Below are 115,343 nucleotides of genomic sequence, written 5' to 3'. Positions count from 1 at the left end.
CTGAAGATCACGAGCAGTGCTTCGGCTGGGAGTTCGATTCCTCGCTGACAGGGGAGACCCGGTCGCCGCTGGGGAGCATCGAGCCGGTGCCGCTGTCGCCGAAGAAGATCATAGCCCGCAGAGCGGCGATGGAATTGACGGCGAACGCGGTGGTGAATCTGGGCATAGGAGCGCCGGAATATATCGCCAGGGTGGCCAACGAGGAGGGAATCGGGGACGATATGGTGCTGACGGTGGAAGCGGGCCCGGTGGGCGGAGTGCCCATGGGAGGAAGTCAGTTCGGAGCCAGTATGAATCCGGAAGCGATCATGGATCAGGCGGTCCAGTTTGATTTCTACGACGGAGGAGGAGTGGATCTGGCCTTTCTGGGCCTGGCCGAGGCGGACGAAGAGGGAAACATCAATGTGAGCAAATTCGGTCCGCGGATCGCGGGAGCCGGGGGGTTCATCAACATTACACAGAACGCCAAACGGGTATTTTTCTGCGGCACATTCACGGCGGAAGGGCTGAAAGTGAAGATCGCCAACGGCAGCCTGGAGATCATTCAGGAGGGAAGGCAGAAGAAATTTGTAAAGGCGGTGGAGCAGATCACGTTCAGCGGGAAATATGCGGCGCAGACCGGGCAGCCGGTGATGTACATCACGGAGCGGGCCGTGTTTGAACTGCGCAGCGACGGCATGTACCTGACAGAGATCGCGCCGGGGGTGGATCTGGAGAAGGACATCCTTGCACATATGGATTTCACGCCCCACATCTCAGCGAATTTAAAACAGATGGAGAAATGCATTTTTCTGGAAAGACCTATGGCTGTCAAGTAAAGGTTTAGAGAATCTGCGATGATGCCGGGAATCAGGACCGAGCGTTTCTGCAAGAGTAAAGTCTGTCTCTCCTAATGCAAGATCTACTTCTACACCGGCTAATCCTGTGGGTGATCTTCGTTTCTAGAGATAAGGCAAAAAATTGAACAGATAAATACCACAAAATGCAGTTGACAATTGAAACATCTCCTGATATTATTTGCTTAACAAATAAATTGCATGCTAAGTATTTGCGAGCAAACATCTTGTTAAGATGGAAAGCGGCCCTGCCGGGCGTCTTAAGGCATGAGGAGCGTCCTTGTAAGCGTACTGCCTGATCTGTGGGCTGCGGCGCTGATCTCAGCCGTGGTATGAAAGGAGAACAATATGAATTTTGAACTGACAGAACAGCAGCAGATGCTGCAGCAGAGTGTAAGAGAGTTTGCGGAGAAAGAGCTTCTGCCCGGCGTGATCGAGCGGGACGAAAAGAGCGAGTTTCCGGTAGAAGCCTTTAAGGAACTGGGTAAGAGAGGCTGGCTGGGTCTGCCCTTCCCCAAGGAACTGGGCGGCTCCGAGGGTGGCTACATGGGTTATGTGCTGGCCGTGGAGGAGATCTCCAAGGTAGACGCTTCCATGGGTATTTCTTTTTCCGTAGCTACCTCCCTGTGCGCCGGCGGCATCAATAACTTCGCCACGGAAGAACAGAAGAAAAAGTATATTCCCAGGATCCTTTCCGGTGAATCCTTCGGCTCCTTCGGACTGACAGAACCCAACGCAGGTTCCGACGCCGGCGGCGTGCGCACGGTGGCCGTAAAGCAGGGCGATCACTACGTGATCAACGGGTCCAAGTGCTTTATCACCAACGGACCGCTGTCGGATATCTTCCTGATCATCGCTCTGACCGATCCGGAAAAGGGCCAGAAGGGTCTGTCCGCCTTTATCGTTGAGAAGGACTTCCCCGGATTCCGTGTAGGCAAGATCGAGAATAAGATGGGCATTCGCGCGGCTCAGGTATCGGAATTGTTCTTCGAGGATATGATCGTACCGGCGGAAAATCTGTTAGGCGGCGTGGAAGAGCAGGGATTCAAGGCGGCCATGAAGGCGCTGGACGGCGGCCGGATCGGCGTGGCGGCTCAGGGTCTGGGCATCGCCGAGGGCGCTTTCGAGATCGCAAGAAAGTATATGATGGAGCGGATCCAGTTCGGAAAGCCCATCGCCAAGCAGCAGTATCTGGCATTTAAGATGGCGGAGCTTGAGGTGGAGATCGAGCAGGCCAAGTACATCCTTTACAGGGCGGCGCTGGAGAAGGACGCGGGCCGTCCCTACACCATTCCGGCGGCCAAGGCGAAGCTGGTCTGCACCAACGCGGCTATGCATGTGACGACGGAGTGCGTGCAGCTTCTGGGCGGCAACGGCTACATGAAGGATTACCACGTGGAGCGGATGATGAGAGACGCCAAGATCACCCAGATCTACGAGGGAACCAACGAGATCCAGAAGCTGGTCATCAGCGGCGGCATCTTCAGATAAGAACTGTGCAGAGCGTAAACTCAAAATAAACACAAAACGAGCCGGCGGAAAGACGACGGCGAAAAGACCAGACGGACTGGGAGACCGGTGCCGATCTGGTCTTTTTCTTTCTCTATTTCTTTTTGACCACCATTCCAACTGTTACGCCCAAAGTATTTCCAAGCCGACGCTCATTCCCCATATTAATATGAAAAGAAGCGGAAACTGCAACCCCTATGCATATTCCCAGGCACATGGTATTCGATAAATAATTTTGTACCTTCTCGGCCTTCAATTTTCGATACGATATCCAAAAATTCCAGTCAAATCGGCGGAGTTTTATCAGCAGCAAATATATAAAAAGGAAGTCGTTAAAACACGCGTTGCGGAAGCCGGGGATATGGTGTATAATATTTCGAACAATATACGACAAAAAACGTCAGGCTTGTCCGACTTTTTTGCCGGCAAAGAGAACGGGACAGCGCGGTCGGCGCGGGAGTAGAAGGGGGAAACGTAACATGAGCAGTCAGGCAGTGGAAACAAGAGTAAAAAAGCTGGGCGCGTCCGTGGTGAAGGCGCTGGGAGGCAGGAATTTTGAAGCGTATTACTGCGATACAAAGGAAGAAGCCGCGGAGCTGGCTCTCAGTCTCATTCCGGAAGGATCCAGCATTTCCTGGGGCGGTTCCGTCAGCGTGGACGAGACCGGTATCAAGGATAAGCTGCGGGCGGGAAATTATACGCTGCTGGACCGGGATACAGTGGATACGCCGGAAGAAAAAACGGAAATGATGCGGCGGGGACTGACCTGCGATGTATTTTTGACGGGGACGAACGCTCTCAGCGAGGACGGGCAGCTGGTGAATATCGACGGCACCGGAAACCGGGTGGCTTCCATGTCGTTTGGACCCAGGAGCGTCATCGTGTTGGCGGGTGTGAACAAGATCGTGCAGACGGTGGAGGATGCGTATGCCCGCGCCCGCGGAACCGCGGCGCCGATCAACGCACAGAGATTTCCGGGCATGAAGACGCCCTGCTCGGTGAACGGCACCTGTGGAAACTGCAAGTCTCCGGACTGCATCTGCAGTTATATCGTGACCACGAGAATGTGCCGTCCGGCAAAGCGGATCAAGGTGATCGTGGTGGGAGAAGCTCTTGGATTTTAGCGGGATACGGAGTATTGGGGAATAAGAGAGGGGAGAGATCGTGCGGGCGGATAGACACAATAAAGTCAGGGGAGGCAGACACGCGGCGGCGGACCAGACAGACAGCGGAAAGACCAGAGTGTTTATGATCGTATTTATTGCTCTGGTGGTGCTGGCTGTGCTGGTGACGGGAGTGCGCGCGGCGGCTGCGGCCCTGGGAGAGAAAAAAGTTTTCGAGAACGAGGCGGTACTGAAAGAAGATCCGGAACTGACGGAAAAGGATGAATTCGTAGAAAAATTCGGGGAGTCGGAACGGGCGAATTTTATGTTTCTCGGTTCGGCGGACGGATTGACGGACACGATCATGGTAGCCAGCTACGATATGAAGAATCAGCGGGTGGATCTGATCTCCGTGCCCAGAGACACTTATTATCCGCGGCCCGGCTATTCCGGCGCCTGGAGCAAGATAAATTCTATCTATCACAGCAAGAAAGGCGGGGTCACGGAAGTGGCCAAAGCGGTCAGCGATGTGCTGGACGGAATGCCGATCCACTACTATATGCTGATCGACTATGAAGGTGTGGCAAACATCGTGGACGCCATCGGAGGCGTCAAATTTAACGTGCCTTTCCACATGAAATACGACGATACCACGAAAGGACACGAGCTCCATATCGATATACCGTCGGGGGAACAGCTCCTGACGAAAAAGAATGTAGTCCAGTTCCTGCGGTTCCGTCAGACCAATCCCTGGTACAAACGGCAGGGATATAAGGATTATGGAAGTATGGATGTAGGGCGCATGGAGACCCACCAGGCTTTCATGAAAGCGGCGTTTAAGCAGTCGCTCGGACCTAATTTTCCGAAGGTGGTCGGCGCCGTCATGGATAACGTAGAGAGCGATCTGGATATGGACATGGTCTGGAAGCTGGTGACGAAGGCCGGCGGACTTGAATCAGATAGTATTACAAGTTATACGCTGCCAGGCGAGCCCAAAATGCGGGAGGGAACTTCCGTGTGGGTCCTGGACGAAGACGGCGTGGAGGAAATGCTGAAAGAGATATATGACCGCACAGATGCCGGCGGGGAAGATGATGGGGGCGGTGCGGCCGGCTCCGGCGAGCCGGGCGACAGCGCGGGAAGCGCCGCTTAAACGCTGCACTGCCGCCGGCAGGGGGCGGCGCGCAAAGGGCAATTGATGCCGGCAGGTGGCGGGTGCGCAAACAGCAATTGATGCTGCTGATGGGCGCTCAAACAGCAACTGCCGCCGCTGGCCGCTGGCGCTCAAAGGGTACCGCAGCCGCTGGCCGCGATTGGGAAAAAGTGAGGAAAAGCGTGAAACTTTGCATTGGATATGCTCCGGACAAATGGATACGATGAAACATTGTGCGGAGCGAGGATATCTATTTTCATCGGCGAAAGAACCTGGTGGATCTGCGGCGCTTAGAGAAAGCTGCAGGGACTGACTGCCGGGCTGTTTTGCCGTAGGGTCGATCAGAGAAATGAAACCGCAGATGCTTATTGATATGATGCCTGCGGTTTTTTATTTTTTGGTTTTGAAAAGCTTCGCTCCTGTAAATTCTGTTGAGGAGTGAATGGAAATGGAACGTGATATGACTACCGGCGGAGTGCCGGTACAGTTGATAAAATTTGCCCTTCCTATTCTGGCGGCCAATATTTTGCAGTCAGGATACAGTATTGTGGACATGGCGGTGGTGGGAAATTTTACGGGGAGTCCGGGGCTGGCGGCGGTGAGCAGCGCGGCCATGATCAGCTTTATCATCCAATCAGTCTGCACAGGTGTGACCACAGGCGGTTCTGTACTTACGGCACAGTTTAAAGGCGCCGGGGACAGGGCGGGGCAGGGACGTACGATCTGCATGCTGGCTGTGATCTCAGCTGCCGCTGCGGTCCTCGTCACAGGGCTGGGACTTTTGCTGTACAGACCGGCGCTCTGCTGGATGAATCTTCCGGAGGCGGCCATGCCTCACGGAGTGAGCTACATGCAGATCATGTGTCTGGGAACAGTATTTGTGTTCGGCTATAATGCGGTCTGCGCGGTGATGAGGGGACTGGGAGACTCGTCAAGTCCTCTGATCTTTGTGGCGGTCGCCTCCGTTTTGAATGTGACGCTGGATCTGATACTGGTGGGACCGCTGGAAATGGGTACGCGGGGAGCAGCGCTGGCCACCGTTCTGTCCCAGGGCTTCTCCTTTGTGACAGCGCTGGTCCATCTTTTCAGGCGAGGCTTTTTCAGCGGTTTTACCGGCGGGGCGCGAAAGGGGTCGCTGATCCGTTTTTTCCGGGAGAACGGCAGACCAGATGCGTCTGTCTGCGCGGCGATTCTGCGGGTCGGTCTGCCTGCAGCGATCCAGATGGCGGTGTTGAACCTGTCCTATCTGCTGGTTACGGGCATGCTGAACGGTTTTGGCGTGACGGTGGCTGCTGCTGCGGGCGCCGGGCTGAAGGTAAACACCTTTGCAGCCATGCCCTGCTGGGCCGTGGGTCAGGCGGTGACCGCTATGGCCGGTCAGAACGCAGGCGCAGGCGATCTGAGCCGCACCGGAAAAACAGCCCGCGCCGGTGTGTTCCTGGCACTGGGCGCTACTTTTTTCATGATGCTTTTTGTCCAGACCTTCGCGGAGCAGATCATTTCCGTATTCGACAGTGATCCGGAAACTGTGCGGCAGGGCGTGATCTATCTGCGCGTCTGCTGTTCGCTGAACTGTCTTGTGTATGCTGTCATGTACACCATAGATTCCTTTGCTACCGGTGTAGGCGACTCCTTTTTCGCCATGTGCAACGCGCTGCTTCACTCGCTGGTGCTGCGGCTGTTTTTGAGCTGGCTGCTGGGGACCGTCCTCAGCGGAGGATTTATGGGGATATATTGGGCTGAATGTCTGGCTTCAGTCGTTCCCGCCCTCGTGGGCACAACATATTATTTCAGCAGCCGTTGGAAAGAAAAAGCAGCGGCCGCCGCAGCCCGCGGCGCAGGTACCGACTATTAAGGTCTGCGGCCCGGCGGGATGATTGCAACGCTGGCTTTGGAGTTTTGGAGCGGGTATTCGGTGCCCGGCGGTTGGCGCTTATGCTGGCCTGGGTCGTTCAGCGCGGAGCCGGTGGGGCGGTTTTCTCAAACCCCCGGCCGGTTGGTTGGGCGTGGGTCCCCCCGGCGGTTGGCTCTTACGCTGGCCCGGGTCGTTTAGCGCGGAGCCGGTGGGGCGATCCCCCCACCCCCTGGCGGATGATTCGGCGCGGGTACGTGCGTTCAGTCACCGGCCCCGTCCTGCGGTCTGCCGGTTGGCGGCTACGGCCTGCGGTCTGCGGTATGCTAGTTGGCGGCTACGGACGCGGCTTGGATCTGCCAGTTGGCGTTTGCGTCCGCGGTCTGCTGGGGTGGGACCGGGCGTCGGGGGACAGAGCATTTAGGTGAAATCTATGATTTTTTCTGGAATTTGTCTAAACAGCGAAAGAATATAGGTGATATTATTTGTTTTTACGGTTTTTCACCTATTTTACTCTCAGATCCGTGAGATTTATGCCAATTTTGGCGTGTAAATAGGTGAAAACGGCATTTTCTCAGTGATTTCACCTATCCGGAGTTTTAAATGAAATGGATCTGCTCCGGATCATCCAAGGCTCCTGGATCGGATCAGCGAGGAAGAAGGAATCGGCATCAGGCCGGATCCCGCGGCCTTGCGGACCTCACCAGATGTCCCGGGCGTTGCAGTGCGTGGACCTGGCGAGGCGCTGCGGGCGTTGCGGGGGCCTTGTGGACCTCTGGCGAGGCGTTGCAGTGCCCTTGCGGACCCTGGCACGGCTTTGCGGGCGTTGCCTGGCCCTTGCGGACCTGGCCGGAATTGCTGGCCCTTCGAAGTTTGTAGAATGCTGCTGCGGGGGCCTTGCGGACCTTGTGAGCCGTGCAGGCTGTGCCAGGCGTCGCGGGGCCCGCCAGGTCCCGCCGGGCTTGGCCGGACCTGGCTGCATTTTATTGACGGATCCAATGAAGAGCGATATGCTTAAGGCAGCGGATCGAATAAATAATGAGAGACGGGGTGAGATGGATGGGGATAAGGACTAGTATGAGTATGAGGCGGCGGGGGATCATAGCCGCAGCGATGAGTATGACCGCAGCGATAAGTCTGGCAGCGGCAGTTGCGTTTATGGGCGCGGCTGCGCCAGTGTTTGCAGGAACGGGAAAAACATCCGACGCGCCTATAGCCCCGCATACGGATGTGACGAAAGGTTATTATATCGACCGGCAGGGGGATCTGGTCAGCATAGAGAAGCCGTCGCAGGTGTATCTTCCCGACATTTCCTCCGTTTCAACAGGGCAGTTTGCATGTCTGGCTGTGGCGCGGGACGGACAGCTTTGGGGATGGGGCCCGGGGGCCTTCGGGCTTTTAGGCAAAGTCAGCGCGGAAGCCGATACGACTCAGCGGCCGGTGCCGGTCATGAGAGACGTACAGATGGCGTCTGTGGGCGTTTTTCATTGCGTTGCGCTGAAGAAGGACGGCAGCGTCTGGACCTGGGGGCTGAGTAATGACGGGGCGGTGGAAAATCCGGTAGATACAACGAAGATCAGCTATGAGCCGGTCAAGATCATGGAAGATGCGGTCTTTGCCCGGGCAGACGGCTATGCCAGTCTGGCCATCGGCAGGGACGGGGTCTTGTACGGGTGGGGAGACCGGATGAATATCAGGGGGGCTGCAGGTCCGGTATCGTGGAACGAACCGGTGAGGATCGCCGGAAATGTGAGATCAGCCTGCTTTACGGGTTATGAACTGTTTATGATTTTGACGGATAACAGTCTCTGGAGAATACCGCAGGACGGAAAAAGCGGCCCGGAAAAGGTGATGGAGGGCGTCCGATTTTGTGATTACGGACTTATCGTTCAGACGGACGGAAGTTTATGGCTGTGGGGTGAGAATCACGGCAGGATAGGAGATGGGACCACAGAAGATAAAACGGTCCCTGTAAAGTTGATGGACGGCGTGGCATACGCCATAAACAATTATGATATAACCGGCGTCTGCATTGTTACCAAAACCGGTGAATTGTGGATCACAGGATTCGATCCTTACAGCCCTTACAGCGAAGAGAAGGAGATGAGTCTCTATCCGCGCAAATTGTTGGATGGGGTGGCGGTCATCGCGGAAACGGCGGAGCCCACGGAGCCGGTGACGCCTTATCTCCCGGAAGGGAGTTCGTTGTCCCAGGGGGAACAGCCAGACCCGCCGGGGATGGGAGCGCCGGAAAGTCCGGGAACAGGGCCGGTCCAGGGAGCGGGATCGGTCTCGGAATCGGGTACAGGTTTGGAAACCGGTCAGGAGACCCACGGCTCAGGGGGAGGCGGAGCCGATGATGAAGCGGCCTGGCTGGCCATGGCCCTTGTCTTCGCCGGCGCCGTTGTGCTCCTTCGGATCCAATATGGGAGAAAAGGATGAGGGGCGCTATATATACACTTCGGCGGGCCAGAGGAAATTTCTGAAATAAAACTTTGCCCCCGGATGCCTTCGTGGTATACTGGACTTATAAAAAATGTAAGTTGGTGTAAACTGGTGTATGTCTTTGTTCCGATCCGGACGTGTGTGTACCGTTTTGGGCGGAGATGGGGAAAGGCGGCGAGAACAAGTGAAACGAATAATCAATACGGCAAATGTCTATGTTCAGGAATCTGACTGGAAAGATTTTGCGCTGGTAAAGCTTTGTCTGTGCTCCGTGGGTCTGATGATCGGAGCGGCTCTTCCCAAAAAGGCAAAAAAGCCTGTGATCTTTGGGGCTATGGCTGTTTTTGTCGCGACCTATGTTCCGTTGATCACGAAGTTTATGCGGATCCTGGCAACCATGCCGAAGCCGGTGGAAAAGCCGGATCGGCGCAGACCGCTGCGCCGTATGGACGAGGAATCGGCAGGGCCGGCGGACGACTGGGACGAAGATTGGGAATAGACGTCGGACGGTTTAGAGGACGGCGCGGGGGGAGGCAGGCGCATAGAGATGACCGGCTGCCGTTCACTGTGAAATAAAAACCGGAACCGTACCTGTGGGGGATACAGGGACGGTTCCGGTTTTATAATCCTGCGGATTTGATGAGGTCCGATCATAATCGGGAACTTCGATCACAGCGTTCCCATGAAGTGCTGGACGATGAGGGAAGCAGAAGCTACGGCGAACCAGCAGCAGAGTCCCAGGACAATAGGGCGAAGACCGTTGGTGAACAATTTTTTCAGATCAGTATTCAGCCCGATGGCCACCATTGCCATAACGATGAGGAATTTTCCAAAGGTCGCCAACCCGTGGGAAAACTCCACGGGAATTCCGGCAAACGTATTGATGATCGCCGTGGCGATAAAGCCCAAGACAAACCAGGGGAAAACGCGGGCAAAGCTGAAGGTGTTCTCAGCCATCTGGCTGTCTGCGCCCTCACAGCCTGCGGCTGCGCCGTCTGCCGCTGAAGCAGCGGCCGCTTTCTTCGCTTTTCCGGCGGTGTAGATCGCCAGTATCAGCGTGATGGGAACGATCATCAGTGTGCGGGTCAGTTTTACGATAGTGGCGAAATCCAGAGCTATATTGTTTCCCGCCGCGCTGCTCCAGGACGCTCCGGCGGCGACTACGGAGGAAGTGTCGTTGATCGCGGTCCCCGCCCACATTCCGAAACCGATGTCTGTGAGACCTAATGCGTGCCCCAGCGCCGGGAAGAGGAATACGGCGGCAATGTTGAACAGGAAGATCGTGGAGATCGCCTGAGCCACATCTTCGTCGCTGGCCCGGATGACAGGGGCGGTGGCCGCGATGGCCGAACCGCCGCAGATGCAGGTGCCCACGCCGATGAGCGTCATGGTTCCTCCATCGATCTTCAGCGCTCTTCCGGCGATCCATGCTGTGAGGAAAGAAGCCGAAAGGGTGAACAGCATGACCATGAGGGATTGGCTGCCTACCTTGATCACATTGAATAAATTCATTTCGAATCCCAACAGGATAATGGAATATTGCAGTATTTTTTTCGACGTGAATTTAATGCCTGCGGAAGCAGACGCGGAGCGGACCCCGCTCAATGCGGTGGCTCCCAGAAGCATTCCCAGCAGAATGCCGAAAACAGGTCCGCCGATAATGGGAAGCCGGAGTCCCAGGTACCAGGCCGGAGCCGCGATGGCAAGACACAGCAGAACGCCTGGAAGCGTGCCGGCGGCAGCGGGGGCTGCGGCATGGGTATGGACTGCGGTCTTGGCGTTGTTCGTCAGATCTGCGGCCACTGCTGCGGCGGCATGAAACTCCGACGCGGCTGCGGAGGCAGCGGTGGAGAATTCCGATGCGGCTGCGGAAGCGACAGTGGAAAATTCTGATGCGGCTGCGGAAGCGACAGTGGAAAATTCTGATGCTGCTACGGAAGCGACGGCAGAAAGTTCCGATGCGGCTGCGGATAACTCAGAAGCAGCTGCAGCTGCGGCTGCTTCCGCGGGAGTTTGAATAGCGGCGGCGGAGGCGTCGGCGGTCATGTTCGCGTCGACGGAGGTCTGGACAGGTTTCATGGCATTGGTCTCCTTTCAGATTGGGTTTTGCAATTACCGGAACAATGTATCTGGTAATATTATGTCTTCTTGTATCTGCGCCGGGCCCCTTGGTCCGGGACCGGAAAACACGCTTTATCTGGTGTTCGCAATAGTTATCGTCAGAACCCAGTATAATCCTGTCATATCATAAATTCAAATTATCATATTTTATATATAATAAATATATGTTATGATATTTGTACACTACCCGCGAAACAGGGGGGAAAGGAGTTCACTTGCTGGATCTGAAAATCGTCACTTTCTTAAAAGTGGTGGAAACAAAGAGCTATACGGCTGCGGCCGATGTGCTGCATATGACGCAGCCTGCGGTGACGCAGCAGATCCACCGTCTGGAGGAGCATTATGGCTGCCGGCTGGTGGAGTTTTCCGGGCGTTCCTTCCGTCTGACGGAGGGAGGAAGAGCGTTGTACGAATATGCGCTGCTGCAGCAGGTCAACGAGAGGCTGCTGATTTCCAGGATCGACGGGATGAAAAGCCCCATGCGTATCGGAGCCACACTCTCTGCAGCGGATTATTACCTGCAGCCGGCACTGAATTCATATATACTGGACAGGGAAAACAAGGTGCGCATTTCCGTGGCCAACACGGAGACGCTGCTCTCACGGCTGGTAAAAGGGCAGCTGGACTGTGCTTTTGTGGAGGGAAATTTCGATCGGGAACTATTCGCGTACAAAGAGTTTTGCCGCGCCGATTTTCGCCCGGTAGCCGCCTCGTCCCATCCTCTGGCAGGCAGAAATATGCGAATCGAGGAGCTTTACACCTATCCGCTGCTTTTGCGGGAATCCGGTTCGGGTACGCGGGATATTTTAGAGAATTATCTCCGGGAACAGAACGATTCGATCAGATCCTTTGACCATCGGATCGAGATGAGCAGTTTCGTGATGATCAAGAAACTGCTCAGGGAATCGAACGCGATCTCTTTTATGTACGAGGCTGTGGCGGAGGAGGAAGTGAAGAGAGGAGAACTCTGTTTCTTACAGCCGCTCAATTACAATGTGAGTCATCCCCTTCATTTTGTCTGGCTGAAAAACGGTCTCGGCAGCAGAGCGGCAGAGAAGGTCCTGTTCCACATGGAAAGTGAAAGGAAGAGGAAAGCCTGATGAAACAAAATGCGATCATTCCCATCTTTATACCTCACAAGGGCTGTCCCAACGACTGTGTCTTCTGCAATCAGAAAAAGATCACGGCAAGGCAGAAGCCCTTCGAGATCTCCGATGTGCGGGGACGCATTGAAGAATATCTGCCCACACTGCTGGGCCGTGGACTTTCCACGCTGGAGATCGCTTTTTTCGGCGGCAGTTTTACGGGGATCCCTCTGGAAGAACAGCAGGCTTATCTCGCTGTGGCGAAGGAATATAAGGACCGGGGACTGGTGCAGAGGATCCGGCTCTCTACCAGACCGGATTATATCGACGACAGAATACTGGAAAACCTGAGGATCTGGGGCGTAGATCTCATTGAGCTGGGCGTCCAGTCGCTGGATCCGGAGGTCCTGCGGCGGTCCAACCGGGGACACGGACCGCAGATCGTATATGAAAGCGCGGCGAAGATCAGAGAAGCCGGATTTGAACTTGGCATCCAGCTGATGATCGGCCTGCCGGGAGATACAAAGGAAAAGTCCCTTTATTCCGTCAGGGAGGCTGTGGGGATGAAACCTGCTGTGGCAAGACTTTACCCTACGGTGATCCTGAAGGAGACGGCCCTTTACGAGGATTGGAAGTCAGGGCGGTTTCAGCCTTTTTCCCAGGAGGCTATGGTGGATGTGACGAAAGAAATGTACCGTATTTTGCGGGACGCTGGCGTCAATGTCATCCGCGTCGGGCTGAAGAGCACCGATCTTATCAGCGGCAAAGAGGGGAGCGCAGCTGTGGCGGAGACGTATCATCCAGCCTTTCGGCAGCTGATCTGCGCGGAGCTTGCCAAGGAGGAACTGGAGAGGCAGCTGACCGCCCTTCTGGCCGAAGGAACCGGGAGACCGCCGGAAGAGCGGGAACGGATGGCAGGACAGGAACGGTCGCAAGTGCGGGAACGGACGGCGCCCGGCGGCGGGAACAGCCGGCGGCGCGTCCTGTTTTCGAGCTGCGGGGAAAGTTTTTCCGACATGATCGGCAACCGGGGCAGCAACCGCGCCTATTTTGAGGAGAAGTACCCGGAGCTGCTCTTCCGTTTCTGCAGGGACGACAGTCTGGGACAGGAACGCTACCGGGCGGAGTGGGATCAGCGTACGGGCCGGCGGCCAGATCGTTAAGGTCGCTGGATCGTTAAGGCGGCCGGATCGGCGGCCAGAGCGTCTTCCCCGGGTCCGCGGGAAAAGCATTGGTGGCCGCAGAGCTGCCGAGGCGGCGGCAGGCAGACGTTTTTCCCAGGTCCCCAGCGGAAAAAGCGCGAAAGTAAAATAAAAAAAGATACATACTAAGAAAGGAAAGTTTTTATGGTAAACATCGGAAATGACTGGGACGGGCTTTTGGAAGAAGAATTCGAGAAAGCGTATTACCTGAAGCTTCGGGAGTTCCTTGTGGAAGAATATAAGACCAGGCGTATTTATCCTTCCATGTACGATATCTTCAACGCGCTGAAGGCTACGCCCTATGAAAAGGTAAAGGCGGTGATCCTGGGACAGGATCCGTACCACGGCCCCGGACAGGCCCACGGAATGTGCTTCTCGGTAAAGAAAGGCGTTCCTCAGCCACCGTCGCTGGTCAATATTTTTAAAGAAATCCAGGACGATCTGGGGATCCAGCCGCCCGGCCACGGGTATCTGCAGTCCTGGGCGGAGCAGGGCGTGCTGCTTTTGAATACTGTGCTCACGGTGCGGGCCGGTGCGGCAAATTCCCACAGGGGAAAAGGATGGGAGATCTTTACCGACAAGATCATCTCTCTGCTCAACGATCGGGAGGAACCCATCGTCTTCCTGCTCTGGGGCGGCAACGCCAGGTCGAAGACTTCACTGATCACGAACCCCAGGCATCTGATCCTCACCGCTGCCCATCCCAGCCCGCTGTCCGCCTCGGGCGGCTTTTTCGGCTGCCGGCATTTTTCCAAGGCCAACCGCTTTCTGGAGGAATGCGGGGAAGGACCGGTAGACTGGCGTATTCCGGAGTAAAAAGGTTTTTTGGCCCATCGAAAATCGGATAAGTGCATACAATCGGGCCTATTGCATGCATAAAAGCGATTTTAGAACAATTTAGAGCACTATTGCACATTGCACTTTTGTATACAAAAGGAGTAAAATAATAGTTAAGCATGGTAATGTTTCCGCGGGGCTCCTCCCTGGGGAGGCAGCCTGTTTTTGCAGTGCGAGCATCAGGCCCCGGGTAGCGACAGAAGCAGGGCGGACGAAACGCAGGCTTGACGAAGGGTCAGGCGCGGCCGCCGTGCAGGCGGGACGCGGCAGGAGACGCGCCGGCGCCGAAGATGTGTAAAAAAGAGAAGAGGAGAAAAGGAGAATCATTATGAAAAAGAGCAGATTACTTGCATTATTCCTTGTTCTGGCGCTGGTTCTGACCGCTTTTGCGGGATGCGGAGGCGACAACGGCGGCAACGGAGACGGGGAAAAGACTTATACCATCGGAACGGATACCACCTTTGCGCCTTTTGAATTTGAAGACGAGGCCGGCAATTTCGTGGGCATCGACATGGAACTTCTGGATGCCATCGCCCAGGACCAGGGCTTTAAGTATGAGCTGGAGATCCTGGGATTCGACGCGGCCTGCCAGGCGCTGGAAGCCGGTCAGGTGGACGGTGTGATCGCGGGAATGAGCATTAAGCCCGACCGTGAGGAAAAGTATGATTTCTCCGAGCCGTACTTCGATTCCGGCGTGGTCATGGGCATCGCGGCGGACAATGATACGATCAAGAGCTACGAAGATCTGAAAGGAAAGACCGTGGCTGTAAAGATCGGTACGGAGGGCGAGGCTTTTGCAGAATCCATCGCTGATCAGTATGGCTTCGAAATGACTCATCTTCAGGACTCTGCTTTCATGTATGAGGACGTAAAGAGCGGAAATTCCGTGGCTTGTTTTGAGGACTATCCGGTTCTTGGCTACGGTGTGTCCCAGAACAACGGACTGAAGATCGTAACTGAAATGGAACGCGGTTCGTCTTACGGCTTTGCGGTCCTGAAGGGCGAGAACCCGGAACTGATCGAAATGTTCAACGCAGGACTGAAAAATCTCAGGGACAGCGGCAAATATCAGGAGATCCTGGACAAATATATCGTGACGGAAGTCGCGGGCGATGATGGAGCTGAAGATGGAGCCGATGCCGAGTAGGCTGTAAAAGTGAACGATCCGCCTTCGTGGCCGAAATGACGGCTGCGGAGAAGGGCGGGATACCGCGGACCACCGCACGTGCGGCGGTCCGCGGCAATTTGAGAAAGAATTGGTTAAGGAGCGGCATATATGTTTGAGCATGTGATATCAGTTGTGACACAGGCGCTGCCGAAACTCTGCACGGGAATGGCGCTGACCATCCAGATGACGCTGTTCGGCGTTATCATCGCGTTTATCATCGGTCTTATCGCCTGCCTTGCGAGGATCTCGCGCTTCAAAATTTTCAGCGCGGTCTCGGGAGCGTACATCTATATCATCCGGGGAACGCCCATGTTGGTGCAGGCATTTTTCCTGTATTTTGGCGTGGCGCAGCTTCTGCCTTTTAAGCTGAGCAAAAATCTCGTGGGCATCATCACGATCAGCCTGAACGCCGGCGCGTACATGGCGGAGATTTTCCGGGGAAGTATCCAGTCGATCAGCAAGGGACAGATGGAAGCGGCGCGCAGCCTGGGGCTGCCCTACGGCACAGCCATGAGAAAGGTCATCCTTCCTCAGGCGCTGCGGCGCTCGATCCCTTCGCTGACCAATCAGGTGATCATTTCGCTGAAGGACGTATCCATTCTGTCCGCCATCGGCGTGGCGGAGATCTTTCAGGCCGGAAAGATCATTACCGCAAGGAATATGGAGTCCACGATCATCTGGACCACGGTGGGCGCGATCTATCTCATCGTCGTATTCCTGCTGACAAAGCTGGCAAACTACGTGGAGAGGAGGACTTCCTATGGTCAAAGTACAAATAAAAAATCTTCGTAAGTGCTTCGGCGATCTGGAGGTCTTGAAAGATATCGACTTCACCGTGGACGACGGCGAAGTGGTCTGCGTCATCGGCCCCTCGGGTTCGGGAAAATCCACGCTTCTTCGCTGCATCAACGCGCTGGAGGTGCCCACAGGCGGCACCATCATCGTGGACGATCACGAGATCACAGACAAGCACCAGGACATCAATAAGCTGCGCGAAAATATCGGAATGGTGTTTCAGCAGTTCAATTTGTTTCCCCATATGACAGTAAAGAAGAACGTCATGATGGCGCCGGTGGACCGGAAGAAGATGACGAAGGAGGAAGCGGATAAAAAAGCCGTGGCGCTGCTGGAAACGGTAGGTCTGGCTTCCAAATCAGACGAGTACCCCGACAATCTGTCCGGCGGCCAGCAGCAGCGCGTGGCTATCGCCAGGGCCCTTGCCATGAACCCTGACGTCATGCTTTTCGACGAGCCGACCAGCGCGCTGGACCCTGAGATGGTGGGAGACGTGCTGGCGGTCATGAAGCGGCTGGCGGAGCAGGGAATGACCATGATCGTGGTCACCCATGAGATGGGCTTTGCCAGAGAGGTGGCGGACCGGGTAGTATTCATGGACGGCGGCGTCATCGTCGAACAGGGAAGACCGGAAGACATCTTTGGAAATCCCCAGAATGAACGGACTATCGCCTTTTTGAACAGCGTACTGTAGCGGAAGGCGCAGAAAAATCTGAATACGATGAAAGAGAAAAAGCTTCGGCAGGCGGATACCTGTCCGGAGTTTTTTTATCATCAAAAGCGTAAACGATCGGCGCCCGCCTGCTGAATGCCACGAAAAGTAGCATAAAAAATCAGAATGCAATCTACTCTTGCTTGTAATGCAAAGTATGATTTCCTATACTTGACGTATCATAAAAATGGAGGTCAGGAAAATGACATTTGCAGAAAAATTGAAAGCGATCCGTAAACAGACTGGTTTTTCACAGGAACAGCTTGCTGAGAAACTTGGGGTGTCCAGACAGGCGGTCACAAAATGGGAAACCAATACGGGTATCCCCGACGTTGAAAATATTATGGCGATCTCCGCCCTGTTTGATATTTCTATTGATGAATTGCTTTCCAATGAAACAGGAACAAAGAAGACGGAGGATTTCTTATTTGAAAGTGTAACGGAATACGACATTGCCGAACAGAAGCACTATGATATGAAATTCGGCGGAGCAAAAAAATTGATCTTGTCCGGATATAAAGGTGAGAAAATCCGCGTCCGCTTAACGTCCAACACCTTGCCGGCGCTTCAGAGTGATTTTAAGGTGAAGATCGATGATACAAGAAAGCGTATCGATGTGGATCTGAGCCGTAAAAATGGAGTGACAGAAGCAGCTGCAAAAGAAGCGCTGCATATTTTTGTCCAGATCCCGTCGCCTTATGCGGGAAAGATCGAGTGTGGGGTAAACGCGGAAGCGATTGAGGTGCATGACCTTGAGTGCGACAGCATTGAGTTTGACGCAAAAACTTTTAATGTTGTATTGGACGAGGTGATCGGCAATGTGGAAATAAACTGTAATCTGGACATGAATATCCTCTGTACGAGTCTGAACGGTGCAGTCGAGATCAATCAGATATCCGCCACCTCAAGAATTACTGTCCCCGCAGACGCAGGTTTTGCAGTCATTAAGAAGGGCATTGCCACCAGCATTTCCTTTGAAAAGGATGGAAAGCCGGCAGATGCCTTTGATGTGCAGGAATCGGATAACGTAATAGAGCTGAACGGAATGAAAAGCGAACTCGTTGTCTGTACCCTGGGGCAGGAGGGGGAGCGGTGAGAAATTGCCGCTTTACGCCGGATGAACCGTGATGTATACTTCACTCAAACGATGACGACGCACGGCAGCGCGGCGGACGGCAAAGGCCGCCCGGGAATGGCGCAGAGCCCCGGGCGGCGCAGCACGATACCGGCGGCAGAAGCAGCTGCGGCAGAAAGCAGCTGCGGAAGGGACAGGGAGGGCTGACAGAAAGATGAAACGGATCTTATTGATCGCCACAGGCGGCACGATCGCCTGCACGAAGACGGAACAGGGGCTGGCCCCGGGGCTGGACCCGGAGGAACTCATGGCGTATATACCGGACGCCTCCAGTATCTGTCATGTGGATACGCTGCAGTTATTGAGCATTGACAGTACCAATATCCAGCCTGAACATTGGCTGATGATGGAGCAGGCTCTGGAGGAGAATTATGAGAAATACGACGGATTCGTGGTGACCCACGGCACAGATACTCTCACCTATACCGCCGCAGCCCTCTCCTATCTGATCCAGGGCAGCCGAAAACCTATCGTGGTGACAGGGGCTCAGAAGCCTATCGACGCGTACATAACCGACGCCAGAAAGAATCTGCGGGACAGTCTGCGGTACGCCAGCGAAGACTGCGCTTCGGGCGTGACGATCGTTTTTGACGGAAAGGCCATACTCGGCACCAGGGGAAAAAAGACGCGGAGCAAGAGCTACAGCGCCATGGAGAGCATCAATTACCCCTGCCTGGCCTTTATCGGCGACGACCGTATCACCCATTATCTGCACGGAGGAAATGGCGCGGGGAGCGCTGCATACAACGCCGGCGCAGGGCGCAGGTGCGGCGCGGGGAAAAGCGCAGATTCCGCCGCAGATCCCCGGTCTACGGCCGGAGAGCCGGAAACCGGCGGCCCGGTGTTTTACCGGGGCCTATACCCGCGCATCTTCACCCTGAAGCTGACGCCGGGCATGGAGCCGGATGTGCTGGATTATATCGGCGAGCGTTACGCAGGGATCGTGATCGAAAGCTACGGCGCCGGAGGGCTCCCCTTCCACGATCAGAGAAATTTTCTGGAAAAACTGGAGTGCTTATCGGATCAGGGGAAGATCGTGGTGATCACAACGCAGGTCATGCTGGAGGGCAGCGATCTTTCCATCTATGAGGTGGGGCTGCGGGCGCTGAAAAACTACCCTGTACTGCAGGCCTACGATATGACGCTGGAAGCCGTAGTGACGAAGCTTATGTGGATCCTGGCCGTCACCCGGGATTTTGCCCGGGTAAAAGAATTGTTTTATACCGCGGTGAACGAAGACATTTTACTGTAGCCATCCCGCGAAGGACAGGGGGCATGGGGCGCCGCCGCAGGTGAGAGGCAGGACAAAAAAGTTTTGCCTTTTTTCCTATTCTCCCGTATGATAATTGTGTAGCAAAACAGGGATGGAGGAATGCGGAGCGCCGGGCCGTGGCAGGCCGGCGCGGGCATGGGTTAAGGAATGACAGAAATATTAAGAAATATGCTGTTTAACGTCGGTCTGCTGGTGTTGATGGCGTATCTCGTCACAAAGATGCCGCTGGTGAGAGAGTTTATCATCAACAACCGCGGCGACTGGATGCTGAAATTGTTTCTCATCGTGTTTTTTGGAGCGGTGGGCATTATATCAACTTATATGGGAATGCAGGTGAACGGGGCGATCGTCAACACGCGGGTGGTGGGCGTGGTGGCTGGAGGTCTGCTGGGCGGTCCCATCGTGGGCGTGGGGGCCGGTCTCATCGCCGGGATCCACAGGTGGGCCATCGACATCGGCGGTTTTACCGCGGTAGCCTGCGCCATCTCCACGGTGGCGGAGGGCGTGATCGGCGGTCTGTTTCAGACCAGATACCGGAAGTCGGGAAACGACTGGATCTTTGCCTTCGCGGTGGCGGCCGCGGCGGAGTGCTGCCAGATGATCATCATTTTGCTGGTTGCACGGCCTTTTGACGCGGCCTTTGATCTGGTAAAGATCATCGCTTTTCCCATGATCACCTTCAATTCGTTTGGCGTGGCGCTGTTTGTCACGGTCTTCAATTCTGTTTTTATGACGATGGACGAGGAGGCAGCCCGCCGGACCTCGCTGGCCTTTGAGGTGGCGAACAGCTGTCTGCCGTACATGAAGAGAGGGCTTTCAGACAGCGAGGCCATGGACCGGGCGATCCAGATCATCGCCGGTCTTCCAGGCATCAAAGGCGCGGTCATCACCGATCGGGAGAAGGTGGTGAGCTGCGGGACGCCCGGTCTGATCCAGGGCGGCGGCTCGGAGCTCCCCGAAGCGGCGAAAAAGACGCTGGAAAAGCACCGGGTCACCATGGTCAGAGAGGAAACCTTTCACAAGAAGCTGATCCCGTCGGCGAAGAGCATTGCATCCATTGCAGCGCCGCTTTTCGTCAGCGAGGAGATCGTCGGCACGGTGGTCTTTTTCGTGGAGAGCTACCGTATGACCAACGAGACAGAAAAGAGTTTTGCCGACGGCATGGGAAAGATGTTTTCGACTCAGCTGGAGCTGTCACGGCTGGAGGAACAGACAAAACTTCTGCAGAGGGCGGAGTTCAGCGCGCTGCAATCGCAGATCAATCCACATTTTCTGTTCAACTGTCTCTCCACCATATCCGCCTTCTGCATCGAAAAGCCGGAGCGGGCCAGAGAACTGCTGGTGGTGCTGGGAGATTATTTCCGCAGAACGCTCCAGACCGGCAGTATCATGATACCGCTGCAGGAGGAGATGGAATATGTAAACGCATATCTTACTCTGGAAAAAGCCAGGTTTGAAGAGAAACTTCAGCTGAACGTGGACGTGCCGGAGACGCTGGACTGCATGGTGCCCAGCTTTATTCTGCAGCCCATCGTGGAAAACGCAGTAAAACACGGCGCCATGTGGAACGGCCGCGGCGGAACGGTCTCGATCTGCGCCCGCGCGGTCCTTCGGGACGGGCAGGAGGGCGCGGAGATCCGGGTCACAGACGACGGACCCGGAATGGAGAAAGACATTCTGAAGGCATTTCGGGAAGGAAATATGCCGGAAAACAAAATCGGTCTCATGAATGTTCACCGCAGACTGCAGAATATATACGGGCCGGACAACGGACTGCGCATCGATACGTCACCGAAGCAGGGCACGAGCATGCGGATTTTTATTCCTCGGGGAGACGACGGCGGGGAGAACGAATAATCATGGGGAGAGGAGGTCTGCTGAATGAGAATTGCGGTGGTGGACGACGAACGGCTCATACGGAAGGATCTGATCTATTATCTGAAGGATCTGGCCCCGGACGCCGAGATCGAGGAGGCGGACAGCGGGTTTACCGCAGTGGAGCTGGCCAATTCCAAACCGTTTGATATTTTTTTTCTCGACATCAACCTGGGAGATATGAAGGGCACTGTATTGGCGCTGATGCTGCAGAAGACGGCGCCGGAAGCCTCGGTGGTATTTGTGACCGCTTACGGCGAGTACGGCCCCCAGGCCTTTGAGCTGAACGCCGTAGATTATATTATGAAACCTTTCAATAAGGCCAGGGTGGAAAAAGCGCTGAAAAAAGCGGTTCAGATGAGGAATCTCGCTCGGCTGGAAAAGATGGAGGAAGCGGGCCGGTCATCGGGATCGATGGCGGGGGCCGCGGGGCCGGGTCTGCTGGAGCCGCGGGGCCTGCCGGGGCTGCCGGGCCTGCAGGCCCCGGGGCGAGAACGTGCAATGGCGCGAAAACCGGATGGGAAGCTGGGAGGATGGATGGGGTCCGAGTCAGAGAGCCGGATACGGGAAAGATCGCGATCCATCACGACCGGAAAGTGACGCTGGTCGATCCCAGGGATATCGTTTTCGCGGAGAGCGTCCAGCGCAGCTGCAGGATCTGCTGCCGCGGCGGCGTACAGTATGTGACGCCCGTGACGCTGACGGAACTGGAAAATCGTCTGGCAGGCGGACGTTTTATGCGGGTGCACCGGAGTTTTATCATCAATCTGGAATTCGTGTCAGAGATCGCCATGCTCTACGCGAAAAATTATTGCGTGAAGATGAAGGGCTATGAGAAGACGCCGCTGCCGGTGGGCAGGACCCAGATCAGAAGGCTGAAAGAGATATTCCGGATCTAGGGAGCGGCGTGGGCCCGCGGCCGCCGGCCGCGATCTGAACATACGGTGAAAATCAGATAGACCGGGGAGACTGTTCTTGTCCAGAACAGTCTTTTCTTATTGTGCTGGAAATATTACCGGATGGGAATAAACCCTTTCAGAGAGAAGTTATGAATTCGGAAACACGATATTCGTCGAAAGGAGGTGGTGAAGGATCAAGGCGGGCGGCAGCCCGGGGATCATGAAAAATGCATGATTTTACAGCTACATTACATCAGGTTCGCATTGTTCGGAATGGAGGGGAAATACTAACAACAGAGATTAAATAACAGGAGACATGAAGATGAAACAGCGAACAATAACGATTTCAGATCTGGACCGTTACCGGGACTATCTGATCGAAGAAGAGCGGAGCGGCGCCACACTGCGTAAATATATGCACGATGTGAGAGCGTTTTACGAATTTCTGGGGGAAACAAAAAAAGCAGATAAAGAAAGCGTGCTGGACTTTAAGGCCCACCTGGAACAACGCTACGCAGTGAACAGCGTGAATTCCATGCTGATCGCAGTCAACGGCTTTCTCTCTTTTCTGGAAATGCAGGAATGCCGCGTCAAGACGCTTAAGATGCAGCGCCGGTTTTGCACAGGGGAGCGGGAGCTGACAAAGGCGGAGTATTTTCGACTGATCGAAACGGCTGAGAAAAAGCAGAATCAGCGGCTATGCGCCATAATGCAGACCATCTGCGCAACGGGGATCCGCATCAGTGAACTGAGTTTCGTCACAGTGGAGGCTGTGAAGTCCGGCCGGGCGCAGGTTTCCTGCAAAGGAAAGAAACGAGTGGTGATCATATCGAAGGAACTGCAGAGGCTCCTGCTGCGCTACTGCGCGGAGGCGGGGATCCGTTCCGGATGTGTGTTTGTGACAAAGACGGGAAAGCCGGTGGACCGGAGCAATATATGGACAGAAATGAAAAAGCTCTGCAGTCAGGCGGAGGTGGAGCCGGAGAAGGTGTTTCCGCACAATCTGCGGCACCTATTTGCGGTGACCTTTTACAGACTGAAAAAAGACATCGCCGGTCTGGCCGATGTGCTGGGCCACAGCAGTATTGAAACTACGAGGATCTATACGGCGACAAGCGGCGACGAACACCGCAGCGCGCTGTCACAGATGGGGCTGGTACGGCAGGGTGAGGACGGCTGGCCGCAGTACGCTGATCAAGCGTCTGTTCTGTGAAGGTAAAGAAAAATACAACATAATACTCATTATGTTGTCGGCACTGGGACTTTCCTGCTTTCTACAATGACGATTAAAATAAAATGGCAGCCCGCAGCCGCTATTTTCCAGCCTGCAGCGGGTTATTGGGGCCTGTGAACGCCCTTCGTCCCCTCCGGCAGGCCGGCGGCCGGGAAACATGATCTTTACGCTGTCTGTATGCGTGTGTTAATTCTCTTGATTCTACTGTCGGTTATGGTATAATTATGACGGATGTAATTTTTATGTAATTCTTTGTTACAACATAATGAGTATTATGTTGTTAGCGCGACAGAAGCGGAGGCCTGAATGGGAGCAGAAAAGGGGAAGGTCGCAGTGAAGCACTGTCTGCTGGACGAGCTGGCCGGTATAACAGGCTGCATTTATTTGTCTGATCTGCGGCAAAAAATGAGGGAAAAGCGATTTCTGCTCATATTAGAGCAGATCGTGCCTGAAGAATATACCATAGAAGACTGGAATGATACAGTGCATTATCTTTGCGGCCGGAAGGTGGAGTTTCAGAAAAAAGAAGACGCGCTGGCCTGTCTCTGCGATTTTGTTAGAGAGTTCTGGTGAGGTGCGGAAACAGTGAGTGGGAGCAGTGAAAGGAATCGGGGGATCGGGCGGCTGTTGAAGCCGGCTGTACTTTTTGCTACAATAGGCATATCTTCTGCAGACAAGAGCGCCCATGCTTTTGCCGAATGCCGAAGGTGTATCTCAGAAAGGTGCAGGTAAAGAGATCATGAGGATCAGAAAGTACGGCCCGCAGGACTGCGAAGCATTGTTCAGACTGTATCACGATACGGTGCACAGCGTGAATGCCAGGGATTACAGCCAGCGGCAGCTGGACGCGTGGTCGGATGGAACATGGGATCCGGAGAGCTGGAACCGGTCGTTTCTGGAGCACAATACGGTGGTAGCCGTGGAAGACGGCGGGATCACAGGCTTTGGAGATATGGATCCTGCAGGTTATCTGGACCGGCTTTACGTCCACAAAGATCACCAGGGAAAGGGAATCGCTTCTGCGATCTGTGAGGAACTGGAACGGTCGGTCTGTGCAGACCGGATCACAGTACACGCATCGATCACCGCAAAGCCTTTTTTTGAGAATCGGGGCTACGTAACATTAAAGGAACAGCAGGTGGAGCGCAAAGGCGTCCGGCTGACCAATTATGTAATGGAAAAGAGAATGCAGCGGTAGGAAACGCTGCAAAAATGCTTTGCAGAATCCAGAAATTTTGTTATAATTATTATTACAGCGAGTGGCTTGACTGCGTAAATCCAGTTGTCGGCTATTCGCTGTTTTTGTTTTTGAAAGTTGCCATGATTGCTGACACGCGGCCCGGTCCCGGCCGCTGAGGGAGGAAAGGAGCGGGATCAGCGAAGTCGAAGCGGCAAGATCACAGATATTTCATTTCATGGATGGCCCTGGGGCGTTTGGAACCAGGGCAACGAAGCGTGTGGCCTGAGGCGTAAATCCAGCTTGTCTGCCGCGCGTTTTTTAATGGAAAAAGATCGCTGAGTGATCATAATTCGATGGAGGAGGTCAATTTATGGAAGAAAAGTCCAATTCGTTTCTGGAAACGGAGAAAATAGGCAGGCTGATGCAAAGGTATGCGGTGCCGTGTATTATATCGCTGCTGGTAGCTGCATTTTACAATATTGTAGATCAGATTTTTATCGCCAATGCCGATTATCTGGGGTCCTTTGGAAACGCCGCAAACACTGTTGTTTTTCCGCTGACGGTGACCGCGCTGGCGATAGCCGTCATGATAGGCGACGGATGCTGCGCTTTCGTGAGCATCAGTCTGGGGGCGGGAAATAAAGAGAGCGCCGGTAAAAGCATTGGGTGTTCGATCCTTCTGTGCGTGATGGCCGGTCTGGTCCTCGCCGCCGTGTTTTTTGCCTTTCGGGATCAGCTCCTGACGCTGTTCGGAGGCAGAGTAAACACAGAGACTTTTCGGTATTCAAAAGAATACTTTACCTATATTTCAGTGGGAATTCCGTTTTATATGTTTGGGCAGGCTATGAATCCGATCATACGCTCAGACGGCAGCCCGGGTTTTGCTATGGTCTCCACTCTTGCCGGCGCGGTGGTCAACATCATTCTGGATCCGGTTTTTATTTTCGTGTGCCGCTGGGGAATGATGGGCGCCGCCGTGGCCACGGTTCTTGGTCAATTGCTCACGGCCGTTCTGGCGGTCTGGTACCTCTGTCACATGAAGGCCGTACGCCTGGAACGGCGCAGCTTTCGGCTGTACGGCGGGATGATGGCAAAATTCCTGCCGCTGGGTATCTGCAGTTTTCTGTCACAGATTTCTCTGGTTGCAGCCATGGCGGCTATCAACAACATGATCCGGAAATATGGCGCTATGGACGCGGTCTTCGGGCAGGCAGAATATGCCCAGATCCCCATGGCTGTGGTTGGTATCGTCATGAAATTTTTCCAGATCGTGATTTCTGTAGTGGTGGGCATGGCTGCAGGCTGCATCCCTGTGGTGGGATACAATATTGGCGCCGGCCGCAGAGATCGCGCCAGAAATCTGTTTACGCTGCTGCTGGTCGCAGAGGCGGCGGTGGGTGCGGCGGGTCTTCTTATCGTTGAATTATTTCCGAACCAGCTTATCGCTATTTTTGGAGCGGCCAACGAAAGTGTCTATTATACGGACTTTGCCGTTAAAGCGTTCCGCATTTACCTTTGCATGCTGATACTGGCATGCGTGAACAAAGCGGCGTTCATCTATATGCAGGCGTTGGGAAAGGCTCTGGCTTCCACGCTGCTGTCCATGGTGCGGGAAGTGGTGTTCGGAGTGGGTTTCGCTCTGCTGCTGCCAATATTTTTTGGCCTGGACGGCGTACTGTACTCCATGCCCATTTCAGATGCTCTGACTTTCCTCATCTCGGCGGTGGCCATATGCCTGACGTATAGAGAACTGGGGAGAGCGCAGCCCGATCACAGCCCGGTTGATCCCGTTTCGTCCGGCGGTAGGCCCGGCGGAGCGCCAGAGGGGAGAGGAAATGTTGAATATAGGCGGCGGGGAGCAGCAGGAATCGGAGCAGTAGAATGCCAAGATACAGGAATCAAGCAGAAGGAAACTTGTGATTCAAAGCAGGCCGACCGGAAGAAAGAGGCAGAAGTGAGAACGTCAGAAGGGAGCGTGTCTTTATGAAGAACAGAATTATCACCATCAGCCGTGAATTTGGAAGCGGAGGCAGAACCGTCGGAAAGATCGCGGCGCAAAAGCTTGGCGTTCCTTGTTACGATCAGGAACTGATCAGGGAAATTGCCGGGCAGAGTGGTTTTACAGAGGACTATGTGGCGGAACAGAGCGAATGCACCAGACATGGAAATTGGATCGCAAACGCTTTTTCCGAGGGTTCGCTGGGGGGCTTCTCGAATCAGGACTATCTGTGGATCGTTCAACGAAAGGTCATTTTAAAACTGGCGCAGGAGGAATCCTGCGTTATAGTGGGCCGCTGTGCCGATTACATTCTGGGTGAAGAGGCGGATTGTCTCAGGGTATTCATTCACGCTGACCCGGCAAAGCGGGCGGAGAGGATAGTCAAGGTTTACGGCGAGACTGGGGAACTGCCGGAGAAGAGGGTGAGGGACAAGGACCGGCGGCGGGCGGCCTACTATCAATTCTATACAGATATGAAGTGGGGGGAGGCCCGGAATTATCACATAGCATTGGACAGCGGCGCACTGGGGATCGAGAAATGCGCGGAGTTGATAACAAGTCTGTATTGAACACCTGGCCGAACCGAACAAGCGGCGGCCGAAGAAACTACGGCCGAACAAACAGAAGGACTGCTGCGGATTTTTATGATCTGCAGCAGTCCTTTTTTCGTTTTCAGATCTGATTCCGTCACTGAATGAACTCGCCGCCCCGGATGACTTTTCTCTCCAGAGATTCGTGTTCCTGAGGAAGGCCTTCTTTGTTCTGCTTCTGAATGGCGCGGATCTTCAGCGGCAGGGAGAAGAGATTGATGAAGCCTTCGGCATCGCTCTGATTGTAGACCTCGTCTTTGCTGAAGGTGGCGAATTCCTCGCTGTAGAGGGCGTTCTCGGATCTGCTGGCCACGGGAATGGCGCTGCCCTTGTACAGCTTCATTTTCACCACGCCGGTCACTTCCTTCTGGGTGCAGTCCGCGAAGGCGTCGATGGCTTCGCGGATAGGCGTATACCAGAGTCCGTCGTACACCAGCTGCGCATACTTCAGAGCGACGATATTTTTGTACTGCATGGTATCTCTGTCGAGTATGAGTTTTTCCAGGTCGGCATGAGCCTTGAAAAGGATCGTGCCTCCCGGCGTCTCATACACGCCTCTGGATTTCATGCCTACCAGACGATTTTCGATGATATCGATGGTGCCGACTCCGTTTTCACTGCCCAGCTTGTTCAGTGCGGTGAGAAGCTCTACCGGGCCCATGTCTTTTCCGTCGAGGGAAACAGGTACGCCTTTTTCGAATCCGATCTCCACATAAGCCGGGGTGTCCGGAGCCTGTTCCGGCGTACAGGACAGTACGTGGATATCGTCCTTGTGCATATTCCAGGGATTTTCCAGATTGCCGCCCTCATGGCTGATGTGCCAGATGTTTTCGTCGCGGCTGTAGATCTTCTCAGTGGTCTGCGCGATGGGGATATCGTGGGCTTTCGCGTAGGCGATACAGTCTTCTCTGGACTGCAGATCCCAGACGCGCCAGGGGGCGATGATCTTGATCGCGGGATTCAGCGCCTTGATGGTCGTCTCGAAACGCACCTGATCGTTCCCCTTGCCTGTGCAGCCGTGAGCAATGATGTAGGCGCCTTCTTTTTCAGCTACTTCTACCAGCTTTTTTGCCATGAGCGGTCTGGCCATGGATGTGCCGAGAAGGTAGTCGTTTTCGTAGACCGCCCCTGTTTTCAGAGTGGGCCAGATAAAATCGGTAATAAATTCCTCCTGAATATCCAATATGTATGCTTTGGATGCGCCTGTGGCGTAAGCCTTCTTTTCGATCGCGTCGAAATCCTCGTTTTGCCCGGCGTTGCAGCAGACTGTAATAACTTCGCAGTCATAGTGCTCCTTCAGCCAGGTCACGATAACGGATGTGTCCAATCCGCCCGAATATGCCAGTACGATCTTTTCTTTTGCCATGATACCAGTCCTCCTGTATTTTTTATTCACGTTCATCGCCGTTTTAAAGGTGTTTGATGACTAATTATTCAATGAAACCCATTATACGCGCATAAAAACTCAAATGCAACCCAAAAATGAATTTTTATTCAAAAATATTTATAAAAATAATAGACTGCCGGAGGGGGCCGGCCCGGCCGGGAGTTGATATCGGCAACGGTGATGACATTCCTTTAAAAATATGCGATAATATGAACGATCTGTGTACAGATTCAGTTCGTTTTGTGCGCATTTTGAGGAATTTTGATGAAATAAGGCGTTTTATGTAGAAAAAAGGACCATTCATGCGGTGAAAACGACAGTTTGTCTGGATGGTGGTGACATAGAGTTTGACAGTGGTATGATAAACATGTAAAAAAGAGGGGAGTTCAAAAGGGACCCGTGGAAGGGGAAAGATTACGGGGGAGAAAGCAAGATAGACCTTGAAGGAGGGAATATTATGATTACTTTCTTTTGCGCACTTATTTTATTGATCGTAGGCTATCTGGTGTATGGCCGGATCGTCGAAAAGATGTTTAAGCCCGACGACAGAGAGACGCCGGCCATCGCCATGGCTGACGGCGTGGATTATGTTGAGATGAAGCCGGCGAAGATCTTTTTGATCCAGCTGCTGAATATCGCCGGGCTGGGACCGATCTATGGAGCCATCCTGGGAGCCCTGTGGGGCCCCACCGTGTTTCTGTGGATCGTTTTCGGTACTATTTTCGCGGGCGCAGTCCACGATTATCTGTCCGGTATGATCTCCGAGAGACATGGCGGCGCCAGTATCTCTGAGATCGTGGGCATCTACCTGGGACCTGTGATGAAGCAGGTCATGCGCGTGTTTTCCGTGGTGCTGCTGGTTCTGGTCGGAACGGTGTTCGCCACGGGACCGGCGGGACTTCCGGCTATGCTGACGCCCAGCTGGATGAACGGCGCTGTCTGGCTGGGAATCATTCTGACCTACTATTTCCTGGCTACGCTGGTTCCTATCGATAAGCTGATCGGAAAGGTATATCCGTTCTTCGGTATCTGCCTGATCATCATGGCGGTAGGCGTGGGCGCCGGGATCATCATCCAGGGCTACACGATTCCCGAACTCACATTCGAAAATATGCACCCGGACGGTTCCCCCATCTGGCCGCTGATGTTTATCACCGTGGCCTGCGGAGCGATCTCGGGTTTCCACGCCACACAGTCTCCCATGATGGCCCGCTGCCTGCCCAGCGAAAAGTACGGCAGAAAGATATTTTACGGGGCCATGGTGTCGGAAGGCGTGATCGCGCTGGTATGGGCGGCTGCCGGAGTAGCGTTCTACGAGACCACCGGCGGACTGCAGGCGGCTCTGACCCAGTTCGGCGGACAGGGCGGCGTTGTATATGATATCTGTCAGAACCTGCTGGGGCCTGTCGGCGCGGTTCTCGCCATGATCGGCGTAATCGCATGTCCTATCTCCTCAGGCGACACGGCGTTCCGAAGCGCCCGGCTGACCCTGGCTGACTGGTTCAAAGTCGATCAGAAAAACATCAAGAAGAGACTGGGGCTCACCGTTCCCCTTCTGGCGATCGGCGCGCTGCTTTCTCAGATCGACTTCAATATTGTCTGGAGATATTTCTCCTGGAGCAACCAGACGCTGGCTATGATCGCTCTGTGGGCCGGCGCAGTGTATCTTCACAAAAATCACTGTCCCCACTGGTTTGCCTCCGTGCCGGCGACCTTTATGTCGGCGGTGAGCATGACCTATATCCTGATGGCTCCCGAGGGCTTCGGCGCCTGGATCGGCACCAATATCGCCTATCCTGTGGGCATCATCTTCGCCGCGGCCTGCTTCGGACTCTTTATCTGGAAGATCCGGAAGAACGGCCAGGATACCATCGCTTCTCCTGCGGCAGCCAAATAGACCGGTCCGGCGGCTGTCAGAGATAGAGAGGACTCCTTAATACGAGTAAGACTATATTTATTATGAGTGTATGCGACAAAGAGCCTGCTGTTTCAGCAGGCTCTTTGTTTTGCTAAAAAAGACTTGATAAACTGAGAAAAAAACGCCTGATCCAGACCGCCGCCGGCGTGCCGGTAAACACCGCTGTGTGCAGCCGCGCCGGCGGCTCCAGCGCTCCGCGCCCATCAAAATCCAGCCAGAGAAAGTATTGACAGTCAATATGTTATATATTATGATACGCATATCAGCATCAGCATGGTTTCCTGATTTTTTAACAATGAATGGGACGGCGTTGTTAAATTAATATCGAATATTGGAGGTTTTCATGGAGAAAATTGACTGCCTGGGTGAATTCTGCCCTATTCCCATCATGCGTCTGCAAAAGGCCGTGCCGAAGATCCTCGGGGGCGAGCCCATGGTTCTGGTCACGGATCACAGCTGTACCGTTGCGGCGGTAAGGGATTTCTGTGGACGGAATCATCTGACGTATACAGCCGACGAGGTGATAAACGGCGTGTGGGAAATTACCGTCAGCAAATAGTATCCTGCAGAATCCGCTCCAGGTAGTTCATCAGCTTTTCCTGCAGCGAAGTGTACTGGTCCGGGTTCTTTCGGCGGATCGCATAATATTCATTGATCATTTGAAAATGTTCCAGTTTTACAATTTTGAGCTGTTTGTTGTACAGCTCTTTTTTAATTGCCATATAGGGAATGAAGGCCAGTCCGTAGCCGTTTCCCGCGGACATCTTGAGGGATTCGGCTGAATCCATTTCGTAAAGAATGTTCAGCCTGGACAGGTCCACTCCGATATCGGACAGATATTGATCCAGAAGCTCCCGGGTCCGGTAGCCGGCAGAAAAGGTCAGCAGCGGCTGACGGTACAGATGCTGGAACGTGAGGAGTTCCGGCAATTTCGCCTTATAAGACGCCACCAGGCACATTTCGTCGCAGTATATCTTCCGATAGCGCAGTTTTTTCGACTGGGGTCTGCCGTAGATGAAGCCGATATCCGCTTTATCGTTTAAAACAAGGCTTTCCGAGTGAAGGCTGGGAGCCTGCTCCATGGTCAGCACAAAATCTGGATATTTTTCTTTGAGATGAAAAATAGTGCAGGGCAGAGCATATGTATAAATATTCGGAGAAGCGCAGACTCTGAGTTTTTTGTGTGTGCTGGACATCATCTCCAGATCGTCCAGCATGTTTGAATAGGTGTCGGTGAGGACCTGGGCGTACTGGCTCACTATCTGGCCGGATGCGGTGGGGGTGACCCCTGCGTTGCTGCGGGTCAGAAGGGGCAGACCCAGATCCCGCTCCATGGTTTTGATCTGCTGGCTCAGAGCGGACTGTGAGATGTTCAGCGTCACAGCGGCTTTGGAAATACTCTTTTCGTTCATGACAGCAAGGAATGATCTTAATACTTCAATGTTCATCGCTCATTCTTCCTTTCACGTTCCTTTTTCGCTCACCGATCTGACGGGATAGCTTTTATGAGCGGGCGAAAACCGCCACGGGCGCGTTTTCCTCCGGAGCAGGGGACTTTTATGAAGAAAGTATGCCATAAGGCATCCTTATATGTCAATTAAAAAATGCATTAACTATTCGTGTGGAATGCGTGATATACTGATATCAATCAGCTGATAAATATTTAACGATTAAAAGGTGAAAGCAATGGAAAACAACAACAGTTCCCTCTCGGGACGTGCCAGAGCTCCTAGGAAACCGAAGAAAAGTCAGATCCCCTATGCGATACTTGTCACAATTCTGATTCTCGGATTGGGACTTTATCTCAGCTCATTGGGAGCCAAGCTTCCAGCGTATCTGATCTTCGGCGTGGCCTTTGGCTATGTCCTTCAGCGTTCCCGATTCTGTTTTACGGCGGCGCTGCGCGACCCGTGGATCACGGGAAGCACCTCGCTTACCAGAGCGGCGCTCATCGCCTTTGGGCTGGCGGCCATCGGGTTTACGGCGATCAAGTATAACAGCGTATTGAGCGGCGCGGATCAGACTCTTGCCATGGAAGGGGTCGCTCCCATCGGTCTTCCGCTCATGCTGGGCGGCGTTTTATTCGGTATTGGAATGGTCATTTCCGGCGGCTGTGCCTCGGGCACGCTGATGCGTGTCGGTGAAGGATTCACCATGCAGGTATTGTCCCTTGCGTTCTTCGTTATCGGATCGCTGTGGGGAGCGCACGATATGACATTCTGGAATCGATTCAACGAAAATGCGCCGAAAATTTTTCTTCCCGACATATTCGGGTGGTTTGGAGGCGTGGTGGTCCAGGCAGGAATCATCGTACTTCTCTACATCGCGGCTCTGAAGTGGCAGGAAAAGAAAATGGGAAGTATGGAGTAAGTGAAAGTTAGTGAAAAGAACAAATTGTGGTGAGTAAAAAAGTAGATAATCAGGAGGTTATGAAAATGGCAGAATTTACATTGGATTGCATGGGTGAGGCTTGTCCGGTTCCTTTGATGAAGTGCGAGAAGAAGATGAATGAGTTGAAAGTGGGAGACGTGCTGCTGGTCTCCATCGACCACAGCTGCGCTATGAAAAACGTGCCGGAATGGGCCAGGACCCGGGGCCACAATGTGGAGATCGAGGAAGTGGACGACGGCGAGTGGGAAGTCATCATTGAAAAGACAAACTGATCTTTCATCAAATCCAGGAAGCAGGTGAATCGCTTGAACGAATTTTTTAAAAAATTGGGGAATCAGCCCATTTATAAAAGACTGATGAAAGAACCCCTTACATATGTCGGCGGAGCGGTGCTGCTGGCGCTGTTCAATATCGCCCACTTCGGCCTGTTTGAGAGCGGGTGGGGGGTCTCCAGCGCGTTAGCCAACTGGGGAGCCTGGATCTACCAGTCCTTTGGAGGAGATGTGAGCTCGTGGAGCTATTTTGCAAGCGAGAAGGCACAGCAGACCCTGGCAAATGGGTTTTGGATGGATGGCGGATCGATACGAAATGTGGGCATTATTTTAGGAGCGCTGGTCTGCACCTTATACGCATCCCAGTTTAAGATCAAGAAAATAAAGGCCGTCCGTCAGGTGGTGGCCGCCATACTGGGCGGTCTGCTCATGGGTTATGGGGCCAGAATGGCTCACGGCTGCAATATTGGAGCTTTGTTTACAGCCATCAGCTCTATGTCCCTGTCCGGATGGGTGTTTGCGATCTTTCTTATGGCAGGAGCGTTTATCGGCAGTAAACTTCTGGCTAAATACTTTATGTAGCCGGGAACTGAATGGAGGGGAAAACTTTGGAAAAGAAAACGGAACGTTATGACGTAGTTATTATCGGCGGGGGAGCCGCCGGCCTTACGGCGGGCATTTACTGCGGACGCGCCAGGCTGAAGACGCTTCTGATCGAGAAAGCCCTGGTAGGCGGACTTGCGACCTACACCAATGAAATTGAAAATTATCCCGGGTTCCCGGAGGGATCTTCCGGACTGGGCCTGATGGATCTTTTCCACAAACAGGCGAAAAAATTCGGCGTTGAGTTTAAACTCACCGATGTGAGAAGCGTGGACTTTTCCGGCGAGGAAAAGATCGTGGAAACCTTCCGTAACCGCTATGTGGCCAAGGCGGTCATCGTGGCCAGCGGCGGAAAGCCCCGTCTCACCGGCGCGAAGAATGAAGCGGATTTCCTGTATGACAAGGGCATTTCCTTCTGCGCCACCTGCGACGCGGCGGCCAATACCGACAAGACGGTCATGGTGATCGGCAGCGGCGACGCGGCCATCGAGGAGGGAATGTTCCTCACGAAGTTTGCCAGCAAGGTGATCGTATCCGTCATGCACGAGGACGGCAAGATGGACTGCAACGAAATCGCCAAGGCGGAGGCTCTGGCAAACCCGAAGATGGAGTTTGCATGGAACACGGTGGTGGACAGCTTCGAAGGCGAGGGCCGGCTGGAGCGGGTAGTGCTGAAAAATGTAAAGACGGAAGAATTGACGCCGTACACGGTGGACAGCTGCTTCCTCTTCATCGGTTACCTGCCCAACACAGAGCTGTTCCGCGACATGCTGGATATGAACAGAGGCGGCTATCTGCTCACAAACGAGAAAATGGAGACGAATATCCCCGGTATTTTCGCCGTGGGAGACGTGAGAGATAAGTTTTTGAAGCAGGTCGCCACAGCTGTGGGCGACGGCGCGGTGGCAGGCTACGCCGCGGAGAAATACATAGCGGAGGGCGAGGTCTACAGTCGTCAGATCCTCAATGAAGGCGGTCCGTCCTTTGTGTACATCTATAATGCCATTGATCCGGCGGGAAGAGAGCTGCTTCCGCTGATCGAGCAGTTTGAAGAAAAGCACAAGGGAGAGATCCCTGTCTCCAGAGTTGACGTTTACAAATCCACAGGGATCGCCGACAAGTTGAACGTGTCCGTTTTCCCATCCGCGGTGCTGATCAACAACAATCAGGTGGTTGCGGTTCTGGAGAAGGATATCAATGAGGCCGATCTGGAAAAATTGGCTGCAAAACTGGGGTAGAGAGGGGAGAACGCCCGGCTCTCGCCTGCAGCCGCCGGTGGCTGATAAGAATAAAAGAAGCATGGGGAAACGGATCCGTTTTACACATGCTTCTTTTTTATTGAACAAATTTATAGGTACGTTTTCGGGAGACGTTTACACCTCTGGGTGGATGACGAACCAGTCCGAACTGGATTTTGAAAATAACGGACGAATACGTGTGAAAAAATGATGATCGTTCGCCTATTAGGGGTCGTTTGCTTTTTTTATGTGATTTCTGTGACATTTTGATGAAAAATACTTTACGCTGCATGTGCCTTAATTTATAATAAAAGTAACGCGCTTACTACAGGGACGACCGGGCTGCGCGTTTTCCTGTTTTTGAAATGTCCGCCGTCAGCCGGCGCAGAAGCGGCGGGCGGCGAGGTTTTGCCTGAACGGCCCCATCCTGTACGGATGCAGGTTTGCAATTATTTCTAATTACATATAAAAAGGACTGTATCAATGGAAATATTAAAGGAAAGAATCATAAAAGACGGAGTGGCGATCGGAACGGAAATACTCAAGGTAGATTCCTTTTTGAACCATCAGATCGACGTGGTCCTGCTCTCCCAGATCGGCGCGGAGTTTGCGCGGATATTCGCAAACTGCGGCGTGACGAAGATCCTTACCATCGAAGCGTCCGGAATTCCCATCGCATGTTTTGCGGCGGTCCACTTTGGCAACGTGCCTGTGGTCTTCGCAAAAAAAGCGGCGCCCAGCACCATGACGGAGGAGTTTTACGGGGCGGAGGTCAAGTCTTTCACAAAGGGAACGGTCTCGGTGGCGCGCATCTCAAAAAAGTATCTGAGTCCTGAGGATCGAGTCCTGATCGTGGACGATTTCCTGGCTCACGGGGAGGCGGCCTTTGGGCTGGCCAGCCTGGTGAAGCAGGCCGGCGCGCAGCTGGTCGGAGTGGGAGCCGTTATCGAAAAGCAATTTCAGGGAGGCGGAAAAAAGCTCACAGAGGCGGGCGTCCGCGTGGAATCACTTGCGGTTATAAAGTCCATCAAGGACGGTAACATAGAGTTTGCGTGATCCCCAGGGAACCGGCGGCAGCGCCGGCCTGCCAGGGGGCCATGCAGGCTCGGAATAAAACAATTGCAGTTTTAAGAGGAGGAGTAAAACAAATGAAAAAAGTATTGGCTATCCTGCTCGCGCTGGTCATGGTCTTCAGCTTCGCAGCCTGCGGCGGCGACAGCAACGGAGGCGGAACAGACGACGGCGGCGACGCAGCGGCGGCGGAACTGAAGGTAGGCTTCATTTTCATCGGTGCGAAGAACGACGGCGGTTACACTCAGGCGCACTTCGAGGCCATGAACAAGATGGTGGAGAACTTCGGCGGCAAGGTCGAAGTCGCTTACGTGGAGAACGTGGCGGACACGGACAAGCAGGCTGCGCTGAACGCGGGAACCAACCTGATGGATCAGAACTGCGACGTGATCATCGGCTGCTCCTACGGCTTCAAGGACGCTTTGGCTGAAATGGCTGAGGCAAATCCGGACAAGTACTTCCTGCACTTCTCCGGAGAGCAGAAGAACGACAGCAATTTCACCAACTTCTTCGGTTCCATCGAACAGGCCAGATACCTGTCCGGAATGGTGGCCGGCAGGATGACCAAGACCAATCAGCTGGGCTATGTGGGCGCCTATCCTTACACGGAAGTAAACATGGGGATCAACGCTTTCACGCTGGGCGCACAGGCTGTGAACCCGGACGTTCAGGTCAAGGTAGTCTACATCAACTCCTGGGGCGATCCCGAGTTGGAGAAGGCAGCGGCAGAGCAGCTGCTGACTCAGGGCTGCGACGTGATCGCGCAGCACTGCGACTCCACCGCACCGCAGCTGGCGGCGCAGGAAGTGGGCGCGTATGCCATCGGCTACAACTATGACAATCCGGTTGCTGCGGACGCTTATCTGACAGCTCCCGTATGGCACCACGAAAAATATCTGATCCCCACCATCCAGGCGATCATGGACGGAACCTGGGACAATTCCGTTTACTATGGAACCATGGCGGACGGTTATGTGGATCTGGGCAACCTGTCCGATCTGATCCCGGCCGAGGTGAAGGATGAAGTCAATGCGGCGAAGGAAAAGATCGCTTCCGGCGAGCTGGTACCCTTCACTGGTCCGATCACGTTCAGCGACGGTACCGTATGGCTGAACGAAGGCGAGACTGCGGTCTACGACAGCGTTGCAAGCTGGCCCGCTTCTCTGCCGCTGGTCAAGGGCGCTACCGGATCTGATCTGTAAGCGTTCGGAGCCAAAAAACTGATCCGCCGGACCGCTTCTGCACATGCTGCTGCGGACCGGGGACGGAACTGAGACAGCAGACCGGCGGCTTCAGACAGAGTTGAAGCGTCTGAAGCCGCCGGTGATCTTTTAAAAGGCAGACAGGCGAATTTTTTCGAAGTGTTTTCGGAGCTATAACCACTGGCAGTACAGTGGTTATTCCGTGTTTTTGGAGGACCACAGTGCAGCAGAAAATTGCAATTGAAATGAAGGGAATAACCAAGACCTTCGGTGCGCTCAAGGCCAACGACAACGTCAATCTGACAGTGGAAAAGGGCGAAGTTCACGCGCTGCTGGGCGAGAACGGCGCTGGGAAGTCCACGCTCATGAATATGCTGTCGGGCATCTACACGCCGGACAGCGGGACCATCGCCATCAGCGGAGAACAGGTGGCGTTCACGTCGCCGAAGGACTCGATCCGCAAGGGCATCGGCATGATCCATCAGCATTTCAAACTGGTGGATGTGATGACGGCGAAAGAAAATATCATTATCGGCCAGCCGGCCGAATTTTTCCTGCAGGGGAAAGCGCTGTCCAAAAAGGTGAAGGCGCTCTCCGACCAGTACGGGCTGGATATTGACCCGGATAAAAAGGTTTACGATATGTCTGTGGGCGAGAAGCAGACATTGGAGATCATAAAAGTATTGTTCCGGGGCGCGGAGATTCTGATTCTGGACGAGCCCACGGCTGTGCTGACTCCCCAGGAGATCAGGAAGCTCTTCCGGGTCATCCGCAATATGAAGGAGCAGGGCTGCGCGGTGGTGATCATCACCCACAAGCTCAACGAGGTTATGGAAATTTCCGACCGGGTCACGGTACTGCGAAAAGGGCAGTCCGTGGAGACGGTCGTTACGAAAGACGTAGGCGTTTCGTCTCTCATCGAGATGATGGTAGGAAAAAAGGTGGAGCTGTCCATCCAGAAGAAGACCTTTGAGGAGAGAAAGCCTCTGCTGGAGCTGGACGAGGTCACGGTAAAAAACAGCGAAGGCAAGGACGCGCTGTCCAACGTGAGCTTTACGCTGCGGGGACATGAGATCCTCGGCGTGGCGGGAGTGGCCAACAGCGGGCAGAAGGAGCTGTGCGAGTGCATCGCCGGGCTGGCCCGGGCGGACAAGGGCAGGATCTACTTCGAAGGCGGCAATATCGTGGACAAGACGCCAAGGGATATCATCAAACTGGGCATCCGCATGGGTTTCATCCCGGAGGACCGTCTGGGAATGGGACTGGTGGGGTCCATGGACATCGTCCACAATATGATCCTCAAGGATTATCAGAACCAGCCGGGGATCGCGCTGCGGCGGGGGCCCTGTGTGGCGCAGGCCAGAAAGATCGTGAAGGAGCTGGACATTCAGACTCCCAGTATCTATACGCCGGTCAAACGGCTGTCCGGCGGAAACATCCAGAAGGTCCTTCTGGGCCGGGAGATCGATTCGGCGCCCAAAGTGCTCATCACCGCCTATGCGGTGCGTGGTCTGGACATCGGCGCGTCCTACAAGATCTACGATCTGCTCAACGAGCAGAAGGCCAAAGGCGTGGGGGTCCTCTTCGTGGGAGAGGATCTGGACGTGCTCATGGATCTCTGCGATCGGATCCTGGTACTCTGCCACGGCGAGGTGACCGGTATCGTGGACCCGTCCAAAGTGACGAAGGAGGATATCGGCCTTCTCATGACCGGCCAGAGACAGGAGAGCGGCGATGGGAATAAATTTCCGGGAGAGGGAGGTGAAGCCTGATGAACTTGATACGAATTTCCAAGCGGGACGACCTTCCGAAAAAGAAGGAGATCGTGATCCGGATCCTGGCCATACTGCTTTCCATCCTGTTTTCAGGCGTCATCATCATGATGTTTGGACTCAATCCGGCTGAGATCTTCCGCTCCATAATCGAGGGCGCGGTGGGCACGCCCACAAGGATCAGACAGACGATCCTGACGGCTGTGCCGCTGACGATCACTTCGCTGGGCATAATCGTGGCGTTTAAGATGAAGTTCTGGAACATCGGAGCGGAGGGACAGATCACCATGGGCGCGCTGGGCGCTACAGTGATCGCGCTGTTTCTCCCAGAGTCGGTGCCGGCGCCGCTGAAACTGCTGCTGATGCTGCTGGCCTCCATGCTGTTCGGCGGCGTCTGGGCCTTTATTCCGGCCATATTCAAAGCGAAGATGGGGACCAACGAGACCATATTTACCCTGATGCTGAACTATATTGCCATCAAATTCGTGACGTATCTGCAGTACGGTCCCTGGAAAGATCCCAATTCCGGCGGATTTCCGAGGATCGCCTATTACCCGGATAACGCTCTGCTTCCGTCGCTGTTCGGCGTGCATATCGGATGGATCATCGCCATCATCTGCGTGGCGTTTGTCTACCTGTTTATCAACTATACGAAAAAAGGGTACGAGATCACCGTGGTGGGCGAGTCCCTGGAGACCGCCCGGTACGCGGGCATGAATATCAGCCAGATCATCGTGACGGCCATGTTCATTTCCGGCGGCATGTGCGGCGTGGTGGGCATGATCCAGGCCGCCGGCATCGAGAAGACTCTGGTGGCGCCCATCGCCAACAACTACGGCTTTACGGCCATCATTACCGCATGGCTCTCCAGGCTGAACGCGGTGGCCTGTCTCTTCGTCTGCATCGCCTTTGCCATGCTGACTCAGGGCGGCGCTTATATCCAGATCGCGCTGGGCGTGCCAAGCGCCGTGGCTTCCGTGGTTCAGGGAACCGTGTTGTTTTTCGTTCTGGGAAGTGAATTTTTCCTGCAGTACAGGGTCAGCCTGGCCCGCAGAGCGGCGCAGGCGAAAAAGGAGGTGGCATAACAAGTGGAATCCTTTCTGGCAGCTTGTATCGTAGCGGGAACGCCGCTGTTGTTTGCCACCGTCGGAGAGATCATTACGGAGCGCGCCGGCTGTATGAATCTGGGCGTGGAGGGCATGATGCTCATGGGAGCCGTCATGGGTTTCGTGGGAGCCCTCAGCACGGCGAATCCGTGGATCGCCGTACTGTGCGCCGTGCTGGCGGGCACGGCGGGAGCGCTGATCTATGCGGTGCTCACCGTGAGCCTGCGGGCCAATCAGGTGGTCACCGGACTGACGCTGACCATATTCGGAACCGGATTCGCCAGCTTCGTCGGTCAGCCCATGCTGGGCAATATGGCGCCGCAGGAGGTCATCGCCTTCTTTGCCAAAACGCCCATTCCGGGGCTGTCCTCGATACCGGTGATCGGCCCCATCTTTTTTAAACAGGACGTGTTCGTGTACTTTGGATATCTGGTTTTTATCCTGGCGGCGGTCTACATTTATAAGACGCGCATGGGGCTGAACCTGCGGGCCGTGGGCGAGAATACGGCGGCGGCGGACGCTTCCGGCATCAATATCAACCTGTACAAGTATGTGCATATTCTGGTGGGAGGAGCGCTGTGCGGTCTGGGAGGGGCGTATCTCTCGCTGGTCCGTGTGCCGATCTGGCAGTCCGACGTTGTTTCGGGCAGAGGCTGGATCGCCGTGGCGCTGGTCATTTTCGCCTCCTGGAATCCGGTGAAGGCCTTTTTCGGAGCGGTGCTGTTCGGCGGCCTGTCTATTCTGGGCCTGCGGCTGCAGGCCATGGGCTTCAACGTTTCCCAGTATTTGGTGGACATGATCCCTTACGTGGCGACCATCCTCATCGTTATCATAAGCACCCGCAAAAAAAGCAAGGAGAGCCAGCCCCCCGGGGACCTGGGCAATTCTTACTTCAGGGAAGACCGATAGGAAATATGGGAGGAGCCGATGGAGAAAGGTTCAGAAACGATCCACTCAATTGAGAGAGCGCTTGATATACTGATTCTGCTTTCCAAAGAAGAATGCGAGATGGGCGTGCTGGAGATCGCCAAGGCAACAGGGGTGTATCAAAGTACGATCCACAGAACCATGGCCACTCTCATAAAAAAGGGGTTTGTGTATCAGAATCCCGACAACAGTAAATACGGACTCAGCATCAAGCTTTATCACATTGGCATGGTGGCCAAGCATGCGTTTTCCTGGCTGGATGTGGCGAAGCCTTTTATGGTCCGGCTGGCGAAGGAGTGTAACGAGACCGTCAATCTCTCCATTATGGATCACAGTGAAAAGGAAAAGCTGAACTGTATTCTATTGTATCAGGAAAGCGTTGCGAAGCGTGTCCTGGGCTCCAGTCAGATTCTGGGCGAGTCTACGCCCTGCTACTGTTCGGGAGTGGGCAAGGTGCTGCTGGCGTTTTCGGAAGAAGACCTGACCTGCAGGATCCGGGCTCAAGAATTTGCAGCGTACACAAAGAATACCCTGAAGGACGCGGACGAGCTGATGGAAAATCTGGCGCGGATCAGGGAACAGGGATATGCGCTGGATGAAGAAGAACGGGAACTGGGACTTTTCTGTGTGGCCTGTCCCATACCTGATCGGAGGGGCGGCGCTGTTGCGGCGCTGAGCATAAGCGGTCTGAAAAGCAGGATCCTGTCCGCAGGCGTTGAAAACCTGATCGAAAGCCTGAAAAAAACCGCGGATGAGATAGCCGCTTCCCTGCTGGGAGCATAACGCGGAGGCAAACAGTATAGAAGACGGACCGGCGGTCAGCCGGTCCGTTTTTCATTATGCAGGAAATATCGCTCTTGTCTGGCGACATTGACGGAATACCTAAAAAGTCTGCATTGTGAAGGCGAGCCTCAGGGCCGAAGGGCTCTGAAGGAGACTTTTTTATTGCGGGAGAGATCAGCAAGACCGCCGGCCGATCCAGGAAACACTCGACAAACAAATTGACTGAAAATTAAATAAATTCACTTTGCTTACTTGAAAAAGATGATTGTCTGTGCTATGATTGATTATCGGAATGTAATTCCGGTGTGCGGAATTGTTTGGATTTAAATTTTCGGAATTAGATTCCGGACAGCGGGATATTTTGTGGATCGAGATACTGGAGTTGGTCAACGCTGGAGAGCTGCTGTCCCAGGCCCTGGAGGAGGGAGCGGCTTACATACCGGGAGCCTCCTTCTTTGCGGGATGCGAGAGCAGGGACGCCGCCGGACTGAATTTCACGGCGGTGGCCCCTCAGGAGATCACAGAGGGGATCAGGCGGCCGGCGAATGTGCTGTGCCGGGCGGCAGCCAGTAGGAAGCCAGTAGGAAGCCAGTAGGAAGCCCGTCATTGATCATCAATAGTCTATAAGCGATAGCCGGGACGTGCCGCCGCGGCGGCCGCGGCGCAGAGAGGAGGCCGGAAAATGAGAAAAAGGATAAGAGAATCAGTGGATCGAAATTATGAAAAGGTGGCGGCGGTCTGCAGGGATATTTACGAGAATCCCGAGATCGCACTGCAGGAGGTACATGCGTCGGCGGTCCTGAAAGATCTCCTTGGCGGGGAAGGCTTTGAGGTGGAAGAGAACTGCGCTGGCCTGCCCACCGCGTTCAAAGCGGCAAAGAAGAACGGTCCGGGGCCGAGAGTGGCCATCATGGCCGAGTACGACGCCCTTCCGGAGATCGGTCACGCCTGCGGCCACCATCTCATAGCGGGTATGAGCCTGCTGGCGGGCATAGGTCTGGCAGAGTGTCTGGAAGAGTATCAGGGCGAGGTAGCCGTATTCGGAACGCCGGCGGAGGAGACTGGGGACGGCAAGGCGCAGATGGCGAAAGCGGGCTGTTTTGACGGCTATGACATCGGCATTATGCTCCATCCTTTTTATGGAAATTGCGTGGCGCCCCGTATATCGGCCATAGGGGTCTACGATTTTACGTTCATCGGCAAGGAAAGCCATGCGGGAGCAGCTCCCTTTGAAGGGATCAATGCCCTAGACGCTGTAGTGACCATGTATGACAGCGTCAGCATGATGCGGCAGCAGTTAAAGGACGGGACGCGGATCGGAGCCATCGTTCTGGCCGGCGGCACGGTATCCAATTCTATACCGGATAAATGTTCCATCCGCTATGAGGTGCGTTCTTTGGACATGGATTATTATCATCAGGTAGTGGAGCAGGTAAGACGCTGTGCTCAGGCTGCGGCCCTTGCCACAGGATGCGAAATGGAATGGATACAGTCGGCGCCTACCTGCGCTTCTCTGGTGCCAAGCCCTGTCCTGGTCAGGGAATTTGAGACTCTCATGAGGGAGTTTAACATGGATGAGGAGCAGGAAAGCGTGGACATGGGCTCCACGGATCTGGGAGAAGTAAACCAGATCATTCCCACCATTCATCCGTTGGTCAAAATGGTGGAGAATGGGGAGAAAGCTCACACGGTGGAGTTTTTGAAAGCCGCCAACGCCCCTTACGCCTGGAAAAAGATGAAAGAATACGGCGAGCTGCTGGCCTGCCTGGGTCTGCGGATCTTTGAGGATCCCCAGGTCCTGAGGGAGCTGCGGGAAGAGAGGGAACAAAAGAGACGGCGCAATGTACAAGAGAATAAAGGGTGAAGGAGGCCCGTGATGAGAGAAAACAAAGTGGGATTAAACGTATATGTGGCCCTTCTGTTTTTGGGAATCGTATTTTCCGTGGCCTACAGCGTGCCCTACATCAAGGCGGTTTTCTACGATGGAATGCTGGAACTGACCGGCGTAAGCAACGCCAAACTGGGCGTTCTCATGACCATCTATGGGCTGGGCGAGGTATTGACGCCGGGGATCGGAGGCATACTGGCCCGGAAATTCAATTACATAGGGATCATCGGTTTCTCCAGCGTGGGGACTATCATCGCCTGCCTGCTCATGGCCCTGTTTCCCTCCTATACGATGACGCTCTTTGTGTGGATGATCCTGGTCTTTTCCACCCTGTTCATGGTGTGGGGCACCTGGTTTAAAACGCTGAGACTGCTGGCGGACGACAAGGTACAGGGAACCATGAACGGCGTGTTCTACGGGATGTGCGGCATCGGCTATCTTCTGGTCAATTCTGTGAGCCTGTACGCCTACGGTAAATTTGCCGCGACGGACCCGGCGGCGGGGATGAAAGCAGTGTTCGTGAGCTTTGCCGCAGTCATGGCGGTGTGTACCCTGCTGGCGGTGGTGGTGCTGAAGAAAGTGGGGATCATGAACTCTCAGGCGCTGGAGGAAGATGACGGCGACAAGGTCTCGCTGATCGAGGATATGAAAGGGGTGGCGAAGTACAGGAGCGTCTGGTATTTTGGATTGACGTTATTCTGTATGTATTCCACCAACATCGCCATTCAGTATTTCACGCCGTATTTCACCGATGTGCTTGGAATGACCGTGGTCTTCAGCGGGGCCATCGCCATCGTCAGACAGTACGGGATGAAGATCGTAGGATCCCCTCTGGGAGGGATCTTCGCAGATAAGATCGGCTCTATTTCAAAACTGATCATCGCGGCCTTCTTTGTCTGCGCGTTGATGATCGGGATCGTCATCGTGCTGCCCCCGGAACTGAAGACGTTGACTGTGATCATGGTGATCATCATGGTGGCGTCTCTGGCAAATAATCTGGCCGGCGGCGTGCAGTACGCGATCCCTGTGGAGGCGGGCCTGCCCATGCGGTACCACGCTTCAGCCATCGGATTTGGCAGCGCCATCGGTTTTTCCCCGGATCTGTTTCAGCACGTACTGTTCGGATACTGGATGGACAAATACGGAAACCAGGGATATACCTATATCTTCGTGTACGGTGTGGTCACAGCCGTCATCGGCATTGTGATACTGATGAAGTTTCTGAGGGAAAAGGCGGCGGGCCGTCAGTCCGTCGGACAGGAGGCGGCATAGGGCCGACAGCCGGATAAATAATGGATATCAATCCCCTGTTTTTGTATGAGGTGGGGAAAGGGGTGGTCGCCGCCGGCGGACTGGTGATCGCGAAAGGTTAGACGATCCGGCGATGTGTCAAGAGGAGGTGCGGCATGAGCGGATGTACGAGAGACAATAAAAGGGGCGGCGTGCTGGCCGCCATAGAGCGGGCCGGAAATCGGGTCCCCCACACTCTGACGTTATTTCTATGGCTGCTGGCCATTATATTCGTACTCACCTTCCTGATGTCCGTCTTCAATGTGACGGCGGTGGATCCGGCCACGGGAGAGACGGTGGGGGTGGTCAATCTGGTCAGCACAGACGGACTGCTGTTTCTTCTCACAAAATTCGTAGCAAACTTTGGCGCGTTTCCCATACTTGGAGTCACCTTGGTAGTGGGCATGGGTATGGGACTGTGCGACGTTTCCGGCTTCTTTTCTTCTGCGGTGCGGTTTTGTCTGAGCAATGTGAGATCGGAGTTTATCGCATTTCTCGTTGCTTTCTTCGGCGTGTTCATGTGCAGCTTCGACGGGGCGGTCTCCATGATCATCGTTCCCACCCTGGCTGCCACGATCTATTATTCCATGGGAAAAAACCCATTGATCGGCATATTTTCTGGGTTTTCCGCGGCGTCGACAGGGGCGGCCATGGAATTTATACCGGGCTTCTGGCAGGTGGTCCTCACGCCGCTCACCAACAGCTATGCCCAGATCGCGGATCCCGGCTTCTCCATGCCTTTGATGAGCGAATATTTCCCCGTTTTGACCGGCTCGATCTTGGCGGTCCTGGTGAATGCCTTTGTGACGATCAAAATCGTCGAGCCCCATTTCAAGGAGTTTCAGGCCGTGGAAGGGGAGGGCGGACAGAGCGACCAGCTGACGCCGCGGGAGAGAAGCGCGGTGAAAGCGGCGGGGCTGGGTATCCTCCTGTTTCTCCTCTGCGTGTTTGCCCTGTGCCTGCCGTCCAACAGTTTCCTGCGGGGGCCGGAGGGCTCCCTGGTCATCAACGCTCCCCTCATGTCGGCTCTGGAAAACCTGTTGTTCCTGCTGTTCTTTATCCCCGGCTATATTTACGCCCGCAAGATGGGGATGGCGGGAACCATCAGGGAGCTGGCGGAGCTGCTGGCCCGGGGTCTTGAAAGCCTGCTGTCCTTTCTCGTTCTGGCAGTGGTCATCAGCCAGTTTATTTCCATATTCGATTACTCCAATCTGGGAAAGATCATCGCCATAAAAGGAGGAATGGCCCTGACCAGTCTGTCTGTACCGCCCCTGGCTGCCATTTTGATCCTGTTCTTCATGTACGCGGGAGTCAATCTTCTCATCATGAGCGGCAGCACGAAATATCTGATTTTTGGTTCCATCGTGATACCGCTGATGATGCAGATGAACATCCATCCCGCCTTTACACAGATGGTACTGCGGCTTTCCGACGGGAGCTCCAACGCGTTGAGTCCCATGAATCCCTTTTTCCCAACCATGCTGGCGCTGTGCGTCAGGTACGACAAGCGCTGCGGCATCGGCACCGCCCTGTCTGCCCTGCTGCCCTACGGCGCGGCAAATCTGGTGGTCTTTGTGGCGGTGATCGTGGTCTGGTATGTGTTTCACCTGCCCCTGGGCTTTTCCGGAGCGACGGTGTGGCTGCATTAGAGTTTGACCGCCGGGTGAAAGCTGCGGCGATGATTGAAAAAGGGGATGGGCGGCATATACCGCCCATCCCTTTTGAACGTGATCCTCCATCGGGGCGGCGTCCCGGGGCAGGAACGGAGATCACAATGAAAGCGGAGTGAAATCAAGGTCTTGCATTTTCCCAATTTTCCTATATGATATATATAGGTATGTATTGGAAAGTGGCCGCAGTGGGTGACGGTCATTTTCTTGGCAGGTCTCCGCAGGCACGGGGATAAGACGCATGTCCTGTGAGTCCGTCGGAAACAGCCAAATATACGATTCAAAATGATATTTATTCTAAGCTGTGTGGGGAAAGGCTGGAAGTTTATGGTATGGGTCAAGAGGGTGCTGCTGTGCTGGGTGGTATTTCTTCTTCCGCTGGTCATCCTTGCGGGCGCCGTGAATCTGATCGTGCGAATGCCTGATTTTTATCAATTTGAGTTCAATCGCACGGAGACTCCCAAAACGATCAATCTCAATGTGAAAAATGACGACTTCGCCGATTTCTTTTCAGACTTTATGTGGGGCAAGAAAAAAGAGTTTGAACTTCTTGTGGCCAACGACGCGACAGATCAGGAGGAGAGCGTTTTTCCACCGGAGGAGCAGGCTGCAATGGAGCGGTTCCGCACGATCCTCAATCTGGTCAGTATGGCGGGAGCCGTGGCGCTTCTGCCGGCAGCGGCCGCATATTACCTGTGGATCCGGGACGGCGGAAAGGAACAGCTGCGGAGGGCGTTTCTGGCGTCTGTGGCACTGCTTGTCGTCTACGCAGGATTCTGCGTTTTTGGTCTGCTTTCGCCGGGACCGTCGGAGTTCTTGAAGGACGTCTTTATGGGGGGCTCGTTTTCAGAAGACGGCCTGCTGTATTATGTTTTTACGAAAAAATTTGTGCTTCACGGAGCGGCAGCCGCCGGAGCGGTGACTGCGATCATCTATCTGGTGGTTGGAATGGCTACGTGGAGCGTGACCAGACCGTATCGGATGTTTGGAAGAGACAGGCGGACCAGGCGTTAGTGGGTAAAACGTCTGCAAGTTGAAACAGGGAAACGGAGGAAAAGACATGAGCGTACACATTTATCTGGCGGATGGTTTTGAAGAGATCGAGGCGCTGACGGCAGTGGATGTCCTGCGGAGAGCGGGGCTGGATGCAAAGACCGTTTCAGTGATGGATGAAAAGATCGTGGAGGGCGCTCACGGCGTCCGCGTGGAAGCGGATCTGATGTTTTCCGAGAGCAGCGCGGCAGGCTGCCAGATGATCGTATTGCCCGGCGGTATGCCCGGGGCGGCCAACCTGCAGAATCACAAGGAGCTGGAGCGGCGGATCCTGAGCTTCGCGGAGAAAGGGAAATGGCTGGCCGCCATCTGTGCGGCGCCTATGGTCTACGGGGAACTGGGCCTGCTGAAAAACAGGGAAGCGATCTGCTATCCCGGTATGGAGACGCATCTGAAGGGCGCGAAGATCTCCGCTGAAAACGTGGCGAAGGATGGAAACTTCGTGACAGGAAAAGGCCCCGGGCTTGCAGCTGAATTTGCGCTGAAGCTGGTGGAGGTCCTCTGTGGAAAGGAAAAAGCGGATGCGGTGGCGGCGGATATGCTGCTGAAATAAAAGCCGGGATCGACGCCGGAGAAGGCGCAGACCGGAACTGTCCGGATATAAAGAGAAGAGCAGAGCCGGGATTCTGTCCCGGCTCTCTTTTGATAACGCACGGAAATTGAGAAAGAAGGCTTGATATCAGATGGAACGGTGGAAGATCAATTTATATACCCTGTGGGTGACGCAGATTTTTTCGCTGATGAGTTTTGGGTTGGGAGTGCCCTTTATCCCCTATTATTTTCAGGAAATGGGCCTGACGGACCCCACGCAGCTGAATCTGGCGGTGGGGCTGGCTTCCACTCTGCCGGCGGCGTCCATGGCTATCGCCGCCCCGGTGTGGGGGATCCTGTCCGACCGTTTCGGACGGAAAATGATGATCATGCGGGCCATGTTCTGCGCGGCGGTGCTTCTGGCTCTGATGGGCGCGGTCAAGAGCGTGCTGATGTTTCTCGTTCTGCGGCTGGTACAGGGGATCTTCACGGGGACGATCACCGCTTCCATGGCTTTTGTTTCCGCCAATACGCCGGAAAACAGAATGTCCTACGCCCTGGGGTTTATGACCTCGTCGAATTTTCTGGGCTATGCCATCGGACCGTTCATCGGCGGGCTGCTGGCGGAAAACCTGGGCTACAGTTTCTGCTTCTTCACGGGGGGCGCGCTGATGGTGGCCGGACTTTTGATGGTGCTGTTTCTCGTCATCGAGGACAAGGAATCTTACGGTCCTGCGCTGATGGCCAGGCTGAAGGCTGAGGATCAGGAGAAAAACGGCGCGGAGAAAGCGAAGCTGCTGACTCCCATGATCCTGTCGGTCATCGCGGCGCTGTTTATCGCCAGAGTAGCCAGAACGATCTTCACTCCCTTTGTCCCGCTGTTTGTGCAGGACACGCTGGGCGGCCTGAGCGGAGCGTCCACTTACACGGGTATCATCAACGGAACTACGGGCGGGGCCACCGCTGTGGCGGCGCTGACCATCACCAGACTGGGCGACAAGTACAGCAAATTTCATCTGGCCTTCCTGCTGTCGTTCATCGCGCTGCCGGTGGCCGCGCTGCTGATCCCCTTCCATTCCCTGACGTTGTTTATCATTATCTACACCGTCTTCTTTTTCTTCGCCGGCGGGATCGAGCCGATCCTCACCTCCGCCGCGTCGGAAAATACGTCTCCCATGCTGAGGGGGGCGCTGTTTGGAACGTTGGGCACGGTGAACAGCGTGGCTATGATGCTGGCGCCCATGATCGGTTCGTTTTTTTCCATCCACTGGGGCATCCAGACGATCATTCTCATGATACCTGTGTTTACAGCGCTGCAGGTGATCCTGCTCTACAGAAACCGGAACGTGGGGGGGAAAGCCGCCCCGGTATCCGGAGGGACGGAGGCGGAACGTCATGATTGATCTGCACACGCACACATGGTATTCGGACGGGACGCTTTCTCCCCGGCAGTTGGTGGAGATGGCGGCTGAAAAAGGGATCGACACGCTGGCCATCACAGATCACGATGGTATTTTCGGACTGAGAGAAGGTGCGGAGGCGGCTGCGGAAAGAGGGGTGCGCTTTATCTGCGGCGTGGAGTTCTCGGCAAAACTGCCCCTTGGGGACGGGGAAAAACAGACGGCATACATGCACATACTGGGCTACGGTTTTGATCCGGAAGATCCGGCGCTGCTGGCGCGTCTGGCCCACATTCGGGAACAGAGAAAAGAGCGGAATCAAAAGATGCTGAAGGCCCTGGAAGATCTGGGCTATCCGCTCACTAAGGAAGAGATCCAGGTCTACCCGGGGCAGGAATATATCGGCAAGCCGAACTTTGCCAGGGCGCTGGTCCTCAGGGGATATGCGGCGGACACGGCGGAAGCTTTTGCCTCGGAGCGCCTGATGGCCGCGCCCTCGATCAAGGCCATTCATCGGGAAAAGATCCAGGCGGCGGAGGCGGTGGCGCTCATAAGAGGGGCGGGAGGCTTCGCATCGCTGGCCCATCCGTTTAAGGTATCCTGGACGGGGAAGTGGGAGGAGGACCCCGCCAGCCATCCGGCAAGGATCGAGGAGATCCTTCAGCAGCTGATCGGGCTGGGTCTGACGGGACTGGAATGCTGCTACAGCAGCCACACCGCCGCACAGGAGCGATGGCTGGTGGAGCTGGCGGCAAAATATCAGCTTATCGCCACGGCGGGTTCCGATTACCACGGACCGGGCATGAAAAAAAATATAGAACTTGGAGGCATACATGGAATCTGAAATCTGCAGAGACAATCTTTCCATCAATTTTGAATCGTATAAAGTGTTTTATCTGGTGGCGTCCCGTTCCAGCATGACGCTGGCCGCAGAGGCGCTGTATCTGACGCAGCCCGCGGTGAGCAAGTCCATACATCATCTGGAGGAGGCATTTGGATGCCCGCTCTTTCTCCGCACCCAGAAGGGGATGGTGCTGACCGAGGAGGGACGGGAGCTGTATCATTATATTGCTCAGGCCTATGAAAATATTATTAAAGGCCAGAAACGCGTGTGCCAGATGATGAACATGGAAGCCGGTTCCATCCGCGTGGGCACCGATGAAATGACGGTGCACTTCGATCTGCTGCCCAGGCTGGAGCGTTTCAACAGCGAGTACCCGAAGATCAAGATGGATATTTCCAGCTACAGACGGCAGGAGCTGCTGCGGGCGATCCGGGAGGGAGAGATCGATTTTGGCGTGGTCATGTGTCAGAATGAGAACTTTGAAGGGTTTGACATCATTCAGCTGAATCAGGTCCAGTACAGTTTTATCGTGGGAAGGCAGTACGAGTACATGCGGGAGCGCACCTGGACGCTGGCGCATATTCTCGAATACCCAATCATATCGCTGGTCAGCGATATGAGCGCCCGAAAGCATCTGGACGAATTCTTCACAGAACAGGGACTGGAGTTTGAGCCTGACATCGAGCTGACGACTACAACGCTGATCGTGCCCTTCGCGGAGCGCAATCTGGGCGTGGGGATCGTGGCCCGAAATTTTGCAGAGGACTCCATCCGGGCGGGCAGAATCTTTGAACTTCAGGTCAAGCCCCCTCTGCCGCAGCAGACGACCTGCATTCTTATCGACAAAAAAAATACCATTTCAATGGCAGCAAGGCGGTTTTTGTCGCAATTTGACAATAAAAACAGGAATGAAAAATAGTTATAGTGGTTATAATAAATGCTCATTTTACAAGAATCTCAATTCGATTTAGTATGGATAAGTGATAAGCGGTAGGCCGGACGGAAGAGTAGAGCCTGAAAGAATAGAGGTAATCAAGGTTGCCTCTATTTTCGCTTTTTATACAGCTTTCCATGTGTTCGGGCCAAACGCCGGGACTACACATGGCGCTTCTGGGAACGTCATTTTTCAGCGGCCGTGGGAAAACAGAGAATAAATAAGCCTGACCGCTGAGAAAATATGAAGGAGGGGAGTGAGAAATTGTGGAAACGTTTACGGAAGAATTGCTGAACCGAATGAATATACGGACCGTTTTCGAGATACCCATCCTCGGCGGCATACCGGTGACGGAGAGCGTTGTTCTTTCCTGGGGCATCATGGCGTTTCTCGTGTTAGGTTCTATTATACTGGTGCGGAATCTGAAGATCATACCGGGGAAAAAACAGCTGGCGCTGGAGATCGCGGTGGGAGGAATATGGGATTTCTTCGAAGGCCTTATGGGCGAGAGAGGAAGACGGTATATTCCTTATATGGCCACAGTGGCGCTGTTTATCGGAACGTCCAATCTGGTTGGACTGGTAGGTCTGTTTCCTCCCACGAAGGACCTGAATGTAACGGCGGGACTGGCAGTCATGAGCATCGTATTGATCGAATTTGCCGGTATTGCCCAAAAAGGGCCGAAGCGGTGGCTCAAGAGCTTCGCGGAGCCCATGCCGATCATCGCGCCGATCAACGTGATGGAGATTTTCATACGGCCGCTGTCGCTGTGCATGCGGTTGTTTGGAAATATACTGGGCGGTTTTGTCGTCATGGAGATGGTCAAGATTGCGGCGCCTTTGCTGGTGCCCATTCCACTGAGTTTTTACTTTGACATCTTTGACGGGCTGATCCAGACTTATGTGTTTGTGCTTTTAACTTCCTTATTTATAAAGGAAGCAATAGAAGATTAAAAGAGAGATCGAAGTAACAGAAAAGGAGATAGAATCATGACCACATTAATTGCTATTGGAGCCGGAATCGCCGTGCTCACCGGTTTAGGCGCAGGTATCGGTATTGGTATTGCAACGTCGAGAGCGACAGAGGCGATCGCCAGACAGCCCGAGGCGGAAGGAAAGATCAGCAAGAATCTTCTGCTTGGATGCGCGCTGGCGGAGGCGACCGCGATCTATGGCTTTGTAGTCGCCATCATGATCATCATGTTCTTAAAATAAACGCTGGGGGCGGTAACGATGCTGTTTGACATTAACTGGGGCTTTGTTTTTACCATCGTGAACCTGCTCGTTCTGTATCTGCTGCTCAGACATTTTCTGTTCGCACCCATCAGGGGCATTATGGAACAGAGGGAAGAACTGATAAAAGGCCAGCTTACCTCAGCGAAAGAAAAAGAGGATCAGGCTGCCGCGCTGCAGAAAAAGTACGAGATGACTATGGCGGGCGCAGGAAAAGATGCGCAGGAGATCCTGGAAAAAGCCCGGGATCGCGGAACGACGGAGTACGACGCCATAATAAAGGAAGCGAAACAGAACGCGGTGCGCATTATGGACGAGGCGCGGCGCGACATAGAGGCAGAGCGGGAACGCAATCTGCGCCTTCTCTCATCGGAGCTGGCCGGACTTGCAGTGGCCGCCGCGGAAAAAGCGGTGGACGCGCAGGGCGGAGCCTTCGACGAAGAGATGATGGATGCATTTTTGAAAGAAGAAGGTGTGCTGCATGATTAGGATAGCGGAGAGCTACGGCAAAGCGCTGTTCGATCTGGACATTTCGCCGAGAATTATCGCGGAATGCAAGGCGCTGCTGGAGGATAACCCCGCGCTGGCGGAGGCTCTCAGCAGTCCCGCTGTGGCAAACCGGGAAAAACACAGGATCATAGACCGCCTGTTTCCCGACGAAATAAAGAATTTTGCGAAGGTCCTCTGCGACAACGGACGCATGGGCGATATCCGTCTGGTAGAAAAGGTTTATGAAGACTGCCGCCTGGAGGAAAAAAATATTTTGCAGGCGGAGCTGATCTATGCAAAAAAGCTGGATCCAACGCGTGTAGAAGCCTTGAAGCAGGCGCTTAAGAAGAAATATAAGAAGGCCGGCGTAAAGCTGACCGTCAGAAGAGATCCCTCGCTTGCGGGTGGTTTTATTCTCCGTGTAGGAGACGAGGAGTACGACCGGAGCGCGAAGGGCCGGCTGACGGGGCTTTACAGGAAGCTGGCATGGAGGTGAGGATTTGAGCAATATTCGTCCTGAAGAAGTCATTTCCGTACTTAGAAACGAAATATTGAATTATGAGGATAAGACCGCTGTGGCGGAGATCGGGACCGTCATCCAGGCAGGAGACGGGATCGCCACAGTGTATGGACTGACCCGGGCCATGTACGGCGAACTGGTCACGTTCGAGACCGGCGTAGAAGGCATCGTGCAGAGCTTGGAGTCAAAGACGGCGGGCGTGGTGCTGCTGGGCTCCGACCACGGTATCGTGGAGGGGTCGCGGGTAACGCGGTCCGGAAAAAAAGCAGGCGTTCCCGTTGGGGAGGCTATGATCGGCCGCGTGGTCAACGCGTTAGGAGAGCCCATCGACGGAAGAGGGCCCATCCAGACCAGCGAGACCCGTCCCATAGAGAATCCGGCCCCCGGCGTAGTGGAGAGAAAATCAGTAACGGTCCCCATGGCTACGGGGATCCTGGCTATTGACTCCATGTTTCCCATCGGGCGGGGGCAGCGGGAGCTGATCATCGGAGACCGGCAGACCGGCAAGACCTCCATCGCGGTGGACACTATTCTGAACCAGAAGGGCGGAGATGTGATCTGCATCTATGTAGCCATCGGTCAGAAAGCTTCCACGGTGGCCCAGCTGGTGAATACGCTGCAGAAATACGACGCCATGGACTATACGGTGGTGGTGTCCGCTTCTGCCAGCGATCTGGCGCCGCTCCAGTATATTGCGCCGTACGCCGGAACGGCTATGGCGGAATATTTTATGTATAAGGGGAGAGATGTGCTGATCGTCTACGATGATCTCTCCAAGCACGCGGTGGCTTACCGGGCCATGTCGCTTCTGCTGAAGAGACCGCCGGGGCGCGAGGCCTATCCGGGCGACGTATTTTATCTGCATTCCAGACTTCTGGAACGTTCCAGCCGTCTGGACGACGAGCATGGAGGCGGATCGATCACGGCGCTGCCGATCATTGAGACGCTGGCGGGCGACGTTTCCGCATATATTCCCACCAACGTGATCTCCATCACCGACGGACAGATCTTCCTGGAGAGCGAACTGTTCTTTTCGGGCGTTCGGCCTGCGGTGAACGTGGGACTTTCCGTTTCGCGGGTAGGCGGAGCCGCTCAGACAAAGGCGCTGAAAAAGGCGTCCGGAAATCTGCGTATCGATCTGGCTCAGTACCGCGAGATGGAGGTCTTTACACAGTTTTCCTCTGATCTGGACGCGTCCACCAAAGAATTGCTGGACTACGGCGACCGGCTGATCGAGATGCTGAAGCAGCCTCTGTCCAGACCCATGAGTCTGCACGATCAGGTCATCTCTCTGGTGGCGGCCACCAACAAGCTCATGCTTTCCGTGCCTGTGAGGGAGATCAAGCGTTTCCAGAGAGAAATGCTGGACTACATGGAAGAGAAGCACGGGGAACTGGTGGAAAAGATCGAGAAGGAAAAAGTGCTCACCGACGAGATGATCCAGGAGATCGTAGCCGGTGTAAAGGAATATAAAGAGTCATTGGAGCTGACGCCGGAAGCAGGCGTTCCGCTTGAGAAAAAATAGCCGCGGACAGAGGAACGACAACGCGCGGCCTGCGGCGGAAGCGGCCGCAGGCAGATATAAAAACAGGGAAGGAGGGCGCTGATGGCAAATATGAGAGAGATCCGTACCCGGATGAAAAGCATTCAGGATACGATGAAGATAACCAACGCCATGTATTTGATTTCGTCTTCAAAGATGAAGAAAGCCAGACGGGCGTTGGACGGCACAGAGCCTTACTTTAAGACGCTGCAGCGCACGATCCACGATATTTTGCTGCATTCGCCTGACATCTCGCACAACTATTTCGACCAGCGCAGGCTGATCGCGGATGCGGACAGAAAGCGCGGATATATTATCATAACGGCGGATAAAGGACTGGCGGGAGCTTACAATCACAACGTCATCAAGCTGGCGGAACAGGAGATGAAAAGAGGGAAGAACAATACTCTTTACATTCTGGGGCAGATCGGCCGCCAGCATTTTCTGCGGATGGACGCCAACGTACCTTTTGATTTTTACTATACCAATCAGACTCCCACCCGGTTCCGGGCGAGAAATATTGCGGAGACGGTGCTCACGGCGTTTGATGAGGAAGAACTGGATGAAGTCTATCTCATTTTCACGGAGATGATAACCTCTTTTAAAGAAGAGGCGCGCATGATCCAGCTGCTTCCCCTGATTCCTGAAAATTTCGTATCCGAAGGCGAGGATACGATGTATAAACAGTTCACGGTGTACTCGCCGTCGCCCCAGGCGGTCATGAACCATCTGGTTCCCAATTACGTGAAGGGGATCATTTTCGGAGCCATGGTCGAAGCTTTCACGGCGGAGCAGAACGCCCGCATGACTGCGATGAAATCGGCCACGGACAGCGCGAAGGATATGCTCAAGGATCTGTCTCTGCTCTACAATCGGGCCAGACAGGCGGCCATCACACAGGAGATCAACGAGGTAGTGAGCGGAGCCGAAGCGTTTAAGTAGGCGGAAAAATTCGGCAATGGAGGCGGATTATGAAGAAAGGTAAAATCGTCCAGGTAATGGGACCTGTGGTCGATGTGGAATTTGAATCGGAAGAGCTTCCTTTCATCAAGGACGCCCTCACGGTCACTGCTGACGGTGAGGAAAAGGTGATGGAGGCTGCGCAGTATATGGGCAACCGGGTGGTGCGCTGCATCATGCTGGCGGCCAGCGAAGGATTGGCAAAGGGAATGGAAGTCACAGCCATGGACTCCTGTATACAGGTGCCGGTGGGGAAGGCCGTGCTGGGCCGTATGTTCAATGTGCTGGGACAGACCATAGACGGGGGCGAACCCGTGGAGGCGGCAGTGCGCTGGCCCATCCACAGAGATCCGCCTTCTTTTGAAGATCAGAGTCCTGTGGTGGAGATCCTGGAGACCGGCATCAAGGTCATCGACCTGCTGGCGCCCTATGCAAAGGGCGGCAAGATCGGGCTGTTTGGAGGGGCGGGAGTAGGAAAGACCGTACTCATACAGGAACTGATCCACAATATCGCTACGGAACACGGCGGATATTCTATTTTCACCGGAGTAGGCGAGCGGTCCAGAGAGGGAAACGACCTGTGGACGGAGATGACGGAATCCGGCGTTATCCAGAAAACGGCGCTGGTTTTCGGGCAGATGAACGAACCGCCGGGGTCCCGTATGCGGGTGGCCCAGACCGGGCTTACCATGGCAGAATATTTCCGGGATCAGGAACATCAGAACGTACTGTTGTTTATTGATAATATTTTCCGTTACGTGCAGGCGGGCTCCGAGGTCTCCGCGCTTCTGGGCCGTATGCCGTCCGCGGTGGGCTACCAGCCCACCCTGGCCAACGAGGTGGGAGAACTGCAGGAACGGATCACATCCACGAAGAACGGATCGATCACATCCGTGCAGGCGGTCTACGTGCCCGCGGACGACCTGACCGACCCGGCGCCTGCCACCACATTTGCTCATCTGGACGCTACCACGGTACTGTCCAGAAAGATCGTGGAGCAGGGGATCTATCCGGCCGTGGATCCGCTGGAGTCCACCTCCCGCATCCTGGAACCGGATGTGGTAGGCGAGGAGCATTACACCGTGGCGCGGAAGACGCAGGAACTGCTGCAGCGCTACAAAGAACTGCAGGACATCATCGCCATCCTCGGAATGGAAGAATTGGAAGAGGAAGATAAGCTGGCGGTCTACAGAGCGAGAAAAATTCAGAAGTTCCTGTCGCAGCCGTTCTCCGTGGCGGAGAACTTTACAGGCATGACGGGAAAATACGTGCCGGTCAAGGATACGATCCGCGGCTTCAAGGCCATCATCAGCGGCGAGATGGATGAATATCCGGAAGCTGCTTTCATGATGGTGGGCGGCATCGAGGAAGTGAAAGAAAAAGCCAGGTCCATGGGTTTTGAGCCTGGGCAGCCCGGAGAAAACGGGAGCGCAGCGGCCGAAAGATCCGAGGAAGAGTAAGCGGCGGGAAGTCCGGCGTCTGGCAGACCGGGCCGCAGGGCAGAGCCGGAAAAGTCGGAAGGACAGAAAAGAGGTGCGGCATTGAGCAAAACTTCTGCTATGACAGATAAAAATTTTCATTTGAGAGTGGCGGCCAGCGACAGGCTCTTTTATAACGGCCCATGCAGCATGGCGGTCCTGCCGGCTATAGACGGCGAGCTGGGCGTGCTGGCTGATCACGAACCCATGGTGACGGCAGTGGCCGCAGGTGAGCTCCGTTATCTCGTGGATGGAGAATGGGTGATCGCGGCTGTGGGAGACGGCTTTGCGGAGATCACACCGGAAAAGCTGGTACTGGTGGTCGACACGGCGGAATCGCCGGAAGAGATCGATATCCGCCGGGCTGACGAGGCTCGTCAGCGTGCGGAGGAACGTCTGCGCCACAGGCAGGCTATTCTGGAATATTATCACACCAAGGCGGCCCTGGCCAGAGCCATGGCTCGGCTGAAGGTGACGAAAAAACTGTAGGCGTCTCTAAGCCAGGTGCTTTTAAATAAGCAGATGGGACGGGGCGTTCCTGAGAGGGGGCAGCGGCACCTGATGCCAGCGGCCAGAGGTACCCGAAGACAGCAGAACCTGAGAACTGAGGCTCCCGAAGGCGGAAACACCTGAAAGCAGAGGCTCCCGAAGGCAGATGCGATCGAAAGAAGAGACTCCCGAGAGCAGGCGTGATCGAAAGAAGAGGCTGCCGAGGGCAGACGTGATCGAAAGAAGAAATACCGAGAGCAGAAGCGCCCGGATGGCGATATGGAAGCATATCTCCGCCCGGGCGCTTTTTTACGTGTGGTCAAACTTTAAAATAATGGGAACTGGCGGGCCAACCCAGAGAAACGACTCATTTAAAGGGATCGCTACACGATCTTCGTTGTCCAATCTTCCACATTCCATATGTGAGTCACCCAATCCTCGTAAAACTCCGGTTCGTGGCAGACCAGGAGGATCGTGCCCTTGAACGCTTTCAACGCCCGTTTTAACTCGTCTTTAGCATCCACATCCAGATGATTGGTGGGCTCGTCCAGAACCAGCCAGTTGACCTCGCGCTGCATGAGCTTGGCCAGGCGGACTTTGGCGTTTTCGCCGCCGGACAGTACCTTCATCTGGCTTGTGATGTGTTCGGAGGTGAGACCACACCTGGCCAGGGCAGCCCGCACCTCGCCGTTGGTCAGCGTGGGGAACTCGCCCCAGAAGCTTTCCAGCGCCGTCTGACCGCTGTCTCGCTCCGCCTCCTGCTCAAAATAGCCGGGGACCAGAAAATCTCCCAGCTCAACGGAACCGGAGATGGCCGGGAGCTTACCCAGTATGGTTTTCAGCAGGGTGGTCTTGCCCAGACCGTTTGTTCCGGTGAGAGCGACCTTGAAGCCGCGCTCAAGCTCGAAAGACACGGGTTTGGTAAGGGGTTCGCTGTAGCCCAGCACCAGATCCCGGGCCTGTACGATGTAGCGGCTGGGCGTGCGCGCCTCGCGGAAACCGAAGGTAGGTTTGATCTTCTCTTTCGGTTTTTCCAGCACATCCATGCGGTCAAGCATTTTCTGACGGGAGTTTGCCATGCCTCGGGTGGCTACCCGAGCCTTGTTCCTGGCGATAAAATCCTCCATGCGGTCGATCTCCTGCTGTTGTTTTTCGTAGGCTTTGATCTCCTGACTGCGCTTGACCTCATACATCTTCTGGAACTGTTCGTAATCGCCGCTGTAACGGGTGAGAACGCCGTCGTTCACATGATAGATGACGTTGACCACCTGGTTGAGGAAGGACATGTCATGGGAGACGAGAATGAAGGCGTTCTCGTAGTCTTTCAGGTAGCGGGTCAGCCATTCGATGTGTTCCTGATCCAGATAGTTGGTGGGCTCATCCAGAATGAGGATCGTGGGGTCGGAGAGCAGCAGTTTGGTCAGCAGCACCTTGGTCCGCTGTCCGCCGGACAGGTCGGACACGTCCTTGTCCAGGCCGATGCTGCCCAGTCCCAACCCGTTGGCCACCTCCTCGATCTTCGCGTCCAGGGTGTAGAACCCGCTGTGCTCCAGGAGCTGTTGGATCTCTCCCGCATCCTCCATCATGGCGTCCATGTCTTCGCCTTCCGCGGTGGTCATGCTTTCGTACAGCGCCAGCATCTCCTGTTCAAGATCGTAATAACTGCGGAAGGCGTCCCGCAGCACGTCGCGGATGCTCATTCCCTTTTTCAGGGTGGAGTGCTGATCCAGATATCCCACCGTTACGCGCTTGGACCACTGTATTTTACCCTCGTCGGGGGACAGCGCTCCCGTTATGATATTTAAAAATGTAGTTTTGCCCTCGCCGTTGGCGCCGATCAGTCCCACATGTTCGCCTTTCAAAAGGCGGAAGGATGCGTCCTCCAGAATTCTTCGGCCGCCGAAGCCGTGGGTCACGTGTTCTGCGATTAATACGCTCATAGATATTGCTCCTTTGTGTGTTTTTTCTGCTGTCTATTCATCCGCCGGTCTGCCGCCGTACCGGCTTTTATATACGTTGATTTTAGTTTCGTCTGTCGTTCTGTGTTTGTCACGAAACTCCCTCGAAGATTTTATCTGTTATCCGGGGCGGTGTCAAATAAAATCGCGGATTTGTATTTGACAATGAAATTGGGGGGCGTGGGGCAATGAAACTGCGGGCTTGCCCCTGACGATGGCGGACCTGTGTCTGGCAATAAAATTGAGGAATAGCGTCGGGCAGGCGGCGGCAAAAGCGGATAATGAAAATATTACCATAGATCCGGTGAAGAACGGTGATCTCTCCGTGAAGATGAGATGAAGAAACCGGCGCAGCTATGCTGTGAGACTGACCATTGTGAAGGGCCGAGACCGAAGGGATGGAGGGCATACCAACCCGAGCTTAACAGTCGGAGCTTAACGGCCCAGCATAACGTCACGAGGTCGTAATGGATAGAGATGCAATGGCTGGAATATGAGCGCCGGGAAAGCGACGGTCGTGGGCATAATGACCGCAGGCGAAATGACTCTGGGAGGGGATAATGTGCAACGGGGAATGGCAAAAAAGTCAAGGGTGCTGCTGTGGAGGAGTTCATGATCGAGTGTGCAGCGATGTAATGGCTTGATGGTCTGCGACTGCAATGCCATGCAATGTTGTGGAAATAATTTGAAATGCGTGATTGACAAATAATTACAAATAATGTATGATGAGGATACACGACCGGCCGGACGTGAGACGACAGGGGCAATGCTGCCGACAGAAGACGCGTTTTTTTATTTCGCTTTTCATCCCAGGGGAAAGAAGGAACGCGTTTTTACCGGAGTTTCATCAGCAGTCCCGAAAGAGGGAGGAGGGAGATAAGGTAAACGCCAGGAATACAGAAACGTGAGAGGAGGAGAACTATGGCGGAAACTGAGAGAGAACGGGAGGTTTCGTTCGTATTAAAAGAGCATTTTGGTGTTCTATCTTCCAATGGGAAAGGCTGGACCAGAGAACTTAATCTGGTATCCTGGAACGGAAAGCCGGAGAAATACGATATACGGGATTGGTGTGAAGAGCACACGCGCATGAGACGGGGGATCACGCTGAGTCTGGAAGAGACGGCGGCACTGGGCCGCCTGCTGAACGATCTGCATCTGCAGTGAGAAGTCCTCGGTCCACTGACGTGTGGGGAACGCTGCGCTGGCCTGGCAGCGAAGTCCGGTTCCACGGCAGTGTCTGTTCCGGCGCAGCGTTTCGCCCGCAAACATAGCTGTCCGGCATGGAGGTCAGGTATGAGAACCTATCTGGACAGCTGGTGTGATGGCGGCGAAGATGGTGTTTCATGCCGGCGAAGCTCATGTGTGATGCAGGCGAAGATCATGTGTGATGCCGGCGAAGATGTCGGACCGCGGATGAGTTTACCCTGTGAGAATGTGTTGAAACCGGCGGGGAGCGGGTGAAGAGTGCGCATGCACTGTACGCGCTGCGTAGCGGGCATGAAATGTCACGCACGCGCGTAGTGTTTAAGCTTTTCAAAAACAGCCCGGACAGTGTTAGCGCGTCCGGGCTGAGATCATGTCTGAGTTCAGATACACGCAGCAGTCAATGGATCGCAGGGTCAGTTCGGGGCGTGCTTTGGCTGGAGACGCCGGGGAGGGGAAGGGCGGTTTGCCTGGATCGCATGGGTCAGAGAGCGGAGAGGGGAAAGTATTGGGGGGCGGGGGGCTTAGGCGAAATCTATGTTTTTTTACCGATTTTGCATAAAAAGAGCGAAAAAATAGGTGAAAACCAGATGTTTTACTAGTTCGCACCTATTTTGCTGCAAATAATTGGATATTCCCATCGGATTTTGCTTGAAAATGGGTGAAAATCGATATTTTTTGCTGTTTTCACCTATTTCAACTGTCGGTTTCATATTTCGGAGCTGAAAACCGTGTGGGCTCAAGCCCGCCGCATCAATTTTTAGGCCCAACCGATCCAACATACTATGCCGTCCAGCCATGCCGAACCCGCCGGATCAGCTATGCCGTCCAGCCATGCTGAACCCGCCAGATCAGCTATGCCAAACCGATTGAATCAACTTAGCCGTCCAGCCATGTTAAACCCGCCGGATCAGCCGAACCGTCCAGCAAACCCAGGCCGGTCAGGTCTGACTTGCCGAACCTACCGTGCAGAACAATTACGCGGCGCCGGGCCGGAACTGGGATCCGGGAACTGGGATCCGCAGTTTGCAGTCCCGTATTACAGCGGCACCGCGGCATATGAAATCTAATGGAGACCAACGCCGGACAGTACTTCGGCGGCTTTTTCCGTATCGCTGACGCGGATGACCATGGGGGCTTCGCCGTTGTTGGAGTAGCCGTACATATAGGAAACGTTGATGCCGGCTCCGGCCAGAGTGATGAGCATCTTGTTGATGGAGCCGGGTACGTCAGGTACGATGATGCGCAGCACGTCTGTGGAGCGGGCGATGACGCCGGCCGCCTTCAGGGCTTTTACCGCTTTTTCCGTGTCGTCCACGATCATGCGGACGATGCCGTAATCCGCCGTTTCCGCGATGTTCATAGCGGAGATGTTTACGTTGGCGGCGCTGAGCGCTTCGGTTATTTCAAGGAGCCGTCCCGGCTCATTCTGAATAAAGACAGATAACTGTTTTGCAATCATGTTGTTTTCCTCCCTGCTGGATATCGGAATGTTAAATGCTGCGCTTGTCGATCACGCGCTTCGCTTTGCCCTGGCTGCGTTCGATGGTCTTGGGCTCTACTAATCTAACTATAACACCAATACGCAGTACGTTGTCAATTTTCTGCTTGATTTTTTTGCGGATGTTTTCCATCTCGACCAGTTCGTCGGTGAAGTACTTGTCGTCGATCTCCACTTGGACTTCGATGGTGTCCAGAACACCCTGGCGGTCCACGACGATGAGATAGTTGGGGCTTGCCTCCGGTACCTCAAGCAGCACGCTCTCGATCTGAGAGGGGAATACGTTGACTCCGCGGATGATCAGCATATCGTCGGAGCGGCCGATGATCCTGCCCATGCGGACGTTGGTCCTGCCGCACTGGCAGGGAGAGTGATCCAGGCTGGTCAGGTCTCTGGTCCGGTATCTCAGAAGGGGCATGGCCTCCTTTGTGAGATGGGTGAAGGTCAGCTCGCCCACCACGCCGTCCGCTTCCTGTTCCAGCGTATCAGGGTTCAGGATCTCCGGATAGAAGTGATCCTCGGCGATGTGCAGGCCGTTTTGCATCTGACAGCTGCAGGAAACCCCGGGGCCCATGATCTCAGAGAGACCGTAAATATCGTGTGCTGTGATTCCCAGCCCCTTCTCGATCTTGGAACGCATTTCCGCACTCCAGGGCTCTGCGCCGAAGATACCGATGCGCAGGGCGATGTCGTCGGGTCCGTACCCTTCGTCCGCCAGCGATTCCGCCAGATACATGGCGTAGGACGGCGTGCAGGCCAGGATCGTGGGGCGGAAATCCCGCATGAGTGTCAGCTGGTTTCTCGTATTTCCGCTGGAGGCCGGGATGACGCCTGCGCCCAGACGGCTGGCTCCGTCGTGAAGTCCCAGACCGCCGGTGAACAGGCCGTAGCCGTAGGAGACCTGAACGGTATCTTCCTGAGTACCGCCTGCGCAGCAGATAGAACGGGCCACGCACTCCGCGAACAGATCCAGATCCTTCCGGCTGTGCGGCACCGCCGTGGGCTTGCCCGTGGTTCCCGAGGAAGCGTGGATGCGCACGAATTCGCTCTGCGGAACAGAGCACAGACCGAAGGGGTAATTATCCCGCAGGTCTTTCTTCGTGGTGAAGGGGAGTTTTACAATATCGTCAATGGTGTGGATATCGCCTGGCTCCACACCCAGCTCCTGCATCTTCCTGCGGTAGAAATCCACGCGCTGATAAACGCGGGACACGGTGTCTTTCAATCGTTCGCTCTGCAGATGATGCATTTCGTCTCTGCTCATGGTTTCTACGGGTACGTTCCAAATCATCTCTCTCAACCTCCATTTTGGGAGAAGGCGGTCCGGCCTTCTCCATACTTTCTGATTGGTTCGCTTCATTTCAGCTGGTCCATCTTTGTGAATTTTATCCGGCGGGCTGTCACCAATCCGGATACTCCGTCATATCTTGTAAACATAAAGCAGATAATCTGCTAACCCAAAAGGAGGTACAATTTTATGTTTAACTGCTGCAACAACGGAGGCGGAATTGATGACAGCCTTCTGTTCTTCTTCTTACTGCTGGTTATTCTCATCTGCAACTGCAGCTGCGGAAGCAGTCTGTTAGGCGGGAGCAACGACAACTGCTGCTGCTAATTTCCATACCGATGCAGAAACCGTTCCGGCTTTTTCGCCGCCTCGGTTTCTGCTCACCGACCGGTCCCTTGTCGGACCGGTTTTTTCTTTTGCTCCGGTACGCGTGAGACTTTTCGAGACATAAAAAAAGTTTTCCAGTCTCGTAAGAGACGGGAAAACCCGCGGTACCACTCTCATTGCCTTTCACAGGAAAAGGCCTCTCAGGACAATCATTTATCCGTATCTCTGTAACGGGAGAACCCGGACGCATCTACTATCGGTTCAACGCATCAGCTCAAGGGGGAACTTCGGCAAGCGCTCTGTTATCGGTTCTCATCTTATCCGATTCTCTGTAAACAAAGGAAACTCACTTACTTTACCCTGTCGTCGCCATTATCAGTATAGAAGGAAAAACTCCCTCAATTTGTTGCATGGCACTATAATACAACGATACTTTTTTAAAGTCAACACCAAAAACAAAAAACTTTTCCGGCGCGCAGGAAGGCTTGCGTGGAACGCGCCGGAAAAGCCGAGATCATCTTCCTTGTTGCAGCCTGATGAAAAGCGGTTATAATAGAGAATAGAAATGCAGCGGCGGGTCGATGCCGTTCCGAACCTTCCCTTGAAAGATTCTGGAATAGATCGCAGGAGGGACCCTGGAAAAAAGCCGGAGCGTGGGTCATGGGCCAGCCGGCTATCTGACAAGCCGGTGTGCCGCAGGGGGTGCGCATGAGATTGATAATAGAGATGCTTTTATACGTTAATTCGTGAAAGTATTGCGTGACAAGCTGAGAGCTTCCTTTTATAATAGAGGAGGGTCTTTTTTTATTGCGGGAATATGGGGAAACGATATTGGCGGATTGCACACGTTTTTCCTGTGAAAGTGAGCCCGAAGGGCGTATGGTATTTTTGAAGAAAACTTTTAATGGATATATTTTGGAGAAGAATAGAAAGAGCGGGCATTTTAGCGGCGGAGGTGACGGAGATGGAGCAAAAGAAGAAGTGGGAAGCGCGTAGCGGCCACGGGGACAGTCCGGTATTAGAGACGCTGCGCAGGCTGGTCATGGTATTGCTGGGAAATGCGGTCTACGCTGTGGCCGTGGCGGCGTTTATCGTGCCCGCAGGACTGATCACAGGCGGAAGCACCGGACTGGCCCTGTTTTTCGAGCATCTGCTGGGACTGCCGGTGGCCGCCTTTGTACTGTGCTTTAACGGCGTGATGTTTCTGGGGGGAGCGGCCGTACTGGGGAAAAATTTTGCAGTGACCACGCTGGTCAGCACATTTGCCTATCCGGCGCTGCTGGCCTGCGCCCAGAAGATACCACAGCTTTCGCATCTCACCGACGACCCGCTGCTGGCGGCGGTCTACGCCGGCGGACTGATCGGTATCGGCATCGGACTGGTACTTCGGGAGGGGGCGTCCACAGGCGGCATGGACATTCCCCCGCTGCTGCTCAACCGGCTGTTCGGTCTTTCTGTGCCGGCCACGCTTTACGTGTTTGACTGCGGTATTCTGATCCTGCAGATGTTTCACTCCACGGCCGAGCAGGTGCTTCATGGGATCCTTGTGGTCCTGATCTATACCGTGGTGCTGGACAAAGTACTGCTGGCAGGAAAGAGCCAGACGCAGGTAAAGATCATCAGTCGAAGATACGAGGAGATCAACGCCATGATCCAGAAGTCTCTGGATCGGGGATCCACGCTGGTGCGCTCTGTCACCGGACGTTTTAGGGAGGAACAGATGGTGGTCCTCACCGTGATCAGCAACAGAGAACTGCCGAAACTTACGCGGATGGCCTCAGAGATCGATCCCGATGCCTTCCTCATCATCAATCAGGTCAGTGAAGTGCGGGGCAGGGGATTTACCTCGAAGAAAAAATACCGTTAGCGGCAGACCGCCGAAACAATTGATCAGGAGCAGTATTCTTCTTTCAGTGCGGTCAGCACTTTTTCTACGCGGTGATCTGCGATCTCGTAGAATACGTGCTGGCCTTTTTTATTGGAAGACAGGATCCCCAGCGCCTTCAGCCGGGCCAGGTGCTGGGAGACGGCTGACTGGCCGATGCCGCTTACGCGACCGCTGATCTCGCTGACTGCCAGAGGGCCGTCCAGAAGGGCGCAGAGTATGAGCAGCCGGTGTTCATTTGCCAAAACTTTGAGAAGCTCAGAGACTTCCTTTGCCTGTTCCGTCATATCGATCATGAGTTTTCTCCTTTTATCTGTCAGGCGCCCGGCGTCAGATATTTTGCAGGTGCATTGAGAACACTTTGCAGACACTCTGCAGGCACTTTGACCGTCAGGTGTTTTGGGCGCCATGTATGGGGGTGCGGCAAACGGAGTTTTACCTCCGGCCGCCGCGATTTTTCAGTCGGCAGATCTCCTGGGTCATGGTGCCCATGGGGCAGTAGACGCACCAGGAACGCGGCCGGAAAAGTGCCATGGTGATGAGACCCAGCACGGTGGAGGTCAGCATAACGCTGTAAAAGCCGAAGGCGAACTGGGCTGCCCAGGGAGCGACGCCTGCGACGCTGACCCAGTTCCAGGGCAGTTTGAAGGTCCAGAGCAGCGTGACGATCTGATGCATGGTCCGCGCGCCGGAGAAGACCAGCCAGGTCGTGTAGAGCATGTTGGCGAACATGGTCATGAAGAAGGCCAGAAAGCCGTAGCGGAACCAACGGGAGCGCAGCCAGGCCGGGGCCGGCCGTCCGGCGGAGAGCCGCAGCTTTCCGCCCAGGAGGGAAAATAGCTGGCCCCGGCCGCAGTATTTGTGACAGTAGACTTTGCCGCCTCCGAAAATGGCCAGGAGCAGGGGGACGAGGAAGCAGATCAGCCCCAGCCAGGCGAATAATATGTTGAAAAATCCCAGGGTAAGATACAGAGCGGAAGCGATCCACAGATAATCATACCAGCGTTTCCCGGCGCCGCGGGCTGAAGGGCAGGCAGGTCCGGAGGACGTTGCTGTGGATTTGAGGGACGCGGCTGCCGGTCTGTCGGCGGAGCCAGCGGCCGATCTGTCAGCGGATCCGGCAGCTGATCCGGAGTGTGATCCGCCGGCAGCCGGTCTGTCAGCGGAGCCAGCAGCCGATCCGGAGTGTGATCCGCCGGCAGCCGGTGCGGAGTGAGGCACGTCGGCGGCCTGACTGGAAGCGGGGCCGGCAGCCGGTGCAGATGAGACGGTTGGACCGCCGTCAGAAGGGGACGGCGCGGGCCGGGGGATCATGGAGATTACGCCTGCCGGACAGGCGGCGGCGCATCTGCCGCAGCCCACGCATTTATCCGAGATGACAGCGGCGGAATGACCGCCGGCTGCGGAAATGGCTCCGAGAGGGCAGGCCTTGGCGCAGACGCCGCAGGCAACGCACTGGGCGGCCACGGAGGCGATCTTTTTTACTTTTACACCGGAGACTGCATTGGCACCGGAGATCATGTTGACATCGGCAGGTGATTTGGAACTGGAAGACATAGGGACTCCTTTCGGGCGCGGAACGACGTTTAAGTGACCGCAGATCCGCACAAGTTATATTAGTAATTTATAATATAATAATATTCGGCCGGGCTGTCAAGTGTGTATCGTTTATAATTTTTTTTTGCTGCCTCAATGTAAATTTTATTTTACAGTGTGACACATTTTTTGGCGGCGAAATTCGACAATGATGCGAATTTTAAGGGATGTTGTCGAATGGAGAAAGGCTGAAATTTCAACGATGTTAAGGGAAAGGGGGAAAATACCTCGTCTGCGGCTTTTTACCCGGAGAAAAGAAAAAAGAAATGAAAGGGAGATCGTTTTGGCATGGGAATTGCTTTTATAGAGACTGTTATCATTTATATCCAGTCTTCGCTTCCGCGATGAGGCCTGACCGGCGCAGGCGGAAGCGGCATCAGAAGGAGAAGATACTATGAACAAAATATTAAAGGATAGTCTGGTCGTTGGATTCGCTGTATTCGCAGTTTTCTTCGGCGCGGGAAACATGATCTTTCCGCCGGGGATCGGACTGGATTCTGGAGCGCACTGGATGCCGGCGGTAGCAGGGCTGGCGCTCTCCGGCATCGCCATTCCGATCTTATCCATTATCGCTACGGCGAATATGGGTGACAGCTTTTCGGACATCGCCCGCCCGGTAGGGACCTGGTTTGAGAAAACATTTATGACATGCGGTCTGTTTATCATTCCGTTTATCACCACGCCCAGGACCGGCGGCGTGGCCTTTGAAACAGGATTTCAGGGCGTATTTCCGGATCTGCCCTCCTGGAGCGTCTATGTTTTTCTGATCGTCTATTTCGGATTGACCTACCTGTTTGTAAACAATAAATCCAAGATCGTGGATTATATCGGCCAATATCTGACGCCGATCCTGCTGGCCATTCTGCTGTTCATCGTCGTGATGGCCTTCATCCGTCCCATAGGGGTGCCTGTAGGGGATGGACACGTGGAAAATTCTTTCTCCAACGCCTTTATATACGCCTATCAGCTGGGCGATCTGCTGACGGGACTGGCGGTGGCGTCCATCTATGTGGGCACCATCACGGAGAAGGGCTACACGCTGAAAAAAGATAAGATGAAGATCATGAGAAACGCTGCGGTCGTCGCATTTGTGGGACTGTTCGTGGTCTACGGCGGCCTGCTCTATCTGGGCGCGTGCAGCGAAAAGCTGTTCCCCGCCGATATTGACGATACGGCGCTGCTGGTAGGTGTTGTCAGGACGCTTCTCGGAAACGGCGGTATGGTAGCTCTGGGCATTGCAGTCATCCTTGCCTGCCTGACTACTTCTATCGGCTTGACGGCCATCGGAGCCGATTTCTTTGAAAAAATGACGAAGGGGAAGGTCAGTTTCAAGACGTCTTCTTTTATCATCGCCATCATCTGCGTGGTGCAGGCGTCCGGCGGCGTGAACAAGATCATTCAGTGGTCCGCTCCTGTATTCCTGTTTATGTATCCCATGGCTATCGTGCTGACGATCCTGGGCCTGCTGAGAAAGTTCATTCCAAGCGACGCCGCGTGGAAAGGAGCGATCATTACATCCATGGTGATAGGTGCTTATGACGCCTTCAACGCGATGAGGGGAAACGGAATTCTGACGGTTTCCACCCCGGGACTGGATCGTCTCGTGGCTTCCATACCCTTTGCCGACGTGGGCTTCACGTGGATCGTGCCCTGTATACTGGGAACGATAGTCGGAGCGGTCATCGGGCATTTTGTGAAAAAGTCAGGAAGCAGCGGACCGGAAGAAAGAGCGGCCTGACGGTAGCGCAATGACAGAAGCGCAATGACAGAAGCGCAATGACGGGGCAACGGCGTAACGGCGGCCCGACGGCCCGTGGGCGAGGGCTGCCCGGATGGATCTGCGGCGGTTTGCGCCGGCGGGTTCTGACTGCAGGTCGTGACGGAGCGGTCTCCCCGCCGGCTGGAGGACGGAGACCAATAAAACACAGAAAAGAGGGGCGGCCGCAAAATGATGATCTGCGGCAAGCCTCTCTTTTTTTGGCCATCGCTCTTTTGGCTTATTTGAAGATCGGTTGTATCAAAGGCGAGAAGTCGCGGCGCTGGAGCGTTTTACTGTGGCTGCAGCGTCAGAGCGTTCGCCCCCTTGTCTTGGATTTGGGGATAGGCGGTAGCCGGGTGATCCGACGGATCATCCGGATCTGGCTGCAGGTTCCTTTGGATCCGTGATAGGAGGACCGCGGTATCGCGGGTGCTTTGGATAGACGGATCTTGGAATGGGCAGGATGGGGGCTAGCCGGATTCCGGAATAGGTGAAAACAGCAAAAAAAATAAGAATCCCCGAGAATCACGTAAAAAACAGCGATATTCTCTCGATATTTGCTGCGAAATAGGCGAGAATCAATTATTTATTGTGTTTTCGCCTATTTCGCGGTTGTTTTTCGGGGAGATCGGGAAAAAAATCTCAATTTGGCCTAATACGATCTGGATCGTTGCTGATCGGCTGCTGACTGCCGCCGGGTACGGCGCCCCATCAGGAGTCGGCAGTCCACGGGAACCCGACAGCCCGCTGGAGACCAGCATCCCTCCGGGGCTGACAGCCGCTGGAGACCAGCAGACCGCCGGGGATTTCGAACAGCCGCCGCGCGGGAGCGAAAACACAAAACAACTGCACTGAAGCTGCAAACGCAGGCCCGGTGCAGGATGGTCCGTCATCGTCCGTCAGAAAAATCACGTACAAGAAAACAGCGTCCATTCCGGCTTGAAAAAGGCGGAATGGACGCTGTTTCGTAAAATGGACAGGACTTCGTCTGCGGCCCTGGCCATCGACTTACATCTTTTACTGCAGCTATGGCGTCGGGATTATCTCGTTCTGCGGCTCTGGCCGTTGGGATTATCTCGTCCTGCGGATCTGGCCGTCGGGAGTATCTCATCCTGCGGCCCTGATCTTCCGGGTTCCTTCCGGTCTCATCGCGTCCGCTGCTGACTGCCGCCGTCCGGCCGTTTCTGGGTGCTCTTGCGGCAGATCAATTCGCCGTTGCACTGGATCTTTGTGACAGGCAGGTTGGGATTGTTGATCCGCGCGTGCAGCTGCCTTACGGCGTTGAAGCCGAGATATTCCGGAGAACTGCGCATGGTGGTGAGCGGCGGTTCGATTATTTTGCAGGAAGGAATATCGTCGAAGCCGATGACGGAAATGTCTCCGGGGATCTGAAGGCCGTTTCGTTCCAGCGCGTGGATGCAGCCGATGGCGATGGTATCGTTGTCTGCAAACAGCGCGGTGGGGAATTTGCGCCCCTGCCGCAGAAGTTCGTTCATATCTTCCAGTGAACTCTCCACGGTGGCGCCCACATGGTAGATGAACTCGGTGCTGAAGGAGATCCCCAGCTGTTCCAGGGAGCAGCGATAGGCTTCATAGCGTTCCATAAAATTGGGAGTCTGGAACCGGCTCTGAAGGTAGCCGATCTGACGGTGTCCCAGAGAATACAGAAAAGAGAGCGCGGTGTATACGGTATCCCGGTTGTTCATGGATACGCTGTCGATGGAACAGTAGTGCATATAATTGTCCACGGCGATGACGGGAACGTTCAGGTTGTCCAGATAGTGATAGTGCTGAGGCATAAATTCCGTGCCGATCAGGATCATTCCGTCCAGGGGATTTTCCCGGATCATGGCGAACACCTCGTCCAGCATGGTCTCCTGGCAGGAGGTCATGACCAGCGCGTAGCCCAGGCGGCGGGCTTCGATCTCGATGGCGTCGATGATAGAGGTGACGAAGCCGTCGTTGCCGTGGACCAGATAGCCGTTGCTTGTATATTTGAAGAAGCGGATACTTTTTTGCCTGGAAGCTGTGGGGGGAACGGGCGCGGAGAACGGCTTTGCCTCATATCCCTGATCCCGCAGCATCTGAAGCACCCTGGAGCGGGTATCTGCGCCGACGCCTGGCTTTCCGTTCATGACCAGCGAAACGGTAGCCGGTGAAACGTTCAGTGATTGAGCGATCTCTTTTAAAGTCATGAAAACACCATCCAACTCATTAAATAATAAACATTATATATGATAAGGAAATAATTATCAATCGTAACCCTTCAAATAACCCCGCAGGGGCTTCCAGATGAAACCGTTACAGCAGAGACAACAGCGTTTCGCACATGGCGCTCACCAGAAGGGAGGCTACCACGGCGCCGGGGTCCAGCAGACCCACGGACAGTTCGCCGCGGACAGCGGCCCGTCCGTGCTTGGCCACCATGTTCACGGTGCTGTCCGCCCCTTCGCGGGCGGCTTCCTGGGCTTTTTTGAGCAGGAGCTTCAGATCGCTGGTCTCTTCCGCTGACTGGAGGACGAGGATGGCCGGGTGCAGACCGTCCAGAAACGTCTTTTCGCCCAGTTTGGCCTTGCCGCGCTGGATCACTCCCGCTTCCAGGGCTTCCAGGACGGATGAAATGTTATACAGTTCCAGAGACGTGGAGCCCTTCAGCGTCTTTCCAACCTGCATGAAGCCGGAGGCGATCAGCGTCCCCAGACTGGAAGGCGCAGAAGAGGCCATGGTCTTTCCGGCATAATAGAACAGGTTTCCCAGGTCCGGATCGTTGAACGTTTCCAGAAACCCGCGGACTGCGCTGAAGCCGTCGTTCATCGAGAGACCGAGATCGCTGTCTCCGGCCACTCCGTCCAGTTCGATGAGATAGTCCCTGTTGGCCTCCATGGCGGCGGCCCAGGACAGAAACACTTCTTTCAATTCATTAGCAGTGAGCAGCATGGCTGATTCCTCCTTTACAGCTGGATCTGTGTGAAAAACGGCGTGTGCGCCGGCTTGGAGAGCAGGCGTTTCAGCTCGTCGTCCAATTTGAAGACGGAGATGGAAAGCCCGGCCATCTCCATGGAGGTGGCGAATTCTCCCACGTATACTTTGTGGATCCTGACGCCGGCGTCCCGCAGCGTCTCGTGAACGCGGCGGTATGTAATATACTGTTCCTCCAGCGGGGTGGCGCCCAGTCCGTTGATGAGAACGGAGACTTCGTCGCCGTCTCCGAGAGTCATATTGCGGAAGATGTGTCCCATCATCTCGTCCACCATCTGGTTGGCGGGCAGGATCTCTGTGCGGCGGACTCCCGGTTCGCCGTGGATGCCCATGCCGATCTCCATTTCATTGTCGGAAAGCTGGAAGCTGGGATGGCCTACCCGGGGAACGATACAGGGGGAGAGGGCCACGCCCATGGTACACACGCTGTCCGCCGCCTTTCGGGCGATCCGCGCGACTTCGTCCAGACTCATCATTTCATCCGCAGCCGCTCCGGCGCACTTGTACACGAAAAAGATCCCCGCTACTCCCCGGCGCGCTTCCGGGTCCTCTGATGACACGTCGTCCTTTACGACCACGGATTCCACGCGTATGGAGTCTTCAAAGTCTGCCATCTCGGAGGACATCTGGAAATTGAATTTATCGCCGTTGTAGTTGCCGTAGATGTACAAAACGCCGGCGCCGGAATGGATAGCCCGCGTCACGGCCAGCATCTGCTCCGCGCTGGAGGACTGAAAGATCTCCCCGATGCTGCATCCGTCCAGCATGCCGTCTCCGATGTAACCGAGAAACAGAGGCAGATGCCCGCTGCCGCCGCCGGTGGCGATCCCTACCTTGCCGGGCCGGATCCTGGTTTTCACCATGGAATGGAGATCGTCGTTGACGAAGGTGAGCATGTCGGAATGAGCGAGATAAATGCCTCTGAGCATGTCGTCCACGAATGTTTCCGGTGTGTTTAGAATTTTCTTCATGAGAGAGCACCCAACCTTTCTGATTTTCTTCTGATTTAGAAATGAAAGAATATTCTTGTGATGATTTTAGCAATAATAGCTGAACGAGTCAAGTTGTTTTAGTGAATATTAATTAAAAATTATTAAAGCGGCCAAATGAGATTGGCAAAATAATATTTTGTTTAAAGTGAGATTTACTCAATATAACGAAAAATATTCTGGAATATTAGACTGAATATTAAAAAATTATTTTTGAAATTTACTAAATACGTGTTTACATTTAAAAAATCGCGTGCTAGAATAAACCAACAAGACAAAAGGAGAAAGAGATTTGAGTTAATTTACTAAAACGATTACTAAAATCAAAGGAGGGAAATTAAAATGAAACGCTACTATAAACCGGCATGTTTGGCACTGGCGCTTTTGATGCTGACTCTGGCCTTCGCCGGCTGCGGTTCGTCCGGCGGCTCGGGGGGCGGCGGGAACTACGGCGGATATGACAGTACCCTTTACAAAGTATTGAGTACGAAGAAGCTGACGGTAGCTGTCATTTCCGGCTTCGTCCCGCTGTCCTATCAGGATGAGAAAGGGACGTACGTGGGCTTTGAGATCGACGTGGCTCAGAAGATCGCCGATTCTCTGGATGCGGAACTGGAGCTGCTGGAGGTGACTTCAGATACGAGAGTGGCGACCATCGAAACGGGAAAAGCGGACATCGTTATGGGAAATTCCACACCCACTCTTCCCCGGGCCCAAAAGGTAGGTTTTTCCGACACCTATATCGTTTCCAGCGAGAGACTGCTGGTGAAGGAGGACAGCCAGATCACAGGCATCGACTCTCTGCCGGCCACCGCCAAGGTGGGAGTGGTCAAGGGCGCTACCCTGGATACAGTGCTCAAGGCGCGGCGTCCGGAGCTGGAACTGGTCTACTTCTCCAACCCCACTGACGGTATCGTGGCTGTAAAAAATGGACAGGTAGACGCATTTGCGGAGGACGCCAACTTCCTGCTGTACCAGGCCAGCCAGGCCGGCGGGCTCAAGGTCGTAGGCGATCCGCTGGACACGGTCAGCTATAACGCCATGATGCTGCCGCAGGCGGATCAGGTGTGGATCAATTACATAAACCGCTTTGTCTACAACTTCAATGTCTCCGGAGAAAACGCCGAGCTGTTTGAGAAATGGGTGGGCGCCCCTCCGTCAAGCGAACTGAATCCTTCATTCTAATGTGTTTTTTATCGGTCTGTCCGGCGTCTGCCGGACGGACCGGCTTTGTGCATTCATTTATCGCTTTCCGACATCCCATCGGCAGACTGAAAAAGGAGAATGCGTATGTTTTTAGATTGGCTTTTTCCCATATATCATTTGCCCGAATTGCTGAGAGGAGCCGCCGTCACTCTGGAGACCAGCGCGGCGGCATTCCTCTTCTCCTTTTTTCTGGGCATGCTTTTCGCCATCGTGCGGTTTCACAAAAAACCGCTGGTCCTGTACCCCATCGTCACCGCCTTTGTTGAAGTTTTTCGCAATACTCCGCTGCTTGTTCAGCTGTTCTTCATTTATTTCGGCTTTCCGCAGTTCGGGATCATGCTGTCCCCCATGCAGGCCGGCATGCTGGGTCTGGTGGCCAACAGCGCGTCCTATTATTCCGAGATCCTCAGAGGCGGGATCCAGTCCATTCCCAAAGGCCAGTGGGAGGCCGCGGATTGTCTGGGCCTGTCGCGGCCCCAGGTATTTACCAGGATCATCTGTCCCCAGGTGATCCGCGACACGTTTCCATCCATCACCAACCAGATGGTGCTTGTGATCTTCGGGACCAGCGTGCTGTCGATCCTTGATGTAAAGGAGCTGACTCAGGTGGCTTCCATCCTGAATTCGCAGTCGTTCCGCAGTATGGAGATCTTTACATTTGTGATGCTTCTGTATTACGGCGTGACCACCCTGGCCCTGGCTGTGTGCCGGTTCTGCTACAGGCGCTGGTTCGCGGCGAAGACGGAGAGGAGGTAAGGCATGGACTTCAGTTGGCTGCCCGCATACGGCGGGATGTTTTTTGAGGCGTTCTTTCTGACCCTGAAGCTGGCGCTGATGGCCATCGCCACGGGGACCGTCCTCGGCGTGGCTGCGGGAATACTTCTCACCAGCCGTTTCCGCCTGATTAGAGGGATCGTGCGGGTCTACGTTGAGCTGTTCCGTGGAAGTCCGCTTCTGGTCCAGCTTTTCATGGTATATTTCGGCCTGCCCCACGTGGGGGTAAACATCAGTCTGAATATGACCACCGTGCTGGTGTTCACGCTGTATGGCGGGGCCTACATCGCAGAGATCACCCGTTCCGGGATCGAAGCCATTCCGAAGGGACAGTGGGAGGCGGCGGAGAGTCTGGGCCTGAATTACTTTCAGACCATGGGCCACGTTATATTCCGCCAGACCCTGAAGATCGCTTTTCCTTCGCTGGTGGGATTCTATATCGGAATGATCAAGGATTCCTCTCTGGCGTCGGTGATCGGGTATTCGGAGCTTGTAAAGAAATCTCAGACTATCATGAACATGACGGCCAGACCGTTTGAGACGTACATCGTGGTGGGTCTCTGTTATTTTATCATCTGTTTTCCGCTGTCCAAGCTGGTCAGTTACATTGAAAAAAGGAGCGAGGCCAAATGATTGAGGTAAAAGACATTTGCAAGAGTTTCGGAAATCTGCAGGTACTCAAAAAAGTCAGTCTCACTGTGAATAACGGAGATGTGGTGGCCGTGATCGGACCCAGCGGATCCGGCAAGAGCACGATGCTTCGGTGCATCAACCGTCTGGAAGTGATCGACGGCGGTTCGATCAGCGTGGATGGGGCTGAGATCAATGGAAACGACAAGCAGATCCGGAAAATCCGGCAGAACATGGGCATGGTGTTTCAGTCTTTCAACTTGTTTCCCCATCTGACCGTCTACGATAATATCGCGCTGGCGCCGCGGCTGATCCACAGAAAGAAAAAAGAAGAGCTCGACCCTCTGGTGGACGAGCTGCTGCAGAAGGTGGGACTGCGGGATAAAAAAGACAGCTTTCCGGCGCAGCTCTCCGGCGGACAGCAGCAGCGTATCGCCATCGCCCGGGCGCTGGCCATGAAACCGAATTACATGCTCTTTGACGAGCCCACCTCGGCGCTGGACCCGGAACTGATCGGAGAGGTGCTGGTGGTCATCAGGCAGCTGGCGCTGGAAGGCATGACTATGATCATCGTCACTCACGAGATGAATTTCGCCAGAGACACCGCCGATCGGGTCGTCATGATGGACGGCGGCCAGATCATCGAGGAAGGCGCGCCGGACCGGCTGTTTCAGGATCCTGAAAACGAGCGGACCCGGGCGTTTCTGCACTCCGTCATTGGGCGGCAGTGAAGGCGGGCGTAAAGCGGCCGCCAGGATGAAGACAGAAGCAGGGATGCAGGCGGCAGTGATAATATCAGAGAAAGGAAGCGAACGGTATGCGATATATTGATCTGAGAAGCGACAGCGTGACGATGCCCACGCCGGAGATGCGGCGGGCCATGTATGAGACGGAGGTGGGCTACGACGTTCTGGACGACGATCCGGCGGTGCACCGGCTGGAGCGGATGGCGGCGGAGATGACCGGCAAGGAAGCCGCGGCGTTCATTCCCACTGGGACCATGTGCAATCAGCTGGCGATCATGTGCTTTACCAGACCAGGGGAGGAGATCATTCTCAGCGCGGATTCTCATATTCTTGACTTTGAAGGCGGAGCGGCGGCTGCGCTCTCCGGGGCGATGATCCGCGCCGTCCCCACGGAGGACGGCATTCTGCGGGCGTCGCACATAAGGGACTGCGTCCGGCCGGCAGACGACATCCACGCGCCGCGGACGGGACTTGTGTGCATGGAAAACGCCCTGGGCCGCGGGACTGTGGTCCCGCTGGAACGGATGAGAGAAGTCTATGAGACCGCCTCGGAACTGGGCATTCCCGTCCATACGGACGGAGCGCGGCTGTTCAACGCGGCGGCGGTCCTGTCTGTGGATATAAAGGAGATGGCGCAGTACACGGATTCTCTGGCCGTAGGTCTGTCGAAGGGACTCTGCGCGCCGGTGGGATCCGTGCTGGCAGGGTCCCGGGCGTTTGTGGCGGCGGCGAAGAAAAACCGCCAAAAGCTGGGCGGCGGCCTATCTCAGGCCGGAGTGCTGGCGGCGCCGGGCATGATCGCGCTGGAGAAGATGACGGGCCGGATCGCGGAGGATCACGAAAACGCCAGGTATATGGCGGAACTGCTGGAAGCCATCCCCGGCGTGACGGTGGATCGGGACAGGGCGCAGATCAATCTGGTTTTTTTCCGCATCGACAGAGAAAAGGAGATCCTGGAGGGTCTGCCGGATCGGATGCTGGAAAAAGGCGTCAAGATCGGCTCCCATACGAAAGGCGTCTTCCGTTTCGTGACGCACAATGACGTGTCCCGGGCCGATGTGGAGGAGGCTGCGGCCATACTGAGAGAGCTTCTGCAGGCGCGGTGAACGTTTTATTTTTTCAGATCGGCGGGGAACCGGCGGGGCAGCCGCGGACCGGTCTGCCGGAGTGAAAGATCTGTCTTTCATTCCGGCGGTCCGGCCCGTATTCTGCGCCGCTTTTTTTGTGGTGTGAATAATAAGGAATTTTTTTGCGCTGGACAGGGACCCTGACAGCGTTGGAGACAACGCTCGGTCAGGGTGTTTTTTTGATTCAAAAATAGTTGTCCTGCACAGCTGGGGCCGTCTTTAATTTTTCTCGCCGTATGTATAATTTTCCTGATGAAGTGAACAATAGAGACAGCTGAAAAAGCGGCAGATTATCTGAAATAAAAAATAGATGAAAGGATTGTTTTTATGAAAGCAACGGGAATAGTGAGAAGAATAGACGATCTGGGACGAGTGGTGATTCCGAAAGAAATCAGAAGAACACTTCGCATCAGAGAGGGAGATCCCCTGGAGATCTTCACCGACCGCGAAGGCGAGGTCATCCTGAAAAAATATTCGCCCATCGGCGAACTGAATGAATTTGCGGCGGAATACGCGGAGGCGGCGGCAGCCATTCTGGAATGCGCTGTGGCGGTCACGGATACCGATCAGGTCATCGCTTTTTCCGGAGGACCGAAGAAGGAGTATCTGGAAAAGAGAGTAAACCCCGCTATCGAACAGGTGATGAAGGAAAAGAAGACACAGCGTTTCAAGGGTGTGACGCGTCTGGAGAGCATTATATTTGACGATGTGCCCGGAGCCGACCATCCTGAGCAGGTGGTGGTCCCGGTGGTGGTACAGGGCGACTGCATCGGCACGGTGATCTTCATGGCAAAGCGCGGGACCTTTGACGATACCACCGTAAAGACGGCGGAGATCGGCGCGGACTTCCTGGCACGGCAGATGGACAATTAGACGCGGCGGATGGCCGGGCGGCGGCTGCATGGCAGAGAGCTGGGACGACAGGCCGGCCGGGCGGACGCGACAGATGGCCATGACGGTTGGATGGCCGAACAAACATGGCAGAGGGCTGGGGCAGAAGACCGACTGGAGACGGCGGCCGGCTGGGCGGACGCGACGGTTGCATGACTGGGCGGACGCGACGGTCGGCTGATTGGATGCGACGGTTGCATGGCTGGACGGATGAGGCGATTGCATGGCCAGGCGGACGCGACGGTCGGCTGACTGGATGCAACGGTTGCATGGCCGGACGCGGCGGTGAATGACCAGGTGGGCGCGGTGACCGGCTGGCTAGACGCGGCGGATAGCTGATCGGGTGCGGCGGACTGCCGGCCGGATGAAGATGGGCCGATATAAAACGGATGTTTGAGAGAGGACGGGCTGACGCTGGAGTGCAGAAAATCTCCGGCTCCGTCTTTTTTATTAGGTAAAGTGGATCAGCGGCAGAAAATCGATCCCATGTCCCCCTTTTCGTACATAAAAATACTGGAAGACAAGATGTATAATGACATAAATCGCTCTGGTGCGTGGCGGGATAAGTGGGAAAGTGACCGCGGCCGGCCGAAAAAGGAAAGTGTGCGGATCGTTTTCTGGATTTTTTCTTTTTGCCGGAAAAAGAGGATCAAAAACGAAAAGAAAATGGTTAAAATAAATCAATCATACAATATGTGGAAAGTATTTTTTCGTATTTAAATAAAATTGCATTCAAAAAGAAAAAAGCGACATAAATCGACAAGGCAAACAATTTGAAAAGCCTGTTGCGGCTTCTATTTTTTCCTTTTTAGGGTGTGGGAGAGGGCAAAAAGAAAAAATAGATCATTTTAGATCTCAAAGCCGCCGCTTATGTTTCACGCCCACGCCTGTCATCGTTATGTTCCTTGAAAATCGACCTGCGGTGTGGTAGGATAAGTCGAATAAGTCCAGATGAAAAAACAGGAAAAGGGAGGCGCTCATGGGTCAGAATATCTTTGACAATAACGTTTTCTTTTCAGAATACATAAAGCTGCGGCGCGGAAAAAATTACAACGATCTGTTGGAACAGCCTGCCATGAGAAAACTACTGCCTGACGTCAGAGGAAAAACCGTCCTCGATATCGGCTGCGGTTACGGGAGGGAAAGCTATTTATTTGCACAGAGCGGAGCAAAACAGGTCATCGGCGTGGATATCTCCCGAAAAATGCTGGAATTGGCGAGACGGGAGTACAGTCACCCTGATGTGGAATACCTGCAGATGGACATGGAGGAACTCGGCGGGCTGACACAGGAATTCGATCTGATCTACAGTTCCCTGGCCTTCCACTATGCGGCGGATTTTCAAAGACTGGCCGGAAATTTATACCGCCTGCTGAGAGCGGGGGGCCGGCTGCTGTACTCGCAGGAACACCCTATCGTCACCGCGACAGTGGACTGCCGTGGGCATTACAATACGGTGGACGGTCAATGCGTGTCCTATACTTTTTCCGATTACGCGGCCGGCGGCCGGCGCGTTGGCGCCTGGTTCGTGGACGGTGTGGAGAATTATCACCGCACTATGGGAGAGATCGTTACGACGCTGGCTCAGGCGGGCTTCGTAATCGAAGAGCTCGTGGAACCCCTTCCGGGTAAATGGGCGCTGGAGGAACTCCCGGAGCTGGCGAAAGAATTTATTAAGCCGACTTTTTTGATCATAAAGGCGAGAAAGTGAGCGGCTTCCAGCTGATCAGTATCCGGAGCCGGATACTGCATGGAGGGGTGCGCTGATACGGGGACGACGGGTGAAAAGGCTAATTAAACTGTGACGATCTGCCCACATTATGGTATAATAGCCGGGCCGGCGCAATTATATTATTATAGCGCTGATTCAGGCCGGAGCGGACGCTCGTTGTCCCAGCCAACGGAATGACAGCCCCGCAATGAACAGGCGCGGCCCAGGAAGGCCAGGAGCGCAATGAATCGGTGCGGCCCCGGAAGGCCAGGAGCGCAATGAATCGGTGCGGCCCCGGAAGGCCAGGAGCGCAATGAATCGGTGCGGCCCCGGAAGGCCAGGAACGCAATGAATCGGTACGGCCACGGAAGGCCAGGAGCGTAATCAACAGGCACGGCGCCCAGAAGGACGGCCGCAATCAACAGGCGCGGCCGCGCAATGGCGGGTAGGCAATCAACAGGCACGGTTCCGGAACGGCGGAAACGAATGCAGAGGCCGGGCAGGATGCGGCGGCGATGGCCCGTGGCCGCCGCCTATGGCGCGGGGACCGGAGCAAGCCTGAAATGATATGGAAAATGAGGGATAGGTAACTATGGGAGCAAATGAGACCAGGGAAGTTAAAAAGAAATCGTTTTTGCAGGGTGCGGCCATACTGGCCGGGGCGGCGGTGCTGATCAAGCTGATGGGAGCGTTTTTCCGCATTCCGCTGGCCAATATCATCGGTGCGGTGGGGATGGGATACTATCAGACTGCGTATCCGATCTATAATCTGTTTCTTACCATATCTACGGCGGGGATCCCCGTAGCGATCTCCCGCATGGTGGCTGAGCGCTGCGCGGAGGGCAATCACTACGAAGCGCACCGGGTGTTCAAAGTTTCTTTTCTGTTGCTTTTGATCATCGGCACCCTTTCTTCTTCAATATTGTATTTCGGAGCGGACGCCTATGCGAAGTCCGCAAATATGGATGAGGCGGTGCTGGCCATCCGGGCCATTGCGCCAGCCCTCCTGCTGGTATCGCTGATGGCGGCCTTCCGCGGATATTTTCAGGGCACGCAGAACATGAAGCCCACGGCGTGTTCTCAGATCTTCGAGCAGCTTTTCCGCGTAGCGGTAGGCCTGACGCTGGCTATCGTGCTTGCAAAGAAAGGGCTGGAGGTGGCCGCTGCGGGGGCGTCCTTCGGAGCGACGGCGGGAAGCGCGTTCGGCCTGCTGGTCATTGCGCTGATCTACCTGCTTCACAAAAAAGCCATTGCGCAGAAGATCCGCAGAAGCGGTTCAAAATCCAGCGGAGAGAGTTCCGGCCGCATCCTGGTGCGGATCTTCATCATCGCGCTGCCCATCACCATCGGGGCTGCGATCATGCCCCTCATGAATATGATCGACTTGCAGATCGTTATGAATCGTCTGGTGGATATCGGCTATACGTCAGAATCTGCACAGGCCATGTACGGTGAACTGTCGGGCTTCGCCGCGCCGCTGATCAATCTTCCTCAGGTCCTGATCCAGGCGATCGCCATCAGTCTGGTGCCCACGATCGCCGCGGCTCACCAGCGTCGGGATATGGAGTTTCTGCGATTTAACGTCAGTACCGGACTGCGCACGGCCATGATCATCGCCATGCCCTGCGCCTTCGGCATGATGACGCTGTCAGAACCGATCATGCTGCTGCTGTATCCGCTGGAAAAAGCCAGCGCAGTCAGCGCAGCGCCGCTGCTGTTTATTCTGGCTTTGGGGATCATCTTCCTGTCCGGCATCCAGACCCTGACAGGTATCCTTCAGGGGATCGGCAAGCAGAATATACCCGTGCGCAATCTTTTTATCGGCGCTCTGGTCAAGGTGGCCTGCACCTTCTATCTGACTGGTGTGGAATCCATCAACGTCAAAGGAGCCGCTATCGGGACCGTGGCCACTTACATCGTGACTTTCCTGCTGAATCTGGCGGCTGTGAAAAAGTACACGAAGGCCGATTTCAGCGCGGGTCAGGTTTTCCTGCGGCCGCTGATCTCGGTGCTGGCCATGAGCGTCTGCGCCTGGGGCGCTCACCGGCTGATCGTGGGCGTGCTGGGAAATTCGCTGGCCACGCTTCTTGCTGTGGCCGTGGGCGGTATCGTCTACATTGTGATGATCTTCGCCACGAAGACGATCACTCCGCAGGAGCTGTCCATGCTGCCAAAGGGCGACAAGATCGCCAAGCTGGCTGGTAAATTCGGAAAATAAAGCGGGCGGAGGAGACCCCACGGCGGGTCCCCGGAAAAGAGAAAGTGAGAGTAAGATATTATGTATGAGGAATACTATAGGCCGGCGGAGACTGACGCGGAAGCGGTGGAACGTCTCAAAGAGATCATCCACATTCTCCGGGGTGAAAACGGCTGCCCCTGGGACAGGGAACAGACGCACGAATCGCTGCGGCGCTGCCTGATCGAAGAGACTTATGAAGTGATCGACGCGATAGAAAAAAAAGATGCGGATAATCTGGAGGAAGAGCTGGGCGACGTGCTGCTTCAGGTGGTCATGCACTCTGAGATCGGAGAAGAATCTGGAAGATTCAGTCTGAAAACGGTTGCCAATCGTGTTTCCGACAAAATGATCCGCCGGCACCCCCATGTTTTTGACGAAAAAGGCGCAAAAATTGAGGGCAATCAGGCAGAAACTATTGACAATGTGCTGGAAAGATGGGAGAATGTGAAAAGGAACGAGCACGGGGCGAGGTCACAGACAGATTCCATGAAAAGCATACCGAAATCACTTCCGGCGCTGCTTCTCAGCGACAAAGTGCAGCGGAAAGCGGCTGAAGTAGGTTTTGACTGGGATTCTGTGGATGAAGCCTTTGAAAAGGTGAAGGAAGAGACTGCTGAGCTGTTGGAGATCTATGATGGCTGCGATATGGACCACATCAAAGAAGAGGTTGGTGACTTGCTTTTTGCGGTGGTGAATGTGGCGAGATTTCTTCATATTGATCCGGAGGAGGCTTTGCACTTTACCGCGGACAAGTTTATTCGGCGGTTTGGCTATATCGAAGATACAGCGCGGGACCAGGGGCGTGTTTTGCCGGACATGACTCTTGCGGAAATGGACGAGCTGTGGGAACAGGCCAAATCCAAAGAAAAGTAGTCGTCATGTGCTTTTTCAAATTAATATCTTTTCAAATTTAAAGGAGGTTACATTCGTGAATAAAGCGGAATTAATCGCCAGCGTGGCGGAAAAAACAGGATTCACAAAGAAAGATGCAGAAGCTGCTGTTAATGCGTTTGTTGTAAGCGTTGAGGAAGCTCTGGTAAAGGGCGATAAGGTACAGCTCATCGGATTTGGAACTTTTGAAACGAGAGACAGAAAGGCGAGACAGGGCAGAAACCCCAGAAAGCCGGGCGAAGTGATCAAGATCGCCGCTGCAAAGGCTCCCGTATTCAAGGCTGGAAAGGCTCTGAAAGACGCTGTAAACAAATAAGCTTAATAAAACGAGAGCAGTCTTCGGGCTGCTCTTTTTTGACGGGAGATGGGATCGGACGAAGCCGGGGAGACAGATCGACGCCCGGCGGCGAAATCGCTGGAGGCCCGGAGACGAGACCGACGGAGGCAGATCGATGCCTGGCGGTGAGACCGACGGAAACAGATCGACGCCCGGCGGCGAGACCGAGACGACACACATCCACGCCCGGCAGCGAGACCGAGGAAACACATCACGCTCCGCAGACAGACTGCGGAAGACCGGCTGAAAGGGGAAATTATGAGGATCGACAAATTTTTAAAGAACTCCAGGCTAATCAAGCGCCGTACGGTGGCGAAAGAAGCCTGCGAACAGGAGCGGATCTTTTTGAACGGCAAACCGGCCAAGCCCGGCGCCGAGGTGAAGGAAGGGGACGAGATCCTAATCCGTTTTGGAAATTCAGAGCTGAAAGCCGTGATCAAGGCTACGCCTGAGCATGTGACGAAAGAGATGGCCGCGTCCATGTACGAGATCATACAGTAAAACTCGCCCGAAACCCTGGTTTCGGCCCTCTGACGGATCACTCCGAAAGAAGGCGAAAAGGATTCCGCGGCGGGTTTTTTATTGGGAATGAAATTTTTGAGAATAAAACGCTTCCGATCGGCAACGCCGTGAGCGCTATTCCCGCTCCTCCATAGGCGTATAGGAACGGGGCGGCTGCACGCTCTTGTACGCGGGACGCATGATCTTGCCGTGAGCGGCCAGTTCCTCGATGCGGTGCGCGCACCAGCCGGAGATACGGGCCGTGGCAAAGATGGGCGTCGCCATCTCGTAGGGGATATTCAGCGCGCTGTAGACGAAGGCCGAGTACAGGTCCACGTTGGCGGGCATGGGTTTGTCGGTGCCCTTGATCTCGTGGAACAGTTCCGGGCCCCGGCGCTCGATGAAGTCGTAGAGCAGGAAATCGTCCATCTTGCCCTGTTCTTCCGCCAGCTTCTGCGCCATGCGCTTCAGCAGAGTGGTTCTGGGATCGGACAGGGTGTAGACCGCGTGGCCCAGACCGTAGATGATGCCGCTCTTATCGTTGACTTCGCCCTGAAGGACCTTGACGAGATAATCCTCCACCTGTCCGTGATCCGTGATGTCAGCTACGTGCCGTTTCAGGTCGGTGATCATGTTGGGCACCGCCATGTTGGCGCCTCCGTGCTTGGGTCCTTTCAGGGAACCCACCGCCGCTGAGATGGCAGCGTAGGTATCCGTGCCGGTGGACGAGATCAGATGGGTCGTAAAGGTGGAATTGTTTCCGCCGCCGTGTTCCGCATGGATGATCAGGGAAATGTCCAGAAGCCGCGCCTCCAGCTCCGTGTATTCGCCGGTGGGGCGAAGCAGCCGCAGGATCGTTTCCGCCGTGGACATGCCCGGGTCGGGCTGATGCAGGTAGAGGCTCTCGTTGTGGAACGAGAACTGCTGGGCCTGATAGGCGTAAGCGATGATCGACGGGAACTGGGCGATGAGGTTGATGGACTGCCGCAGCACGTTTCCGGCCTCCGTATTGTCCGGGTCCGGATCGTAGGAGTACAGCGCCAGAACGGTTCTGGACAGCTTGTTCATAATGTTTCTGCTGGGCATAGTGAGGATCATGTCCCGGGCAAAGCCGTCGGGAAGTCTCCTGTTGGCGCCAAGGATCTGTTTGTATGTATCCAGCTGCTTTTCCGTGGGAAGTTCGCCGAACAACAGCAGATAGCTGGTCTCCTCATACCCGAACCGGTTGTTTTTCAGGCAGTTCTCCACGATCTCAGCCACGTTGATGCCGCGATAGTACAGCCTGCCCTCGTCTGGGAGCTTTTCGTGTTTTTCGTTGATCCGATAGCCGTGAACATCTCCGACCTTGGTCAGTCCGACCACGACTCCGGCGCCGTTGGCGTCCCGGAGACCGCGTTTTACGTAGTCGTACTTACCGTACAGGGAATTGTCGATCTGGTTCTTTTCTTTGAGCGAGTCCGTCATGCTTTCGATAAAAACCTTTTCCAGGTCTTTCGTCTCGCGATGGGTGTGATGGATGTATTTCAAATCAGCAGCCTCCTTTCGGTACAATGCGTGATAAAGTATACAATCTTCGACGTAATCGGGTAATTTTCATTAATTATACTACGCTCACAGGCAGAGTACAAGCAGGATTAAGAAGCAGCCGGAGATTTACAGAAAACATTTCGGAATGCGGAATCCCCTGCCCGGAGGGCGTTATCTTCCCTCATTACAGAAAACAAAAAGAAAACATATGTTCTTGCTTGTGAATAATTGTTGTGATAAAATGTTTTATGCCCGATGATCGGGATATATATAGATTGTTGCAATATTTTCGGCGGGCGGATCCGTCTGTGCGGAAACGCGCGCGGCGTCCGAATGCGCATGAATAAGGAAGAGATATTTTCGTCATATCCCTCAGGCAGACGGTGCAGACTAACTGAGAGGGGAAAAATTTGCGCTCCCCGGGCGAAAGCGCCTGCGAGAGGGACGGACCGGCGGGACGACGGATGGATGCAGGATGACGGCCGGCGGCGGGAGGGCTGACCGGCAGGACGGCAAACAGATGCGATTGGCCGCGGACCGGCGGGACGACGGGCGGCAGGAACGACAGCGGACGCATGATGGCAGACTGTTGCGGGATACCCAACGGGATATCCAACAGACCGGCGGCTGCCATACGGACAAGGATGCGATACGAGCGGATCACGGAGGAGCTTGACGGCGGCCGGGAGAGGAAACGGGCATGGATAAATTCAAACTTGTGGCGCCTTATCAGATGATGGGCGATCAGCCCAAAGCGGTGGAACAGCTGGTTAGGGGCATAAAAGAAGGAAAAAAGCATCAGACGCTGCTGGGCGTTACCGGATCAGGCAAGACATTTACGATCGCCAATGTCATCGAGCAGGTCCAGAAGCCCACGTTGGTGATCTCACACAACAAGACGCTGGCGGCGCAGCTTCACGGCGAGTTCAAGGAGTTTTTTCCGGAAAACGCGGTGGAGTATTTTGTATCTTACTATGATTATTATCAGCCGGAGGCCTACGTGCCTTCGACGGACACATATATAGAGAAGGATTCCGACATCAACGATGAGATCGAAAAGCTGCGCCACTCGGCCACGGCCGCGCTGGCAGAGCGAAAGGACGTTATCATCGTGGCCAGCGTCTCCTGCATCTACGGTCTGGGAAGCCCGGTAGACTACGAAAATCAGGTGCTCTCACTGCGGCCGGGCATGGAGAAGAACAGGCAGGAAATCCTGCGCAAGCTGGTGGACATTCAGTATACGAGAAACGATCTGGGATTCGAGCGGGGCACCTTCCGGGTGCGGGGCGATATCGTGGATATCTTTCCTGCGGGCGCGGAGCACGCCGTGCGGGTGGAGCTCTTCGGAGACGAGATCGAGGTCATAAAAGAGATAAATCCGGTGACAGGAGAGATCGTGGGGATCAGAAATCATGTTTCCGTTTTTCCCGCGTCCCACTATGTCACATCGAAAGAAAACATGGAACGGGCGGTGGTGTCCATCGAGGAAGAACTGGAGGAACGGGTCCGCTGGTTCAAAGACAGGGGAAAACTCATCGAGGCTCAGCGCATCGAGCAGCGCACCCGCTATGATCTGGAGATGCTGAGGGAGATCGGCAGCTGTAAAGGCATCGAGAATTATTCCCGCCACATCAACGGACTGCCCGCAGGTCAGCGGCCTTACACCCTGATCGACTACTTCCCGGATGATTTTCTGCTGGTGGTGGACGAGTCTCACGTCATGCTGCCTCAGGTCCGGGGCATGTACGCCGGGGACCGATCCAGAAAGCAGTCTCTGGTGGAGTACGGATTCCGCATGCCCTCGGCTCTGGACAATCGTCCGCTGCAGTTCGAGGAATTTGAAAAAATGGTGCATCAGGCCGTCTACATCAGCGCCACGCCGGCCGCCTACGAGAAAGAACACAGCGGCGGAGTGTGGGCGGAACAGGTCATCCGTCCCACGGGTCTGTTGGATCCGGAGATCGAGCTCCGAAATACCGAGGGACAGATCGACGATCTCATCGGCGAGATCAACAAGGTGACGGAGAAGGGCGAGCGCGTTCTGGTGACCACCCTTACGAAGAAAATGTCGGAGAGCCTGACGGATTACCTGAAAAACGTAGACATCCGCGTGCGTTATCTCCACTCGGAGATCGACACGCTGGAGCGCATGGAGATCCTGCGGGATCTCCGTCTGGGCGAGTTCGACGTGCTTGTGGGCATCAACCTGCTGAGGGAAGGTCTGGACATACCGGAGGTCTCTCTGGTAGCCATACTGGACGCGGATAAGCAGGGTTTCCTGAGAACGGAGACTTCGCTGATCCAGACCATCGGCCGGGCGGCGAGAAACGCCCACGGCCGTGTCATTATGTACTGCGACGGCATCAGCGACGCCATGAAGGCAGCCATCTCTGAGACCAACCGCAGACGGGCCATCCAGCAGGCTTACAATGAAGAGCACGGCATCACGCCAAAGACCATCGAAAAATCAGTGCGTCAGGTCATCGAAGCCACCCGCGCTGCCACGGAAGCGGATGAATATTACGAGGGTAAGAGTCCCCTTGAGCTGACCAGAAAAGAGCTGGGAGACTACGTAAAACAATTGGAAAAGGAAATGAAGGAAGCCGCGAAGGAGCTGCAGTTTGAGCGGGCGGCCATGCTTCGCGACCGGATGATGGAGTTTAAAGCCAGACTCTAGCGCGGAGGAAAGGAGAGACGAAAGAAACAGAAGATGACGAAAGATATAGTAGTAAAAGGCGCCAGAGCGCACAATCTGAGAAATATAGACGTGGTGATCCCAAGAGACAAAATGGTGGTATTGACGGGGCTTTCCGGTTCGGGAAAGTCCTCGCTTGCGTTTGACACCATTTACGCCGAGGGACAGCGCCGCTACATGGAGAGCTTATCCTCCTATGCCCGGCAGTTCCTGGGCCAGATGGACAAGCCGGAGGTGGAGTCCATCGAGGGACTTTCTCCCGCCATATCCATCGATCAGAAGACCACGAACAAGAATCCCCGATCCACAGTGGGAACAGTGACAGAGATACACGACTATCTTCGTCTGCTCTACGCGCGGATCGGCGTTCCCCACTGTCCTGTCTGCGGCAGGGAGATCGCCAGTCAGACGGTGGACCAGATCGTGGAACAGCTGATGGATCTGGGGGAGGGAACCCGGCTGACGCTGATGTCGCCCGTGGTCCGGCAGAGAAAAGGCGAACATGAAAAGGTTTTGGAACGCATCCGCAAGGAGGGTTTCGTGCGGGCCCGCATCGACGGTGAAGTGCGGGATCTGAACGAGGAAGAGATCAAACTGGAAAAGACCTTTAAACACACCATTGAGATCGTGGTGGACCGGGTCGTCGTGAAGAAAGGCGCGGAGGGGCGGCTTTCAGAAAGCATAGAGCTGTGCCTGAAGGAGGGCGAAGGGCTGGTGGACGTGCTCGTCCAGAAAAAGGCTCCGGAGTTGCCGGCGGACATTTCAGCAGAGGAGCTTTCGGCGGTGCCCATGCCGGAACCTTATGAGTTGACTTTCAGTACGAAGCTGTCCTGTCCCGATCACGGCGTGAGCATAGAAGAACTGGAGCCTAGGACCTTTTCCTTCAACAGCCCTTTCGGGGCCTGCCCTGAGTGCAACGGCCTGGGATTTATCCAGAAGATCGATCCGGATCTGATCATCACCAGACAGGACATCTCCATCAACGACGGGGCGCTGAGCGCTATTTTCGCCTCCATGGATTACGGCACCTTTTACCGTCAGATGATCGAGGCGCTGGCCAGGGAACACAATGTGGATCTGAGCACCCCTTACAAGGATCTGCCGGCCAAGTTTAAAAAAGAGCTGCTCTATGGAACGGGAACGCGGAAGCTGGAATATTACTATGAGAGCAGAAACAACGGTTCCAAATCTTACCGCAATCACCCCTTTGAGGGCGTGCTGCGCAATCTGGAACGGCGCTATGAGGAGACTGGTTCAGAATACATTAAAGAGAAGATGGAACAGTATATGAGCGTGGTCCCCTGCCAGGCCTGCGGCGGTAAACGGCTGAAGCCGGAGGTGCTGGCGGTGACGGTAGGCGGCATGAATATCGCGGAGTTTTCCGACTTGTCCGTGCGCCGGTCTCTGGAGTTCGTCAGCGGGCTGAAGCTCAGCGAGAAGGACGCGGCCATCGCCAGACAGATCCTGAAGGAGATTCGTTCTCGACTTAGTTTTCTGGTGGATGTGGGTCTGGATTACCTCACCCTGTCCCGGACCTCCGGCACCCTTTCCGGCGGAGAATCCCAGCGGATCCGTCTGGCCACTCAGATCGGGTCCAGCCTGGTAGGGGTTCTGTATATTCTCGACGAGCCAAGCATCGGTCTGCATCAGAAGGATAATGAAAAGCTGCTGAAGACCCTGCGCAATCTCACCGATCTGGGAAATACTCTCATCGTGGTGGAACACGACGAAGACACCATGTTCGCGGCGGACCACATCATCGATATCGGTCCCGGCGCCGGCATCCACGGCGGAGAACTGGTGGCCGAGGGGACGGTGGAAGACATCAAGGCGTGTCCCGAATCCATTACGGGACAGTATCTCAGCGGCGTGAAGAAGATCGAAGTGCCGGAGGTGCGCAGAAAAGGCAGCGGCAAGAAAATACGGATCACGGGAGCGGCGGAGAACAATCTGCAGGGCATCGACGTGGATATACCGCTGGGGAAATTTGTTTGTGTTACCGGCGTCTCCGGTTCCGGAAAGAGTAGTCTCATAAACGAGATCCTCTACAAGGGTCTGGCGTCCAAAGTGAACCGCTCCGGCGTTCATCCGGGAAAGCACAAGGCCATTAAGGGGATCGAGGAGATCGACAAGGTGATCGACATCGACCAGTCGCCCATCGGCAGGACGCCCCGATCGAACCCAGCCACCTATACTGGAGTTTTCACCCACATCCGCGATCTTTTTGCCAGTCTGCCCGAGTCCAAGATCAGGGGCTATGAAAAAGGCCGGTTCAGCTTCAACGTCAAGGGCGGCCGCTGCGAGGCCTGCGGCGGCGACGGCATCATCAAGATCGAGATGCACTTCCTGTCCGACGTTTACGTTCCCTGCGAAGTCTGCAAGGGGCGGAGATACAACAGGGAGACGCTGGAGGTAAAATATAAGGGAAAGAGCATCTACGACGTGCTGGATATGAACGTGACGGAAGCCCTGGAATTTTTCCAGAACCTTCCCGTCATTACCCGGCAGCTGCAGACGCTGGAGGAAGTGGGTCTGGGCTACATTAAGCTGGGCCAGCCCTCCACGCAGCTTTCCGGCGGCGAGGCGCAGCGGATCAAGCTGGCCTCCGAGCTGTCCAAACGCAGCACGGGGCGCACCATGTACATTCTGGACGAACCCACCACCGGCCTGCACTTTGCTGACGTGGATAAGCTGGTACAGGTGCTGTCCAGACTGGTGGACGCGGGCAATACTGTTGTCGTGATCGAGCACAATCTGGAGGTCATCAAGACGGCGGACCACCTCATCGACCTGGGACCCGACGGCGGCGACCGCGGCGGGCGCATCGTGGCCACGGGAACGCCTGAGGAAGTGGCGCAGGTCCCGGAGTCCTACACGGGGCAGTTCCTGAAAAAGATGCTGTAGAGCTGTCATGTGGAGGCGCGAGGATCCGGCTGCCCGGCCGTGCTGTTGTGTGACCATGCGTTGGCAGGGTCCGGCCGTGCTGTTGTCTGACCGTTCGTTGGCAGGGTCCAGCTGCACTGTTGTCTGACCGTGTGGTGACAGGGTCCGATTGTGCTGTTGTCTGACCGTGCGCCGGCAGGGTCCGGCGGTGCTGTGGAAGCGAATTGATTTCGCGGCAGCTCGGCGGCCCAGAGGCGCTGGCCTGCGGTCGCACTGCCCCATGATCGCGCTGCCCGCTGGCCTGCGGTCGCACTGCCCCATGATCGCGCTGCCCCGCAGGCCGCGGCACATGGTGCTGCTGTGTGCGCCACGGCGCTGCGGCTCATGCATCTTTTGCATTAAAGTATGATCTCTACAAAAAATACGCACGGCGCAGACTTGCGGCAGTCGGATCGGCCTGCCGCCTCACTGCGCCGTGCGTATTTTTTGTTCTGAGCCGTGCAGAGCTTATTTAGTCACCCTCTCTTCGGATCTGTACGCTGCATTTGTTTTGGAGAGGATAGGCGAAAAAGTATAAAAAATCGTTATATCGCCTAAATGGGCCCTCGAAATAGGTGAAATTTGACTTTAATTTAGAAAATCACCGAAAATGAGGATCATACGTGAAGAAATGAGAGGGAAAAGAGGCTATTTTATGTGAAATGAATTATTTTTTGCTTTTTTCGCCTATTCAACATGCTCGGTGTTGTTCGGAGTCGGGCCGGGGAGGTCTGCACGAAACAGGCTCAACCTCCTGCCGCGGCAATAGATCCCGGATCTGATACCGCCCTCAGCATTCGATACCGGCCCCGATCCCGTATCTGCGTCGGCTTCGAATCCGAATTCGGCAGCCAATTGGCAGCTTATGTGTATGCAGATTGGTATGTATGGGATATGTCCTTCGCGGTTCAAAACAAGTAACGTATATAAAATGATAGACATGTTGCATATATTTGTGAATATATTGTGAAATATTAGATAGAAATATTGACGTTGTAAATAAAAAAGCATACTATATAGCTAGTGGAAAAACAAATTATGGAATGGAGGGAATGAAATGGGCCAGATGATCAATGTGAATATCCGCATGGATGAAGAATTGAAAAAGCAGGCGGACTATCTGTTCAATGAACTGGGTCTGAATATGTCTGCAGCGGTAAACATGTTCGTGCGTCAGGCCGTGAGAAACGGCGGGATTCCCTTTGAAGTGACAATGCGCACAGACGGCGGCCGGCCTCCGTTCAGCGTAACAGAACGGTCTGGAGCAGCTGTGGAGACTGCCTGCCAAAATGATATCCCGGGAAAAAACTGCGATCCGGCGGAGCCATAACGGTTCAGGAAAAGCTGAAAGGATCTTGCAGGTGCAGAGAACAGCGGCCGGTCCAAACACGGATCCCGCTGTAGATCAACAGTGGGTCCAATCGCCGGTTCAGCGGCAGATCCACCGATCCAGCCGTGGATCCGGCTGCGCATGCAGATATGGATCTGTACTCTGATCCACACTATGATCCGGCGGCAGATCCAACCGGCTTTCAAAACGGAGAACATAGCTGGCGGAGACCGTTTTGGGGTCTTCGTCTTTCTTTGCGGTTTTTTAAGGGGTGATTAAAATGACATTGAATAGAAAATACGGCTGGAAGGAATTCGGAGCCGATCTGGGATACGATGTGATAGGAAGTTGTCTCTACGCTGCGGGTATTTATACCTTTGCCTCCCACGCGAATTTTGCTCCGGGAGGGGTCTCGGGTCTGGCGATCATACTGAATTACCTGTTCAGCCTGCCCATCGGCGTCGCCACGCTGATGATGAATATTCCGCTGATCATTATCAGCTACCGGGTACTGGGAAAAACTTTTTTGCTGAAAACGGTGAAAACCACGCTGATCTCAGCGTTCATCATGGATACCGTATTTCCGCTGATCCCGATCTACACGGGGGAGCCGATCCTGGCGGCCCTTTACACGGGCGCGCTCTCCGGCGCAGGTCTGGCGCTGATCTACATGAGAGGTTCGTCCACGGGAGGGACAGATCTGGTGATCATGAGCATCCGGAAGAAAAAGCCCCATCTGTCTATCGGACAGTTGGGCCTGGCGATCGACGGGATCGTCATACTGACCGGCGGCCTGGTCTACGGACGGATCGACGCCGTGCTGCAGGGCGTCATCGCTACGGTGGTCTCCAATATCGTCATCGATAAGATCGTCTACGGCGCCGGATCAGGAAAGATGGCCATGATCGTCACAGACTGCGGAGCGGCGGTGGCGAAAAAAATATCCGATGAGACAGAGCGCGGAGCTACCATGGTGGAAGCTGTGGGCGCTTTCACGAAGGAAGCAAAGGACCTGCTGATCTGCGCCTGCAGTAAGCGGGAGATCTACGAAGTACGCCGGGCAGTTTACGAAGTGGATCCCCATGCGCTGATCATGATAACTTCCTACGACGAGGCTTACGGCTACGGTTTTCAGGAGCCGGAGCTATCGCAGAAAAAGAAAGACAGTATGGAGAGCCTGGAGAGCGCGGCAGATCGAGACCGGGCGGAAGAACCGAAGCAGGCGGCCGGTCCTGACCGGGCGGAAGAACCGAAGCAGGCGGCCGGTCCTGACCGGGCGGAAGAGCTGGGGCAGGCGGCCGGTCCCGACCGGGCAGATGAACCGAAGCTGGCGGCCAGCCCCGACAGCGCGGCAGATCGAGACCGGGAGACAGACCCGGCCAGCGCGGAAGTGCAGAAGAGCTGAAGCGCTGAAGAAGATGGGAGATCCAGAGAACGACAGCAGCGGAATGCCGGGAAAATACAGGTCGGCAGCGTCTGTGTGAAAGAGATAAAAATAATTTTTAAATCAATGTGTAAAACTAACTGTTACCTAACCATCGGTTTGCTACACTTTGTTTACAGGCTATAGCACTGAATAAAACAAAACAAACAGAAGGGGATGGGCGCAGAGAACGTCCGCCCCGGGATGGAGGAAAACATGAAAAAAATGACATTTGGAACAAAACGGGTAATCGGCGCGGCGCTGGCCGCTCTCACAGTGGTAGCCGGCATGTCGGCCATGGCTTTTGCAGGAGAGCCGCCGAAGCAAATTGGGGTAGGACTTCCCAAATCAGATCCGGCCAGGGATGCGGTAATGGAAGATAAGGTATTTGTGATCGTGGAGGGTCAGCCGGGTCAGCCGAAGATGGAAGGCTTCGTCACAGAGATCGGGGAAGGCGGCGATATACTTTGTACCATAGCCGACGATCAGGTACTGGAACCGCAGGAGTAACCGGAAACAGGCTTGGATGCAGTCTGCAACGACTCAGCCGATATGTCTGAAATGGAAGAAATGACGCCGGCAGATCTCACAGACGCGGTCCCCGCTGCGTCTGTTGCCGATGCCGGTCCGACTGATGGGGAGCAGTAATGCCGGCAGAACGGCGGGGCTATTGCCCCGCCGTTTGCCGTTTGAGAGAAATCGTGAAGTGACACAGGGACGGAGGAAAAGATGAGATTGCTGCTGGTTGAGGATGAATGGGATCTGGCCGCTATGGTGGCCAGAGGGCTTCGGAGAAGCGGCTATGCCGTGGATCTGGCCGAGGATGGGGAGGAAGCGCTGGTCATGTTTGACGTCAACGCATACGATCTGGTCATACTGGATCTGAATCTGCCCAAACTGGACGGTATGGAAGTGCTGCGCGAGATCCGCCGCAGGAACGACAGTGCGAAGGTCCTGATCCTGTCAGCCAGAAGCAGGATCGAGGAAAGAGTTTTGGGGCTGGATTCAGGGGCCTGTGATTACATGGTCAAGCCCTTCGATTTTATTGAACTGGAAGCCCGTGTACGGGCGTTGATCCGGCGGGATTTTATTCAGAAGGATTCCATCCTGCGGTGCGGCGCTCTGGCGCTGGACATGGCGGCGGGAAAGGTGGAAGTGGGAGACTGCGCTCTGGGGCTGACCAGAAAAGAGTTTGCCATTCTGGAATATCTCATGCAGAATTGCGGGGCTGTTATCAGCGCTGAGCGCCTGATCGAACATGTTTGGGATGGAGAGGCCGATCCTTTTTCCAATTCCCTGAAGTACCATATATATTGTCTTAAGAAAAAGCTGGATCAGGCCGGCGCGGCTGCGCGGATCGAAAACATTCGGGGCAGAGGATATTTGATCAGGGGGGATGAGGAAGAAGAAACGGCGCCGCAGGCGGATGGGAACTGCGCCGGGAGAGGGGATCTGGGATGAAATGGATGGCAGGCATATCGCTGCGCGGGCGTATCGCGCTGCTGACGGGGGGCATCATATTGGCAGTGTCGCTGACGCTGACCTGGGCGTCTATGTTCAATGCGGGCGCCCATTTAAACGCTTTTTATGACGCAGTGATAGACACGACGGGAGACCCGGCAGGCCAGGGAGACCCGGTAAGCCAGGGAGACCCGGTAAGCCAGGGAGACCCGGTAAGCCAGGGAGAACTGGCAGGCCAGGGAAATCAGGGGAGTCAGAGAAACGACGTGCACCAGGACGAACAGGGGAGCGAAGGGATCGGGGAAAACCAGGGAGATACGGGAGGTTTGAGTGATCACGGTCCGGTCGCGCCTGCTGGAGATGTAAATTGCCGTGCTACCAGGGAGGATACGCTCCCCGCAGGATTAGTCGTGGAAATGAAGAGACAGTTTAATTACTGGAGTTATGCCTATCTTCTGCTCATCGCGGGTCTGGGAATGGCGGCGTCCTGGTTTTTGGCCGGTCGGGCGCTGGCGCCGGTGAGACGGCTCAGCGAGGCTGCCGTAAGGGTCAGCGGCAGCAATCTGGCGGAGCGGATCGAAGAATGCCCGGCGAAGGATGAGATCGGCGAGCTGACCTGTGCATTCAACGGAATGATGGACAGACTGGAAGAGTCTTTTGAGCGGCAGAAACGTTTTTCTTCAAATGTAGCCCATGAGCTCAAGACGCCCCTTGCCACTATGAAGATGAGCCTGCAGATGGGACGGCTGGAGTATGAGGGGAACGCGGGAAAAAATGAGGAAAACAGCGTGGACGGCGATGACGCGGCGGGTATTTTCACCATAGCGGAGCGCAGCGTGGACCGGCTGATCGGGGTGGTAAACGATCTGCTGGTTTTGACTAACGAGGGGACGCTGACGATGACGGATGAGATCCGTCTTTCTGAGCTGCTGCAGGATGTGATCTCGGAGCTGCAGCCGGTTTATGAGCACAAGAAACTTCATGTGGATCTCGAATTTGAGAGAGACTTTTATATCTGCGGGGACGCAGGGCTGGTCCACAGGCTGTTTTTCAATCTAGTGGAAAACGCGATGAAATACAACAGGCAGGAGGGCACGGTGCGGATCGCGGCAAGGGTTGCCGGAGAAGATGGGACCCCGACAAGGCTGGACGGAGAAGATCGGATCGAAGAAAAGCCTCACGGGGACGCCGGGCCGCAGGGGACTGTGGAACGCAAGAATCGGGGTATCGTGGTTTCTGTTTCAGATACCGGTCAGGGGATGCAGCCGGAGGAACTGGAACACATTTTCGAGCCGTTTTACTGTGTGGATGTTTCCCGGTCGAAGAAACTGGGAGGCGTGGGGCTGGGACTTTCCATCGTCAAAGCCGCGGCTGAACGCCATGGCTTTGTGGTGAGCGCGGAAAGCACATTGGGTCAGGGCAGCGTTTTCCACGTTTTTATACCGGAAAGGGCGGAATGCTGACCGCCGCGCAGTGACGGCGAACTTGATCTAACGGATAATGAAAGATGATAAAAGCGAATGGACCGGCCGTGGAAACAAACACTTCCACGGCCGGTCCATTTATATTTGATCATCGTTTTGCCCAAGGTCTTGTTGCTTTCTGTTTCATTTAGTTTCATTCAGAAACGGTCGACGCACTGGCTCAATTGATTTCACCTGCGGACCGCATGGAGCTAGAATACGAACTGCGTATTGCGTAAATTTTCGGACGGCAGGGGAAGCGTGTTTCAGGGAGGGCATGGCAATGCCCATGGTGAGCCGCTGCGGTGGGTCCAGGGGAAGCACCGCTACGTCGAAGGATGGCAGGCTTTGGGCTACCAACAGATTGGTAATTCTTATGCAGAGGCCATTTTCGATCATAGCCAGCGATGCAGAATTTTCCAGTGTGGAAAATCGGATATAGGGATCGATGTCATGCTTTTTGAAAAAGGATTCGATGTCGTCGTCATGACCAAAGGCGCAGGCCACAAATTGCTCTTGCGTACAGCGGGCAATGGGAAAGCTGTCCGCTTCCGCCAGGGGATGGATCTTAGGCAGTAAGGCGATCAGAGGAATCTCCGCCAGGGGAATACAGTCGTAAGGCATGTCCTCCTGCAGGCTGAGAAAGCCCAGATCAGCCTGGTTGTCATTGAGCTGCTGGAGTATGGTCTGGCGCTGATTTTCCACCAGGCGAATATGGATGTTGGGAAAATCCTCCTGAAACGCCCGGATTACTTGAGGAAGCCAGCAGGTGGCCATGCTGGAATATGTCGCGATGGTGATATTACCCACGGAAAGGCCCTTGATTTCCGCGCCCAATTGATAGATGCGCTCTTCCTGCTGCAGGAGGCTGCGTATAGCGGCAAGCAGTCGTTCCCCCTCGGAGGTGGCCGAGACCCCCTTATTTGTCCGGTGAAGCAAGGCGAAGCCCAGGTCGTGTTCCAGGGCGCTGATAAGCTGGCTGACGCCGGAGGGCGTATAATTCAGAGCTTTGGCAGCGCTGGAAAGACTGCCGGTATCTACTGCGGCCAGGAAAGCTTTCCATCGTGCGGTTTCCATCTTCTCTCTCCTTTAAGTGTTACTTAAAGCAACGTTAAAAATCATAGCTTTACATTACTGTTATCCCTCAATATAATGAGCGCAAAGATAACCGACGCAAGCTAAAGAATGGATGTAGATCATTAGACAAAGTATACAACGGGATTTCCAAAAAATCAAATCCGGCAAAGGCAGGAGAAACAAAAAGCGTATCGGAAAGCAATGGTATCAGCCGAATCGATTCGGTGGATATATAACAGGGCAGAAGATTTCTCCATCCGTTCCTCTCCGCTGACGGGATCAGGCGGCGGAAGGTATGGGCAGCAGGCGTCTTAGGGACACAGGCAGAGATGAGATCTGCTGTCTTGTTAAAACGCGAAGGGTAAGAAATGGTTTCACTGTAATGGATGTTTAACAGGAATTAGGAGGGACAAAAATGAAACACAGGAAGTTATTTGCGTTGCTGCTTACCGTGGTGCTTTCCGTCGGCGCTGTTTTCACCGGCTGCGGTTCCGGGTCGGGCCAATCAGATACCATAAAAGTGGGATTCTACGGTACACTTGCCGGTTCGGGCGCCTATGTCGACACTGCGGCCAAAATGGCCATTGAAGACTATATTGAACAGATCAATGCCAATGGCGGCTGGCTTGGCAAACAGGTTCAATTGGTTTCTTATGATGTTTCCAAGGACCCGGCCACTGAATCGGTTACTGCCGCCACTCGCCTGATTGAACAGGACAAGGTCATCGGCATCGTGGGCATTTCCGGTACCGCTTCCACACTGCCCATCATCTCTCTGTGCAATGAGACCCAGACCCCATGTATTGCCAGCGCCGCCACCAATACCAAGGTCACCATGAATGAGGATACCGGAGAGGTGTATCCTTACCTGTTCCGGGTCTGCTTTATCGATCCCTATCAGGGGACCGCGCTGGCGGACTTCGCTTACAATGACCTGGATATCCAGAAAGTAGCAACGCTGACCCGTGTGAATAACGCTTATGCCATGGGTATTCAGGAATACTTTAAAGAACAGTACACGGCGCTTGGCGGCAAAATCGTGAAGGAGCTTGGCTATCAGGAGACTGAGGTAGAGTTTCGCGCCCAGCTCACTGCGGCGGCGGACGCGGGAGCAACTGCCATTCTGGTGGCGGCCAGCGAGTACAAGGACGCCGGATTGATCGCCAATCAGGCGGCGGACCTGGGCCTGGAGTTTACTTTTCTTCTTCCGGACGGCGTATATGCCAGCGAGCTGCTCAACGTAGCGGGAGACACCCTGGGCAGCTCTTATATCTCCGTAGGCGCCGATGAAAACGATCCGGCCTTCGCTGATTTTAAGTCTTCCTTCGACGAGAAGCATAAGGATTCCGGCTACACCGCGAACATCTATACGTATTATGCGTTGGATTCTTTCATGCTTCTTGAGTATGCGGTCAAGACGGCAGACAGCCTGGATGGTCCGGCCATTCGCGACGCCCTTGAAAATGCCAAGGACGCCCCTTGCTTCACGGAAGCCATCACCATCGATCCCGAGACCCACAACCCGCTGAACAAGTCCATAACGGTCCTCACCGTCAAGGATGGCGCATATTCCGTCTATAAAACTTACAAACCAGAATAAGTTTGTTTGAAGCCCCATGGAGATTCCGGCAGGGGAGAGAAGCCCGCAGGGAGAAAAGCCCACAGAGGGAGAAGCCCACGGGCCTTCTCTCCCCCTGGAAAGCCGGGGACTGGAATGGGGCCGGGGTTGGAATCTCAACTGTTTGGTCGTGTGCATCCTTGTTAACGGAAGGTATGATTCCTTGAAATGGAGAGATTAGCATGAATCTATTTTTACAACAATTAGTGATCGGGCTCTCTATTGGCAGCGTTTACGCGTTGCTGGCAGTGGGATACGCGCTGATTACCAGCATTTTTAATTTTACCAATTTTGGCTATGGCGCCGTCATGATGTGCGGCGCATTCGCCGCCTACTTTGCAGTGGTAAAGCTGGGATTTCCCACTTTGATCGGTCTGGTTTTCGCGATCATATTCGCAGTTTTTATTTCTTTGATCACGGAGCTTGTGGCTTATCGTCCGCTGCGGAAGAGAAAATCCCCTCGACTTTATCTGATGATCACCGCCATGGGGTTCAACATTTTCCTTCTGAACCTGGCGGTGGTGCTGCTGGGCGCCAATGTGCGCTATCTCCCATCCACCTTTTCCACGGACTCCATACATATGGGCAGTATCGTGGTCAGCGCCCTGGATGTTTATTCGCTTTTCGCGTCTCTGATATCCCTTGCAGTTCTCTGGGTCTTCCTTTATCTCTCGAAACAGGGACTGGCGATCCGCTCCGCGGCCCACGATACGGACACGGCGGGGCTGATGGGAATCAACGTAAACAAGGTGTCCCTGATCGTATTCGCGATCTCCGGCATTACAGCGGGAATCGCCGGTACTTTTATGGGCATGAAGTATACGGTTTATCCGAATTTGGGAGATATCGCCAACAAAGCATTTATCGCCAGCGTCATCGGAGGAATGGGAAGCCTTCCCGGCGCCGTTCTCGGCGGCTTTATCCTGGGAGTCATAGAAACTATGGTCTCCGGATATATTTCCTCCGCTCTTCGGGACTTGTTCTCATTTGGCATCATGATCCTTGTACTGATCTTTCTTCCCAACGGCATCGTGGGCAAAAAAGTCCAGGATAAGCTATAAGAAAGGGGGAGCGAATTTTGTTATACATATTTTCTATCATCGTCTTTGTCTGCGTTCATGGGATAGCTGTCAGCGGGCTCTCGTTATTGACCGGTTATACAGGTATATTTTCCATTGGTCACGCGGGCTTCATGGCGGTAGGCGGATACGCCGCTGTTGTTCTGTATAAAAACCTGGGCGTTCCGTTTTTGCTGGCCGTGGTCCTGGGCGGATTTATCGCTGTTATCGTAAGCGTGATCCTGGGTTATCCCGCCTTGCGAAACAAGCTGGAGGGAGATGCGTTCGGCATTGTGATGCTCGGCTTTGTTACCGTGGTTCGGGTGGCCATTTCCAACATCAAGCCCGTACTGGGCGGAGCCATAGGCATTACCGGCATCCCCCGGCTGTCTTCTGTCTGGCTTGTTATTCTCATTACTGCGATCATGGTTTACTGCATGAGAAATTTCATTAAATCGGATTATGGGAAAAACTGCATGGCAGTGCAGCAACAGGAATCCGCCGCGGAGATGGTGGGCGTGAATCCCCTTCGGACAAAGCTGCGGGCCCTGATGATAAGCGCTTTTTACGGCGGCGTGGCAGGGGGGCTCTTTGTCTTCTACGCCACGTTCGTCTCGCCCATGTCCTTTGCGGAGGCCAAGTCCAACGACTTGCTGGCGGCGGTGGTTCTCGGCGGCATGTGCAGTTTGTCCGGGCCGCTCATGGCTGCCGGGATCTTGGTCATACTGCCGGAGATCCTTCGTTTTCTCGCCGTCTGGCGTCTTGTTTTCTACGGATTGGCCTTTATTCTCATCATGCTGTTTCGCCCCGACGGCCTGTTTGGTTATAGAGAGATTTCCTTCAAATGGGTCGGAAGGCTGTATCACAAGATAAAAGCAGGGATAGGTGAAAGACAGAAAAGGACGGGGAGGGGATAAAATGGACGGCAAAACAGCGCTGCTCGACATCGATCACATGACCATCGCTTTCGGCGGATTAAAGGCGGTCAACGATGTGAGCATCCAGATAAATAAAAGTGAATTCGTGGGGCTGATCGGGCCTAACGGCGCGGGAAAAACCACGTTCTTCAATTCCATTACGGGCAATGTGAGCCCTACTGGCGGCGGCATTGTCTTTGACGGCCACAGCCTGACAAAGAAGCGTCCCGATCAGATTTCCCGTTTAGGCATCAGCCGGACCTTTCAAAACATCCGTATTTTCCCTAAGATGTCGGTGCTGGACAACGTGACCATCCCCATGCACAGCGCGCCTTCCTATTCGATGTGGGCAGCCATGCTGGGCTTGTCCAAAGTCACGCGGCAGCAGAAGGAGACAGAAAAGAGGGCTCTGGAATTCCTGAGTGATCTGGGACTGGAAGCATACAAAGACCGGGAAGCGGGAACACTGGCCTACGGCCTTCAGAGGAGACTGGAAATCGCCCGGGCGCTGGCGGCTTCTCCCAAGCTCCTGTTGTTGGATGAGCCTGCCGCAGGCATGAATAACGACGAGTGCAACGAGCTGGCGGAGCTTCTGCGGCGGATCTATAAAAACTACGATCTCACCGTCATTCTCATCGAGCATCATATTGAATTCGTACTGAAGCTCTGCGATAGAATCTACGTGCTTAACCTTGGCCAATTGCTGGCTGAGGGCACGCCGGAAGAGATCCAGTCAAACCCGGAAGTGGTAAGGGCCTATTTGGGCTCGCGGAGGACAAAACAGTGAGTGTTTTATTAGATGTCAATTCTTTAGAAGTGTATTACGGCGGCATTCATGCCCTTCACGGCGTGTCGCTGCGCATTCATGAGGGCGAGATCGTTTCCATTATCGGCGCCAATGGCGCGGGAAAATCCACGCTGCTTCGCACGATAGCGGGAGACAAGGAAGCGAAATCGGGAACCATCTCGTTTCAGGGAGAGCGGCTGCCCAACGCGTCCCATGCTGTTGTGTCGAGGGGGATCTCACTTGTTCCGGAAGGGCGGCGGATTTTCTCCAATTTGACGGTGAAGGAAAACCTGAAGGTCGGCGCGTACAGCCGCAAAGACGGCAAGGACTCCATCGCAGAGGATTTTGAGGAAGTGCTGGAACTGTTTCCGCGGCTGAGAGAGCGCATCCATCAGATGAGCGGCACGTTGTCCGGCGGGGAACAGCAGATGCTGGCAGTGGGCCGGGCTTTGATGGCGCGTCCCAGACTCCTGCTGTTGGATGAACCGTCTCTGGGTCTGGCTCCGATCATTATCGACGAGCTATTTGAAAAAATACAGCAGCTCAACCGCCTGCGGAATCAGGCCATTTTAATCGTTGAGCAAAACGCGTTTCTGGCGTTGGAGGTGTCGAAGCGGGTCTATGTCCTGAAGACGGGCCAGATCGTCCGGGAAGGTCTGGCGTGCGATCTGGCGGACGATCCCTCTATTCAGCAGGAATACCTGGGGCTTGCATAGAGCGTGCAGGCGGAAAGGAGAATAATTTTTGTTAGAATCAGTTAAAATTTTAAGTTTCACTCATTATCTGCAGGGACCTTCCGCTGTTCAGGCGCTGGCCGATCTGGGAGCGGATGTGATCAAAGTGGAATCTCTCAGCGGGGCGTTTGAGCGGCACTGGTCCGGGATCGATTCCTTTCTCAACGGCGTCAGCGTGTATTTTCTTTCAGTGGATCGAAATCAAAGAAGCCTGAGCATCGATCTAAAGGCGCCGGAGGGAAAACAAATCATACGCAATTTAGCTGGCCAGGCAGACGTGATCGTTGAGAATTACAGGCCGGGCGTAATGGAGAAACTGGGATTCGGCTATGAGGAGCTGAAAAAAATCAATCCATCCCTGATCTATTGCTCGTGCTCCGGGTTTGGAGCCACCGGTCCGTATAGTAAGCAGCCAGGTCAGGATCTGTTGGCTCAGGCCCTGAGTGGATTTACCACCATCAACGGCAGGCAGAGCGATCCCCCCGTCCCGGTAGGCACGGCCATCGCCGACCAGCATGCGGCAAAGCTTGCGGCGATGGGCATCCTGGCCGCGCTGTGCGAGAGGAAGAAAACGGGCGTGGGCAAAAAAATCGACAACTGTCTCTTGAACGCGGCCCTGCATTTGCAGATGGAGCCGCTGCTCTATCACCTGAACGGCGTGCCGATCTACGACAGGAGCAGTTCAGGCATCGCCACCCGTGTGCATCAGGCCCCCTACGGCGTGTATGAAACGAAGGACCGCTATATTTGTCTCTCCATGATCTCGGCCGGGAAACTGGCCGCGGTATTTGAAGACGACTGGTTCCTGCAATGGGAGGACGAGGATCAGTTCGACCACAGAGAAGACGTCAATCAAAGGGTGGCAGATCATATGCGGCAGCGGGAAAGCGCCCATTGGCTGGAAAAGTTTGATGAGCTTGGAATCTGGTATTCCCTCATAAATACATATGATGATGTGGAGAAGGATCCTCAGGTGCAATGGAATAAAAGCATTACTCAGTTCGACCATCCCACAGCCGGTAAAGTGCGTGTGCTGGCGAACCCCGTTCAGTACGATGGCCGCCGGCTGGAGTTGAGAAGACTGCCGCCCGGCCTGGGGGAACACACGCAGGAGATCTTAAGGGATCTGGGATATTCCCAGGAAGAAATCCAGGGCCTTGTCGAAAACATGGTGGTGAAATGCGGATAAAATGGTAAGGAGAGATTGTTTTGCTTGAATCGATTAAGGTAATTAGCTTTACCCACTTTTTGCAGGGGCCGCTGGCGGCGCAGACACTGGGGGATTTTGGAGCGGATGTAATAAAGATCGAGCCCCTGACCGGCGCTTTTGAACGCCGCTGGTCCGGGTGCAACGCTTATCTCAATGGCGTAAGTATAAACTTCCTGCTGGGAAACCGGAATCAAAGGAGCATGTGCGTTGATTTAAAAAGGGAAGAAGGAAAAGAAGTAATTTACAGATTAATAGAAGACGGGGATGTTTTGATCGAGAACTACCGGCCTGGCGTCATGGAGCGTCTGGGCTTTGGTTATGAGACACTGAGAGAGAGGAATCCAGGTCTTATCTACTGCTCCTGTTCGGGATATGGGCAGGACGGTCCCTGCAAAGAGGCGCCGGGGCAGGATCTCCTGGCCCAGGCCAAGAGCGGACTGATGACGCTGAGCGGCAGAAAAACCGATCCGCCCATGGCTCTGGGAGCGCCGGTCGTCGACATTCACGGAGCTGTTTTGGCGGCCAGCGGCATTCTTGCAGCGCTGTACGATCGAATGGAAACGGGAAAAGGCCGAAAGATCGAAAGCAATTTGCTGGACGCGGCTCTGGACCTGCAAATTGAACCCTTTAATATTCATCTGAACGGTTATCCCCTCTATGAAAGAAGCCAGTCCGGTATTTCTTCCCGGTTTGGGCAGGCGCCCTACGGCGTTTTCAAGACGGCGGATGATTTTATATGCCTGTCCATGACTTCGCTGGACAAATTGGCCCTTGTATTTGACGACGACACGTTCCTCCAGTGGGAAAAGGACGGCCAGTTCGGGAAACGGGAAGAGATCAACGAAAAGACCGCGGAGCATATGGCCAGAAAGGCAAACGCCTACTGGATCCAGAAATTTGATGAAATGGGCATCTGGTATTCACTCATAAACACATATAATGATGTGGAAAAGGATCCCCAGGTTCAGTGGAACAACGTATTTTTCGAGACGGAGCATCCTGTGGCGGGAAAAGTCCGTCTCATGTCAAACCCCATCCGTTTTGACGGGGAGCGGCCTTTACTGAAGAAAGCGCCGCCTATGCCGGGTGAGCAGACAGATGAGATCTTGCGGGAACTGGGGTACAGCGAAAAGGAGATTCACGGGCTTGTGCAGAGCGGTGTTGTAAAGCAGGGATAAAAAGGATGGACAGGGGGGATGAAAGTTGACTCGGCGAGTTGGTTTTATTGGATTGGGCGCCATGGGGCTTCCCATGGCAAAAAATATTGGAAAGAGTGGATATTTGCTGTCTGTCCTGGATATCGATCCCGTTCCGGTCCAGATCATGGAGAAAGAGTATGGGGCGAGGGCCGGTAAAACGCCCCGGGAGATCTGCCTGGATTGCGACGTAGTGATTACCATGCTGCCGGATGCGGAAACGGTCGTGAAGGTGGCGGCAGGGAAAGATGGACTGCTTTGCGCCATGAGGTCAGGGAGCGTCTGGATCGACATGACTACGGGCGATCCCTTTATAACGGAGGAATTAGCCAGGCAGGCGGAGGAACGGAACATCAGTCTCATCGATGCGCCGGTGGGCCGTTCCCCGAAACATGCGGAGACAGGAGATCTGTTGATCTTGGCCGGCGGCAGGCAAGAAGCCATAGAAAAGGCGATGCCCGTTTTAAACGCAGTGGGAAGGGACGTGATCTGCTGCGGCGGCGCCGGCGCCGGTCACACCATGAAACTGATCAACAACCTGCTGTCCGGTGTGATCCAGGAAGCCAATATTGAAGCGATTTCCATAGGCATGCGGGCTGGAATCAGCGTATCTACCATGCTGCAGGCATTCAGCCAGGCCTGCGCCTGGAATGGCTATCTGGCTGGGCTGCCCTTTGAGGAGGAATCCGCTCCGGGATGGAAGGTGAAAACCGCTGAAAAGCATATGGAGTGCGTTCAGCGCCTGGCAGACAGATACGGCGTTCCGGTATGCTGTACAGCTGCTGTTGGGAAACGCATGAGGGAAATGATAGACGGAGGAAAAGGAGATACGAAATACTCCAATATCAAAACGTTGATGAAGGATATGGCGGGGATGGCCATCGTGGAAGATGTGGAGCCGCCGATCCGTGCAGAATTTTAGATCAGGAGGTTGTGATGAATCAAGCATTCAAGCCGCGAGGCATTATTCCCGCCCATATTACGCCCTTTCGGGAAGATTTCAGCTTAGATGAGACCGAGCTGCGCCGGCATATTTCCCATCTGGCCGGCGTAGACGGCGTGAACGCCATTATCTCCAATGGCCACGCCGGCGAAGTGACGGCGCTGACGGACGGGGAGTACATACGCGTGATCGAAGTCGCAAAGGATGAAGCGGGCAAGGATTTTCCCATTATTTCCGGCGTGGTTTGCGAAACGGCAAAGGCCGCGGCAGAAAAGGCCAGGATCGCCCAGAGAGCAGGCGCCGACGGGATCTTGCTCTTTCCTCCCAACGTGTTCGGGCTGGGGGGGACCGTCACGTCGGACCTTCCCCGCCGGTTCGTTTCCACCGTTGCGGAGAAAGCCGATATCCCCATTGTTCTTTTCCAGTTTTCCGTCCAATCTAAAATGGCTTATACCACGGATACCCTGGTGAGTCTGGTGGAAGACATCCCGTCGATCGTGGCGATCAAAGAAGGATCCGATGATCTGCAGCGTTACGAAGAAAACCTGCGGGCTCTGCGCAGGTGTGAAAATCAGGTCTCGATCCTATGCACCAATAACACCAAGCTTCTGCCCAGCCTGGCCGTCGGAGGCGACGGCATAATTTCTGGTTCCGGCAGCGTCATTGCGGAACTTCTCGCCCAATTATTTCATGGAATTGAGAACAACGATCTCTTTGCCGCCAGAGAGGTCTACCAGAAGATGTTCCCGCTGATGCAGGTTTTCTATCGAACACCGCTTTTGGATATGCACAATCGGATGAAGGCAGCGTTAAAGCTGCTTGGCCGTCAAAAGCGCGCCGTGGTCCGGGAGCCGCTGGCGCCGATCGGCCCGGAAGAACAGGAAAGAATTCGCCAGGCCCTGGTGGAAAGCGGACTGCTGAACGGATAACCCACAGAGAGGAGAAAAAACAGATGAATGACGCAATGGAGCAGGGAGTTCTCCTGGAATTTCAAATCGGGCACATAGGCTTTCATTTTGACAGCGAAGACCAGGCCTGCAGGGAGGCCGGCTATTTAAGCCAATTATTTGGACTGCCTCTTATTCCAGGGAAGCCGTCGCTGTTTGTGGGCGATCTATTTGAATGCGTGAAGCCTCCCTGTCCGGGAAGAAAGGGCCATGTGGCCATACGCACCAACGACATTGAATCAGCGGTCGCTTACCTGGAAGGAAAAGGCGTGGAGTTTCTTGATTCTTCCCGGCAATACAACGACGACGGCGGATTGAGGACGATCTACCTGAAAGAGGAGATCGAAGGATTTGCGATACATTTACTGCAAAAATGAGACGGAGGGATCTGGGAGGCGAGATGTTTGATGAATGCTGATACAGTATTATTTGAGAGGATGGAAAAGGGGATAGGGAAAATCACGCTGAATACGCCCCCCCTTAATCTGATGACGGTCGGGCTCAATGAGCGCTTGAACGAGATCCTGGATGAAGTGGGCGGAGACGACAGCATTTCCGTAGTCATACTGACGGGGGCAGGCGCGAAGGCGTTTTCCGCGGGAGCCGATATCAAAGAGTTTTCAACCTTTGTGGAAAAGGGCACGATGGTCTCCGAAAAATTAAAATTTGAGTGCCATGTATTGAATAAACTTGCGGAACTGCCCCAGCCTGTCATTGCGGCCCTGAATGGAATTACGCTGGGAGGGGGCTTGGAAATGGCCCTGTGCTGCGATTACATCCTGATGGCGGATCACATTAAGGTTGGGTTTCCTGAAATAAAGATCGGCCTGTTCCCTGGCAGCGGCGGACTGGTACGTCTGCCCCGGCTGGTCGGACGCGCCAGAGCCAAGGAGCTCATGTTCTTTGGCAATATGATCACAGCCGCGGAAGCGAAGGAAATGGGCATGGTAAACGAAGTCCTTCCCGCAGAAGACGTGTTAGACCGCGGGATCGCCCTGGCCCGGCAGCTGGCGGAAATGCCCCGGCAATCTCTGCGGGCCATTAAACGGGGAGTCGATGATATCTTTGAGATGCCTCCGTCTCAGGGGATCCAGTATTCTCTGGGATTGATCAGCCAGGTTCTGGCCTCTGATGACGCCAAAGAGGGCGTTGACGCGTTTATCCATAAACGGGAGGCCCATTTTAATAACAGGAAGGGAGAATCGAAATGAGTGCAAGACCGGTTACCGGGATCAAAGTTGTAGAAGTACCTTACCGCAATATGAAGCGGGTCTACTATAGACGGGAATTTGATGATTACAAGCTGTGCGGCCTGTACTACAAGGCCGATGTGCCCTTTGAAGTAGCGCAGGTATCCTATGATCATGAAAAATATCCTTTAGAAAAGGACGCTTTTTTTGACAGCGATCCGGAAGTGTTCTGCAAGGCGCTGGGCGAGCTTTCCCACAGCATCTGCAGGGAGACAGCCGCCGGGCTGAAAAAGGGAGAGTGCGTGCTTTTGACTGGCGGAGGCTGCGAGCATGTGGTGGGCGTTCTGGGAGGCCTCCAGCAGACCTTTGGAACGGACAAGAAGATCGGCTTTATCTGGATGGACGCCCACGGCGATTATAATACGCCTGAAACCAGCGAAAGCGGCCGCCCTGGCGGTATGCCCTTAGCGGTGGCCGCCGGACGCGGCTGCGACGTCTGGCGCAAAGGAGCAGGGCTGGAATCAGCCATCCCCACCGAACACATTATCCTGACTGACGGCAGGAACCTGGACGCTGCCGAAAAGCAGGCTATCGAAGAAGGGAATATGACCGTAGTGGATACGGCGGCCTTCAATGATACGCAAACATGGGAAAAGACGGTCAGGCGGCTGGCGGACAAAGTCGACATGATCTATCTGCATATGGACCTGGATATTCTGGATGGAAAGTACATTCCCAACTCCCTTTTTGTGGAAGATAATGGACCGGAACTGGAAACCGTGATGAATAATATCAGGATCGTCATGGAAACCGGGAAGGTGATGGCGTTTTCCCTTGTGTCGGTGACCTTCGTAAACGGCAAGCCCGGCCAGGATAGCCGAACCTTGAATGGAATGCGGCTTCTGGGCGCGGGCCTTGGAAACTGGAAAGAATGTCCCGACTTAGAGACGAAATGAGACGGTGAGCTGTTCGGAAAAGTGGTTTGCCGCCGGTCATGAGGACAATGAAAAAAAATGTTTCTGCCGTCAGCCAGTTTACTGGCTGACGGCATTTTTATGCAGTTTAAAACAGATTATATCATATGAAATGCGGGAGATTGACTGGGGCGCTGAATGGCGCCGCGGTACTTCCGTGCGACGGCGCTTTTGCAGCTGCATAAATACGTCTGCACGTGGAAAAAATAAGTTGGCAGGATGAACATTGAGAGCAGTCGGCCGCTATTTTAGAAGTTTTCGGGAGGAGAGCCGGGCTGTCGGGAGATGGAGACAGGCCCGTGGGACGCCGGGGAAAATGTGTAAAATAATGTGAGAAATGATGTGAAAAATAGTCTGAAAAAACCTTAAATAATGAAATATTTGTCACTAAAGACTGCATGTGTCTTGTCAACAGCAGGTGCTTTCTGTTAAACTAGTAAAGATAAGCAGCAATTTGCGGACTCAACTCCGCGAAAAGAAAGGACAAAGAGACATGGAACGAAGAAACATGACCATGCTGACCGACTTTTATGAGATCACCATGGCGAACGGTTATTTTGAACAGGGAGTCGGAGAGGAAATCGCCTATTTCGATCTGTTTTTCCGCCAGATTCCCGATGGAGGCGGAATCGCCATCGCAGCCGGTCTTGAGCAGGTCATTGAATATCTGCAGAACCTGAGGTTTACCGATGAAGATATTGCCTATCTTCGGGGCAAGAAGATGTTCCACGAGGATTTTCTGGAATATCTGAGAAACTTTAAGTTTACCTGCGATGTGTGGGCGATCCCGGAGGGAACGCCGGTATTTCCCGGCGAGCCGCTGATCACGGTACGGGGGCCGATCATCCAGGCGCAGTTTATTGAGACAATGCTTCTCCTCATCGTCAATCATCAGAGTCTGATCGCCACGAAGGCCAACCGGATCGTTCGCGCGGCCCAGGGACGGGGCGTGATGGAGTTTGGTTCCAGACGGGCGCACGGTACGGCGGCGGCCATCATCGGAGCGCGGGCGGCCTATGTGGGCGGCTGCGTGGGCACAGCCTGCACGATCACCGACGAGGAATACGGCATCCCGGCGCTGGGAACGATGGCTCACAGCTGGGTGCAGATGTTTCCCACAGAGCTGGAAGCCTTTGAAAAGTATGCGGAGCTCTATCCGCAGAACTGCACGCTTCTGGTGGACACCTACAATGTGCTGAAGTCCGGCGTGCCCAACGCCATCAAGGTCTTTCTGGAGAAAAAACCGGAGAATATGGGTATCCGCATCGACAGCGGAGACGTCACTTATCTGACCAAGCGGGCCAGAAAAATGCTGGACGAGGCGGGGCTGCAGGCATGCAAGATCGTGGTCTCCAACTCTTTCGACGAATACCTGATCCGGGACGTGATCAGTCAGGGCGCCTGCATCGATTCCTTCGGAGTTGGCGAGAGGCTGATCACAGCCAAATCCGATCCTGTCTTCGGCGGCGTTTACAAGCTGTCCGGCATGGAGAAGAACGGCCAGGTCATTCCCAAGATCAAGATCAGTGAAAATATTGAAAAGATAACGAACCCCGGCTTTAAAAAGGTATACCGTCTCTTTGACAAGACGACCAATCAGGCCTTTGCCGATGTGATCACGCTGCACCATGAGGATACTCCGGCGGGACAGGATTATGAAATATTCAATCCGAAAGCCACGTGGAAGCGCAAGAAGCTGAAAGATTTCTATGCGAAAGAGCTGCATGTGCAGGTATTCCGTCAGGGCGAACTGATCTACAAGTCGCCGTCGGTCCACGACATCAGAAAGCACTGTCTGGACCAGATCGACACGCTGTGGGAGGAGATCCTGCGCTTTGAATACCCGCATATCTATTACGTGGATCTGTCCAGGGAACTGTGGGAGTTAAAAAATCGCCTGATCGAAGAGCACGAGGGTTAGGGGACGAACAGGGACGAAGCTTTGCCCACCGGCGGGCAGAGCTTCGTCTTTTTGCATGAACGGCAAAGAATCAGGCGGGAGGGGAGGAAAGATCTATGAGAAAAGGAACGTATCCCAGCAGCAATGGGCGAAATACCATCGCTTATTATGTGTACGAACCCGGAGCCGGGGCGCCGTGGGGAACAACAGGCCCGGCGGCAGGCCCGGAAACATTGGGAACGGAAGCGGACAGGCCCGGCGCCGGAGACGGCATGAGACCCGCGCCCCGGGCGGTGGTTCAGATCTCTCACGGCATGTGCGAATATCTGGAGCGTTACGGGGATTTCGCCGCCTATCTGAACGATCGGGGAATACTGGTCTGCGGAAACGACCATCTGGGCCACGGCGGTTCTGTGGACAGCGGGGAGGACTTCGGCTACTTTGCAGAGCGGGACGGGTGGCGCTGCCTGGTGGAGGACGCTCACAGGCTGACGGTCAGAATGAAAGAAGAGTATCCACAGACGCCTTATTTTCTGCTGGGACACAGCATGGGCTCCTTTATCGCCCGGGCCTGCATCAGCCTTTACGGGGACGAGTACAGCGGGGCCGTGCTTATGGGCACCAGCGGGTCCAATCCGCTGTCCTCCGCCGCATATCCGCTGGTGAAAGCGATGAGCAAAACCAGAGGGGACCGCTTCCGGAGCCGGCTGGTCAACGACTTTGCGTTTGGGACCTACAATGCGAAATTCCGTCCCCAGAAGACTGAGTACGACTGGCTGTCCAACGATGAGGAGCAGGTGGAACGCTTCCGGGATGATCCGCGCTGCAACTTCGTCTTTACCCTCGGCGGTTTTCTGGATCTCTATCATCTGCTGCGGTATATCTCCCGCAGAGATTGGGCGCGGGAGGTGCCGACGGATCTGCCTGTGCTGCTGCTCAGCGGATCCATGGACCCGGTGGGACGGTATGGAAAAGGCGTGAAAGAAGTCCACGACCGTCTGGCCTTTGCCGGATCGAAAGATCTGATCATCCGCCTGTATCCCGGCTGCCGTCACGAACTGCTCAACGAGTCTGGACGCGTGCTGGTCTACGAGGATATATTCAGATGGCTGGACAGACGATGCCCGCCTGTCCCCTGTGGGATACGGGCGTAAAAGAATAAGGGAGCGGGATATGTGCGGCAGATTTTATGCGGACAGTGAAATGATAAACGAGATCATGAGAGTGGTGGACAGTTTTGACGGGAGCATCAGGGACCGGGCAGGGGGCGATGTGCGCCCTTCCCAGTCAGCGGTGGTCATCCGCCGCAGCGGCGGCTCTTTTTCAGGTCGGACCGCAGGCCTGACTGCAGATCCCAATGCAGGCCAAACTGCAGGCCCCAATGATGGTCTCACTGCGGACACCATGCGCTGGGGATTTCCCGGCAGGGCGGGGAAGGGGCTGCTGATCAACGCCAGAGCGGAGACGGCGCTGCAGCGTCCCACCTTTCGTGAAAGCGTGAGGCACAGGCGCTGCGTCATTCCCGCGGGATATTTCTATGAGTGGGACGCCGGAAAAAATCAGGTGACCTTCCGGCAGCCGGAGCAGCCGGTGATCTTCATGGCGGGGTTTTACAGTGTTTTTGAGACGGAAGAGCGGTTCGTCATTCTCACCGCCCAGGCGAACGATTCCGTGAGGCCGGTCCACGACAGGATGCCGCTGATCCTGGAGCGGGACGAGCTGAAGACCTGGATCTGCGAGGACGGCGCGCTGGAGCAGATACTGGCGAAGGAAAATCCGATGCTGCAGAGCCATCGGGAGTACGAACAGCAGGTACTGCCGATCTTTTGACGGACGGAGGCCAGGCCGTTCGTTCTGCGGCCCTGTCGTCGATGTAGACCGGGCCGTTCAGTCCCGGGGGAGTTTTATCCGGAAAATTTTTCTTTTTTGGCGATCCTGTGGAAGGGGGCGGTAAAATGTATTTGACGGTAGGCGAGATATCCAAGGCGTTGGGCATGTCCAGCGAGATGATCCGGTTTTACATGAGAGAGGGGCTGATCAAGCCCCGGCAGAACAGGGAAAACAATTATTGGGAATATTCGTCGGACGACGTCATGCTGCTGTCGGACATACTGTTTTACCGCAATCTGGATCTGTCCCTCAGCGACATCAAGCGCATTTTCGGCGGGCTGGAACTGGAAAAGATCGGCGAGATCATTGAAGAAAAAAAGATGGACGCCATTCGAAATATAGAAAAATACACAAAGATCCTGGAAAAGAATCAGTTCTGGGGCGAGTGGTATTACGAGGAACTGGAGCTGCTGAACGAGTTTCGCATCGGCAGGATGCCGCCGGAGATCCGCAAGGACGGGTTTTACGACGAATCCGATCACATTGCCCACTATATCAAAAATGGCCTGAATATCGGCAAGGACGACTGGATGATCGCCTCTTTCTCTTTCTGCTGCAATATCGGCGGGGAAGATTTGAATTTCAGGCGTTATCTGTCTCTGAGCAAGACGGCGGCCAACGCCGCCAGAAATACGGACAACGACGTGATCGAGGAGAGCGCCGAGCGCTGTATTTACACAGAGGTGCACTACAGCGACGACGTGCATGAGATGATCGATCCGCTGGTAGCCTACGCGGAAGAGAACGGTTACCGGCTCAGCGGGGAGATCTATGGCCGGGAAAACACCAATTACTATGTGGATGGAAAGCGGATGGCGCTGTACAGGATCTACGCGCCCATCGTGGCGCAGGTCCGCAGCGCGGGAACGGAGGAATGAAGTTTGAATACTGCAGGGAAAAAACGCGGCCGCATCAACTGCAGGCCGGCGGTTCTCATATTGATCGCACTGCTGATGCTGTCTATTTTACACATCTTGATGTGTATAAGAGACCGCGCCTATTTCGCTCTGTTTTTTCCCCCGGTTTCCGATTGAGGCGGAATCGCCATCGCAGCCGGGTTTTAGCCAGTCATTGAATATCTGCAGAACCTGTGGGTTACCGCAGACGGCGGACGGCGGCGCGGGCGCGGACGAGACCGCGGAAAGCGGACTGTTTCCGGTGACCGTCACCGACGATCTGGGAAATCAGGTGACCATCCGCCGGGAGCCGGAACGCATCGTGTCCCTGTCACCGGCCAACACGGAGATCCTGTTCGCCCTGGGGCTCTCCGGGAAGGTAGCGGGGAGGACCGACTACTGCAACTATCCGGCAGATGCGGCGGAGGTACCTTCCGTGGGCGATTTTAACGCGCCAAATCTGGAAAAGATCATTGCCATGGCGCCGGATCTGGTGATGGCCACGGATTTTATTCAGGACGATATCCGGGCCCAGCTGGAGAGCGCGGGGGCCGCGGTCATCGTCTACAACGCGGCCAGCATCGAAGGGGTGGAAGAGGATATCCGCAAGACCGGAAGCATTACGGGAACGCCGGAGCAGGCGGAGGCTCTGA

General features: G+C 54.6%; 104 protein-coding genes and 1 other annotated feature (2 of these 105 cut by a window edge). Of the genes, 91 read left to right on the top strand and 13 right to left on the bottom strand.

The window, feature by feature from the left end:
- The 7 genes from E0E37_RS03590 to E0E37_RS03560 form a co-directional block, all read left to right on the top strand.
- A protein-coding gene (locus tag E0E37_RS03590) for an acyl CoA:acetate/3-ketoacid CoA transferase (protein ID WP_330548535.1) crosses the window boundary here: on the top strand, positions 1–818 show its 3' portion. The gene continues 739 nt to the left of window position 1, outside the view; 818 of the gene's 1,557 nt are visible here — the last part of the coding sequence; the start codon falls outside the window, past its left edge; its stop codon occupies positions 816–818.
- Between the two features lie 366 nt (positions 819–1,184).
- Complete coding sequence (locus E0E37_RS03585) at positions 1,185–2,327, top strand: acyl-CoA dehydrogenase family protein (RefSeq protein ID WP_130861598.1); 1,143 nt, start codon at positions 1,185–1,187, stop codon at positions 2,325–2,327.
- Between the two features lie 497 nt (positions 2,328–2,824).
- On the top strand, positions 2,825–3,469 hold the full coding sequence (locus E0E37_RS03580; RefSeq protein ID WP_130861597.1) for a lactate utilization protein: 645 nt from the start codon (positions 2,825–2,827) through the stop codon (positions 3,467–3,469).
- Between the two features lie 40 nt (positions 3,470–3,509).
- Positions 3,510–4,601 (top strand): LCP family protein, encoded by a 1,092-nt coding sequence (locus tag E0E37_RS03575; RefSeq protein WP_130861596.1) that lies wholly within the window; start codon positions 3,510–3,512, stop codon positions 4,599–4,601.
- A gap of 448 nt (positions 4,602–5,049) precedes the next feature.
- Positions 5,050–6,456 (top strand): MATE family efflux transporter, encoded by a 1,407-nt coding sequence (locus E0E37_RS03570; protein WP_330548534.1) that lies wholly within the window; start codon positions 5,050–5,052, stop codon positions 6,454–6,456.
- A gap of 1,074 nt (positions 6,457–7,530) precedes the next feature.
- A complete protein-coding gene (locus E0E37_RS03565; RefSeq protein WP_165445184.1) occupies positions 7,531–8,895 on the top strand; it encodes an RCC1 domain-containing protein in 1,365 nt (454 codons plus the stop codon).
- Positions 8,896–9,082: 187 nt separating this feature from the next.
- Positions 9,083–9,397, top strand: a complete 315-nt coding sequence (locus tag E0E37_RS03560; protein WP_207302915.1) for a hypothetical protein — start codon at positions 9,083–9,085, stop codon at positions 9,395–9,397.
- A 170-nt stretch (positions 9,398–9,567) separates the two neighbouring features.
- On the opposite strand, the gene E0E37_RS03555 is transcribed toward E0E37_RS03560, so the two are convergent.
- The gene (locus E0E37_RS03555; protein ID WP_330548533.1) at positions 9,568–10,977 is read right to left on the bottom strand and encodes a YeiH family protein; all 1,410 of its coding nucleotides are present in this window, start codon (positions 10,975–10,977) and stop codon (positions 9,568–9,570) included.
- Positions 10,978–11,234: 257 nt separating this feature from the next.
- Between E0E37_RS03555 and E0E37_RS03550 the strand changes: the two genes are divergently transcribed.
- The 16 genes from E0E37_RS03550 to E0E37_RS03475 all read left to right on the top strand — a co-directional run bounded on the left by E0E37_RS03550 (position 11,235) and on the right by E0E37_RS03475 (position 26,982).
- Positions 11,235–12,119 (top strand): LysR family transcriptional regulator, encoded by an 885-nt coding sequence (locus E0E37_RS03550; protein WP_165445183.1) that lies wholly within the window; start codon positions 11,235–11,237, stop codon positions 12,117–12,119.
- Positions 12,119–13,267 (top strand): elongator complex protein 3, encoded by a 1,149-nt coding sequence (locus tag E0E37_RS03545; protein WP_130861592.1) that lies wholly within the window; start codon positions 12,119–12,121, stop codon positions 13,265–13,267. Before E0E37_RS03550 ends, E0E37_RS03545 begins: the two co-directional genes overlap by 1 nt.
- 183 nt (positions 13,268–13,450) lie before the next feature.
- Entirely contained in the window at positions 13,451–14,122 is a 672-nt protein-coding gene (locus E0E37_RS03540; protein WP_130861591.1) for a uracil-DNA glycosylase, read from the top strand.
- Positions 14,123–14,471: 349 nt separating this feature from the next.
- A complete protein-coding gene (locus tag E0E37_RS03535) occupies positions 14,472–15,290 on the top strand; it encodes a transporter substrate-binding domain-containing protein (RefSeq protein WP_130861590.1) in 819 nt (272 codons plus the stop codon).
- Between the two features lie 129 nt (positions 15,291–15,419).
- Entirely contained in the window at positions 15,420–16,103 is a 684-nt protein-coding gene (locus tag E0E37_RS03530; RefSeq protein WP_130861589.1) for an amino acid ABC transporter permease, read from the top strand.
- A complete protein-coding gene (locus E0E37_RS03525; protein ID WP_130861588.1) occupies positions 16,072–16,800 on the top strand; it encodes an amino acid ABC transporter ATP-binding protein in 729 nt (242 codons plus the stop codon). The genes E0E37_RS03530 and E0E37_RS03525 overlap by 32 nt, the downstream gene beginning before the upstream one ends.
- A 220-nt stretch (positions 16,801–17,020) precedes the next feature.
- Positions 17,021–17,914 (top strand): helix-turn-helix domain-containing protein, encoded by an 894-nt coding sequence (locus E0E37_RS03520; protein ID WP_130861587.1) that lies wholly within the window; start codon positions 17,021–17,023, stop codon positions 17,912–17,914.
- 193 nt (positions 17,915–18,107) lie between these two features.
- On the top strand, positions 18,108–19,205 hold the full coding sequence (locus E0E37_RS03515) for an asparaginase (RefSeq protein WP_130861586.1): 1,098 nt from the start codon (positions 18,108–18,110) through the stop codon (positions 19,203–19,205).
- A 168-nt stretch (positions 19,206–19,373) separates the two neighbouring features.
- Positions 19,374–21,083 (top strand): LytS/YhcK type 5TM receptor domain-containing protein, encoded by a 1,710-nt coding sequence (locus E0E37_RS03510; RefSeq protein ID WP_130861585.1) that lies wholly within the window; start codon positions 19,374–19,376, stop codon positions 21,081–21,083.
- 24 nt (positions 21,084–21,107) lie between these two features.
- Positions 21,108–21,701: a LytR/AlgR family response regulator transcription factor gene (locus E0E37_RS03505; RefSeq protein ID WP_130861584.1), complete on the top strand. Its 594-nt coding sequence runs from the start codon at positions 21,108–21,110 to the stop codon at positions 21,699–21,701.
- Positions 21,635–22,000: a LytTR family DNA-binding domain-containing protein gene (locus E0E37_RS03500; protein ID WP_130861583.1), complete on the top strand. Its 366-nt coding sequence runs from the start codon at positions 21,635–21,637 to the stop codon at positions 21,998–22,000. Before E0E37_RS03505 ends, E0E37_RS03500 begins: the two co-directional genes overlap by 67 nt.
- Positions 22,001–22,322: 322 nt before the next feature.
- Positions 22,323–23,213 (top strand): tyrosine-type recombinase/integrase, encoded by an 891-nt coding sequence (locus E0E37_RS03495; protein ID WP_130861582.1) that lies wholly within the window; start codon positions 22,323–22,325, stop codon positions 23,211–23,213.
- Between the two features lie 327 nt (positions 23,214–23,540).
- A complete protein-coding gene (locus tag E0E37_RS03490; RefSeq protein WP_130861581.1) occupies positions 23,541–23,807 on the top strand; it encodes a hypothetical protein in 267 nt (88 codons plus the stop codon).
- A gap of 166 nt (positions 23,808–23,973) precedes the next feature.
- The gene (locus E0E37_RS03485) at positions 23,974–24,432 is read left to right on the top strand and encodes a GNAT family N-acetyltransferase (RefSeq protein WP_130861580.1); all 459 of its coding nucleotides are present in this window, start codon (positions 23,974–23,976) and stop codon (positions 24,430–24,432) included.
- Between the two features lie 352 nt (positions 24,433–24,784).
- Entirely contained in the window at positions 24,785–26,401 is a 1,617-nt protein-coding gene (locus tag E0E37_RS03480; RefSeq protein ID WP_330548532.1) for an MATE family efflux transporter, read from the top strand.
- The gene (locus tag E0E37_RS03475) at positions 26,398–26,982 is read left to right on the top strand and encodes a cytidylate kinase-like family protein (protein WP_130861579.1); all 585 of its coding nucleotides are present in this window, start codon (positions 26,398–26,400) and stop codon (positions 26,980–26,982) included. The genes E0E37_RS03480 and E0E37_RS03475 overlap by 4 nt, the downstream gene beginning before the upstream one ends.
- Positions 26,983–27,100: 118 nt before the next feature.
- Here E0E37_RS03475 and E0E37_RS03470 read toward each other — a convergent pair whose 3' ends face one another.
- The gene (locus tag E0E37_RS03470; RefSeq protein ID WP_207302914.1) at positions 27,101–28,369 is read right to left on the bottom strand and encodes an argininosuccinate synthase; all 1,269 of its coding nucleotides are present in this window, start codon (positions 28,367–28,369) and stop codon (positions 27,101–27,103) included.
- Between the two features lie 478 nt (positions 28,370–28,847).
- Here E0E37_RS03470 and E0E37_RS03465 point away from each other — a divergent pair, with 478 nt between their 5' ends.
- Together E0E37_RS03465 and E0E37_RS03460 are read left to right on the top strand one after the other, a co-directional pair.
- Positions 28,848–30,287: a carbon starvation CstA family protein gene (locus E0E37_RS03465; protein WP_130861578.1), complete on the top strand. Its 1,440-nt coding sequence runs from the start codon at positions 28,848–28,850 to the stop codon at positions 30,285–30,287.
- Between the two features lie 364 nt (positions 30,288–30,651).
- Positions 30,652–30,867: a sulfurtransferase TusA family protein gene (locus tag E0E37_RS03460; protein WP_130861577.1), complete on the top strand. Its 216-nt coding sequence runs from the start codon at positions 30,652–30,654 to the stop codon at positions 30,865–30,867.
- Here E0E37_RS03460 and E0E37_RS03455 read toward each other — a convergent pair.
- Entirely contained in the window at positions 30,857–31,756 is a 900-nt protein-coding gene (locus E0E37_RS03455) for a LysR family transcriptional regulator (RefSeq protein WP_130861576.1), read from the bottom strand. The genes E0E37_RS03460 and E0E37_RS03455 overlap by 11 nt on opposite strands.
- 238 nt (positions 31,757–31,994) lie before the next feature.
- On the opposite strand from E0E37_RS03455, the gene E0E37_RS03450 reads away from it, so the two are divergent.
- The 27 genes from E0E37_RS03450 (at position 31,995) to atpC (ending at position 57,994) form a co-directional block, all read left to right on the top strand.
- Complete coding sequence (locus tag E0E37_RS03450; protein WP_130861575.1) at positions 31,995–32,678, top strand: YeeE/YedE thiosulfate transporter family protein; 684 nt, start codon at positions 31,995–31,997, stop codon at positions 32,676–32,678.
- Positions 32,679–32,743: 65 nt separating this feature from the next.
- Positions 32,744–32,971, top strand: coding sequence for a sulfurtransferase TusA family protein (locus E0E37_RS03445; RefSeq protein ID WP_130861574.1), 228 nt, complete (start codon positions 32,744–32,746; stop codon positions 32,969–32,971).
- 33 nt (positions 32,972–33,004) lie between these two features.
- Positions 33,005–33,553: a YeeE/YedE thiosulfate transporter family protein gene (locus tag E0E37_RS03440; protein ID WP_130861573.1), complete on the top strand. Its 549-nt coding sequence runs from the start codon at positions 33,005–33,007 to the stop codon at positions 33,551–33,553.
- Between the two features lie 26 nt (positions 33,554–33,579).
- Positions 33,580–34,812: an FAD-dependent oxidoreductase gene (locus tag E0E37_RS03435; RefSeq protein WP_207302913.1), complete on the top strand. Its 1,233-nt coding sequence runs from the start codon at positions 33,580–33,582 to the stop codon at positions 34,810–34,812.
- Between the two features lie 483 nt (positions 34,813–35,295).
- Positions 35,296–35,868: a xanthine phosphoribosyltransferase gene (locus E0E37_RS03430; protein ID WP_130861571.1), complete on the top strand. Its 573-nt coding sequence runs from the start codon at positions 35,296–35,298 to the stop codon at positions 35,866–35,868.
- Between the two features lie 92 nt (positions 35,869–35,960).
- A complete protein-coding gene (locus E0E37_RS03425; RefSeq protein ID WP_165445182.1) occupies positions 35,961–37,085 on the top strand; it encodes a BMP family ABC transporter substrate-binding protein in 1,125 nt (374 codons plus the stop codon).
- Positions 37,086–37,306: 221 nt separating this feature from the next.
- Positions 37,307–38,857, top strand: a complete 1,551-nt coding sequence (locus E0E37_RS03420; protein ID WP_246019624.1) for an ABC transporter ATP-binding protein — start codon at positions 37,307–37,309, stop codon at positions 38,855–38,857.
- Entirely contained in the window at positions 38,857–39,942 is a 1,086-nt protein-coding gene (locus tag E0E37_RS03415) for an ABC transporter permease (RefSeq protein WP_165445181.1), read from the top strand. The genes E0E37_RS03420 and E0E37_RS03415 overlap by 1 nt, the downstream gene beginning before the upstream one ends.
- 3 nt (positions 39,943–39,945) lie before the next feature.
- Positions 39,946–40,872 (top strand): ABC transporter permease, encoded by a 927-nt coding sequence (locus E0E37_RS03410; protein WP_130861569.1) that lies wholly within the window; start codon positions 39,946–39,948, stop codon positions 40,870–40,872.
- Positions 40,873–40,890: 18 nt separating this feature from the next.
- A complete protein-coding gene (locus E0E37_RS03405) occupies positions 40,891–41,673 on the top strand; it encodes an IclR family transcriptional regulator (protein ID WP_130861568.1) in 783 nt (260 codons plus the stop codon).
- Between the two features lie 361 nt (positions 41,674–42,034).
- Positions 42,035–42,268: a hypothetical protein gene (locus E0E37_RS03400; RefSeq protein WP_130861567.1), complete on the top strand. Its 234-nt coding sequence runs from the start codon at positions 42,035–42,037 to the stop codon at positions 42,266–42,268.
- 87 nt (positions 42,269–42,355) lie between these two features.
- Complete coding sequence (locus tag E0E37_RS03395) at positions 42,356–43,537, top strand: M20 family metallopeptidase (RefSeq protein WP_130861566.1); 1,182 nt, start codon at positions 42,356–42,358, stop codon at positions 43,535–43,537.
- 12 nt (positions 43,538–43,549) lie between these two features.
- Positions 43,550–44,833 (top strand): MFS transporter, encoded by a 1,284-nt coding sequence (locus E0E37_RS03390; protein WP_130861565.1) that lies wholly within the window; start codon positions 43,550–43,552, stop codon positions 44,831–44,833.
- 134 nt (positions 44,834–44,967) lie between these two features.
- Positions 44,968–46,500 carry an AbgT family transporter gene (locus E0E37_RS03385; RefSeq protein WP_130861564.1) on the top strand — a complete coding sequence of 511 codons (1,533 nt, stop codon included), beginning with the start codon at positions 44,968–44,970 and terminating at the stop codon, positions 46,498–46,500.
- A 348-nt stretch (positions 46,501–46,848) separates the two neighbouring features.
- The gene (locus E0E37_RS03380) at positions 46,849–47,535 is read left to right on the top strand and encodes a lipoprotein intramolecular transacylase Lit (RefSeq protein ID WP_165445180.1); all 687 of its coding nucleotides are present in this window, start codon (positions 46,849–46,851) and stop codon (positions 47,533–47,535) included.
- Between the two features lie 46 nt (positions 47,536–47,581).
- Positions 47,582–48,127 carry a DJ-1 family glyoxalase III gene (locus E0E37_RS03375; RefSeq protein WP_130861562.1) on the top strand — a complete coding sequence of 182 codons (546 nt, stop codon included), beginning with the start codon at positions 47,582–47,584 and terminating at the stop codon, positions 48,125–48,127.
- Between the two features lie 130 nt (positions 48,128–48,257).
- On the top strand, positions 48,258–49,508 hold the full coding sequence (locus E0E37_RS03370) for an MFS transporter (protein ID WP_130861561.1): 1,251 nt from the start codon (positions 48,258–48,260) through the stop codon (positions 49,506–49,508).
- The gene (locus tag E0E37_RS03365) at positions 49,501–50,349 is read left to right on the top strand and encodes a PHP domain-containing protein (RefSeq protein WP_130861560.1); all 849 of its coding nucleotides are present in this window, start codon (positions 49,501–49,503) and stop codon (positions 50,347–50,349) included. Before E0E37_RS03370 ends, E0E37_RS03365 begins: the two co-directional genes overlap by 8 nt.
- Positions 50,339–51,268 (top strand): LysR family transcriptional regulator, encoded by a 930-nt coding sequence (locus tag E0E37_RS03360; protein ID WP_130861559.1) that lies wholly within the window; start codon positions 50,339–50,341, stop codon positions 51,266–51,268. Before E0E37_RS03365 ends, E0E37_RS03360 begins: the two co-directional genes overlap by 11 nt.
- Positions 51,269–51,549: 281 nt before the next feature.
- The gene (locus E0E37_RS03355; protein WP_330548531.1) at positions 51,550–52,236 is read left to right on the top strand and encodes a F0F1 ATP synthase subunit A; all 687 of its coding nucleotides are present in this window, start codon (positions 51,550–51,552) and stop codon (positions 52,234–52,236) included.
- A 36-nt stretch (positions 52,237–52,272) separates the two neighbouring features.
- Positions 52,273–52,497: an ATP synthase F0 subunit C gene (atpE, locus tag E0E37_RS03350; protein WP_130861558.1), complete on the top strand. Its 225-nt coding sequence runs from the start codon at positions 52,273–52,275 to the stop codon at positions 52,495–52,497.
- Between the two features lie 18 nt (positions 52,498–52,515).
- Positions 52,516–53,004: a F0F1 ATP synthase subunit B gene (atpF, locus tag E0E37_RS03345; protein WP_130861557.1), complete on the top strand. Its 489-nt coding sequence runs from the start codon at positions 52,516–52,518 to the stop codon at positions 53,002–53,004.
- Positions 52,997–53,500 (top strand): ATP synthase F1 subunit delta, encoded by a 504-nt coding sequence (atpH, locus tag E0E37_RS03340; RefSeq protein WP_130861556.1) that lies wholly within the window; start codon positions 52,997–52,999, stop codon positions 53,498–53,500. The genes atpF and atpH overlap by 8 nt, the downstream gene beginning before the upstream one ends.
- A gap of 4 nt (positions 53,501–53,504) precedes the next feature.
- Positions 53,505–55,049 (top strand): F0F1 ATP synthase subunit alpha, encoded by a 1,545-nt coding sequence (atpA, locus tag E0E37_RS03335; RefSeq protein WP_130861555.1) that lies wholly within the window; start codon positions 53,505–53,507, stop codon positions 55,047–55,049.
- 81 nt (positions 55,050–55,130) lie between these two features.
- Complete coding sequence (gene atpG, locus E0E37_RS03330) at positions 55,131–56,009, top strand: ATP synthase F1 subunit gamma (RefSeq protein WP_130861554.1); 879 nt, start codon at positions 55,131–55,133, stop codon at positions 56,007–56,009.
- Between the two features lie 29 nt (positions 56,010–56,038).
- A complete protein-coding gene (gene atpD / locus E0E37_RS03325) occupies positions 56,039–57,487 on the top strand; it encodes a F0F1 ATP synthase subunit beta (RefSeq protein ID WP_130861553.1) in 1,449 nt (482 codons plus the stop codon).
- 81 nt (positions 57,488–57,568) lie between these two features.
- Positions 57,569–57,994 (top strand): ATP synthase F1 subunit epsilon, encoded by a 426-nt coding sequence (atpC, locus tag E0E37_RS03320; RefSeq protein WP_330548530.1) that lies wholly within the window; start codon positions 57,569–57,571, stop codon positions 57,992–57,994.
- A gap of 383 nt (positions 57,995–58,377) precedes the next feature.
- Here the strand turns inward: atpC and E0E37_RS03315 are convergent, their stop codons facing one another.
- A complete protein-coding gene (locus E0E37_RS03315) occupies positions 58,378–59,934 on the bottom strand; it encodes an ABC-F family ATP-binding cassette domain-containing protein (protein ID WP_130861552.1) in 1,557 nt (518 codons plus the stop codon).
- Between the two features lie 939 nt (positions 59,935–60,873).
- Between E0E37_RS03315 and E0E37_RS03310 the strand changes: the two genes are divergently transcribed.
- Positions 60,874–61,116, top strand: coding sequence for a YdbC family protein (locus tag E0E37_RS03310; protein ID WP_130861551.1), 243 nt, complete (start codon positions 60,874–60,876; stop codon positions 61,114–61,116).
- Positions 61,117–62,221: 1,105 nt separating this feature from the next.
- On the opposite strand, the gene E0E37_RS03305 is transcribed toward E0E37_RS03310, so the two are convergent.
- Both E0E37_RS03305 and E0E37_RS03300 read right to left on the bottom strand, forming a co-directional pair.
- Positions 62,222–62,617: an ACT domain-containing protein gene (locus E0E37_RS03305; RefSeq protein WP_130861550.1), complete on the bottom strand. Its 396-nt coding sequence runs from the start codon at positions 62,615–62,617 to the stop codon at positions 62,222–62,224.
- Between the two features lie 31 nt (positions 62,618–62,648).
- Entirely contained in the window at positions 62,649–63,947 is a 1,299-nt protein-coding gene (locus tag E0E37_RS03300; RefSeq protein ID WP_130861549.1) for a phenylacetate--CoA ligase family protein, read from the bottom strand.
- A 186-nt stretch (positions 63,948–64,133) separates the two neighbouring features.
- On the opposite strand from E0E37_RS03300, the gene E0E37_RS18495 reads away from it, so the two are divergent.
- Entirely contained in the window at positions 64,134–64,271 is a 138-nt protein-coding gene (locus tag E0E37_RS18495; protein ID WP_165445179.1) for a hypothetical protein, read from the top strand.
- 142 nt (positions 64,272–64,413) lie between these two features.
- Positions 64,414–64,647 (bottom strand) — a binding site (T-box leader).
- Between the two features lie 528 nt (positions 64,648–65,175).
- A complete protein-coding gene (locus tag E0E37_RS03295; protein ID WP_330548529.1) occupies positions 65,176–66,138 on the top strand; it encodes a YitT family protein in 963 nt (320 codons plus the stop codon).
- A gap of 23 nt (positions 66,139–66,161) precedes the next feature.
- Here E0E37_RS03295 and E0E37_RS03290 read toward each other — a convergent pair whose 3' ends face one another.
- Positions 66,162–66,452, bottom strand: coding sequence for an ArsR/SmtB family transcription factor (locus tag E0E37_RS03290; RefSeq protein WP_330548528.1), 291 nt, complete (start codon positions 66,450–66,452; stop codon positions 66,162–66,164).
- Between the two features lie 139 nt (positions 66,453–66,591).
- The gene (locus tag E0E37_RS19050; RefSeq protein WP_130861548.1) at positions 66,592–67,713 is read right to left on the bottom strand and encodes a 4Fe-4S dicluster domain-containing protein; all 1,122 of its coding nucleotides are present in this window, start codon (positions 67,711–67,713) and stop codon (positions 66,592–66,594) included.
- 433 nt (positions 67,714–68,146) lie between these two features.
- Between E0E37_RS19050 and brnQ the strand changes: the two genes are divergently transcribed.
- Positions 68,147–69,490, top strand: a complete 1,344-nt coding sequence (gene brnQ / locus E0E37_RS03280) for a branched-chain amino acid transport system II carrier protein (protein ID WP_130861547.1) — start codon at positions 68,147–68,149, stop codon at positions 69,488–69,490.
- 1,166 nt (positions 69,491–70,656) lie between these two features.
- Here the strand turns inward: brnQ and E0E37_RS03275 are convergent.
- The 3 genes from E0E37_RS03275 to E0E37_RS03265 form a co-directional block, all read right to left on the bottom strand.
- Positions 70,657–71,706 carry a LacI family DNA-binding transcriptional regulator gene (locus E0E37_RS03275; RefSeq protein ID WP_130861546.1) on the bottom strand — a complete coding sequence of 350 codons (1,050 nt, stop codon included), beginning with the start codon at positions 71,704–71,706 and terminating at the stop codon, positions 70,657–70,659.
- A 106-nt stretch (positions 71,707–71,812) separates the two neighbouring features.
- Positions 71,813–72,448: a DAK2 domain-containing protein gene (locus E0E37_RS03270; protein WP_130861545.1), complete on the bottom strand. Its 636-nt coding sequence runs from the start codon at positions 72,446–72,448 to the stop codon at positions 71,813–71,815.
- 14 nt (positions 72,449–72,462) lie between these two features.
- Complete coding sequence (locus E0E37_RS03265; protein ID WP_130861544.1) at positions 72,463–73,461, bottom strand: dihydroxyacetone kinase subunit DhaK; 999 nt, start codon at positions 73,459–73,461, stop codon at positions 72,463–72,465.
- Between the two features lie 360 nt (positions 73,462–73,821).
- On the opposite strand from E0E37_RS03265, the gene E0E37_RS03260 reads away from it, so the two are divergent.
- The 11 genes from E0E37_RS03260 to E0E37_RS03210 all read left to right on the top strand — a co-directional run bounded on the left by E0E37_RS03260 (position 73,822) and on the right by E0E37_RS03210 (position 84,532).
- Positions 73,822–74,664 (top strand): transporter substrate-binding domain-containing protein, encoded by an 843-nt coding sequence (locus E0E37_RS03260; RefSeq protein WP_130861543.1) that lies wholly within the window; start codon positions 73,822–73,824, stop codon positions 74,662–74,664.
- Positions 74,665–74,769: 105 nt separating this feature from the next.
- Complete coding sequence (locus E0E37_RS03255) at positions 74,770–75,441, top strand: amino acid ABC transporter permease (RefSeq protein WP_165445178.1); 672 nt, start codon at positions 74,770–74,772, stop codon at positions 75,439–75,441.
- Between the two features lie 3 nt (positions 75,442–75,444).
- Positions 75,445–76,092, top strand: coding sequence for an amino acid ABC transporter permease (locus E0E37_RS03250; RefSeq protein ID WP_130861541.1), 648 nt, complete (start codon positions 75,445–75,447; stop codon positions 76,090–76,092).
- Positions 76,089–76,820: an amino acid ABC transporter ATP-binding protein gene (locus tag E0E37_RS03245; protein ID WP_130861540.1), complete on the top strand. Its 732-nt coding sequence runs from the start codon at positions 76,089–76,091 to the stop codon at positions 76,818–76,820. Before E0E37_RS03250 ends, E0E37_RS03245 begins: the two co-directional genes overlap by 4 nt.
- 86 nt (positions 76,821–76,906) lie before the next feature.
- Complete coding sequence (locus tag E0E37_RS03240; protein WP_130861539.1) at positions 76,907–77,941, top strand: threonine aldolase family protein; 1,035 nt, start codon at positions 76,907–76,909, stop codon at positions 77,939–77,941.
- 348 nt (positions 77,942–78,289) lie between these two features.
- Entirely contained in the window at positions 78,290–78,835 is a 546-nt protein-coding gene (locus tag E0E37_RS03235; RefSeq protein WP_130861538.1) for a stage V sporulation T C-terminal domain-containing protein, read from the top strand.
- 997 nt (positions 78,836–79,832) lie between these two features.
- Entirely contained in the window at positions 79,833–80,564 is a 732-nt protein-coding gene (locus tag E0E37_RS03230) for a class I SAM-dependent methyltransferase (RefSeq protein ID WP_130861537.1), read from the top strand.
- Positions 80,565–81,156: 592 nt separating this feature from the next.
- Positions 81,157–82,782 carry a putative polysaccharide biosynthesis protein gene (locus E0E37_RS03225; RefSeq protein ID WP_130861536.1) on the top strand — a complete coding sequence of 542 codons (1,626 nt, stop codon included), beginning with the start codon at positions 81,157–81,159 and terminating at the stop codon, positions 82,780–82,782.
- 60 nt (positions 82,783–82,842) lie between these two features.
- A complete protein-coding gene (gene mazG, locus E0E37_RS03220) occupies positions 82,843–83,676 on the top strand; it encodes a nucleoside triphosphate pyrophosphohydrolase (RefSeq protein ID WP_130861535.1) in 834 nt (277 codons plus the stop codon).
- A 55-nt stretch (positions 83,677–83,731) separates the two neighbouring features.
- The gene (locus E0E37_RS03215; RefSeq protein ID WP_130861534.1) at positions 83,732–84,010 is read left to right on the top strand and encodes an HU family DNA-binding protein; all 279 of its coding nucleotides are present in this window, start codon (positions 83,732–83,734) and stop codon (positions 84,008–84,010) included.
- A 279-nt stretch (positions 84,011–84,289) separates the two neighbouring features.
- Positions 84,290–84,532, top strand: coding sequence for an RNA-binding S4 domain-containing protein (locus tag E0E37_RS03210; RefSeq protein WP_130861533.1), 243 nt, complete (start codon positions 84,290–84,292; stop codon positions 84,530–84,532).
- A 135-nt stretch (positions 84,533–84,667) separates the two neighbouring features.
- On the opposite strand, the gene E0E37_RS03205 is transcribed toward E0E37_RS03210, so the two are convergent.
- On the bottom strand, positions 84,668–86,059 hold the full coding sequence (locus E0E37_RS03205) for a citrate/2-methylcitrate synthase (RefSeq protein WP_330548527.1): 1,392 nt from the start codon (positions 86,057–86,059) through the stop codon (positions 84,668–84,670).
- A gap of 700 nt (positions 86,060–86,759) precedes the next feature.
- Between E0E37_RS03205 and uvrB the strand changes: the two genes are divergently transcribed.
- From uvrB to E0E37_RS03170, 7 genes are all read left to right on the top strand, one after another.
- On the top strand, positions 86,760–88,736 hold the full coding sequence (gene uvrB / locus E0E37_RS03200; RefSeq protein WP_130861532.1) for an excinuclease ABC subunit UvrB: 1,977 nt from the start codon (positions 86,760–86,762) through the stop codon (positions 88,734–88,736).
- A 33-nt stretch (positions 88,737–88,769) separates the two neighbouring features.
- A complete protein-coding gene (uvrA, locus tag E0E37_RS03195; RefSeq protein ID WP_130861531.1) occupies positions 88,770–91,658 on the top strand; it encodes an excinuclease ABC subunit UvrA in 2,889 nt (962 codons plus the stop codon).
- Positions 91,659–92,733: 1,075 nt separating this feature from the next.
- Complete coding sequence (locus E0E37_RS03190; protein WP_246019623.1) at positions 92,734–93,006, top strand: type II toxin-antitoxin system RelB/DinJ family antitoxin; 273 nt, start codon at positions 92,734–92,736, stop codon at positions 93,004–93,006.
- A 280-nt stretch (positions 93,007–93,286) separates the two neighbouring features.
- Positions 93,287–94,411 carry a YitT family protein gene (locus E0E37_RS03185; protein ID WP_130861530.1) on the top strand — a complete coding sequence of 375 codons (1,125 nt, stop codon included), beginning with the start codon at positions 93,287–93,289 and terminating at the stop codon, positions 94,409–94,411.
- A 234-nt stretch (positions 94,412–94,645) separates the two neighbouring features.
- Positions 94,646–94,939, top strand: coding sequence for a hypothetical protein (locus E0E37_RS03180; RefSeq protein ID WP_130861529.1), 294 nt, complete (start codon positions 94,646–94,648; stop codon positions 94,937–94,939).
- 219 nt (positions 94,940–95,158) lie between these two features.
- Complete coding sequence (locus E0E37_RS03175) at positions 95,159–95,890, top strand: response regulator transcription factor (protein ID WP_130861528.1); 732 nt, start codon at positions 95,159–95,161, stop codon at positions 95,888–95,890.
- Complete coding sequence (locus tag E0E37_RS03170) at positions 95,887–97,353, top strand: HAMP domain-containing sensor histidine kinase (protein ID WP_130861527.1); 1,467 nt, start codon at positions 95,887–95,889, stop codon at positions 97,351–97,353. The genes E0E37_RS03175 and E0E37_RS03170 overlap by 4 nt, the downstream gene beginning before the upstream one ends.
- A 144-nt stretch (positions 97,354–97,497) precedes the next feature.
- On the opposite strand, the gene E0E37_RS03165 is transcribed toward E0E37_RS03170, so the two are convergent.
- Positions 97,498–98,430, bottom strand: a complete 933-nt coding sequence (locus tag E0E37_RS03165; RefSeq protein ID WP_130861526.1) for a LysR family transcriptional regulator — start codon at positions 98,428–98,430, stop codon at positions 97,498–97,500.
- Positions 98,431–98,845: 415 nt separating this feature from the next.
- Between E0E37_RS03165 and E0E37_RS03160 the strand changes: the two genes are divergently transcribed.
- The 17 genes from E0E37_RS03160 to E0E37_RS03080 all read left to right on the top strand — a co-directional run.
- The gene (locus tag E0E37_RS03160; RefSeq protein ID WP_130861525.1) at positions 98,846–100,030 is read left to right on the top strand and encodes an ABC transporter substrate-binding protein; all 1,185 of its coding nucleotides are present in this window, start codon (positions 98,846–98,848) and stop codon (positions 100,028–100,030) included.
- Positions 100,031–100,230: 200 nt separating this feature from the next.
- Positions 100,231–101,109 (top strand): branched-chain amino acid ABC transporter permease, encoded by an 879-nt coding sequence (locus E0E37_RS03155; protein ID WP_130861524.1) that lies wholly within the window; start codon positions 100,231–100,233, stop codon positions 101,107–101,109.
- Between the two features lie 17 nt (positions 101,110–101,126).
- Positions 101,127–102,023, top strand: a complete 897-nt coding sequence (locus E0E37_RS03150; RefSeq protein WP_165445177.1) for a branched-chain amino acid ABC transporter permease — start codon at positions 101,127–101,129, stop codon at positions 102,021–102,023.
- 1 nt (position 102,024) lies between these two features.
- Positions 102,025–102,810 carry an ABC transporter ATP-binding protein gene (locus tag E0E37_RS03145; protein ID WP_130861522.1) on the top strand — a complete coding sequence of 262 codons (786 nt, stop codon included), beginning with the start codon at positions 102,025–102,027 and terminating at the stop codon, positions 102,808–102,810.
- A complete protein-coding gene (locus tag E0E37_RS03140; protein WP_130861521.1) occupies positions 102,807–103,526 on the top strand; it encodes an ABC transporter ATP-binding protein in 720 nt (239 codons plus the stop codon). The genes E0E37_RS03145 and E0E37_RS03140 overlap by 4 nt, the downstream gene beginning before the upstream one ends.
- Before the next feature lie 28 nt (positions 103,527–103,554).
- Complete coding sequence (locus tag E0E37_RS03135) at positions 103,555–104,733, top strand: CaiB/BaiF CoA transferase family protein (RefSeq protein ID WP_130861520.1); 1,179 nt, start codon at positions 103,555–103,557, stop codon at positions 104,731–104,733.
- A 20-nt stretch (positions 104,734–104,753) separates the two neighbouring features.
- A complete protein-coding gene (locus E0E37_RS03130; RefSeq protein WP_130861519.1) occupies positions 104,754–105,932 on the top strand; it encodes a CaiB/BaiF CoA transferase family protein in 1,179 nt (392 codons plus the stop codon).
- A 25-nt stretch (positions 105,933–105,957) separates the two neighbouring features.
- Positions 105,958–106,872 carry an NAD(P)-dependent oxidoreductase gene (locus tag E0E37_RS03125; RefSeq protein WP_130861518.1) on the top strand — a complete coding sequence of 305 codons (915 nt, stop codon included), beginning with the start codon at positions 105,958–105,960 and terminating at the stop codon, positions 106,870–106,872.
- Positions 106,873–106,886: 14 nt separating this feature from the next.
- Positions 106,887–107,822, top strand: a complete 936-nt coding sequence (locus E0E37_RS03120) for a dihydrodipicolinate synthase family protein (RefSeq protein ID WP_165445176.1) — start codon at positions 106,887–106,889, stop codon at positions 107,820–107,822.
- A gap of 23 nt (positions 107,823–107,845) precedes the next feature.
- On the top strand, positions 107,846–108,217 hold the full coding sequence (locus E0E37_RS03115; RefSeq protein WP_130861516.1) for a VOC family protein: 372 nt from the start codon (positions 107,846–107,848) through the stop codon (positions 108,215–108,217).
- A 30-nt stretch (positions 108,218–108,247) separates the two neighbouring features.
- Complete coding sequence (locus E0E37_RS03110) at positions 108,248–109,051, top strand: enoyl-CoA hydratase/isomerase family protein (RefSeq protein WP_130861515.1); 804 nt, start codon at positions 108,248–108,250, stop codon at positions 109,049–109,051.
- Entirely contained in the window at positions 109,048–109,986 is a 939-nt protein-coding gene (locus E0E37_RS03105) for an arginase family protein (RefSeq protein WP_130861514.1), read from the top strand. Before E0E37_RS03110 ends, E0E37_RS03105 begins: the two co-directional genes overlap by 4 nt.
- 511 nt (positions 109,987–110,497) lie before the next feature.
- The gene (locus tag E0E37_RS03100; protein WP_130861513.1) at positions 110,498–111,925 is read left to right on the top strand and encodes a nicotinate phosphoribosyltransferase; all 1,428 of its coding nucleotides are present in this window, start codon (positions 110,498–110,500) and stop codon (positions 111,923–111,925) included.
- A 95-nt stretch (positions 111,926–112,020) separates the two neighbouring features.
- Positions 112,021–113,058 (top strand): alpha/beta fold hydrolase, encoded by a 1,038-nt coding sequence (locus tag E0E37_RS03095; protein ID WP_130861512.1) that lies wholly within the window; start codon positions 112,021–112,023, stop codon positions 113,056–113,058.
- A gap of 19 nt (positions 113,059–113,077) precedes the next feature.
- The gene (locus tag E0E37_RS03090) at positions 113,078–113,734 is read left to right on the top strand and encodes an SOS response-associated peptidase (protein ID WP_130861511.1); all 657 of its coding nucleotides are present in this window, start codon (positions 113,078–113,080) and stop codon (positions 113,732–113,734) included.
- Between the two features lie 125 nt (positions 113,735–113,859).
- The gene (locus E0E37_RS03085) at positions 113,860–114,672 is read left to right on the top strand and encodes a MerR family transcriptional regulator (protein ID WP_130861510.1); all 813 of its coding nucleotides are present in this window, start codon (positions 113,860–113,862) and stop codon (positions 114,670–114,672) included.
- Between the two features lie 193 nt (positions 114,673–114,865).
- Positions 114,866–115,343: the 5' portion of an ABC transporter substrate-binding protein gene (locus tag E0E37_RS03080; RefSeq protein ID WP_165445175.1), read on the top strand. 440 nt of this gene lie beyond the right edge of the window; only the first 478 of its 918 coding nucleotides appear in the window; its start codon is at positions 114,866–114,868; its stop codon lies off the right edge, out of view.

This window comes from Bacilliculturomica massiliensis, assembly GCF_900605495.1.
In the GTDB taxonomy this organism is placed as follows: Bacteria; Bacillota; Clostridia; order Peptostreptococcales; family Anaerovoracaceae; genus Bacilliculturomica; species Bacilliculturomica massiliensis.
Note: the sequence above shows the minus strand (reverse complement) of the source record. Positions and strands in the feature narration are given on the sequence as shown.

What these genes read in the sequence shown, in the direction of transcription:
- E0E37_RS03585 (WP_130861598.1), top strand. Translation starts at nt 1,185, where the DNA reads ATGAATTTTGAACTGACAGAACAGCAGCAGATGCTGCAGCAGAGTGTA.
- E0E37_RS03580 (WP_130861597.1), top strand. Translation starts at nt 2,825, where the DNA reads ATGAGCAGTCAGGCAGTGGAAACAAGAGTAAAAAAGCTGGGCGCGTCC.
- E0E37_RS03570 (WP_330548534.1), top strand. Translation starts at nt 5,050, where the DNA reads ATGGAACGTGATATGACTACCGGCGGAGTGCCGGTACAGTTGATAAAA.
- E0E37_RS03565 (WP_165445184.1), top strand. Translation starts at nt 7,531, where the DNA reads ATGAGTATGAGGCGGCGGGGGATCATAGCCGCAGCGATGAGTATGACC.
- E0E37_RS03555 (WP_330548533.1), bottom strand. Translation starts at nt 10,977, where the DNA reads ATGAAACCTGTCCAGACCTCCGTCGACGCGAACATGACCGCCGACGCC.
- E0E37_RS03545 (WP_130861592.1), top strand. Translation starts at nt 12,119, where the DNA reads ATGAAACAAAATGCGATCATTCCCATCTTTATACCTCACAAGGGCTGT.
- E0E37_RS03540 (WP_130861591.1), top strand. Translation starts at nt 13,451, where the DNA reads ATGGTAAACATCGGAAATGACTGGGACGGGCTTTTGGAAGAAGAATTC.
- E0E37_RS03535 (WP_130861590.1), top strand. Translation starts at nt 14,472, where the DNA reads ATGAAAAAGAGCAGATTACTTGCATTATTCCTTGTTCTGGCGCTGGTT.
- E0E37_RS03530 (WP_130861589.1), top strand. Translation starts at nt 15,420, where the DNA reads ATGTTTGAGCATGTGATATCAGTTGTGACACAGGCGCTGCCGAAACTC.
- E0E37_RS03525 (WP_130861588.1), top strand. Translation starts at nt 16,072, where the DNA reads ATGGTCAAAGTACAAATAAAAAATCTTCGTAAGTGCTTCGGCGATCTG.
- E0E37_RS03520 (WP_130861587.1), top strand. Translation starts at nt 17,021, where the DNA reads ATGACATTTGCAGAAAAATTGAAAGCGATCCGTAAACAGACTGGTTTT.
- E0E37_RS03515 (WP_130861586.1), top strand. Translation starts at nt 18,108, where the DNA reads ATGAAACGGATCTTATTGATCGCCACAGGCGGCACGATCGCCTGCACG.
- E0E37_RS03510 (WP_130861585.1), top strand. Translation starts at nt 19,374, where the DNA reads ATGACAGAAATATTAAGAAATATGCTGTTTAACGTCGGTCTGCTGGTG.
- E0E37_RS03505 (WP_130861584.1), top strand. Translation starts at nt 21,108, where the DNA reads ATGAGAATTGCGGTGGTGGACGACGAACGGCTCATACGGAAGGATCTG.
- E0E37_RS03500 (WP_130861583.1), top strand. Translation starts at nt 21,635, where the DNA reads ATGGATGGGGTCCGAGTCAGAGAGCCGGATACGGGAAAGATCGCGATC.
- E0E37_RS03495 (WP_130861582.1), top strand. Translation starts at nt 22,323, where the DNA reads ATGAAACAGCGAACAATAACGATTTCAGATCTGGACCGTTACCGGGAC.
- E0E37_RS03490 (WP_130861581.1), top strand. Translation starts at nt 23,541, where the DNA reads ATGGGAGCAGAAAAGGGGAAGGTCGCAGTGAAGCACTGTCTGCTGGAC.
- E0E37_RS03485 (WP_130861580.1), top strand. Translation starts at nt 23,974, where the DNA reads ATGAGGATCAGAAAGTACGGCCCGCAGGACTGCGAAGCATTGTTCAGA.
- E0E37_RS03480 (WP_330548532.1), top strand. Translation starts at nt 24,785, where the DNA reads ATGGAAGAAAAGTCCAATTCGTTTCTGGAAACGGAGAAAATAGGCAGG.
- E0E37_RS03475 (WP_130861579.1), top strand. Translation starts at nt 26,398, where the DNA reads ATGAAGAACAGAATTATCACCATCAGCCGTGAATTTGGAAGCGGAGGC.
- E0E37_RS03470 (WP_207302914.1), bottom strand. Translation starts at nt 28,369, where the DNA reads ATGGCAAAAGAAAAGATCGTACTGGCATATTCGGGCGGATTGGACACA.
- E0E37_RS03465 (WP_130861578.1), top strand. Translation starts at nt 28,848, where the DNA reads ATGATTACTTTCTTTTGCGCACTTATTTTATTGATCGTAGGCTATCTG.
- E0E37_RS03460 (WP_130861577.1), top strand. Translation starts at nt 30,652, where the DNA reads ATGGAGAAAATTGACTGCCTGGGTGAATTCTGCCCTATTCCCATCATG.
- E0E37_RS03455 (WP_130861576.1), bottom strand. Translation starts at nt 31,756, where the DNA reads ATGAACATTGAAGTATTAAGATCATTCCTTGCTGTCATGAACGAAAAG.
- E0E37_RS03450 (WP_130861575.1), top strand. Translation starts at nt 31,995, where the DNA reads ATGGAAAACAACAACAGTTCCCTCTCGGGACGTGCCAGAGCTCCTAGG.
- E0E37_RS03445 (WP_130861574.1), top strand. Translation starts at nt 32,744, where the DNA reads ATGGCAGAATTTACATTGGATTGCATGGGTGAGGCTTGTCCGGTTCCT.
- E0E37_RS03430 (WP_130861571.1), top strand. Translation starts at nt 35,296, where the DNA reads ATGGAAATATTAAAGGAAAGAATCATAAAAGACGGAGTGGCGATCGGA.
- E0E37_RS03425 (WP_165445182.1), top strand. Translation starts at nt 35,961, where the DNA reads ATGAAAAAAGTATTGGCTATCCTGCTCGCGCTGGTCATGGTCTTCAGC.
- E0E37_RS03415 (WP_165445181.1), top strand. Translation starts at nt 38,857, where the DNA reads ATGAACTTGATACGAATTTCCAAGCGGGACGACCTTCCGAAAAAGAAG.
- E0E37_RS03405 (WP_130861568.1), top strand. Translation starts at nt 40,891, where the DNA reads ATGGAGAAAGGTTCAGAAACGATCCACTCAATTGAGAGAGCGCTTGAT.
- E0E37_RS03395 (WP_130861566.1), top strand. Translation starts at nt 42,356, where the DNA reads ATGAGAAAAAGGATAAGAGAATCAGTGGATCGAAATTATGAAAAGGTG.
- E0E37_RS03390 (WP_130861565.1), top strand. Translation starts at nt 43,550, where the DNA reads ATGAGAGAAAACAAAGTGGGATTAAACGTATATGTGGCCCTTCTGTTT.
- E0E37_RS03385 (WP_130861564.1), top strand. Translation starts at nt 44,968, where the DNA reads ATGAGCGGATGTACGAGAGACAATAAAAGGGGCGGCGTGCTGGCCGCC.
- E0E37_RS03380 (WP_165445180.1), top strand. Translation starts at nt 46,849, where the DNA reads ATGGTATGGGTCAAGAGGGTGCTGCTGTGCTGGGTGGTATTTCTTCTT.
- E0E37_RS03375 (WP_130861562.1), top strand. Translation starts at nt 47,582, where the DNA reads ATGAGCGTACACATTTATCTGGCGGATGGTTTTGAAGAGATCGAGGCG.
- E0E37_RS03370 (WP_130861561.1), top strand. Translation starts at nt 48,258, where the DNA reads ATGGAACGGTGGAAGATCAATTTATATACCCTGTGGGTGACGCAGATT.
- E0E37_RS03365 (WP_130861560.1), top strand. Translation starts at nt 49,501, where the DNA reads ATGATTGATCTGCACACGCACACATGGTATTCGGACGGGACGCTTTCT.
- E0E37_RS03360 (WP_130861559.1), top strand. Translation starts at nt 50,339, where the DNA reads ATGGAATCTGAAATCTGCAGAGACAATCTTTCCATCAATTTTGAATCG.
- atpE (WP_130861558.1), top strand. Translation starts at nt 52,273, where the DNA reads ATGACCACATTAATTGCTATTGGAGCCGGAATCGCCGTGCTCACCGGT.
- atpF (WP_130861557.1), top strand. Translation starts at nt 52,516, where the DNA reads ATGCTGTTTGACATTAACTGGGGCTTTGTTTTTACCATCGTGAACCTG.
- atpH (WP_130861556.1), top strand. Translation starts at nt 52,997, where the DNA reads ATGATTAGGATAGCGGAGAGCTACGGCAAAGCGCTGTTCGATCTGGAC.
- atpG (WP_130861554.1), top strand. Translation starts at nt 55,131, where the DNA reads ATGGCAAATATGAGAGAGATCCGTACCCGGATGAAAAGCATTCAGGAT.
- atpD (WP_130861553.1), top strand. Translation starts at nt 56,039, where the DNA reads ATGAAGAAAGGTAAAATCGTCCAGGTAATGGGACCTGTGGTCGATGTG.
- E0E37_RS03315 (WP_130861552.1), bottom strand. Translation starts at nt 59,934, where the DNA reads ATGAGCGTATTAATCGCAGAACACGTGACCCACGGCTTCGGCGGCCGA.
- E0E37_RS03310 (WP_130861551.1), top strand. Translation starts at nt 60,874, where the DNA reads ATGGCGGAAACTGAGAGAGAACGGGAGGTTTCGTTCGTATTAAAAGAG.
- E0E37_RS03305 (WP_130861550.1), bottom strand. Translation starts at nt 62,617, where the DNA reads ATGATTGCAAAACAGTTATCTGTCTTTATTCAGAATGAGCCGGGACGG.
- E0E37_RS03300 (WP_130861549.1), bottom strand. Translation starts at nt 63,947, where the DNA reads ATGATTTGGAACGTACCCGTAGAAACCATGAGCAGAGACGAAATGCAT.
- E0E37_RS18495 (WP_165445179.1), top strand. Translation starts at nt 64,134, where the DNA reads ATGTTTAACTGCTGCAACAACGGAGGCGGAATTGATGACAGCCTTCTG.
- E0E37_RS03295 (WP_330548529.1), top strand. Translation starts at nt 65,176, where the DNA reads ATGGATATATTTTGGAGAAGAATAGAAAGAGCGGGCATTTTAGCGGCG.
- E0E37_RS03290 (WP_330548528.1), bottom strand. Translation starts at nt 66,452, where the DNA reads ATGATCGATATGACGGAACAGGCAAAGGAAGTCTCTGAGCTTCTCAAA.
- E0E37_RS19050 (WP_130861548.1), bottom strand. Translation starts at nt 67,713, where the DNA reads ATGTCTTCCAGTTCCAAATCACCTGCCGATGTCAACATGATCTCCGGT.
- brnQ (WP_130861547.1), top strand. Translation starts at nt 68,147, where the DNA reads ATGAACAAAATATTAAAGGATAGTCTGGTCGTTGGATTCGCTGTATTC.
- E0E37_RS03275 (WP_130861546.1), bottom strand. Translation starts at nt 71,706, where the DNA reads ATGACTTTAAAAGAGATCGCTCAATCACTGAACGTTTCACCGGCTACC.
- E0E37_RS03270 (WP_130861545.1), bottom strand. Translation starts at nt 72,448, where the DNA reads ATGCTGCTCACTGCTAATGAATTGAAAGAAGTGTTTCTGTCCTGGGCC.
- E0E37_RS03265 (WP_130861544.1), bottom strand. Translation starts at nt 73,461, where the DNA reads ATGAAGAAAATTCTAAACACACCGGAAACATTCGTGGACGACATGCTC.
- E0E37_RS03260 (WP_130861543.1), top strand. Translation starts at nt 73,822, where the DNA reads ATGAAACGCTACTATAAACCGGCATGTTTGGCACTGGCGCTTTTGATG.
- E0E37_RS03255 (WP_165445178.1), top strand. Translation starts at nt 74,770, where the DNA reads ATGTTTTTAGATTGGCTTTTTCCCATATATCATTTGCCCGAATTGCTG.
- E0E37_RS03250 (WP_130861541.1), top strand. Translation starts at nt 75,445, where the DNA reads ATGGACTTCAGTTGGCTGCCCGCATACGGCGGGATGTTTTTTGAGGCG.
- E0E37_RS03245 (WP_130861540.1), top strand. Translation starts at nt 76,089, where the DNA reads ATGATTGAGGTAAAAGACATTTGCAAGAGTTTCGGAAATCTGCAGGTA.
- E0E37_RS03240 (WP_130861539.1), top strand. Translation starts at nt 76,907, where the DNA reads ATGCGATATATTGATCTGAGAAGCGACAGCGTGACGATGCCCACGCCG.
- E0E37_RS03235 (WP_130861538.1), top strand. Translation starts at nt 78,290, where the DNA reads ATGAAAGCAACGGGAATAGTGAGAAGAATAGACGATCTGGGACGAGTG.
- E0E37_RS03230 (WP_130861537.1), top strand. Translation starts at nt 79,833, where the DNA reads ATGGGTCAGAATATCTTTGACAATAACGTTTTCTTTTCAGAATACATA.
- E0E37_RS03225 (WP_130861536.1), top strand. Translation starts at nt 81,157, where the DNA reads ATGGGAGCAAATGAGACCAGGGAAGTTAAAAAGAAATCGTTTTTGCAG.
- mazG (WP_130861535.1), top strand. Translation starts at nt 82,843, where the DNA reads ATGTATGAGGAATACTATAGGCCGGCGGAGACTGACGCGGAAGCGGTG.
- E0E37_RS03210 (WP_130861533.1), top strand. Translation starts at nt 84,290, where the DNA reads ATGAGGATCGACAAATTTTTAAAGAACTCCAGGCTAATCAAGCGCCGT.
- uvrB (WP_130861532.1), top strand. Translation starts at nt 86,760, where the DNA reads ATGGATAAATTCAAACTTGTGGCGCCTTATCAGATGATGGGCGATCAG.
- uvrA (WP_130861531.1), top strand. Translation starts at nt 88,770, where the DNA reads ATGACGAAAGATATAGTAGTAAAAGGCGCCAGAGCGCACAATCTGAGA.
- E0E37_RS03190 (WP_246019623.1), top strand. Translation starts at nt 92,734, where the DNA reads ATGGGCCAGATGATCAATGTGAATATCCGCATGGATGAAGAATTGAAA.
- E0E37_RS03185 (WP_130861530.1), top strand. Translation starts at nt 93,287, where the DNA reads ATGACATTGAATAGAAAATACGGCTGGAAGGAATTCGGAGCCGATCTG.
- E0E37_RS03180 (WP_130861529.1), top strand. Translation starts at nt 94,646, where the DNA reads ATGAAAAAAATGACATTTGGAACAAAACGGGTAATCGGCGCGGCGCTG.
- E0E37_RS03175 (WP_130861528.1), top strand. Translation starts at nt 95,159, where the DNA reads ATGAGATTGCTGCTGGTTGAGGATGAATGGGATCTGGCCGCTATGGTG.
- E0E37_RS03170 (WP_130861527.1), top strand. Translation starts at nt 95,887, where the DNA reads ATGAAATGGATGGCAGGCATATCGCTGCGCGGGCGTATCGCGCTGCTG.
- E0E37_RS03165 (WP_130861526.1), bottom strand. Translation starts at nt 98,430, where the DNA reads ATGGAAACCGCACGATGGAAAGCTTTCCTGGCCGCAGTAGATACCGGC.
- E0E37_RS03160 (WP_130861525.1), top strand. Translation starts at nt 98,846, where the DNA reads ATGAAACACAGGAAGTTATTTGCGTTGCTGCTTACCGTGGTGCTTTCC.
- E0E37_RS03155 (WP_130861524.1), top strand. Translation starts at nt 100,231, where the DNA reads ATGAATCTATTTTTACAACAATTAGTGATCGGGCTCTCTATTGGCAGC.
- E0E37_RS03145 (WP_130861522.1), top strand. Translation starts at nt 102,025, where the DNA reads ATGGACGGCAAAACAGCGCTGCTCGACATCGATCACATGACCATCGCT.
- E0E37_RS03120 (WP_165445176.1), top strand. Translation starts at nt 106,887, where the DNA reads ATGAATCAAGCATTCAAGCCGCGAGGCATTATTCCCGCCCATATTACG.
- E0E37_RS03115 (WP_130861516.1), top strand. Translation starts at nt 107,846, where the DNA reads ATGAATGACGCAATGGAGCAGGGAGTTCTCCTGGAATTTCAAATCGGG.
- E0E37_RS03110 (WP_130861515.1), top strand. Translation starts at nt 108,248, where the DNA reads ATGAATGCTGATACAGTATTATTTGAGAGGATGGAAAAGGGGATAGGG.
- E0E37_RS03105 (WP_130861514.1), top strand. Translation starts at nt 109,048, where the DNA reads ATGAGTGCAAGACCGGTTACCGGGATCAAAGTTGTAGAAGTACCTTAC.
- E0E37_RS03100 (WP_130861513.1), top strand. Translation starts at nt 110,498, where the DNA reads ATGGAACGAAGAAACATGACCATGCTGACCGACTTTTATGAGATCACC.
- E0E37_RS03095 (WP_130861512.1), top strand. Translation starts at nt 112,021, where the DNA reads ATGAGAAAAGGAACGTATCCCAGCAGCAATGGGCGAAATACCATCGCT.
- E0E37_RS03090 (WP_130861511.1), top strand. Translation starts at nt 113,078, where the DNA reads ATGTGCGGCAGATTTTATGCGGACAGTGAAATGATAAACGAGATCATG.
- E0E37_RS03085 (WP_130861510.1), top strand. Translation starts at nt 113,860, where the DNA reads ATGTATTTGACGGTAGGCGAGATATCCAAGGCGTTGGGCATGTCCAGC.